Below are 115,343 nucleotides of genomic sequence, written 5' to 3'. Positions count from 1 at the left end.
TTCCCGCATCGCCCACCAGCACAACAGTCCCGCCCACGGCAATCTCTACCGTCGGGATGCCCATGCCAAGGCCACGGGCTGTGTGCGTGCGGAATTTGAGGTGAACGGTGATATCCCCGCACAGTTTCAGCACAGTGTATTTGCCAGCCCCGGGCACACCTACCAGGCATGGGTGCGGTTTTCCAATGGGGACATGCTGGTACAGCCAGATGGCGAGGGGGATGCGCGGGGCATGGCGGTGAAGGTCATGGGCGCAGAGGGCCCGGTGATTGCCCCGGAGCTGGGCAGCGGTGATGGCCCCGGCGGGGCGAATCAGGACTTCATCATGACCAATATGCCAGCCTTTTTTAATCGCAACATTTTCGACTACGCCGAAAATATGCAACATCTGGCGAGGCTGGACCGCAAAGGCTGGTTTTTCAACCTGTGGCCGCCGCGGCTGCACCTGAAAGAAACGATCCGGGCCTATCAGACGGTATCGTCAAAAATCGACACCCCGCTCGCAGAGCAGTATTTCTCCATGCTGCCCTATCGGCTGGGGGAGACCACCGTTAAGTTTTCCAGCCGGCCCTGCCCCGGTGCCCACTACCCGGCCACCGTCGACACCGCTGCGGACGACTTTTTAACCCGACAAATGGCCGATACCCTTAAATCGGGCTCCGCCTGTTTCGAATTCATGGTGCAACCTCGGCCAGCCGAAGCCTCTGCCGACCAGATGCCACTGGATGACGCCACGGTAATCTGGGAGGAAGAAAAAGCGCCTTTCATACCCGTCGCGCGACTTCATATCCCGCCGCAGACATTTACCGGGGAAGCGCAACAGCAATTCTGCGAAAACCTGTCAATGAGTCCCTGGCGTGGCGTGGGCGCCTGGGAGCCCCTGGGCAGCCTCAACCGCGCGCGCCGGCTGGTGTATCACGCAGTGTCTGAATTCCGTCACACACGCAATCAGGCGCCGCAGGTGGAGCCTGCAAACTGGTGTGTGCCCGGAGATGGCGCGCCCTGCACACCGCAGCAGGGCCTGAATATTCGCAAACCTGTCTGGCCGCTACCGCGCTGCTTTGATGACCTGTTCCAGCCGCTGGATGGAACGGCCGCAAGCAGTCAGTGTCCCCGGGCCTATGGCCCCAACCTCGCGGAAGGCGAACCCGCCTATTGAATCACGCCGCAGGCAACGCGCGCACCGCCGCCGCCAAGGGGCTTGGGCTGGTCCGAGAAGTTATCGCCGCCGGCATGGATCATCAGCGCACGCCCCTTGAGGTCGGCAACTTTCACGCGGGGCGCCAGTACCGGCGATGTGGCCCGGCCATCGCTGTCCACATACAGCGGTGGCAGGTCACCCAAATGGCCGTCGCCCCATGGCAACCCATGCTTGCCGGTCTTTTTCGGGTCGTAGTGACCACCCGCCGACAACGCGGGCACCATCTTGCCGTCTTTTTCCCCGGGCTCACAGCTGCCATTCTGGTGCAAATGGAACCCGTGCAGTCCGTGGGGCAGCCCTTTCAGGTTGGGGGTAAACACCAGTCCGTAGGGAGTCTCGGAGATGGTCACCGTGCCCAGCATGGTACCCACCCCCTTGCTGTCGACTTTCAACACACTGACCACGGTTTCCGCGCTGGCTGACATTGCCAGCCCCGCGATCACCGCGGCGCAACCGCAGCCTACTACCATTTTTCGGGCAATCCGGAACATGCATTCCTCCACTATTTACCAACGTTATCGAAAGCGTTATCCGCAACACCGGCACCAAAGCCGGCGGGAAAATACACATTAATGACTACAGTGTAGAAGCAAATGAAGAAAAGGCCGGGCAATTGCCGCGGCCTTTTTCCGGAGGCAGGTTCAGATATTCAGAACCTGTTTAACGAAGGGAATTGTAATTTTGCGCTGGGCCTGAAGAGACGCCCGGTCCAGCTGCTCCAGGCAGGCGAAGAGCGCGCGGGTGTCCCGCGGTGCCCGATGCAATATGTATTGGGCCACGTCTTCCGGCAAGTCGAAGCCCCGCAGGCGGCTGCGCTGGCGCAGCGCCGCCAGTTTGTCGGCATCACTCAACGGGTGTAATTGGAAGGTGAGGCCCCACTGCAAACGCGAGTGCAGGTCGGCGAGATCCAGCACGAGGCCGCGCGGAGACTTGCGCGCCCCGAGGATCAGCTGGCGACCGCCGTCGCGCAATCGGTTGTATAGATGAAACAGGGCGGTCTGCCAGTTTGCTCGCCCCTCGATCAGTTGCAGGTCGTCGATACAGACCAGGTCGAGAAACTCCAGCCCGTCGACGATCACCTCCGGCTCGGCCTCGATCAGCTCCGCCAACGGCAGATACTGAAAGCTGCGCCCTGCCGCCTCTGCTACCTGGCAAACCGCTTGCAGCAGGTGCGTTACCCCGCTGCCCGGTTCGCCCCACAGGTACACGGCCTGCTCGGGACTTTCACCACTGGCGAATGCGCGCAGCAGGCCTACCACCTGGCGGTTGCCATCGTCGGGGGACTGGAAAAAATTGGCAAAGGTGGCGTCATCGCGCAGAGACACCCCCAGCGAGAGCTGCTGCGGGACACCACCAGATTGACTGCTATCGGCCACGGGTATTACTGCCAGCTGTAGCGCAAGGGATTCTGGGCACTGCCCAGGGGCGCGCGATAACCGGTCAAATCCACCAGCCCCTCGTCGTTTGCCAGTTGCAAATTGCGGTTCAAAGCGAGCACATCCCGCAGGGATTCCAGCTGAGTGCTCGTGGTCAGCGCCAGCGTCAGGCGATCGCCATTGACCGACAGCACATCTGCGCTGCTGACCTGGGCCAACCCCTGCAAGTAACTGGTGGCCGCGGAGTAGTCCGCAAAACTGCGCACACCGGAAATTTCCACCAGTACCGCGCTGGTCACGCCGGTGTCGTCGGTGCGCACCGCATAGCGTTCTGCGAGGCGGTTCGCAGCCTCATTCACACCGCGCAGGGCCACTTCTTCCAGCGAGGTACCGCTGGCATCGAAAGCATAGCTGCGGCCACCGTGGATCAGCAGCCAGTTAGCCTGCCAGCGCTGCCCGGAAGTCTGCAGCAGGCGCCCCATCAGGGTCGCATCCGGACGATAACGCACGCCGGCGCGCTGTGCCGCGCTCTCGTCCTGTGCCCACAGGGCGCCGAGGGGCATATTGCGCTGGTCATTGAGATCCATTACCGGGAAGTCCAGTGGCAACCCGCGCTCCATGGCCAGCCCGTCGAGCAGACCGAACAGTTCCGGGTAGTCCTCCTGGCGCAAGGTGTCGCGGCCACCCTGCAGGGTATCCACCGCCATCCACACCAGAGTACCCGGGCGATTATTGGGCCACAGGGGCAATTGCAGCTGGTGCACCAGATCATTGACCGCCTGGGGGTCAAACGTCAGGCGCACATAGAGCTGGTTATCGACGGTGTCATAGCGGTAGCCCTGCACGTACTTCTGGGCCTGTTCCAGCACCGGTGCCAGCTTGGGGCTGCTGCCCACCGTCTGGTTTCCGGTCACCCGTACAAACACCCGCTCCAGGCCCCGGCTGGTGGCCGCAGCGCGGTCCGTGGTACCGCGGCTGGGCACCGCTTCATTCACTTCATACAGATCTGGCATTACCCGCGCCGACGCGGGCAGTGCCACAAACAGTGCCGCCAGCAACAGCGCGAAACAGACTAGCCCCCGGGGGTTCATGGTCAATGGCATTGGCTCGGTGTCCCCTTTACCTCTTTATAGGCGTATCAGATGCACGTCCCAGAACCGGTTTACGCCGGTGAAATGGCCTTCGCACAATCTGGCAAGGCCTGCTGGGTGGTGCGCTTACACGCCGAAGACAGGCCCCGGCGGTCAATTACCGGCTATTGTATCAGTGTCGGCTGTTTCTCCCAGCCTTCAGTTCGCACATTCAGGTAAATTTCTACTAGAATACGCGCCCTTCCAAACAGGCCCTTTACAGGTTGAACCATGAGTGACTCCAAGCCGAACTCCTCCAGCCCCTCTCTCAGCTACAAAGACGCCGGTGTCGATATCGACGCAGGCAACGCGCTGGTCGAGCGTATCAAGCACGTGGCCAAGCGCACCGCACGCCCGGAAGTGATGGGCGGTCTGGGCGGTTTTGGCGCTCTGTGTGAGCTGCCCACCGGTTATAAAGAGCCGGTTCTGGTGTCTGGCACCGACGGTGTGGGCACCAAGCTGCGTCTGGCCATGGACCTGGGCATCCACGACACCATCGGTATCGATCTGGTGGCCATGTGCGTGAATGACCTGGTTGTCGCCGGCGCCGAGCCGCTGTTCTTCCTGGATTACTACGCCACCGGCAAGCTGAATGTGGATATTGCGGCAGACGTGGTGGCCGGTATCGGCCGCGGTTGCGAGCTGGCGGGTGCCGCGCTGGTGGGCGGTGAGACCGCCGAAATGCCGGGTATGTACGAGGGTGACGACTACGATCTGGCCGGCTTCTGCGTGGGCGTGGTAGAGAAATCCGAGATCATCGACGGCTCCAAAGTGCAGGCCGGTGACAAACTGATTGCCCTGGGCTCCTCTGGCCCCCACTCCAATGGCTATTCCCTGATTCGCAAGGTGCTCGAGATCAGCGGTGCCGACCTGCAGAAGGACCTCGAAGGCAAAACCCTGGCCGAATCCCTGATGGCGCCCACCCGCATCTACGTCAAGAGCCTGTTGGCACTGATGAAGGAAGTCCAGGTCAACGCCCTGAGCCATATCACCGGCGGCGGCCTGCTGGAAAACCTGCCCCGCGTGCTCCCCGAGAGTGCCCGTGCGGTGATCGACACCAAGAGCTGGGCTCTGCCGCCCGTATTCCGCTGGCTGCAGGAAACCGGCAATATCGAAGGCCGCGAGATGTACCGCACCTTCAACTGTGGTGTTGGCATGGTGATCTGTGTACCCGCAGCCGATGCCGACAAGGCGGTCGCCAAGTTGCAAGAACTGGGCGAAGATGCCTTCATCCTCGGCAGCATCGAAGCGGCCACGAGCGCCGACGGCGAAGCGGTCGAGCTGGCGGGACTGTAATCCGACAATGTCTACCCAATCTTCACCCGCGCCCGCTGCGGCGCGGTGCCGCGTCGTGGTACTGATTTCCGGCAGTGGCACCAATCTGCAGGCATTCCTCGACGACGCCGCCAGTGGGGCGTGCGAGTACACGGTTGAGGCGGTCATCAGCAACAAAGCGGATGCCTACGGCCTCACCCGTGCGCGCAATGCCGGCGTTGCCACCGAGGTACTGAGCCACCGGGATTTCTCCGATCGCGAGCACTTCGACCAGGCGATGGTCAAGCGCATTGATAGCTACCAGCCGGATCTTGTGATCCTGGCAGGCTTTATGCGCATTCTCACTCCCGACTTCGTACGCCACTACAGCGGCCACCTGTTGAACATTCACCCCTCTCTGTTGCCCAAGTACCAGGGCCTGCACACGCACCAGCGTGCGCTGGACGCCGGAGACAGCGAACACGGTGCCACCGTGCACTTTGTCACCGAAGAACTGGATGGCGGCCCACCCGTATTGCAGGCCGCCGTGCCCATTGAAGCCGGTGACACCGCGGAAACCCTTGCACAGCGTGTTCAGGTGCAGGAACATAAAATGTATCCGCTGGTTGCCCGCTGGTTCGCCCAGGGGCGGCTGACAATGGACGGCGATCGCGTACTACTGGATGGCGAGCTACTGCCCCGCAGCGGCAAGCGCCTCGACTGACAGGCCGACTACACTTTCGGCCTGAATCCCACAATCAGAATTTCAGGCCGGAGGTGGACTCTTGACTCACAACGCACTGCGAAAGAAAGCGATTGGCAACACCCTGTTACTGTCGTTTCTCACCCTATTTTCCATTGCCCCCTTCAGCCAGGCTGAAACAGACCACGAAATCGCGCCCAAGGTACTCCTTCCCTTTTCCGCCACCTATGAAGCCAAGTTCAGTGGCTTCGCCGTAACCGCCGAACGCAAGCTCACAGGTTCGCCCGCCAGCTGGCGCCTGGATTTTTCGGCCCACTCGATGTTCGCAAAAATTGAAGAGTATTCCCGTTTTGCGCAGCAGGGTTTGCAGCTGATACCGCAACACTACGACTACCAGAAATCCGGCCTCGGCAAGGATCGGCATACCGCGTTGAGTTTTGAAGACAACGCCAGCCGTGTCGTCAATGTTTACGACAAGTCGCGCAGCATCGAAAAAGCGCCAGCGAATTTACAGGACAAGATCAGCTATCAACTGCAACTGGCGGTGGATGTCGCCAATCAGAAAACGCCGCTGAAATACCAGGTGGCCGACGGTCGTAAAATTCGCCAGTACGAATTCCGTGTCGCCGGCACAGAAAATATCAAAACGCCAATGGGTGTGATCGAAACCGTCAAGGTTGAACGTGTGCGCGAAGCTGGAGCAGAACGTGTCACCAATATCTGGTTTGCGCCAAAATGGAATTACGCTTTGGTAAAACTTTGGCAGCAAGAAGATAATGGCAAAAGCTACCAAATTACCCTGACAAAATTATCCATCGATGGCAAAGAAGTCCCCGCTGAAAATTAATTAGAAAAAATTTCTCTCATCTTCCAAAAAATTTACGACAACCCGTAGATTTTTCCGCTACAGGCCACTATAAAGTCGCCGCATTCTCCACGTGCGTAAAAATCGCACTGCTAGAATCAAGCTACTGGGAATTTGTTTGCTTGAAGCAAAAACTTTCTGGAAAAGCTTCTTCGCCAGTAAAGGGTCATTTTCCCGCTGGCATAATTTTCAGCAATTGAGTGGGACCTCATGACTATCAAATCTTTGCGTAAAGCCGCGCTGGCCACGGCTATCTGCGCCGTCACCGGCGGTACTTTCTCAAGCGGCGCCCTGGCAGCGGGCTTCGCGCTTCAAGAATCCAGCACATCGGGCCTGGGTCGTGCGTTCGCTGCGGAAAACGCCATCGGCGACAACGCGGCTATTCTCGCGCGTAACCCGGCAGGCTCTGCGCTGTTTAACGAAATGGCGTTTTCGGTCGGCGTTACCTACGTCAATCCGGAAATCGATGCCGCCGGCACAACGGACTATTATTCTCTCACCGCCGCCGGCCCGAACCTGGAAGCCTCGGTATTTGACAGGGCCGACGACTACGCCAGTAGCGCCTTTGTGCCCAATGCCTATTTTGCCATGCCGCTGGACGACTGCTGGTCTTTCGGCCTGGCGATGAACACCGACTACGGCCTGGAAACCGATTTCGATTCCGATTGGCCGGTCACCCATATTGCGGACCAGACCGAACTGCTATCGGTCAATATTGCACCGTCGGTGGCTTTCGACTGGAACAACCAGTTCAGTGTGGGCGTTTCCGTCAATTTCCTGTACGCGGACGCCACGCTGAAGAGCAAAGTACCGAATAACTTTGTCCTCGACCCGCTCGCGGAGCAAATCCTGGGTGGGCCGGCGTCCAATGCAAAACTTCTCGACGCCGAGGGTGACGACTGGGATGTGGGCTGGAGCATCGGCGCACTCTGGCGCAGCGTCGACGGACGCACGCATATTGGCGTTTCTTACCAGTCCGAGCTGGACCCGGAAATTGACGCAGACGTAGACTCAGACCTGCTGCGCTCTGCGACCACCGGCCTGCCGTTTAATAACGAGCGCGCTAACCTCACCCTGGACCTGCCCGACATTTTCGAGCTGGGTATCTACCACCGCTTCCACGATGAGTGGGGCGTTGCCTTCGGTGCAATGTGGACCGACTGGGATGATTTTGAGCGTCTGGAAGCCTTCTTCCCGGATCAGCGTGTCAATGGCAACCCGGTGCCGGACTACAACCCGCTGAAGATCAAGGAAGAGAACTTCAAGACCGGCTGGCGCTATAGTCTGGGTGTCGAATACTACCCCTGCGATGAAGTGACCTGGCGCGTAGGCTATGCCTACGACAATGGCGCAGCGCGCGATGGTTTTAACAATGACGCACTTGCGGAGTCACAGGCAGTAGGTTTCCTTCCCGACGGACTCCCGGTTACCTGGCGCACACTGTCCATTCCTGACGCCGACCGCCAGTGGGTGACCTTTGGCGGCACTTACAAGGTGAACAACCAGCTGAGTATCGACGGTGGCCTCGCGTACCTGTGGGGCGATGATGAACCTATTCAGGAATTCCAGGCCCTTCCGCTGGTACCGGGTGTTGGCCTTGGCACCTACTTCGATGGTGGCACCACCAACCTCGAAGCCTGGCTAATCGGCGCCTCCCTGAACTACAGCTTCTGATACGAAGCGGACAAAACCTGTCGTCATGCCGGGCCACAAGGCCCGGCATTTTTTTGCCTGCCAATCCCCACTCTTGCCAGCGTCCATTGCTACCAGTCCGAGCCTCTCCAGCGCCTTGCCTTGCGCTATCACACAGCCCCTAAGCGCTCACCATGCACCAAATTCATTCCGCCATGCCCGGTCTGTGCACCTATTTAGCCCCGGATTAGGCCCGGATAAAGCCCAGAAAAATTCAGTGACTGACGATCACACAAGCACCCGCAATCGCTGCGACCAGGCGAGACACACGCGATCAGATGGCCACCGACCGCGCACGGCCTCGCAAAAAATCTCAAAACAATACAAAGGCTTACGCCCTGAGGCAGCGACACGGCCCGCCTCAAGTCGGTTAAACCATACAAGCCACAAAACAATAAATCCCCCAACGTCCAAAACTTGGCACAAACCCTGCTAGATAAATGCCAGAGGAGATCGACAGGGAGTGGGGCCGACCACTTATACACCACCCCGATGAAATCACTGCGGCTCAACAGGGCACTGGATTTCTGTTGATCAAGCGGGCCATCCGCCGCCCGAGTAACAAGCAATCTGGCATCCAAATACAATGCCTACGAGCAGAGACGCTCACCGACCCTGCCCTTCCGGGCAGGCCATCGGTGAGCGTTTTTTTTTGCCAGATTTTCGAGCGAACACAACTGAAAACCTAAGAATGACCAGGAGCACAATCACCATGCAATGGAAAAAGCCCTTCAAGAAACTCGCCGCTTCGCTGGTACTGGCCGTAGGATTTTCCTCGGTCGCCGTGTCCTCCAGTGCAGAGGAACTCGGCTACCCGGAAAAAGAAGAGCTGACCTTCGGCTTTATCAAACTCACCGATATGGCGCCCATCGCCATCGCCTATGAAAAAGGCTTTTTTGAAGATGAGGGTCTCTACGTCACCATCGAAGCACAGGCGAACTGGAAAGTTCTGCTGGACGGCGTTATCGATGGCCGTCTCGATGGCGCGCACATGCTGGCGGGTCAGCCGATAGCCGCCACCATGGGCTTCGGCACCAAGGCCGATATCATCACCCCCTTTTCCATGGACCTGAACGGCAACGGTATCACCGTCTCCAATGCGATCTGGGAAGAAATGAAGCCGAACATTCCCAAGATGGATGACGGCCGCCCGGTGCACCCGATCAAGGCTGATGCGCTCAAACCCGTGGTGGAGAAATACAAGGCGGATGGCAAGCCCTTCAATATGGGCATGGTATTCCCGGTATCCACCCACAATTATGAGCTGCGTTACTGGCTGGCTGCCGGCGGTATCCACCCCGGTTACTACGCGCCGCACAAAGGCGACACCTCTGGCCAGATCGACGCCGATGCACTCCTCTCGGTAACCCCGCCGCCGCAAATGCCAGCCACTCTGGAGGCAGGCACTATCTACGGATACTGTGTGGGTGAACCCTGGAACCAGCAAGCCGTATTCAAAGGCATTGGCGTACCCGTCGTTACCGACTATGAGATCTGGAAAGACAACCCAGAGAAGGTATTTGGTATCACCAAGGAATTCGCCGAAAAGTACCCCAACACCACCGTACGGATTACCCGCGCCCTGATTCGCGCCGCCATGTGGCTGGATGAGAACAACAACGCGAATCGCCCGGAAGCCGTAAAGATCCTGTCACAGTCCAACTACGTGGGTGCGGACTACGATGTCATCGCCAACAGCATGACCGGAACCTTTGAATACGAGAAGGGTGACAAGCGCGAAGTGCCCGACTTCAACGTCTTCTTCCGCTACAACGCCACCTACCCCTACTACTCTGATGCCATCTGGTACCTCACCCAGATGCGTCGCTGGGGCCAGATCTCTGAAGACAAGCCGGACGAGTGGTACAAGGAGCTGGCAGCCAAGGTCTACCGCCCGGATATTTACCAGGCCGCCGCCAATTCCCTGATCGCAGAAAAACTGGCCACTGCCGAGCAATTCCCAGACTTCACCAGCGAAGATGGCTTCCGCAACCCGCAGACCCATTTTATCGACGGCATTGTCTACAACGGCCAGAAGCCCAATGAATATATCGAGAAGTTCGCCATTGGCCTGAAATCCGGACAGAAACTCTAACCGTCCCAGTGCGAACCGGGTTGGCAGGCTAACCCGGTTCGGCACTAAAGAAACTGTTCAACACCTACTTGAATATGCAACGAATGCACTTAATCCGCGTGCCGAGGTAACAGAAGATGAACACTACTACTGTGAACACCGGAAAGTTTTACGGTTTCAGGTTGCCACAGCCAAGCAGACTGTGGCTGAGCAATGTCACTCGCCTGGTGGCTCTGCCCCTGATTGGTATTTTAGTTTTCCTGCTTCTGTGGTCTTTCACCGCTCAGAAAATCGATACCTCTCTGGGTAAGTTCCCCGGCCCCGCGGCGGTGATGGAGCAATTTGAGGCACTCTATGATGAGCACCAGCGATCACGAGAAAAAGAGCAGGCGTTTTACGAACGCCAGGAAAAACGCAACGCAGAACGCGTCGCCAAGGATCCGAATTATACGCCGAAGATTCGCGCCTATACCGGCAAGGAAACCTTTCTTGACCAGATCATAACCAGTCTGGTGACGGTGATGAGCGGATTCCTGCTGGCCGTTGCCATCGCCATCCCGCTGGGTATTGCCATCGGCCTGAGTAAAACCCTGAACAGTGCCATCAACCCGATTATCCAGATCTTCAAGCCGGTATCGCCGCTGGCGTGGCTGCCGCTGGTGACCATGGTCGTGTCCGCGCTGTATACCTCGCCGGACCCTGTTGTGGCCAAGTCATTCCTGAACTCACTGATCACCGTCACCTTGTGCTGTATCTGGCCCATGGTGATCAACACCGCGGTGGGCGTAGCCGGCATCGACAATGACCTGGTAAATGTCAGTAAGGTACTGCGCCTGCCCGCACTGCGCCATGTTCAGAAAATTGTATTGCCCGCATCCGTGCCAATGATTTTTACCGGTATGCGCCTGTCCCTGGGTGTGGCCTGGATGGTACTGATCGCCGCAGAAATGCTCGCACAGAACCCGGGACTCGGAAAATTTGTCTGGGACGAATTCCAGAATGGCAGTTCCGACTCTCTCGCGCGCATCATGACGGCCGTTCTGGTGATCGGGTTTATTGGCTTCCTTCTGGATCGCGGCATGTTGGCCCTGCAGAAACTGGTTTCCTGGGACAACTCGGCCAGTCAGTAAGCCACGCCGAAAAGATACGAAACGAATAATTTGACGGAGAATGAACCGATGAGCGTACTTCTCGACATCAGTCACATCGACATGGAATTCCCGACCCCCAAGGGCCCTTTTACAGCCCTGCGGGATGTCGACCTGAAAATCGCCCAGGGCGAATTTGTCTCCCTGATTGGCCACTCCGGCTGCGGCAAGTCCACCGTACTGAACGTGGTTGCCGGACTCTACCAGGCGACCCGCGGCGGCGTGATTTTGAGCGGCAAGGAAGTGACTGAACCAGGCCCGGAACGCGCCGTGGTCTTCCAGAATCATTCCCTGCTGCCCTGGCTCACCGCGTACGAAAATGTCGAGCTGGCAGTTAAGCAGGTATTCGGTCGCAGCAAATCCAAAGCGGAGAGACGCCAGTGGATCGAGCACAACCTGGAACTGGTGCATATGAGCCACGCCATGCACAAGCGCCCCGGGGAAATTAGCGGTGGTATGAAACAGCGCGTCGGGATCGCACGCGCACTCGCCATGCAACCCAAGGTCCTGCTGATGGATGAACCCTTCGGCGCGCTGGATGCGCTCACCCGCGCACACATGCAGGATTCACTAATGGAAATCCAGGCGGAACTGAACAACACCGTAATCATGATCACCCACGACGTGGACGAGGCGGTACTGCTCTCCGATCGCATTGTGATGATGACCAACGGCCCCGCCGCAACCATTGGCGAAATCCTGAGTGTCGACCTCGAGCGCCCGCGCCACCGCCTGGAACTGGCGGACGACCCGCTCTACAACCAGTATCGCGCCAAGGTGCTGAAGTTCCTGCACGAGCGCCACAGCAAGCCGGATGTTCCGGCACGCAAGGCAACCCCGAGCAAGGTCGATGCACCAGCGGCGGCCGCCCACAGTGCGCAGGAAGAAACCGTCGATAACGCGGCCTGATTTCATCTCTGCGCAATTCCGACCCTGATGCTGTATCCGACCGACACCACTTGCCGGTGTCGGACGGTGATCCCTGTGCCGAAATTACATAAGTCCGGCCACAGGAACACGACAATTTTCAACGACTCCATTTAGCAGGAAAGCAAAATGAAAAACCAGAAACTGACCTCCCAAGCCCTCGTATCCAAGAGCCTGTTGGCCATTGCCGTCGGTGCCGTGATTTCCACGCCCGTGTTCGCTCAGGAAATGACTGAGCAGCAGGCGCCCACCGTAACCAGTATCGCCGATGCACTGGCACAGGGCGACGTCACCCTCGGCTTCCGCGCCCGCACCGAATTGGTGGATGTGGATGGCAACGATGTAGACCTGACCAGCGTTAAGACCCGCCTCACCTTCTCATCGGCTGCCTACGAGGGCTTCAGCACCCTGATCGAAATGGATGACGTGACCCATGTCAGCGATTTCGAGGGCGGTGTCGGCGACCCGGAAGGCACCGAGGTAAATCAGGCCTACCTGGCCTACGCCACCGGCGCGACCACCTTCAAGTACGGCCGCCAGCGCATCCTTCTGGACAATCAGCGCTTTGTAGGCGGTGTGGGTTTCCGCCAGAACGAACAGACCTATGACGCCTTCAGCGTAACCAATACCAGCCTCGCCGATACCACCCTGTTCCTGGCACACGTCGACAACGTCAATCGTATCTTTGGTGAGGCCAGCCCCCTAGGTGACCACGAAAGCGATACCTACCTGTTAAACGGCAAGTACACTGGCTTCTCCGCTGGCACCCTGAGCGGCTACGCCTACCTGATCGACAACGAAGATGCCGCAGCATTCTCCACCGATACCTACGGCGTGCGTTTTGCGGGCAGTCAGGCAGCGCTGGGCTATGCACTGGAATATGCCACCCAGTCCGCAGCGGCCAATAACCCAGCAGATTACGATGCGGACTATGTACTGGCGGAAGGTACTTACAAACTGGGGGCGGTGACGGTTGCCGCAGGCTATGAGCTGCTGGGGGCGGATGGGGCAAATGGGCAGTTCATCACCCCCCTGGCCACCCTGCACAAGTTCCAGGGGTGGAGCGATAAGTTCCTCGGGGGTGGTACCGGCAATATCAGCGGCGGTATCGAAGATGTTTACCTGACGGTCGGTACCAGTGTGGGCGGCGTCAAGTTTGCGCTCAACTACCACCAGCTCAGCTCTGATGACAGCGACGTTTCTGGAATGGACACGCTTGGCAGTGAAGCTGGCTTTCTGGTGGCGGGCAAGCTCGCGGGAGTCAATCTCAGCATGAAATACAGCAATTACACCGCGGATGATTTCAGCGTGGACACCAATAAACTCTGGCTCACCGCAGCCGCGCAGTTCTGATTCCACCCGCACGATATTCAGAAAGAGACCAGCCCATTCATTGCATCAACCCCGGCCGCAAGGCCGGGAATTCTCCCCGCCGGCTGTTATGCTCTGCAATGCACCAGTGAAGCCAGCCTGCTGGACGCTACTCCTGAGCGCATACCGGGCAATCGCCATTGACCGGCAACGCCAGCGCGCGCCACTCCAGGCGGTCGGCTTCAAACAGTTGCAATCGATTGTGACTGGAAAGTGGCAGGCCCACTAAAAGTTTGATCGCCTCCAGAGCCTGGGCACTGCCCATCATGCCAAGCGCCGGCCCGATCACGCCCACGGTGGAACAGTTCTCCACTTCTGGCAGGTCGCTGTCCGGTTGCTGAGGTGGAAACAGACAAGCGTAGCAAGGGCCGCGTGCCTCACGAAAATCAAAGCTTACCAGCTGTCCGGAAAAGCCCCGCACTGACGCCATCACCACCGGCACCCCCGTCGCCCTGCAAACGCGGTTGATGACGTAACGGATTTCCAGGTTATCGGTGCAGTCCAGCACCAGGTCGATGCCCAGCGCAGGTAACTGCGCCTGCAGCCACGCCGCGTCCGCCATTTTGCTGTGGGCGTGAATCCGGATCTCAGGGTTGGCTGCGGTTAATTGCTGGGCGGCAACCTGGGCCTTTTCTTTATCCCGGTGGTTGGTTTTGTAGAGCACCTGACGTTGCAGATTGGAAATTTCCACCCGGTCGCCATCCACCAGATGCAGCTCGCCAATGCCTGCCGCTGCCAGGTACAACGCGGCGGGGCTTCCCAAACCGCCGAGCCCCACAATCATGACTTTTGCTCCGGCAAGTTTTTGCTGACCGGTTTCTCCGACCTGCGGCAGCATAATCTGGCGGCTGTAGCGCTGCAGCTGTTTACGGCTCAACATGACGGCACTCCGGTCAGGGGGACTCCAGTACAGCCTGCAATTGTGCCACAGCTGCGCGATAGTCGGGGGCTTCGGTAATTGCGGTCACTACTGCAATACTGCCCACGCCACTGGCGGCCACTACCGGCGCACGCCGCAGATTGATACCACCAATGGCCACCAACGGGTAGTCCGGCAGCAGCGCGGCCATACGCGCAAGCTTCTGTGGCCCCTGTAACTGGCCGCTCATATCCTTGGTACTGGTGGCATAGATAGCTCCGATGGCCAGGTAGCTCGGACGGAACTGGTAGGCATAGAGCAATTCAAAGAAGCCGTGGGTGCTGATGCCGAGCTTCAGGCCTGCCTGTTGAATCGCCTGCAAATTCGCCATCTGCAGATCTTCCTGACCGAGATGCACGCCATAAGCCCCGCTCTCGATTGCCAGTTGCCAGTGGTCATTGATAAACAGACGCAGGTGGTAGCGGCGGCCAATGGCCACTGCGCGCTCAATCTGTTCCCGCAGGTCAGTGTCCGGATGCTTGATACGCAGCTGCAGGGTGCGTACGCCTTCCTCTGCCAGCTTTTCAATCCAGTCCACGCTATCCACCACCGGGTAGAGGCCGAGCCGGGTCGAATCCGGCTGCGCAAACTCCGCAGCAAAATTGGCCGCCGCCGATTCGGTGAAGGTGCCAAACGGTTTTGCCCGCTCACTGCCGGTGAGTAACACTTCAGGGAAGTCCTTTAGCGCATCCGGCCAGCCGCAGTGCCCCACCGGGCCTGGGCCTGCGCCAATATGATCGCTATTGCCGAGGCGCAAACCGCGCCGTACATAGGCATTGGCCACAACACAGGCATCCTTGAGCGGATAGCCTAGGGCCAGCAATGCCGCTATCGCAGAGGACAAAGTACAGCCGGTACCGTGAGCGTTGCGGGTATCGACTCTTTTACCGATCAACCAGTCATCGCTTGCGCGCTCACCATGACCGGTACATAACAGGTCGGAGGTTGTACCCGGCTCGATCTCGAAGTGGCCCCCGGTAACCAGTAGTGCCGTATCGTGGTTGCTCCGTACGCTGCGCGCCGCCTTGAGTATGGTCTCGGCACTGTCAACGTGAGTCCGCGCCAGCCACGCCAGCTCAACGCTGTTGGGCGTAATCAGATTGCACAGGGGCAACAAGTCTGTCAGCACCGCAACGCCGGTACTGTCTTCGGTCAGCTGTGCGCCGCTGGTGGCCACGGCGACCGGATCGTAGACCACGGGAATACGATTACCAGCGGATTCCAGCGTGCGCAGAAAGTTTGCTACCAACCGCACCTGCCCGGCGTTTGCCAGCAGGCCGATTTTGATCGCTGCCGGCTTGAGATCGACGAGCAATGCGTCTAGTTGCGATTGCAGCACCTCATCGGAAACCGCATTAACGGCCGGCACCCCGAGGGTATTCTGTGCGGTGTTGGCGGTGATGACACTGCAACCGTGCACACCCAGGTCATGCATGGTGAGCAGGTCTGCCTGAATACCGGCACCACCACCGGAATCACTGCCGGCGATGGTCCAGACGATCGGCCGTTGCTGTTCTGTTGCGCTCATGCTTTTTCGCCTTCCTTGCTGGCGCTCACGGTCTGCTGCCAGAACGGCATATCCAGTGTGGGCGTGCTGGGGCTGGCGGTCTGGCGTTTGCGCATCAGGCCGGCATTCCGCGCGGCGCGTCCAGATTCCACCGCCAGTTTGAAGGACTCCGCCATCAGCACCGGGTTCTGGGCTCTGGCGATTGCCGTATTGAGCAACACTGCATCGAAGCCCATCTCCATGGCTTCACAGGCCTGGGACGGTGCACCGATACCGGCGTCGACAATCAGCGGGGTATCCGGCAGACGCTCACGCAGGGTCTGCAGGTTGTACTTGTTCATCAATCCGCGGCCGGTCCCGATGGGCGAGCCCCAGGGCATCAGTACTTCGCAACCCACGTCCAGCAGTTTGCGGCATACCACCAGATCATCGGTGCAGTATGGCAAAACCTTGAAGCCGCGCCCGACCAATTCCCGCGCGGCTTCCACCAGACCGTAGGGGTCGGGCTGCAAGTTGTAGTCATCGCCGATCACTTCAAGCTTGAGCCAGTCGGTGCGAAAAATTTCCCGGCTCATTTCCGCCAGTGCGATGACTTCTTTTGGGGTCTTGCAACCTGCGGTATTGGGAAGCAGCTGGCAACCGGACTCCTGAATATAATCCCAGATCATTTTTCCCTGCTGCTGTGCGGGACTCTGGCGACGCAGGGACAGGGTGATGATTTCCGCACCGGAGGCGGCGACGGACTCGCGCATAATCGCCGGCGACGGATAGAGCGCGGTGCCCACCAGCAGGCGACTGTCGAATTCCTTGTCGTAGAGTTTCAGTTTATCGTTCATGTCTTCTCTCCGCTCAGCCTCCTACCACCGGTGCCACGATATCCAGGCAGTCACCGGCACTCAGTAAAGTGTGCGGGTAATTCCCGCGCGGGACGAAATCACCGTTTAGCGCCACGGCGAAGGTTTCGCCGCGGTAGCCGAGCTGTTGCAGCAATTCCGACAATGATTTTTCATTCTCAATATGGGTTTCTTCGCCGTTGACCAGTAGTCGCATCAGGTCACCTGTTGTGTGGTTTGGGTTAATCGGGAAACTTCGATTTCAGCCTGTGCCACTAACGTCGGTGCCAGTAGATAGCCGTGGCGGAAAAGGCCGTTAATGCGCATCAGTCCGGGTTCACTCTCCACTGCCGGCAGGTTGTCCATGGTGGCTGGGCGGCAGTTGACGCGTGTTTCGATAACGCGCGCTTCGGCGAAGGCCGGATGGATCGAATAAAGCGCGCTGGAGAGTTCCATGGTGGAGCGGAGCGAAATTGGACTCAAATCTTCGCTTTCAATTTCAGTGGCGCCAATGACGGTCTGGTTGTTGGCTCTGGGCACGGCGTAGAGTTGGTACCGGGGGTGCAACAGGCGCACGGGGCGGTTGAGTTGCACTTCGGGGGTTTCTACCACCATGACTTCGCCACGGACACCGCGCAGTCCACTGATCTGCTTCTTGGCGCCTAGGCCGCGGGTGTCGATGACGAGATCAAACGACTCTGTGCCATGCGCGCTGTGTACTGTTCCGGGGGCGCACTCTGCCGGGGTGTTTTCGTGCAGCTGTACCCGGTTTTGCCTGAGTGCCTGCAACAGCACGGGGAGCAGCTTGCGATTGTCGATGTCGGCTTCGCTGGCGAGGAACAGGCCGTGATCGAAGCGTTCGAGTTCGGGTTCCAGATGTCGCAGGGAGTTATTGTCCAGCCATTGCAGTTGCTCGCGGTTTTCTGAGCCTAGCTTTGCGTCGAGTTCCTGTTGGAATTGCAGGAGTTCGTTGCGGTCTTGTGGGTGGGCGATAAGGATGCTGCCCTTCTCGCGGTAATCGACGTTGGTGCCGGTCACTTGTTCCAGTCGGCTTACCCAGCTTGGCCAGAGTTGCAGGCTTTGCATGCCCAGTTGGTAGATGGGAAGTGGACAGTGGAACAGTTCGGACAGAGGCGAGATCATTCCGGCGGCGGTATGGCAGGCGCCCGCAGGTTTTTCCAGGCTACCGGATTCGAACAGGGATACTTGCTGGCCTTTTTCAGACAAACGCCAGGCTAGAAGGCGGCCCATCAGGCCGGCTCCCGCTACTGCGATATTCAGTTTCCGCTCTGCCACGTCGGTATTCCAAGGTTAACCCTTGTGGTAAATCTCTGCGCCTAGTTCTTTGAACTTGATGGACATTTCTTCCATTCCTTTGTTGGCTTCTGCTTCCTGTTTTGCTGCCTCTAATTTTTTGGAATAGTCGCGGACATCTTGGGTAATTTTCATTGAGCAGAATTTCGGGCCGCACATGGAGCAGAAGTGGGCGACCTTGCCGGATTCTTTGGGCAGGGTTTCATCGTGATACATGCGCGCGCGTTCGGGGTCGAGACCGAGATTGAACTGGTCTTCCCAGCGGAATTCAAAGCGAGCCTTGGAGAGGGCGTTGTCTCGCATCTGCGCCCTTGGGTGCCCTTTGGCGAGGTCGGCGGCGTGGGCGGCGATTTTGTAGGCCATGAGGCCTTCTTTTACGTCTTCTTTGTTGGGCAGGCCGAGGTGTTCTTTGGGTGTGACATAGCACAGCATGGCACAGCCCATGCTCCCGATCATGGCGGCGCCGATGCCGGAGGTGATGTGGTCGTAGCCGGGGGCGATGTCGGTGGTCAGGGGGCCGAGGGTATAGAAGGGGGCCCCGTGGCAGTGTTCCAGTTGCTCGTCCATGTTCTCCCGGATTTTGTGCATGGGCACATGGCCGGGGCCTTCGATCATGGTCTGTACGTCGTGTTTCCAGGCGATTTCGGTGAGTTCACCGAGGGTGCGTAATTCACCGAACTGGGCTTCGTCGTTGGCATCGGCGATACAGCCGGGGCGCAGGCCGTCGCCCAATGAGAAGCTGACGTCGTAAGCTTTTAAGATTTCACAAATATCCTCGAAGTGGGTGTAGAGGAAGTTTTCCTTGTGGTGTGCGAGGCACCACTTGGCCATGATGGAGCCGCCGCGGGAGACGATGCCGGTAACGCGCTTGGCGGTGAGCGGTACGTAGCGCAGAAGCACGCCGGCGTGGATGGTGAAGTAGTCGACGCCCTGCTCTGCCTGCTCGATCAGGGTATCGCGGAAGACTGCCCAATTGAGGTCCTCGGCAACGCCGTCAACTTTTTCCAGGGCCTGGTAAATGGGTACGGTGCCGATGGGAACGGGGCTGTTGCGCAGGATCCACTCGCGGGTTTCGTGGATGTTCTGGCCAGTGGAAAGGTCCATGACGGTGTCGCCGCCCCATTTGATGGACCACACCAGTTTCTCCACTTCTTCTTCGATGGAAGAGGTGACCGCGGAGTTGCCGATGTTGGAATTCACTTTACACAGGAAGTTGCGGCCGATGATCATCGGTTCCAGCTCTGTGTGGTTGATGTTGGCGGGAATAATGGCGCGGCCTTCGGCCACTTCGCGGCGGACGAATTCCGGGGTAATTTGCGGTGGAATATAAATGCCGGTACGGGCTTTTTTATAATCTGCTTCGCTCAGTTGTGCGGCAAGATCGGCACGCCCCATGTTTTCGCGGATGGCGATAAATTCCATCTCCGGGGTGATGATGCCCTGACGGGCATAGTGCATCTGGGTGACGTTTTTGCCAGCTTTTGCTTTGCGGGGCGCGGGCAGGTTGTCAAAGCGGATATGGTCGAGGCCCTGATCGGCCATGCGTTTCTGGCTGTAAGCGGCCTGACGGGTGTCGAGAATTTCGGTGTCGCCACGGGCTTCGATCCACTGCTGGCGCAGTTTGGGTAGGCCGTTGCGAATATCGGGTGTGTACCCCGGGTCAGAGTAAGGCCCTGCGGTGTCATATACCCGCAGGGGTTCGTTGGGTTCGAACACGGGGTTTTGTTCGTCGCCGCCGACGAGGCTCTGGCCGAGGCAAATTTCACGCACACCGACTTTTACGCCGGAATGTTCGCCTTGTAGGTAGACTTTGCGGGAGTTGGGAAATTGCTGAGCGGTTAGATTATCGAGGAATTGTTTGGCACTTTGCTGCTGTGCTGCGCGACTTTTTTTATCGGCGTTGCTCTCGATATTCTTCGGTTCGGCGATTTGAGACATGCTGACCCCTTACGTCGTTGCGGACGTTCCTTGGATGGTATCCGTGAGTGGATTGCCGGGGTACAGGTGGGGAGAGCGGGTTTCGGACGCAAAAATTCAACGTACGAAAAATAGCGATTTCAGATCTTGTTCCCTACGCGGGGGTTACCCCGATCAGGTTCAACGGATCTCGCAACAGCGATCTCAGCCCGAAGGCACTCCGACAAGTTGGAGCGGAGTATAGTAGCAATGTGACCGGCGGGACAAGTCTCTGGGATATTTTGGCGTTAGCCTGGTTCTGTGGTAGTGAATACTTCGTAGGTCTTACGGTGGCGGCCGGGCACCGGGTGAAAGGTTTCAGGACCGAGCTAGGCGCCCCCCTTCAACCCATCCCTGGGCGCTGCGGCGGCGACGTCCTGTCGCCGACGCTCCTGAAACCTTCCACCCAGCACCCGGCCTTATCTTCTGGCTGTGTACTTCGTAGCGATTAGATCACCAGTGTTTTCTGGTAACTCATTTCACGAATGGCGTAGCGCACCCCTTCCCTACCGACACCACTTTCCTTTACCCCGCCGAACGGGAAATGTTCCGCGCGGAAGCCGGGGCCGTCGTTGACGGCGAGCAGGCCTACATCCAACTGATTGTAGAGACGTTTGGCGAGGGCAAGGTTCTGGGTAAATACGCCGGCCTGCAGGCCAAAGGGAGAGTTATTGATCAGGGAAACCAGTTCTGCTTCGTCGTCGAACTTGCGCAGCGGCACCACGGGGCCAAAGGTTTCTTCCGCGACCAGTTCGGCGTCGTCGGCGACGTTGTCGAGGATGGTTGGCCAGAGAATATTTCCTTCACGTTTGTCGCCGTAAAGCACGTTTGCTCCACCCTGTACGGCAGATTCGATGCGCCCTGCCACCTCGTCGGCAGCGGCGGTGTGGATCAGGGGACCGACGAAGGTGTCGTCTTGCGTCGGGTCGCCGACTTTGAGTCTGGCGGTAGCGGCCACGAGTTTTTCGGCAAAGGCGTCAAACACGGCAGTGTGTACAAACAGGCGCTTCGCCGCGGTACAGCGCTGGCCGGCGGTGGCAAAACGTTGGTTGATGGTGGCCGTTACTGCGGCATCGAGGTCGGCGTCGGGCATGACGATGAGCGGGTCGTTGCCACCGAGTTCGAACAGCATTTTTTTGTAGCCGGCGTTCCGCGCGATGGCATTGGCGGCGGCGGTGCCGCCGGTGAAGTTGATGGCCTGGATTTCCCGGTGGGAGACGGCGTAGCTGGTGGCTTCGATGTCCGGAATCAGCATTTGCACTACGGATTTGTCCATGCCTGCGGCGTGGCAGAGTTCGACCAATAATTCAGCCGAGCGTTTGTTTTGTGGGCCGGGTTTAAACAGGATGGTGTTGCCGGCGGCAAACGCTGGGCCGATTTTGTGTACCGCGATGTTAATTGGGAAGTTGAATGGGGTAATACACAAAACCGTGCCCAGCGGCTTCCATAGGACTATGCCGATTTTTTCGCGCATGGGCGGGAAGGCATCGGAGTCGAGGGCTTCGCCATTCATGTTGCGCGCTTCGATGGCGCTGGCCAGTGCGGTGTTGTAGGCGCGGTCGATTTCTACGTGACTGTCACTGATGGTTTTGCCCGTCTCTTCGGTGATCAGGCGAGCCAGGTCTTCCTTGCGCTCCAGGATGAGCTGGGCGAGCCTCATCAGGATATTGGAGCGCTCGAACGCAGGGGTCGCCTGCTGGATTTTACGTCCAGCAACCAGATTTTGGATGGCCGCTTCCACCTGGGCTTTGGTGTGAAAGTCATAGGCTTCGATCTGCTCGCCATTAAATGGATTAATAATCTGGTAGTCGGCCATGGTATGTACCTACTTTCTATTCTGCTTAAATTGCGGGGGCAACTAATTGGTAGATAATGCGCGCGCCGGCAATCAAAAGTGCCGCACGCATAAGATTGAAAAAGACTTCGCTATTGATTCGATTCAGTAGTGCGATACCGATGCGGGTACCGACGACCGCGGCTACGGTCAACAGCAATATCAATCCCAGATGCTCGGAAAACGCGAAGCCAAGGTAAATAAATGCGGGCACCTTCAGTGCGTGACACCACGCCTGCATCACGGACTTGTTCGCGACGATTTCCTTTGGCGTCATATCTTTGCGCACAAAGAAAGCAGCCAATAGTGGATCTACGGCCCCTGCAACGATACCCAGAGTTCCTGTGGCGATACCCACCCAGAAAAAGCTGCGCGGTTTGAGGCGGATTTCCGGGAGTTTCTTGGGCTTGAATACGGTGTATAAAATCAGAACCGCCAACAACACGAGTGGCAGTTGCTGCCAGTCCAGATTAGCCAGGCCAAGGGTCATGGCGGCGGAGCCCAGGGTACAGCCGATAAAGAACGGAATGCACTGGTCCCAGCGGATATGCTCACGCACATACGCAATACGCGCGAGGTTATTCAGCAGCTGTACGGCGCCGTGAATCGGCACCAGGGCGCGCAGCGGGATGACCACATTAAGGGCGGCAAACATCAGTATACCGCCGGCACCGCCGGTTACCGCGGAGATAAACGCACTGAGGACACACACGGCGAGCAACAGGCCGAGGGCAAGGCCGGGGCTCTGGTCTGGCATCAGGCTTAACAGCGAACCCAACTCCGCCAAGGACTCCCCCCACGCTTTGAACAGTGTTTACTTTCGGGCTGGTCGAATTTGCGATACGTTCAACGAAACGCGGATTCGAACGGTTTTTGAGCGATCGCCAGTCTAGCCGCAAGGACAGCATCCAACCCAGTAGTCACGGGCCCTGTACTGGTCATTTGGGGACATCGGGCGTGGCCCGAGCTCATCCCGCCGGACACCGCCTGCGCCGCCTGCGCCGCCTGCGCCGCCTGCGCCGCCGACGGCATAGTGCCCCGCCGCACCCGCATCCGCCGGAAACACCTACACTATATTTCCGCCGGGACTGTCCCCCCGGTCGCACCGTTGGGAGATCAGGGATCACACTATGGCCCGGGCGCTGCCACTCACTGCCTACAGCATGGGAATCGACACCCATGAGGAACCCATTGTCTTCATGCGCAAGGACTGCGCCATATGCCGTGCCGAGGGCTACACGGCAAACACCCGACTGCAAATCAGCGCCGGCCAGCGCACGCTGATTGCGACTCTCAACACGGTGAGTGAAACGATTCTGCCCCAGGGCTATATCGGTTTTTCCGACAGCGCCTGGGAATTCCTCGGGCTGGATAAACACTCGGTGGTTCATGTTCACCACGCCCCGCCGGTGCCCTCACTGAGCGCCCTACGCAAGAAAATCTATGGTCACCGGCTCAATACCCTGGAAATCAGCAGCATCATCGGAGACATCGGCCAACGCCGCTATTCGGATATCGAAGTCGCCAGTTTCCTGACCGCCTGCGCCGGCGGACGCCTCGATGCCGCCGAAACCACTGCGCTGACCACCGCCATGATCAACAACGGCAACCGACTGCACTGGCCCGAGTACACACGTGTGTTCGACAAGCACTGCATCGGCGGCCTGCCTGGTAACCGCACGACGCCGATTGTGGTGGCCATCGTCAGTGCCGCGGGCCTCGTCATTCCCAAAACCTCCTCTCGCGCCATCACCTCACCGGCGGGCACCGCCGACACCATGGAGGTACTGACCAACGTCGACCTGCCGCTGGCACAGTTGCGCAACGTGATCACCCGTACCGGGGCCTGCCTCGCCGCTGGGGGCGAAGTCGGGCTGAGCCCAACCGATGACCTTTTGATTCGCATCGAGCGCGCCCTGGACCTGGACAGTGAGGGACAGCTTGTCGCCTCGGTGCTTTCCAAGAAAATGGCCGCCGGTTCCACCCACATCCTGATTGACATGCCCGTGGGTCCCACCGCGAAATTACGCACCCCGCAACAGGCGGCAGATCTCGAATCCCTGTTTCATGCAGTGGCCGGCAACCTCGGGGTCGAGGTTCGCTGTGTACAATCCGATGGCAGCCAGGCGGTTGGCTGGGGCATCGGCCCCGCCGAGGAGGCGCGCGATGTGCTGAGTGTGTTGCACAACGAGCAACACGCCCCGGCGGACCTGAAGGAGCGCGCGCTGTTTCTTGCGGCACAACTGTTATGTATGGCGGATGAAACCAGTGACGCGCAGGCGTACCGAAATGCCCGGGACTTGCTGGAATCAGGCGAGGCTCTGCAGCAGTTCCTGAATATCTGCGAAGCCCAAGGCGGCCTCCGCGAAATCCCAACCGCCAGCCACCATATCGAGCTGCGCAGCACATGGGATGGACACCTGCGCGGTATGGACAACCGGCGCCTGGCACACCTGGCCAAAGTTGCCGGCGCCCCCTCGTCCCCGGAAGCCGGACTGCGCCTGCAGGTCAAGGTGGGGGACACCATCCGCGCGGGCCAGGCACTGGCAACACTGCTGGCACAGACGCCGGGGGAGCTGGCCTACGCGCGGGAGTACTACCATCAAAACCGGGACCTGTTTGACGTTGCGCCCGCAAATACACCGGCGATAACCGAGGGCAACCGAGATGGCGACAGGGACGGTAATCGATAGGAAAGCGCCGCAAGCGGATAACCTTTGAGAAGCGCCTATCGCCACGCACGCGCAGCAACACTGGCCAATGGAGAAAATCCTACCGATGAATATCACGTTCCTTGGCGGCACCGGCACGGTTACCGGCTCGAAATTTCTGATCAGTGTGGATGAGGGTAAAACGCAGTTTCTGGTGGATTGCGGCATGTTCCAGGGCTACAAATGGTTGCGCGAGCGCAACTGGGAAGCGCCCCTGTTCGACTACCGCCATCTCAAGGGGATCGTCCTCACCCACGCCCACCTGGATCATTCCGGTTATATTCCGCGGCTCTACCAGCAGGGATATCGCGGCCCGGTCTACTGCCACCACGCCACCGCCGATCTCTGCTCGATTCTTCTGCCGGATGCCGGACATATCCAAGAAGAAGACGCCCGCTTCTACCAGCGCCACAAACTCGGCAAGCACGCCCACCCCGTGCCCCTGTACAACGGCGACACTGCAGAGCGGTGCCTGGAGCTGTTCCAGCCAGTGGCCTTCGACGAAAAAATCCGAATTGGCAGCGCCACCCTGCATATCCAGCCGGCGGGGCACATTCTGGGTGCGGGCAGTGTCATTCTCGAAGCGGATGGCAAACGGGTAGGATTTTCCGGTGATGTGGGGCGCCCGCACGATCTCATCATGCATTCGCCGCGGCCTCTGCCCGCTCTGGACCTCCTGCTGCTGGAATCCACCTATGGGGACCGGCGTCACCCGCAGATTGACCACGCGCAACAACTGGCCGAGGTCGTCAACAACACCCTCGGCCGCGGCGGAGTGTTACTGATTCCGAGTTTTGCCGTGGGACGGGCGCAAACCCTGCAATTCCTACTGCTGAACCTGATGCGAGAACAGCGGATTCCCAAAGTCCCCATTTTCCTCGACAGCCCCATGGCCATCGACGCCTCGGGAATCTATGCCCGCTACCCGGACCAGCACCGCCTCAGTACCGCAAACTGTACCTTCATGTGCAGCGGCATCCGCTACACCCGCAGCGTGGACCAGTCCAAGGCTCTGGAGAACATCCAGTATCCCCACATCATCATCGCCGGCAGCGGCATGGCCAGCGGCGGCCGCATACTGCACCACATGAAGCGCTTGCTACCCGACCATCGAACCACCGTGTTATTCGCCGGCTACCAGGCGGGCGGCACCCGCGGTGCCCGCCTGCTGGCCGGTTCACGAAACGTAAAGATTCACGGGGAATACATAACCTGCAAGGCGCAGATCGAAATGCTGGAAGGGCTATCCGCCCACGCGGACTATGTGGAGCTGGGCGAGTGGCTGTTGCAGTCTGCACTGGAGGCGGGTACCCAGATTCAACTGGTGCACGGCGAGCCGGACGCGGCCGATTGCCAGCGTCTCTACCTGCAGGACAACACCCCCTTCCAGGTACGGGTTGCCGGCTACCGGGACATTCTGCGCCTGTAAACAAGATTGGCGGGAGCAGAAGCAAGCGCAAAAAAAACGGCGGCAACCGAAGTTGACGCCGTTTTTGAGTAACGCTCGCTAAGGAAATTAGCCGGCGACGTTACCGTAGCTCATCAAACGCTGGTAACGCTTCTCCAGCAGCTCGTCGATCGGAACCGCGGTCAGCTTGTCCAGCTGCTCAGACAGTCGATCGCGCAGACGCGCGGCCATCAGGTCCGGATCGCGGTGCGCGCCGCCCAGCGGCTCTGGCAGCGTCTCGTCCACAATACCCAGCTCCTCCAGCACACTGGAAGTCACCCCCATGGCCTCGGCCGCCAGCGGCGCCTTCTCCACAGTTTTCCAGATAATGTTGGCGCAACCTTCCGGGGAAATCACAAAGTAGGTGGAGTACTGCAGCATGTTCAGCTGGTCGCCCACACCAATCGCCAGTGCACCACCGGAAGAACCCTCACCAATCACGGTGCAGATAATCGGCGTGCGCAGGCGCGACATCACCGCCAGGTTCTTGGCGATGGCCTCGGAGATACCGCGCTCCTCACTGTCGATACCCGGATAGGCCCCCGGAGTGTCAATCAGCGTCAGCACCGGCATTTTGAAACGCTCGGCCATCTCCATGATGCGCTGGGCCTTGCGGTAACCTTCCGGCTTCGGCATACCAAAATTGCGCTTCACCTTCTCGTTGACCGTGCGGCCCTTCTCCTCACCGATCACCGCCACCGGACGGCCTTCGAGGCGACCGATACCGGCGATAATCGCCTGGTCGTCACCGAAGTGGCGATCGCCATGCAGCTCATCCCAATCGGTGAAAATACGTTCGATGTAATCCTTCGCGTACGGGCGCTGCGGGTGGCGGGCCACCTGCACGATCTGCCACGGAGAGAGGTCGGAATACAGGGACTCGGTGAGCTTCTCGCTCTTTTCCCGCAGGCGGGTGATCTCTTCAGCGATGTTGAGGTCGTTGTCGTCCCCTACATGCTGCAGTTCCTTGATCTTGCTTTCCAGTTCCGCAATTGGCTGTTCAAACTCGAGAAAACTGAAGTTCATTTAATTCGCGCCTTGATAATTCTGTGGGCCTGCCAAATGTTGGAAAATGCGACTAAACCACCCCGAACAGTCGCAAACAGGCCTCGTCTACTGAAAATGGCGGCTAGCTTACCGGGATAGGACCATTCAGTCGAGTGCATGGGTTCACTTCTCTCTTCGCCGACCACCAAAGAGGTCAAAATTGAAGGCGTGGTGCCGGTGCGAGTATTCCGAACCGTCGGCGACAGGACGTCGCCGCCGGAGCGTACAGGGACGTATTCACAGCGATTCGGAATACTCGTACCGGCACCGCGGCGCCCGGGGCTAAGCAGACCGCTCCAATGTGCCGCTCATATTCACTGCCGTTGATTGTAGTTGAGCTGTACCCGCTCCCGGCCGACGACCTCCCGCAGGGACTGGATCAGCTGGTCATTTGGCTCCACTTTCCACTCTTCGCCCAGGCGGAAAGTCCCGCGGGCATCGCTGCGTTCCACTTCCACCAGCACCGGACAGCTGCCACCCACATAAGGCCGCAGGCAGGCACCCAGGCGCTGGCCCATCTTGGGCAGCGCCTGGGCACTGTCGATCTTCAGGGTCACCCCGATCACACTGCCACTGCGCAGGTCATCCAGCGTGGACACACTGTTCACGCTCATCTTCAGGCCGCCACTGTAATCGTCGTGGGAGATAGAACCCTCCAGCACCAGCAGCGCATCCTTCACCAGCTTCTCCCGGTGCTCACCAAACGCCTCACTGAACACCGCCGCCTCGATGCGCGCACTGCGGTCATCCAGGGTCACGATCGCCATCGAATCGCCACGCTTGGTCTTCATCACGCGCATGCCCACACAAAGCCCGGCCACTTTCTGGTTGTCGCGGCCCGGCTTCAGGTCGGCGATGCGCGCCTTCACCAGATGCTTCAATTCATCTTCGTATTCATCGATGGGATGGCCGGTGAGGTACAGACCGAGGGTATTTTTCTCGCCTTCGAGACGCTCGCGAATACTCCACGGGCGGGCGTTGCGGAAATCCTCGTACACATCGCCGTCAGACGCCGAGCGCACCACCTCGCCAAACAGGTCCATCATGCCGGCGCTGTCGTTCTTGCTCTGCTGCTCTGCAGACTTCACCGCCTCATCCAGCGCGTTGAACAGCACCGCACGGGAATAATCCAGCCCATCGGCACTGTTGGTATCCGGACCGATGCTGTCCAGTGCACCGGAACGCACCAGCGCTTCCAGCGCGCGCTTGTTCACCTTGCGCGGGTCGATGCGGGAACAGAAATCGAACAGATCCGTAAAGGGCCCATTCTGCTCACGCTCGGCAATAATGTTGTCGATGGGTCCCTCACCCAGCCCCTTGATCGCACCGAGACCGTAGATGATGCGGTTTTCCCCGTTCTCGGAGACCGGCACGGAGAACTGGTAGGTACCCAGGTTCACATCCGGTGGCACCAGGTCGAGCTTCATGGCCCGACACTCTTCGATAAAGGTCACCACCTTGTCGGTCTTGTCCATGTCCGACGACATGGTGGCGGCCATAAACTGCGCAGGGTAGTGGGCCTTCAGCCAGGCCGTCTGGTAAGAGACCAGAGCGTAGGCGGCAGAGTGGGATTTGTTGAAGCCGTAACCGGCGAATTTTTCCACCAGGTCAAAGATCTTGATCGCCAGATCCGGGTCTACCCCCTGCTCCTTCGCACCCTCCTCAAAGGTCGCACGCTGCTTGGCCATCTCCTCCGGCTTTTTCTTACCCATGGCCCGGCGCAACATGTCCGCACCACCGAGGGTATAGCCCGCCAGTTCCTGGGCAATCTGCATCACCTGTTCCTGGTAAACAATTACCCCGTAGGTGGGCTCCAGGATCGGCTTGAGTTTCTCGTGCTGGTACTTGGCATCCGGGTAGGCCACCTGCGCACGGCCGTGCTTCCGGTTGATGAAGTCGTCCACCATGCCCGACTGCAGTGGGCCAGGGCGGAACAGGGCCACCAGGGCGATCATGTCCTCGAGGTTGTCCGGCTGCAGGCGTTTGATCAGGTCCTTCATACCGCGGGATTCCAGCTGGAACACCGCGGTGGTCTCGGCCCGCTTGATCATTTTGAAGGTTTCTTCATCGTCCAGCGGCAGCGCCTCGATCACCAGAGGCTCCTTGCCCTCCCGCGCGCGCTGCTCGTCCACCATCGCCTTGGCCCAGTCGATGATGGTCAGGGTACGCAGACCGAGGAAGTCGAACTTCACCAGACCCGCGTCTTCCACGTCGTTCTTATCGAACTGGGTCACCAGGCCGGCACCGGTCTCGTCGCAGTAGAGCGGCGCAAAGTCGGTCAGCTTGGTGGGGGCGATTACCACACCACCGGCGTGCTTGCCCACGTTCCGCGCCACGCCCTCAAGCTGCAGCGCCATCTCCCAGATTTCCTGCCCTTCCTCATCGTTCTCGAGGAACTCACGCAGCACTTCTTCCTGCTCGAAGGCCTTCTGCAGGGTCATGCCGGGGTCCGGCGGGATCATCTTGGAGAGCTTGTCGGCAAGGCCGTAAGACTTGCCCTGCACCCGCGCCACATCGCGCACCACCGCCTTGGCGGCCATGGTACCGAAGGTGATGATCTGGCTTACCGCGTCGCGACCGTAGTTATCCGCCACGTAACTGATCACGCGATCGCGTTTTTCCATGCAGAAGTCGACGTCGAAGTCGGGCATGGAAACACGTTCCGGGTTCAGGAATCGCTCAAACAGCAGGTCGTATTGCAGCGGATCGAGATCGGTAATTTTCTGCGAGTAGGCAATCAGCGAGCCCGCACCAGAACCCCGCCCCGGGCCCACCGGGATATTGTGATCCTTGGCCCACTGGATAAAGTCCATCACGATCAGGAAGTAACCGGGGAATCCCATCTGGATCACGATATCCAGCTCGAAGCGCAGGCGGTCTTCGTACTCTTTTTTGCGCGCTTCGTAATCCGGGGCACTCTTGTCGAGAATAAACTCCAGGCGCTCGTAGAGACCATCGAAGGAAATCTTTTCGAAGAACTCGTTCTCCGTCATGCCGTCGGGGATGGGAAACTGGGGCAGGAAATATTTGCCCAGCTGAATCGGCGCGGAACAGCGGCGCGCAATCTCCACCGTGTTTTGCAGCGCTTCCGGAATATCCGCAAACAGCGCCTGCATTTCCTCCGGGGTGCGCAGATACTGCTCGGAAGAATAACGGCGCTCGCGACGCGGATCATCCAGCGCACGGCCCTCGCGGATACACACCCGCACCTCGTGGGCCTCGAACTCGCTGTCCTCAAGGAAGCGCACATCGTTGGTCGCCACCACCGGCAGATTCAGCCTGCCCGCAAGCCCCACCGCCGCATGCAAATACGCCTCATCCCCCGGTCGACCGGTGCGCTGCAATTCCAGATAATAACGCCCCGGGAAAATCCGCTCCCATTCCTGCGCCAGCGTCTCCGCCTGCGAGTTCCGCCCCGCAATCAGCGCACGCCCCACATCCCCGTACTTGGCGCCAGAGAGCATCAGCACGCCTTCCGACGCCTGCTCGATCCACTCGCGCTCCACAAAAGCATGCCCGTGGTACTGGCCTTCCATCCACGCGCGGGAAATCAGCTCGGTAATATTGCGGTAGCCGGTGGTGTTCATCGCATACAGCGTCAGCAGCGTCGGCTGCTCCTCACCACCTTCCTTCAGCCAGAAATCTGCACCGGTAATCGGCTTGATGCCGGCACCCATACAGCCCTTATAAAACTTCACCTGGCCATAGAAATTCGTCTGATCCGTAATCGCCACCGCCGGCATTTCCAGCTCGGCCACACGGGCCACCAACGGCTTGATGCGCACCAGGCCATCGATCAGGGAATATTCGGTGTGGATTCTTAAATGTACGAAGGGTTGGGTCATATTTTTTCTATTTGGTTTGGTTCCGGGGCTCTTTTGTTTTGAGCTCTAATCCGGGTACGCACCGAGGGGCGGTAAGCCCTTCCGGGACACGCGGCGAGTACATCCATGTAGCTCTGCGCCGACATCCCTGTCGGCGAAGGTCCCGGAAGGGCTTACCGCCCCTCGATGCTTAGTGCAATTCTGGTAATTTTTTGCTTCGTAAGCCCAGGCAACTCATCGCAACCTGGTGCCCAATAATTTCTGACGGAGTACTGTAGCCGAAGCGAAGGCGGAGCAGCGGGTACGAGTTTTCAGGAGCGTCGCAAACAGGATGTTTGCGCCGCAGCGCCCAGGGATGGGTTCCCAGGGGGGCGCCTAGCTCGGTCCTGAAAACTCGTACCCGCTGATCCGCCGCCAGAGGGCCGAAAAAACAGACCACAAACGGTCAGTCCGACCACCAAACCCGCTTCATTTCCACCGCCCGCTCATGGCACAAAATCAACACCTGCTTTTTCTGAGCATTAGACATCCGCCCCCACTGACTGATCTCAGTCCCGGAGCGAAAACACCCCTCACAGATATCATCGCGATTCAGCGCACAAACGGAAACACAAGGCGACTTCACCGGAAACTCGAACTCAGCCTCCGGCTCCTGATCTTTCACCTTGCTCCAATCGCTCTCGGTCATGGGCTAAACCTCAACCAGCTCTTCCGCAAACCGCCTACCGTTAGCCACATAGATATCACTACTGGCCTTCAACAACTCAAACATCGACGCATCCAGCGACTTCACCACCTTACCCGGACTGCCCAGCACCAGCGAATAATCCGGAATCTCCGCATTCTCCGTCACCAGCGCATTCGCCCCGATAATGCAGCACTTGCCGATCTTGGCCCCATTCAGCACCACCGCATTCATACCCACCAGCGAATAGTCACCAATCTGGCACCCGTGCAGCGTCACCTTGTGCCCCACCGTCACCCCAGTGCCCACCGTCAGCGGCACACCCGGATCCGTATGCAACACAGAGCCATCCTGAATGTTCGCCCGCTCACCAATCGTGATCAGATCGTTGTCCCCGCGGATCACCGCGTTGAACCACACCGAACTGTGGGGCTTCATCAGCACATTGCCAATCACCCGGGCACCCGGCGCCACATAGTGGCCCTCACCTTCGAGCTGCGGCTGTTTATCGCCCAATCTGTACAGCATCTGGTCTCCCCCTCAGGGTGTTGCGCGCGGACTTGGTCAAGGAAAAGCCCATGAAAATCAGCCGGCCATTATCCAGCCCAATGGGCGCGAATACCACCCCGCAACACCGTGACTCGCCGGGCATTTTCAGCCGATCAGCACCCCCTCCAACGCCAGCAAACGCGCCTTCATCTCCAGCCCGCCGGCATAGCCCGTCAGCGTGCCGTCCGCCCCGATCACCCGATGACAGGGCACCACGATAGACAGCGGGTTAGCGCCATTGGCGCGGGCCACCGCGCGCACCGCCCTGGGGTTACCGATGGCCTCCGCCAGCGCCCGGTAACTGCGGGTTTCACCAAAGGGAATCGCGCACAGCGCCCGCCACACCGACTGCTGAAACGGCGTCCCGGCGGCAGCCAGCGGCAGGTCGAAGGATTGCCGTTCACCCGCAAAATAGGCCCGCAACTGCGCTGCAGCCGCCGCCGTCAGATCACTGCCCCCGCGCTGCCAGCCCGGTTTTACCGGCAGCGGCCGCTGGCCGGCCTGCAGGTCAATCCCCACCAGCCCGGCCTCGCTCGCCGCGATGCCCAGCTCCCCAAACGGGCTCGGATAGATTTCGTAATGGATCATGTTGATGCCCCCGTTGCGGACGTCAGTTTAAGCGACTGCCACAGCAGCAGTGCCCCATAGGCCCGCCAGGGGCGCCAGGACTCCGCCCGCGCCAGGGCCTGTTTGGGTGTCGCCTTTCGTTGCTGCTCGCCCCCTCGATCTCCGAGAGCGATCAGAATCCCGAGATCAGACGCGGGAAAGGCATCGGGCATGGACAGGCCGCGCATGGCGGTGTACTGGGCGGTCCAGTCGCCGATACCGGGCAACGCGGTCATCTGTGCGCAGAAGGCCTCGAGATCCGGCTCGTCAAAGTCGATCTCACCGTTCAACGTGGCCGCGACGAAGGTCCGCAGGGTTTGCGCACGGCTCCGGGTAACCCCGATTTCGGCGAAGTCCGCATCGCGGAGCTGTTCTGCGGTGGGGAACAGCAGCAGCTCCCCTTCCGGCCCGGCGAAGGTCTCACCGTAGCGGCGCGCCACGCGCCCGGCAATGGTAGTCGCCGCCGCCACCGAGATCTGCTGGCCGAGAATCGCCCGCAGCGTGTACTCGAACGGATCCCAGGCCCCGGGCAGGCGCACCCCCAGGTTCACTGCCAGCATCTGCGCCAGTAACGGGTCCGTGCGCAGATGCGCAGCAATTTCCTCCGTGTCGGCATCCAGGTCGAACAGCCGCCGAAGCTTCTCCCGCAACGGATACAGTACGGCACCGCAGCCATCGCCATACACACGTACGCGCAACCACCCTTTAGCGGGCTCATGGGTCACACGCAACAGCCCGCGCTGACCGTGCAGCTGGAAGCTGCGTCGGTATTCGCCCTGCTCCGGGTCGTCCGCGGGTATCACCTGCTCCACCCCCGGCAGGGTTCGCGCAGCAAAAAAGGCCAGCAGTGCCGGCCAGTCAAATGGAGGACGATAGCTCAGCGTCATCTGGATGGGCGTCGCCGCCTCCGCCCTGCCTGAGGGGGCAGCCGGCGCGCGCCGCACCTGCGAGGGCGTGCGCCGATAAATGGATTTGAACACACCATTGAAACGGCGCAGGCTGCTAAATCCTGCGGCAAATGCAATATCCGCCACCGGCAGGCGGGTGTCGCGCAGCAGGCCAAAGGCGAACAGTGCCCGCTCGGTCTGCCACACCTGCAGCGGGCTCAGACCGATATGCTCGGCAAACAGTTTGCGCAAATAGCGGCTGCTGATGCCGAGGCGTTCCGCCAGTTGCTCGATGGAATGGGCCTCGCGCTCCGCGCGCATCAGCTTGAGCGCGCGCTGCACGGTGGTGGAAACCAGGCCCCAGGCGGGGCTGCCCGGCGCGGCGTCGGGGCGACAGCGCAGGCACGGACGATAACCCGCCGCAGCCGCCTCCGCAGCCGTCGCGAAGTACTCAACATTTTTCTCCAGCGGCGGACGCGCCGGGCAGATCGGTCGGCAGAAAATGCGGGTGGTTTTTACCGCGGTGTAGAAATGGCCATCGAAGCGCCGGTCGCGGGACAGGCGCGCGCGGCGGCAGCGTTCAGTATCCGGGCGCGCATGCACCTCGCCGCCACAAGGCTCACCGGAAGAATCGCCGGAAGAGCCGCAGGGATGATCAGGGGAGTAGTCAGTAGAAGGTTTCATGCCAGCGAGTGTATGAGATACGCGAAGGCCTCACTAGTCAGATTCGGAACTGGCAGTGCGCCACCGGAGCGTCGCTGACACAAAAAAGCGGGCCATTGGCCCGCTTTAGAGATACTCGCGTTTCGGGGGCTACTTGATCCCCAGCACTTCCTTGCCCTGGATAAAGGTCACATCCACCGGAATGCTGGCGTCTTTCAGGCGATCCAGATCGGCCTGCAGCTCGCTACCAACCACACCCATATTGTCCAGCAGATCTTTGGATTTCTTGTAATCGCCGTCCCCCTGAATAGTCAGGATCAGGTTGGACAGCTTGGTCATGGCCGCCTGCATTTTGTCGAAGTCCACACTGTACTGGCCGGTGGCTTCGTCGCGGGAGAACGCGCCTTCCTGCTGGAAGAAGTTGAAACGCATCATGTTCGCCTTGCCGTGGGCGCTGGCGGCGCCGAAGCGTACGCTGCGGAAAATACCAGCGAGGAAGGTCACGTAGTTGTCCATCAGCTCACCTTCTTCAATCTCACCTTTTTCGTGCAGCTTGGTGATCATGTACAGGCCGAGGATATCCGCCTTGCCCTCTTCCAGCGCGGAGGACGTTTCTTTCAGCGCCTGGCGCACATTGGCCCCGTCAGTGACGGTTTTCTTGATACCAAGGCCGTGGGCCACTTCGTGGAACATGGTATTGCCGAAGAAGGCGTCGAACGTGATGTGCTTGCGCTGGTCCTCGGCGATCAGTACACCGCTGATGGGCACCAGGATCTGGTCGAACTTTGCGCGCATGGCGTTTTTCAGCTGCAGGCGGCGGGTGCCTTTCTTCAGCTGCACTTCTTCGTCGTTCGGCAGGTTGATGGCGATGGTTTTTGAGCCGGCATTACTGTGGCCTGCGTAATACAGCACATCGTAGGCATTCAGGTCGGAATCGGTTCCGGGAGTTTCCGCCTTGTACTTGTCGTCCACCGGCAGGCCGCGCTGCAGTTCCGGCAGGAAGGCGGCGAACTTGGACAGCTTTTCACTCCACGCCATGTCTTTCAGCAGAACATAGGACTCGTAGGCGGTGCGATAGGCGAACAGCTGGTCTTCGTAATTTTCAATCGGGCCGATCACCACGTCGATGCGGTTGTCCTTCATGTCCATCCAGGCCATGTCGCTTTCGCGGAACTGATCGTCTAACAGCGCATCGGCACGCAGCTTCAGGTAGCCGGCGAAACCCGGATCCTCGGCCAGCTCGGAGGCCTCGCGCAGCAGGGCGGAAGCCTTTTCCAGCTCGGTCTTGTAGGCCTGGTGGTAAGGCACCAGTTCCAGCTTGCCGTTACTGTCACGGCGCACCAGGGAGTAGAGCCCTTCTTTCCCGGGCTGATTCCAGGCTTCAAATTCCTGCTTGGTCATGTCTTCCGGATAAAACTCGGCGCCCAGCGGCTTGTCGCCATAGCCTTCAATAAACGGCTTGTTATCGTTCAACCGATCCCAGGGGCCGTAATTGATATCAGCAAATTTACGCGCGGCGCTATCGTCGATACCGCTCAGCAACTCCTGTGCGGGGCCGTAGGATTGCAGCCAGAACAGCTGGTCCATGATTTTACTGGCGTCAATCAGCTTGCCGATCATCTGGCGCTGGTTGTCGGAGAGAGAAGACAGGTCTGCATTCAATTCGACCGGCGCATAAATATTGAACCGGGAGGGATCCACACCCTTGGCGATTCCACCAGCCTGAGGGCCTGTGGCTGGCTGTGCGGTATCGGCCGCCTGCTGCGCCGAATGCTCCGCTGGAGCCGCGGTTTCCGGCTTGGCGGTGGATTTTTCGTCAGAAGAGCAGCCCGCCATAATGGCGAGTGCCAGGGCGGATGCCGCGAATAGTGCAGTTTTCATTCAGGTTCCTGCCTGTAGATTTATTGATTCGTGCGAGCAACATTAATTGTGGGCTCTAAAGATGTCCAGACGATGCCGGCTGCTGGCCCGGTGCCGGATTTTCCTCTGCCATTATGCGCAATCAAAGGAATTTACGTGGCGCGAATGCCTGCGAAAGAAACAAGTTGCGCCACGTATTGCATAGACCCGACGTCAGGAAGTCAGCCGCGCCCCGCTGTGCCCCGATTCTCGCGCTCGCTCTTGTTGTTGTATTCGCCACATTTCCGCATAGCGGCCGCCGGCGGCGATCAGATCCCCGTGACTGCCCTGCTCCACGATACGTCCCTGATCCATTACCAGAATACAGTCGGCATCCACCACCGTAGACAGGCGATGCGCGATCACCAGGGTGGTCTGCTCCCGGGAAATTTCCTGCAGCGCATGCAGAATGCCCTGCTCGGAGTGGCTGTCCAGGCTGGAGGTAGCCTCGTCAAACACCATGATGGGAGGATGCTTCAAAATTGCACGGGCGATGGCCACACGCTGCTTTTCGCCGCCGGAAAGCTTCAGGCCGCGCTCCCCGACGGTGGTATGCACCCCCTCCGGCAGTTGCGCGATAAAGTCATCCAGCTGCGCGTGACGGATCGCCGCGCGCACCGCCTCGTCGCTGGCATCGACGCGGCCATAGCGCACGTTTTCCAGAATCGACTGATTGAACAGCACGGTATCCTGGGGCACCACACCAATGGTGGCACGCAGGGAGTCCTGGCTCACCGCACGGACATCCTGCCCGTCCACACGGATACTGCCACTGGTCACGTCATAGAACCGAAACAGCAGCTTGAACAGCGTGGACTTGCCGGCACCACTGGCCCCCACGATGGCTACCTTTTGCCGCGGCCGCACGGTAAAGCTCACCCCTTTGAGCACCTCGCGGTCGGCGCTGTAGCCAAAGTGCACGTCGCGGAACTCGATCGCCCCCTGTTCGATACCAAGTCCGGGGGCACCTTCGGCATCTTCGATCGCCGGTTTCACATCGAGGATGGAGAACATTTTTTCGATATTTGCCAGCGCCCCCTTCATTTCCCGGTAGACGAAACCGAGAAAATTCAGTGGAATAAAAATCTGCATCATGATGGCGTTGATCAGCACGAAATCACCAATGGTCATGCTGCCGCGGGTGACATTGACGGCGGCCATCACCATCGCACCGCACAGGGCGGCGGCGATGATAAACGTCTGGCCGGCGTTCAAACCGAAGAGCGACAGGCGGTTCTTGCGCCGCGCCTGCTCCCAGGTGGCCAGCTCGCGATCGTAGTGCTGCGCCTCGTACCGTTCATTGCCAAAGTACTTGACGGTTTCATAATTCAGCAGGCTGTCCACGGCCCGGCTACTGCTCTCGGATTCGGCCTGATTGAGCTCACGTACATAGCGCGTGCGCCACTCGGTGGCCACCACTGAGAAACCGATATAGACCACCACCGCACCCAGTACCAGCAGCGCAAAGCCAGCGTTGTAGTTCCACCACAACAAGCCCGCCACCATCACGATTTCCACCAGCGTAGGCACAATGTTGAACACCATAAACCGCATCAGAAATCCGATGCCGGAATTACCGCGTTCGATATCCCGCGACAACCCGCCGGTGCGGCGATTGAGGTGGTAATCCAGATCCAGGCGGTGCAAGTGCTGGAACACCTCGAGCCCTACACGTCGCTGGGCGCGTTCGGTCACCCGGCCAAAAATGGTATCGCGCAGCTCACCAAACAGTACCGAGGAAAAACGGACGAAACCATAGGCCAGCAACAACCCCAGCGGCAGCGCAACAGCCGCCGCCGCGCCGCCCGCCTGGTCCAGGTCATCGACGATATATTTGAGCAGAAAAGGCAGGCCGACACTGGCGGCCTTGGCACCCACCAGGCACAGCAGCGCCAATAATACCGGACGCTTGAATTCCAGCAGATAGGGAAACAGGGTTTTCAGTGCACCCCAGTGGACATCTTCGAGGGCGACGGCGGACTTGGGTCTGGGCATGTTGCATCTCGACAAATCAGGTGCGCAGTATACCGGACCAGCACCATCGGATTTGGCAAGGTTCTAGCGGAGGGCTGTATCTGGATTTAGCTGTGGGCTCTCATTTAGCTGAGGGCTCTAATCAGCTGAGGGCTCTAATTTAGCTGAGGGCTCTAACAGGCACATCATCCCGGCGGCCTATGGGCACATCCAGCACGCGCACCAGAAACTCCGTCAGCACCCCGGCGGTAAAGCCCCAGATCTCGAAGCCTTCATACTCGTAGGCCGGCAGATAGATACGGCGCTGGTCGATGGTAATACGGTCGGTGCGTATACGCGGATCATCAAAGAACCACGCCAGTGGCACGCGAAAAATAGCATCCAGCTCACCGGGGTTGGGCGTCAGGGGCGCATCCGGGGGCACGATCCCCAGCCACGGCGTCACTTCCACCTGCCAGCGGGTGGTGCGTGTCCACAGGGGGCCCAGCACGCGCACCTGATCTGCGGGCAAGCCGATTTCTTCGTGGGTTTCACGCAGGGCGGTAAATTCCAGGGAGGGGTCGGTCTCATCCCAGCGCCCGCCGGGTAGAGAGACTTCACCGGAATGACTCGACAACTGCTGCGAGCGCAGGGTAAGAATGACTTGCGGGTCTGGCTCATCCGTCAGCGCCAGCAACACCGCTGCATGACCATGCAGACTGGGCCCGTTGGGCACTTTTGCCAGCAGTTCATCTTTTACTGCAGTGAATTTGCTTTCAATGATTTCCAGCATGGTTATTCGGGATGGTTATTCAAGCCCGGCCTCCAGACTACCGTACCTGTTTCACTATACCCTCATCTCCTTCAGGATTCAGGTTGTGTTTTTGATTCTGCCGGGCCATCACCGCCACCCACGGCAGCAGGCGGCTTGCCCCCTTTTACCTTCTCGCGCATGGATTGCACCAATGAGTAATAAACGGGCACCAGAAAGGTGGAGAAAATACTTGCAGCAAGCATGCCACCAAACACCACGAGTCCCAGAGAAACCCGGCTGGCAGCGCCGGCACCGGTGGCCACCACCAGCGGAAAAATACCCAGCACAAACGACATCGCCGTCATCAATACCGCGCGGAATCGCAAGTGCGTGGCCTGCACCGCGGCCTCTTCAATCGAGGCACCACTGTCGCGCTGCAACACTGCGAACTCCACGATCAGAATGGCGGTCTTTGTCGACATGGCGATCAGCAGCACCAGGCCGATCTGGGTATAGAGATCACTGACACTCCCGGTCAGGAAACAGGCCAGCAAACCACCGGCAATCGCCACGGGAATCGCCAGCAGCACCGCAATGGGAATCGTCCAGCTCTCGTATTGCGCCACCAGAAACAGGAAGGCAAACAGGATCGCCAGGCTAAATAGAATCGGGGCGAGACTGCCGGCACTGATCTCCTCCAGGCTGGCTCCCGTCCATTCGTAACCGTAGCCCTCCGGCAACTGCGCGCCTAACGCTTCCATGGCCCGCATGGCCTCGCCGCTGGAGAATCCCGGCGCCGCGTTGCCATTGACCGTGATACTGTTGTACAGGTTGTAACGCTGCACCGTCTGTGGCGCCACCACAGGCTCCACCTGCGCCACCGAACTCACGGGCACCAGGCGGCCGCTATTGGCGCGCACAAAGAAACCACTCAGGTCTTCCTCGCTATCCCGATACTCCGCATCCGCCTGCGCCAGCACCTGGAACACCTTGCCGAAGCGGTTGAAGTCGTTGATGTAGTAGCTGCCCAAATAGGTCTGTAAAGTGAGATAGACATCGGACAGCCTCAGTCCCAGGATGTGCGCCTTGTCTTTATCTACCTGCAACTCCAGCTGGGGAGAAGCCGCCTGATAGGTGGTAAATGCCTGCGCGATTTCCGGGCGCTCATTGGCTGCCCCGAGCAAGCCGTACAGCACCCCGGCCAGCTCCTGAATTTCCCGCCCCTGCAAATCCTCCAGCACATACTCAAATCCGCCAATCGTACCCAGCCCCGGCAATGCGGGCACCGGGAAAACCTGGACCTGAGCCTCCGGCACCGCCGCACCCAGCTGCTGGACCTGGCGGAGAATCGCAAACTGGTTTAGCGCCGGTGTGTCGCGCTCGTCCCAGGGGTGCAGTGTGACGATCATGAAGGCCGAGTTGGAAGTCAGGCTATTCGACAACAGATTGAATCCAGGCACGGCCATCACATGGGCAACCCCCGGGAGCTCGCGGATATTCTCACTCAACTGGCTGACCACCGGTGCGGTTCTCTCCAGTGAGGCACCATCCGGCAACTGCACATTCATCATGAAGAAACCCTGGTCCTCATCGGGAATAAAGCCCGTGGGCACCGCGGAAAACAGCCAGGCGCACAGGGCACAGATACCGGCAATCGAGAGGAGCCCAATTAACGGGCGACGTACGCTAAAGCGCACAACACCCGAATATACATGGGTGGAACGGTGCAGGATGCGATTGAAGACACCGAACACTCCCGACCGTTTTTCACCCGCTTCACCCCCATCAGAACGGGCGGGACGCAGCAGGATGGCACTCAGGGCCGGGCTCAATGTCAGGGCATTCACGCTGGAAATAAACACCGCCATGGCAATGGTCAAGGCAAACTGCTGATACATTTTCCCGGTCAGCCCGGGCATCAACATCACTGGCACAAACACCGAAAACAGCACTGCGGTGGTTGCAATCACCGGGCCGGTCACTTCACGCATGGACTGCATCGCGGCCTCTCTGGGGGCCAGACCATCACTCAGTAGCCGTTGTGTGTTTTCCACCACAATGATCGCATCGTCGACCACAATGCCGATGGCCAGGATCAACGCAAACAGGGTGACCGTGTTGATTGTCATCCCCGCCACATACATCAGCGCAAAGGTGCCCACCAGCGAAACGGGAATCGCAATGGCGGGAATCAAGGTCGCGCGCCAGTCCTGTAAAAACAGGAACACCACCACGATCACCAGCAACAGGGCAATCACCAGTGTTTGCACGACTTCTTTCAGCGATGCGCTCACAAAAGTGGTGGTGTCGTAGAGAATCTGCGCCTCCAGCCCCTCCGGAAAGCGGGCGGAGAGCTCCTCGATTCTCTTGCCAATGTTTTTTGCCACATCCATGGCATTGGCATCCGGCAGTTGATACACCGCGATCACCGCGGAGGGTTTGCCATCCAGCTCACCGTAGGCACTGTAACTGGCACTGCCCAGCTCCACCCGTGCGATATCTTTCATGCGCACCATGCCACCGGTGGGCTTGGCGCGCAGGCTGATATTCTCGAACTCTTTGACATCCTCCAGGCGACCGCGCGACAGAATACTGTACTGGAACTGTTGCTCCTTGCGGATGGGCGGGGCACCGATTTTTCCCGCCGCCACTTGCAGATTCTGCGCCTGTACTGCGGCGATGACGTCGTTGGCGGTCACATCCAGCGCGGCCATTTTGTCCGGATTCAGCCACAGGCGCATGGCGTAATTCTGGGCGCCCATGATCTGCACATCGCTGACACCGGCAATTCGGGCCAGCTCGTCCTTGATAAAAATTTCCGCGTAGTTGGAGAGAAACAAAGTGTCGAACTGGTCATCGGCCGACAGCAGATTGACCACCAGCAAAATGGTGTTGGATTTTTTCTGCACGGTGACACCACTGCGTGTCACTTCCGGTGGCAGGCTCGATGCGGCCTGCTGCACCCGATTCTGTACGTTAACCTGTGCGATATCCCCGTCATAGCCACTTTCAAACGTCACGGTCAGGCTGTAGGTGCCGTCGTTACTGCTGGTCGACGACATATACTGCATGCCCTCTACCCCGTTCACCTGTGACTCGATCGGCACCGCTACACTATCGCGCATAACTTCCGCACTGGCGCCGGGATAGCTGGCACTCACCACCACCGTTGGCGGGGTAATATCGGGAAATTGTGCAACGGGTAACAGTGGCAGCGATAGAATTCCCGCCAGCGTAATCAGAATAGAGATCACCAGCGCAAACCGTGGCCGGCGAATAAAGGTCGCGCTGATCAAGGGCTCACATCCTTATGCATGGTTTGCTACCGTTGCGCCGCCACTAACCGTTCACTTGCCATCAAAGTATTCGTCGGGCAGCCGTTCGGCATTTTCGTCGGCCTCACCCTCAAGTACTTCACGGGAACCTGCACCATCGGCCCCGGCACCCGCCGCACGCCGCTCCCCCGGGGTCACCTGCCCCTGACGAATCTGAGACACGGGGCTGGTCTGGCTGGGCGGAGCCTGGGTCTTGAGGCCCTTATAGGGATTCATGGCGGTGTTTTGCGGAGCTACTGGCTTCCCCGGACTTACCCGCTGCAAGCCATTCACAATGATCCTCTCGCCGGGTTTCAGCCCCGAATCGACGGCCCAGAGTGCGTTTTCCCGCTGCCCCAGCTCCAGGTACCGCTTGTGCGCGATGTTTTGATCATCCACCACATAGATAAAGCGGCCCTGCATATCCTCCAGCACCGCCGATTGGGGAATCAGCGGTTTTACCGCGTCTGCCCCGGCAAAGACGCTGATCACCACGCGGGCAAACTGCCCCTGGGTGAGCAAGCGTTCCGGGTTGGGGAAGCGGGCACGCACCAGTGCCGAGCCGGTGGCCTGATCAATCTGGTTATCGACAAACACAATCAGGCCCGGGTAGGGATAGAGTTCGCCATCCGGCTGTTTGATGCGCACCGCGCGCTTGACCGGCGCCGAGCCCTGCTGGCGCCGACGCTCAGCCTCCTCCTGCACCGCGAACAGGCGATTTTCCGGGACCTCGAAGGCCACGTAGATGGGGTCCATGCGCACGATGGAGGTCAGCGGCTCGGTCGCCGGGCCAACCAGCGAGCCCTCGGTATATTGCGAGCGCCCGATCAGGCCGGTCAACGGTGCGCGAATTTCGGTATAGGAAAGATTCAGCTGCGCCGCTTCGAGGTCGGCCTGCATGGCCGCTACCTGAGATTCAGCGGACTCGAAATTTCCGGTCAGTTCATCCATCTGTACCTGACTGATGGCACCGGTTTTCACCAGTTCGCGACCGCGCTGGTAGTTCCGCTGCGCCACCTGCAAGGCCGAGCGGGCTTGCGCCAGATTCGCCCGCTGGTTATCCAGTGCAGCAATAAAGGGTTTGGGGTCAATCTGGTAGAGCAGCTCGCCCTGCTGCACCATTTGCCCCTCCACAAAATTGCGCATCTCGATGTAGCCCTCTACCCGCGGGCGCACCTGGTACTCATCCGTCGCTTCCACTCTGCCGACGTATTCAAACCGGGGAACCACCTGGTGTTCGCGCACCGCCAGCACCTCCACAGGGGGCGCATTGGGCGCGGGTGGTGGCGCGTCTTTTGCGCAGCCGCCAAATGCCAACACCAATAAACCAACGACGAGAAATCGCGCCATGGAAAACCAACCATCGCTTCTGCACCAAAAACCTAAGTAACACTATAGAGGGTAGATACCGGGCAGACTGGCGCTTCCACCCGCCGCGGGTATACTTGCGCCATGAAATTCTGTAGCCATTGCGGCCACTCTGTGGTCTTTGAGATCCCCGCCGGGGACGATCGCCCCCGACACCTGTGTCACGATTGCGGTGCCATTCATTATGTGAATCCGCGGGTGATTGTGGGCACACTGCCCTATCTGGGTGACCAGGTGTTGTTATGCAAACGCGCCATCGAACCCCGCTACGGCCTGTGGACCCTGCCAGCGGGGTTTATGGAAAATGGTGAGAGCAGTGAGCAGGGGGCGCTCAGGGAGTCCTGGGAGGAGGCCCGTGCCAGCCTTCGCGTGGACGATCTCTTCTCGGTCTACGACATCCCCCACATCAACCAGGTCTACCTGATTTATCGCGGTGAACTGACCGACACCGAGTTCAGCCCCGGGCCGGAATCGCTGGAAGTCGAGCTATTCGATGAAAAGGATATTCCCTGGCAGGAAATGGCGTTCCCGGTAATGACAGAGACGCTGAAGCACTACTTCAGCGACCGCGAGAATGGGCAATTTACCTTGCACCGGGGTGTGATCAAGCGAAAGCTGTAGGCGGGCATTCAACGGCCACCGAGCATCCCGGCCCCTGCCGGGATACGGCATCCACACTAATCAGTTGCAGCGGTCGTCGAGCTTCCACAGGTCAAATGCGGGCTCTTCATAGGGATGCGCATCGCGCATGGCCGCCAGTACCGCATCGACGACCGCATCCACGCAGACGGTTTCCAGCCGATACTCCGGCACCTGTTCCACCGCCCCCTGCTGGCCAATAAACGGCTGGCTGCCGTCTAATGGCCGGAATTGCCCGGTGCCCAACACCTGCCAGCAGCAACGGTCGTAGTCACCGATACGCCCGGCGCCGGCGGCAAAAATCGCCTGTTTCACCGGCTCCAGATGCGACTCGGGTATGTAGATACACAGTTTGTACATGGCTTCGATCCCAGCGGATCAGAACATCAGGGTCATCAGTTTGCGCTGGTAGGTCGTCGCTACCGGGTCACCGGCTCCCAGCGCCTTGACGATATCCAGGTAGACCTGCTTGGCCGCGCCATCGGCAAAGCCCAGGTCTTTGCGCAACAAGCCGAGCAGAATTTCCAGCGCCTCTTCGTGACGGTCCGCCTGACTGAGCTGTACGGCCAGCTTGTACGCAGACTCACTGTCGTCCGGGTTTTCCGCCAGCGCCTGCTGCAGGGCCTTGATTTCGGGGGAATCGGCCGCGGCCTGCTTCAGTTCCAGCTGCGCCATCAGCTGCTGGTAGTCCGCATCCTGGTCCGCCATCAGAATCTTGCCCAGCACTTCTTCGGCGTCCTTGACCCGGTTCTTCTCCAGCAACACGGCCGCATACTGCTTGGCAATGTCCGCGCGCTCGTCGGAATCAGCATAAGCCTGGCGCAACAGCGGCAGCGCTTCGTCCAGCTCGCCTTCCCCGACCAGCTTCTGCGCCTGCTGGTATTGCAGCTCCCAAGCCTTGGGCAGGTACTTGTCCAGCATTTCGCGGATCTGTTGTTCCGGCTGCGCGCCGGCAAAACCGTCCACCGGCTGGCCATCTTTCAACACCATTACGGTTGGCAGGCTGCGTACCCCGAGCTGGCCGGCCAGCGCCTGCTCCGTATCCGCATTGAGTTTCGCCAGCAGGAACTGCCCCGCGTACTCATTGGCCAGTTTTTCCAGCACCGGCATCAGCTGCTTGCAGGGTTCGCACCAATCCGCCCATACGTCCACCACCACCGGGCGTTTCATGGACTCTTCGATCAATACTTGCTGGGCGTTCTCGGCGGTAACGTCGACAATAAAGCCTTCCACGGCTACTCCTGAATTCTGTGTTTCTAACCTGATGTTGATTTCTTGGCTGCGGCGAACGAGTGCGGCCGCAATCTGGCCGCATCATACCTGACCGACAACCACCCGGATTAACCTTTATTGGCGCCCAGACACTGCGGACTTTGCGGCGCCTGCCCCGCCCACTCCTCACCGGTGTAGAGGTGCAACGCCAGGGCGTGAATCGGCCCGGCCATCTCGTCCGCCAGCACCGCGTACACTTTCTGGTGCCGCTGCACCTTGCGAACACCGGTAAAGGCCTCGCTCACCAGCACCACACGGAAATGCATCTCGGCCCCTTCGGGGACATTGTGCATGTGACTTTCACAATCCACCTCGATGTGGGTCGGTGTAAACGCATCACTCAGCTTCTGTTGAATTTGTACTGCCAGAGACATTGGCGGGCTCCTCACTTCAAACCTGGTCAACCGCCGCCTGGCGCTTGCGCGCCGCAACGATGGTGTCGTAGGCCACGGTAATGGTTTTCATCTGGTCTTCGGCATGGCGCATAAACTCATCCGGCAGCCCCTTGGAGGCGATTTTGTCCGGATGAAACTCGGCGGCCTTGCGCCGGTACGCCAGCTTCAGCTCCTTATCGGTCGCTTCCGGGCTACACCCCAGAATATCGTAATGCGCCTTCAGCGTGTCGGCGCTGGCGCCGGGCGAGCGATGGGTAAACTCGTTATACATCGCGGTAAAAATCGACTCATGCAACCCTAGTGAAGCGGGAATTTTTCGCAGAATCTGCTCTTCCGCCGGGTGCAGTTCGCCATCGGCAAACGCCACCGCAAACAGCAGGCGGTAGACCATTTCCCGCATGGCCTGATTGCGGATCAGCTGCCGGTACTGCTGGGCGTAATCGTAGATGCTGAACTGATCGTCTTTGGCGTTCTGGAAAATCTTGATCGCCTGCTGGCGATCCTCAGCATTCAGGCGCAGGTTGTTATTGATGAAGTCATCAACCAGCTGGATTTCCGCTTTCGAAACCTGACCGTCCGCCTTGGCCATTTTTGCCAGCATGGAAAACAACGCGACGATAAATACCGTCTGCGCACCCTCACGGTTCAGGGTCACACCCGCTTCACTCAGCTTCTTAAGCCCGGAGCCAAACGAACTCCCCACCCAGGCACCCAGTGCGGCACCGATGGGGCCGCCAAACATCATGCCGATGCCCGCACCAATACCCGCTCCCAACCAGGACATAACCTCTCCTTTGCGGCGCGGGCCTTACTCGGGGCCAGGCTGCCGCCCTATTACAAAACGGCCGCCATCTTAACACGGCGGCCCGGGGCGGCGCCCGGTGCCCGCGCCCAATGCGGACTATCGAGTCAACGGTTGCTGCCGGACACAAAAAACCCCGCCGCAGCGGGGTTGTGTAGCAGCAGGCAGATGCCAGCCCATCAGCCGGTCATGGCGCGCACCATGGTGATCATGACACCGGCCGCCACCGCGGAGCCGATCACACCGGCCACGTTGGGCCCCATGGCGTGCATCAACAGGAAGTTGTGCGGGTTGGCCTCCAGGCCCAGCTTGTTGGAGACCCGCGCCGCCATGGGCACCGCGGACACCCCCGCCGAACCGATCAACGGGTTGATCTTGTTCTTGCTGACCGCATTCAGCAACTTGGCCATCAACACACCGGCCGCGGTGCCGATGGCAAAAGCGACGATGCCCAGCGCCAGGATGCCGAGGGTTTTCGGATCCAAGAACTTGTCCGCCGCCAACTTGGAGCCGACCGACAGGCCAAGGAAGATCGTGGTGATATTGATCAGCGCATTCTGCGCGGTGTCTGACAAGCGAGATACCACACCGCACTCCCGCATCAGGTTACCAAAGCAGAACATCCCCAGCAGTGGTGCCGCGTCTGGCAGAAACAGGGCCACCAGGATCAGCAGCACCAGCGGGAAGATGATTTTCTCGCGCTTGCTCACCGGTCGCAGCTGCACCATCTCAATCCGGCGCTCCTGCTCGGTGGTAAGCGCGCGCATAATCGGCGGCTGGATCAGCGGCACCAGTGCCATATACGAGTAGGCCGCGACCGCGATGGCACCGAGCAGGTCCGGCGCCAGCAGGCTCGACACATAAATCGCCGTGGGGCCATCGGCACCGCCAATAATGCCGATCGCCGCCGCGTCCGCGACGGAGAAATCCATGATCCCCGCCGCCGACATACCGACTGCGCCGAGCACCGTGGCGAAAATACCAAACTGCGCCGCTGCCCCCAGGAACAGGGTGCGGGGGTTGGCCAGCAGCGGACCGAAATCGGTCATCGCCCCCACGCCCATGAAAATCACCAGCGGGGCCACACCGGAAGCAATGGCCACGTTGTAGAAGTTGTACAACATGCCGTTGTTGAAGCCCGCATCGGCGGCAATCTGCTCCACACGCAGCTGCGCCGCCGCCGACGCGTTTTCCAGCGCCACTTTGAGCCCCTCGATAGAGTCGAAACCGGCCAGCCCCAGCGCTTGTGCGAGCTGATTCATCACCCCGGCGTCGCCAGAATAAATCGCCGCTTCGACCGCGGGCAGCGCCAGGTTGGCGCCGGGAATATTGGCAAGAATGCCGCCGAAGCCAATCGGCACCAGCAGCAGTGGCTCAAAGTTTTTACGAATGGCGAGAAACAGCAAACCGAGGCAGACCACCATCATCGAGAACTGCCCGATGGTCATCTGATAGGCGCCGGATGAGAGCCAGAGATTCGTTATATTTTCCACAAATGCCCCCGTTACGCGATGGTCAGCAGGGCATCGCCCACCGCCACGGCATCGCCTTCCTTGATGGTCACGCCGGTGACAGTACCAGCACGTGGCGCACTCACAGCGGTTTCCATCTTCATGGCTTCAAGGATCACGATGTTCTGACCTTCGCTCACCTGATCGCCGGGCTTTACCAGTACCTTGAAAATATTGCCCGCCAGCGGTGCCTTCACCGGCTCGCCGGACCCGGACGCCACCGGCGCGGTGCCGCCACTTGCGGGCGCCGCATCGCCAACCTTGACCATGCCCGTCACATCGCCACCATCGGCAACCGTGACCGTATAGCTCTGCCCTTCCACCGACACGGTGTACACGCATTCGCCCTGATCGTTTTTCACTTCAGAGGATTCGTTGCCCGTGGGCACGGGCTCAAACGCGTCAGGGTTGTCACGGTTTTTCAGGAACTTGAGGCCAATCTGCGGGAACAGGGCGTAGGTCAGTACATCGTCGATCTCGCCTTCCCCGTCCGACAGCAAAATATCGTCCGCGTCGGCTTTCTCCCGCAGTTCCCCGGCCAGTTTTTCCAGCTCAGGCGACAGCAGGTCCGCCGGGCGACAGGTGACCGGCTCGGCACCGTCCAGTACCTTGTCCTGCAGCGCCTTGTCGACCTCCGCAGGGGTCGCGCCATACTCGCCCTTCAGCACCGCTGCCGTTTCCTTGGAGATGGACTTGTAGCGCTCGCCGGTCAGCACATTGAGCACCGACTGGGTGCCAACGATCTGGGAGGTCGGCGTAACCAGTGGGATAAACCCCAGATCTTTGCGTACGCGGGGGATCTCTTCCAACACCTCATCGAGACGGTCGCCGGCACCCTGCTCACGCAGCTGGTTTTCCATATTGGTCAGCATGCCGCCGGGCACCTGCGCCACCAGAATCCGCGAATCCACACCCCGCAGGGAGCCTTCGAACTTCGCGTACTTTTTGCGAACCTCGCGGAAGTAAGCAGCGATTTCCTCCAGCAACTGGATGTCCAGGCCGGTATCCCGCTCGGTGCCTTCGAGGATCGCCACCACCGCCTCGGTGGGGCTGTGGCCGTAGGTCATGGACATGGAAGAGATTGCGGTATCGATATTGTCGATACCCGCCTCCACACACTTCAGCGCCGTCGCTGTGGACAGGCCCGTGGTGGCGTGGCACTGCATATGAATAGGGATGTCCACCGCCGCCTTCAGGCGCTTGACCAGCTCGAATCCCTCATAGGGGCGCAGCAGGCCAGCCATATCCTTGATGGCAATGGAGTCGGCTCCCATATCTTCGATCTGACGACCCAGGTCCACCCACAGGTCCATGTTGTGCACCGGGCTCACGGTGTAAGAAATTGTGCCCTGCGCATGCTTACCCTGCTTTTTCACCGCCGCCAGCGCCGTCTGCAGATTGCGCATATCGTTCATCGCGTCAAATACGCGGAACACATCCACGCCATTAACTGCCGCACGCTCCACAAACTTCTCCACCACATCATCCGCATAGTGGCGATAACCAAGAATATTCTGGCCGCGGAACAACATCTGCTGCGGCGTGTTCGGCATGGCTTTTTTAAGCTCGCGAATACGCTCCCATGGATCCTCACCCAAATAGCGGATACAGGCATCAAAGGTCGCACCGCCCCAAGATTCCAGAGACCAGAAACCGACTTGGTCCAGCTTCTCCGCAATTGGCAGCATGTCATCCAGGCGCAGGCGGGTTGCGAATAGCGACTGGTGGGCGTCGCGCAGGACTACATCCGTAATCCCCAATGGCTTTTTAACCTCAGTCATGGGTCGTCTCTCTTGGAAAGTTGATCTTGAAAACTTGGCTGACCGGCCGCCCTTCCCGGCAGGCGTTCGCGAACGCAACGGAAAACAACCGGGCCGAACCTAAAACGATGTATTTATCGCACCGCGTTAACGGCGCTTGTTGCGATGCTGCTCGATGGCCGCCTTAATAATTTTTTTCAGGCGCTCGTCCCCGGCCGGCGGTGTGCCGGACGCATTGACGACCGGCGCAACAGGCTCGGCCTCGGGAAAAAATCGGGTAACAAAACGGGACATCAAGGTGGTGCAGATCACCAGGACGAGAAGAAACGTAAATACAATCCCCATGCCGAACAGCGTGATATCCAGGCCTTGCTGCATCAGTGACTCTTGCACGTCTATTCCCTCGCAAATGACTTTTATTGTGTCTGTTGAGATTTTGCGGGCGATATTATCCGGTCAATAACTCTTGGAAATCAAACACTTATTAGTTACAGAAGCAACCAAGAACCTGTCAGATACCGCGTTTTTTCGCCATTTTCACTACCATTTCGCACCAGGGAAACCCCAGCACAAAACTGCTGATTAATTGCACAACCGCCCCGCCAATCCCTTACAATAGCGCCCCGGTATCAGGCAGCAACCAGCAATTATCCATGCACGTCACGAAGTCCCCAGCACCCGCCCCCGCGCGACCCCAGCCCGCAACAACCGGGCGCCCCACAATCTATCAGGCGCCGATGGAAGGGGTTATCGACCATCACGTCCGCGACCTGTTGTCGCGTCTGGGCGGCGTGGATGTTTGCGTCACCGAATTTGTTCGCGTCACCCATACCCGGCTGCCGCGCCGTGTTTTCACCCGCCTGTGCCCCGAACTGGAACAGGGTGCGCAGACGCCAAACGGCACACCCGTGAAGTTGCAACTGCTGGGCGGCAACCCCACCGCCATGGCATACAATGCCGCCAAAGCAGTGGAAGCCGGAGCCAAGTCCATCGACCTCAATTTCGGCTGCCCGGCAAAGTCCGTCAACAATAGTGACGGTGGCGCCTGCCTGCTCCAGTCTCCGTCCCGCGTAGAGGGCATCGTCGCTGCCGTGCGCCAGGCCGTGCCCGACGAGATACCCGTTTCCGCCAAGATCCGTCTGGGGTACCAAGACCGCAGCAGCTACCTCGATAACGCCCGCGCCGCCGAAGCCGGTGGCGCCAGCGAACTGGCGGTGCACGCCCGCTCCAAAGTGGACGGCTACCGGCCGCCGGCGTACTGGGAATACATCGGAGAAATCCGCCAGCAACTGGGGATACGGGTCATCGCCAATGGCGACCTGTGGACACTGGACGACTTCAAGCGCTGCCGCGAGGTGACCGGCTGTGACGCCTACATGTTTGGCCGCAGCCTGCTCGCGCGCCCCGATATCGGCCTGCAGATACAGGCTATGTACGCGGGGCGCGAGTATCAGCCACTGCAGTGGCACCAGGTCGCAGCCATCCTCTATGACTACTACACCACCACCCAGGACATCTACCCGGCCAAGTACCTGGGCAACCGGGTAAAACAGTGGCTGGCTTACCTCAAATTGAGCTACCCGCAGGCCACCGTATTCTTCGAACAGATCAAGCGCCACCGCGACCCAGAGCTCCTCGAACAGGCGTTTGCCCAACACCTGCAACCAGCGCCGCACACACAAGAGCAACATGTCGCCTGAGCCCCAACTGACACCCAGGCTAACCGCCCAAGGCGTCCGAAACACCGCGTCGCCATAAGTTGAAAAAAGTACTTGCAAACACCGAAGTAGCGCGGCAGAATGCGCGCCCTATCGAGTTGAACCGGCCATCCCCGGACAGCCCTGAAGCTCGGTAACCTGCGGATTTTTAAAGAGTTTTTGAAAAAATCTTTAAAAAAATAGTTGACGAAGCCAAGGCAAGTCACTATAGTTCGCAACCACAACGACGCGCTCGTAGCTCAGCTGGATAGAGTACCTGGCTACGAACCAGGCGGTCGGAGGTTCGAATCCTCCCGAGCGCGCCATATTAAAAAGCCCCGATCTCGAAAGAGTTCGGGGCTTTTTTTTTCCCGCTTTAAGTCAAGATTACCTCCCTCGAATTCCCCATGTACCTGGCCATGCACCCCGAGGATTTCAGTTCACGCTGCCCTGCCTTCAACTCAAAAGCTGTGGTGATGTGCGTGCGCCATTTGCCAGCTCCAAATGAGTTTTATGGAGGTGTGTGCAAAAGCGGGATAGGTGACGACGTCGGCTGCAGCACCTTGTTAAGTGCATGTACAGAGTACTTGACACCCCGACCACTCGATACCATATTTAGGTACTTATTGGTATGAGGAGGCGCTATGGCCAAGAACACCAGCATGACCCTCGGATCCCATTTTGATGAATTTATAGCCAAAGAAGTCGCCAGCGGACGCTATGGCTCCGCAAGTGAGGTCGTTCGTGCGGGTTTGCGGTTGCTCGAAGACACCGAAACCAAGCTGGAAACACTTCGCTCACTGCTGCAAGAAGGCGAGGAAAGCGGTTTCACTGATTATACCTATGAATCATTTATTGCTGAGCTTGATGAAAAGAAAACTCCATGAGCTCATTTAAGCTAAGTCGTAAAGCAAAAAGTGACTTGAAAGGTATTGCCAATTTTACTGAACGGCGCTGGGGAGTAGCCCAGCGCAACGTTTACATCAAAAAGTTTGACGACGCCTTTCATGACCTCGCCGCTTCGCCACTATCTGGCGTGAGTAGTGAAAATATAAAATCCGGCTATCGAAAAATTCCGCATGGCGCTCACATTATTTTTTACAAAATTGGTGAGAATGAATGCGTTGAGATCATAAGAATTCTGCACCAAAGTATGGATGTAGAATCGAAGCTCCTGAGCACTGGCACTTAACGGGCCTGCAGAAGAACGATAAATATCATCGCCTACTTCCAGCTCGGTTCTGTTAGTTTTCACCTGACCAGAATTCAATCACACCCCTTTAACATAATCACGCTTGGGCGTATTTTCCGCGTTTTTTCACGCCACGTGTGTGGATAACCCTGTTAATCAGTGGATAGCGCCATAATTCATTAATTTCTCAATGTTGTGTACCAAGCAGAACATCTGCCACTGCCCCTGTACTTTACGTTTGCCACGCAACGAGAAGCGATTTAGCCGCTTATTCGTACCAATATTTCCAAATACTGGCTCCACCACGGACATGCGATGGCTGTAGATCGTCTTGCCTTCAACACTATCAACCCGCTTCTTCATCCAGTCTGTTGCGGTTTTCCCGTTTGTCCAGGTAAAGGATACCTGGCGGCCATGCCCATCCCGGGTATCCGCTGAAGCAGGATTACGCATACATTGGTTTTTTAGAGGGCAGCTGCGGCAATCCGTGAGACGCCCTTCGAAATGCAGCTTGCGCTTTCCTTCGCTGACGCGCTCTTCGCGATAGAGCAACATCTCATTACCAGCCGGGCAGACACAGGTCTTACTTCTCTTATTAAGCTTGAATTCGCTTGCAGGAAAAATCGGCTTAACCCCCTTCACGGTATCTTGATGACGCTTGCCATGCTTTTCTTTTTGCTTGGCAAATGCCTTGTCGCGGGCGCGGAACTGGTTGTCGGGGATGTAGGCATTGATGCACTCTTTTCTCAGCATCTCATTATTTGATTCACTGGAGAATCCGGTATCTGCTGTGACGATGACTTCATCTGCGAGAATCTCAGGGGCAACGCCCGCATTCCGGTAGCGCTTATTAATGCCATCGAGAATAGGCTTTAACGTATGGGTTTCCTGGCCCTCACCGAAGGCCTGCGCTTCAACAATGATCTGATGCTTTTTATCGACCGCAGCAATACCGTTATAACCCTGGATGGTGCCCTTGCTTGTCGTCATCTTGGCCGACTCATTGTCGGTGATATTACTTTTTACTTCTTTTGGTTTTTTGCCCTGCCCCATCCTTGGGGCTTGCGTCTTTAGGAAGCGATCGATCTTCTCGAAGTGCTGCTCCAACGTCTTGTTCATCTGCTCCAGCCGCTGCTTGCGTTCCCGCTCTGCCGGCTTCCTGCCATCCAGTTTCTTGTGTTCCGACAGGCAGTGGCGAATCTTTTTTCGAATCTTCACCTGCTTTTGCTCAAGCTCTTTAAAGGTCCCTGAATGTGCTTTACTCGCATTGGATGACATCTTGCAGCCATCAATGGCAAAGAGCTCCTTTCCCAAAAGCCCTTCCTGATCACAAACCATCAGAACCTGTTCAAATACCGACTCGATTGCATCTGGATAGCTACTCACGAAGCTGGCGATACTGGTGAAGTGAGGCACGCTGTCGCATGACAGTGCCTTGAAGATAATATTATGTTCGCACTGCCATTGGATCTCACGGCTAGAAGTAATTCCCTTGGAATAGGCGAAAAGGACCACTTTTAATAGGATTGCCGGATCGTATGCGGAGCGCCCGCCCGAGTCGTTCTTGTACTTGTCGTAGAAGGCAGAGAGGTCAACGTAATTATCAATCAGGTGATGGAGGGTATATTCGAAGGTTCTTGGCTGAAGTTGCTCTTGGAAATTGATTACAACCATCGCATCCTGATTGTAATTGTATGGCTTGAAGTTGGGCATGGAGCGGATCTCGATTTGGATCCCTCAACTTTATCAAAAAATGTCAGGTTTTTAGAGTTTTTCTACAGCCTGAACGCCCACAGCAGGGGCGGCCGAAGCGTAGCGTAGGCCGTCCCGCAGAGGCCCCGTCAGGGGTCGGCGCAAACTGCCTGTGATTGTTATGTGATTTCAGAGCCCGGCAACCCCACTTCCAACTGACTAGGCAACCGCTGACTATGGAATAACCTATAAAAATTAAGATATATACTCTCTGATACTTCAATTTTTCGTTTCTTCCGAGATTTCCCTCTCGCTATCTTTATTATAATTTGCCAGTGTGGGCTTGTATTACTTCTGAGAACTTCTTCAACATTCCAAGTGTAAGGAGAATCCGACTCTGATTTGAATGGACGCTCTTTAAAGACCTCACTGATAAAACGTTTACTTTTTTTATCGAGAAGTAGACTTCCAGTTTCGGTGCCTTGTTTAGTTGTAGCCTCAAAAATCAACCTGTCCCCTTCCAGCCACCTCAGCTCAATTTCCATTAGCCTCAACCCACATAACGCCCACGGCAGGGGCGGCTTACCTTATGCGCGATTTGCGCGAAAATGGGAGCGAAGCGACCCGCGTAAAACGTGCATAAGGTAAGCCGTCCCGCGGAGGCCCGAAGGGCCGGAGCATCACTGCCCGTGATTGTTATGTGGGTTACCCTCGGTCCGCCGGGTGGTTTACACCATCGTAGGTTGGAATACCCTCTACCTTTAGCGGGTTTATACCCTCTAGACACGCAACATTGAACCCATATTGAGTAGGATTGGAGCGTCTCTGATGATGTGTATAAACTCCGCAATTACCGCAGAAATAGTGTTTCGCTGTGTTGGTGTTGAATTGATAGAGCTTTAAGTGCTCCTGCCCTTCCAAGACAGCAATGCCATCTAGCGAAACTGACGCGGCAATTGCGCCTCTCCTACGGCATAAAGAACAATCACAACGCCGAAGATCTATAAGACCATCAGGCAGATCCAGCTCAATTTTTACAGAGCCGCAATGACATGAAGCCAAATGTTTTGGCTAAATTTTTACCCCATCAACCTCTTTCAGATTTACGCTCATAGCTCATTCCTTGTGCTCACATAACGCCGCGATCAGCCGCGGCTTATTTTGTGTGCTTTTTGCACGAAAATGGGAGCGCAGCGACCGTGCAAAAAGCACACAAAGTAAGACGTCGGCTGCATTGCATTGTTATGTTTTTAATAGACTCTGGGCAACTGGCAACCACTTATTGTAAGAAAAACCACCGCCATTTGAGGGGTGTGAAATATATCCCGCCGTAACTTCAAAATTATTTACTTTGAGAAGCACTGAGTGTTCGTCAATCACAGAATGTGCAATTTTCGAAAGTAAATTTTTCCAATTTTCGACTCCCAGAACCAAAATTCTCTCTGGATATATCATAGAAACTAGCGACTCGAATGCCTCTATCGAATTACTCCACACTAAGTCAGTCGGTCTATTTTTACTTGCGTTTCCGACTAAAAACTGGACAAAGTTATAAAATGCCACGCTATTCCAAAACTCACTTGGAGAAACCTTAGTATCCCTACCTAAAGCCACCCTTCTTATCTTCGTTGCAAAACGAGAAAAATTTTTATCGCAATTACTTCCAATGTGTTCAGTTACACACCTTACAACCAAATCAGAATCAAAATTATCTTCCGATGTGTAGTTTGACTCTCCCAGAATCAGGGTTCTCATCGGTAGTATCTTTTTTTCACCATAAGAATTTCCAATCCATGGTTTTATAATAATTTTATCCACGTATTTATCTCCGATGAAACATAACGCCCACGGCAGGGGCGGCTTACCTTATGCGCGTTTTGCGTAAAAATGGGAGCGAAGCGACCGCGCAAAACGTGCATAAGGTAAGCCGTCCCGCGGAGGCCCGAAGGGCCGGAGCTTCACTGCCCGTGATTGTTATGTTTTGGCCTGACGACTGGCTCATTTTGCCAGCCAAGGCATGACTTTTGATAACCCTTTGTTGCCACCAAGACCGTAAAGCATGAACGTGCCGCCCAGGATAAAAAGCGTAAGAATTTGGATAGCGCCTACGTCACCAATAAAGATCATGAGTGAGGCTCCTATCAAGAAAACAGTGCCCATGATTATCCCTAAAATTCGAAACATCATATCCTTTGCCTCAGGTTTTGCGTCAGACTTGAGAAACATAACGCCGTGCGCAGCGGCGGCTTACTTTGTGTAGTTTTTGCGCGAAAATAGGAGCGTAGCGACTGCGCAAAAAGTGCGCAAAGTAAGACGTCGGTCTGCCGCACCTTGTTAGGTAAAAAGGAGCCTCGTGTTAACCGAGGAAAAAAAATAAATTGTGATATACACTATTGAAAAGCACCAACAAAATAATTTATTGCTGCTAAATCGCCTCCCATCACTCTCTTGCGACACGATCCAATCTCCTAAGTAGTAGTTTACTCCAGACATGTAGGTAGAAAAAACGCTCGCTATAAATGCGCTACCTGCTGGCACAATAAATATCAGCACGATAATAAATGCCTGAATGTAAAATTTGTCATGATTTCCAAACGGGACATAGACTGAAACCATAAACACGTAAGTTATAAATAATACTTTAAAATATATAGGAAGATATCTTTCTCTCAGCGCTTTTTGTTTTTGCCAATTTTCTTCCTGCCTTATTCTTTTCGACATTGTAGACGGGCTGTACTTCGAAAATTTTCTCAATGCTCATTTACCTAACGCCCAGCGCAGGCGCAGCCAGCGTGGAGCACATTTTGTGTTAATGTTTGAGCGCCAGCGAGTAACACAAAATGTGCGTAGCGTTGGCTGTCGCTCTGCCGGTGCTTGTTACGTTTTGAGTTTTGCACGGAGTTCGCTAACCGAATAAACCAATGGGGCACGCCCATGAACTGGTGCTGCGAGTACCTCGGCAAACTCTGCACTCTCTGTTCCTAGCCAGGCCGAACCGACAAAATTACTTAGCGGAACAAAGACAGGCGACAGATTTTTACCTTTTAGATTCTCTGCAAATTTTTGAGCACTCTCCTTTAATACCCAGACAGGAAGTGCATTTTCATTCTCTGCCGCTAGCATATAGACGGCTCGACCGGCCATGAGAACCCATATTCCATCTGAACTATGGGCAGACTTAATAAAATCTCTATCACCGAATACTTCAACATTCATCTGAAACTAGCTCTGGATGAAACGTAACGCCCAGTGCAGGCGCAGCCAGCGCGGAGCACCTTTTGTGTTAATGTTTGAGCGACAGCGAGTAACACAAAAGGTGCGTAGCGTTGGCTGTCGCTCTGCCGCTGATTGTTATGAGCGCCTACGAAGTGCACCTTTTACCCCACCCAGCTTTATTGGACCAAATCTTCTGAATACTTGATCAACCAACAATGGTAAAACCAAAAATATCACGAACACGGCAAGCCAGCTGAAGTAAAAAAACAAATAAAAGAACGCAGCGGTGCCTATTGCTGACCCAAGCATCGTCTCTATGAAATTCGCCCACCTAGGTTGGTGATATATAGACACGCACTCGGAACATACAAAGTTGTTACTTAGAACCGGTACTTGCAGACTCTTTTTAGAGCAGTGTGGGCATTTTCTTCTAAGCATGCTCGATTAGCTCATAACGAATTAGATATGCGGCGCCGTTAAGAAAATTGGCGGCACCTTTGCGAAAGCAAAGGTGATGAAGATTTTTAGCTGACCGCATTATCGTCTTGTTATGAGCTGCTCGTGGCACGATGCCAGAATTCACTCATTAACCTGTTCTGGCTTCACCACAATTTGCTACGGAGGAAAGGACTGCCAGCGCTAGATTCGCGGCCTTGCTTCGATGCGTCTGCGGCGTCCGCATAAACTTCGTTATGCGAGCGTCGCTGAAGCTTCGAAGCCTACACGAAGGACGAATCGTTGACTACAGATTTTAACGCCAATACTGTATTTTTATACAGCACCCCTTTCCAACTCCTTTTACTCTATATGAACCCCGCACGAACTTGAGCGAGCGGCTCATAACGCCCGCAACAGGGGCGACCAATGCTATGCACATTTTGTGCGAAAATGTGAGCGCAGCGACCCGCACAAAATGTGCATAGCGTTGGGCGTCCCGCGGAGGCCCGAAGGGCCGTAGCAAACTGCTTGCGTTTGTTAGAAGCGACGTCAATCAAGGCGCCATACCGGAAACGCAAAATCTATTCCCTTTTCTTCGAATTTATCTATTACTTCATTTAACTGATCCACATCGACCTCAGGAGGTGCGTCAATAGCGGCTAGCGAATACTGAGGGAAGCCCTCATAACTACATCCGAGCGCCTTAACTATGTCGACAAACTCTGTAATTTCTAAATCAATATTATTCATTAACCATATAACAGAGTGTCCAGACTCCTCGACAATTTCAAACTCAAATATATGATCATTAACTTGGTCAGGTATTGCGTGAAAAATATCTTCAGCTGCAATACCTGCAATAAAGAAAGGTACATTCTTTAACTGATAATTTTCCCCAACCTTTTCACACCAGACTCCTTCCGTTCCAACTGGAGGCCATCCATCTTCGACTTCCAGTGCGAACAAAACTTTTTCCATGAACTTACTCTTATGGGCTTCTAACGCCCAGCGCAGGCGCAGCTAGCGAGAAGCACATTTTGTGTTAATGTTTGAGCGCCAGCGAGTAACACAAGATGTGCGTAGCGTTGGCTGTCGCTCTGCCGCTGTTTGTTATGCAGTTTTTTCCATTCCTTTAGTCCATTGGTGCGATCACGAACCATCAGGCTTGGTGTCATATATTTTCTGAAAAATCTCCAATTCACGAATTTCGAGATTGTTGCTAGTTTCTACATTTTTTTTAACCTTGCTTAGCTCTTCTTTAGAGAATCCTTTATAGAACAGTGCACGTTCATACAATTTCTTTGCGCGTTTCGGTTGATTCGACAAATCGATTCCAAATTCTCGATTTAATCGTATTGCGGCAACACGTTCTGAATCCTCTTCTGAATCATACGTACTATGGACATAGCCATTAGAAAACCAAGTTGGCATAACTTTCTCTCCACTTATTTCTCAGATTGCCTAGCTGCATAACGCCGCAATCAGACGCGGCTTACTTTGTGTGCTTTTTGCACGAAAATGGGAGCGCAGCGACCGTGCAAAAAGTGCACAAAGTAAGACGTCGGCTGCATTGCATTGTATGGTCTAATTCCCCCGAATTCGGTAAGTTGAAGCCCGTAACATCTCTCACCATGTTACCGGCTACCTAGCTCGATGCACGCCAGATCTCTAAAGATCGTTAACAAGCCTGAGCGGGTGGCCGACCCGATTTACAAACTCGAACAGTCGAATGGGCTTCAAGCCCGAATTTAGCAAGGACGAGTCATTATGACAAACCGTAAAAGTGCTGAGGCGGGAGTTAACGTGGGCGTGGATATCGGAAAGGAGTATCTCGATTTCCATATTCATGAGAGAGACGTTTACTGGAGATCAGACAACACTCCTGACGGTATTAGATACTCGCTCAACCGAATATCTCGCTACCAAGTCGCAAGGCTGGTCATGGAGGCCACAGGCCGCTATGAGTTGCTCTTAGCAGATGCCGCATTCGAGCGGAAGATGCCGGTGGTCATCGCGAACCCCCGCGCGATCCGACGCTACGCCGGTGCTGTAGAACAACTGGCTAAAACGGACAAGCTCGATGCCGCTCTGATTGCTGAATTTGCAGCGAGGATTCAGCCGAAACCGAGTAGATCACAGAGTAAAAACCTTCGTGAAATCAGAGACTTGCTAGCTCGTCGTCGCCAACTCATGAACATGAGGACACGCGAACTTAACAGGCAGTCGATCATGGGTGATGGCGTATTGGCCAGCACCTATCGAAGGCTAATCAAGCAGCTGGATAAAGAGGTTGAGTGGGTTGATCAGAAGCTAAATGCAGCTATCGAGAAGGAGTCTGCATGGGATGAAAAGAAAGCTCTTTTGAAAAGCGTTCCTGGTGTTGGCGACGTCCTGGTACATACTCTTCTGGGTGACCTTCCCGAGCTCGGCACACTGAATAACAAACAGATTGCAGCGCTCACCGGTGTAGCACCAATGAATCGAGATAGTGGAAAGCTGCGCGGAAAAAGAAGGATCAGAGGCGGTAGATCAACTGTCCGCGTGGTTCTCTACATGGCGACGGTTAGCGCCACCTTATGCAACCCAGCGATCAAAGCCCACTATCAAAATTTAGTAGCCCAGGGGAAGCACAAGAAAGTGGCGATCACTGCCTGCATGAGAAAAATGATCACAATTTTGAACGCGATGGTTCGCGATGGAGAACCCTGGGCTGCCTAGTTATTTTCTTGGGGTTGCAACCACAGTCGCTTGTTATGTGGGAACACACTCGCCGTCCAGTTTGTAGCTGATTTTCCGCTTCACACCATGTGTTGGTTCAGTTGCGCCAATTAGTTCTTTTGGTACGAGATTATGTTTTTTAAGGGCTTCCTTTGCTGCCTCATCAAATATGCCTTCTGGGTGTGACTCTATAATTTTTACATTTTCAAAAGATCCATCAGGCATGACTGTTACTTCGAATTCCACCCACCCTTCTATACACTTTTTGAGCGCTTCTATAGGGTAATTTGGCTTAACATAAATTGTCGTGCCCGCTGAGAGCCCTGGTATGAGACAAATAATAAAAATCGAGATTAGCGAAATACTCTTCATTCTCGAGCTCACATAACGTCGTGCGCAGCGGCGGCTTACTTTGTGTAGTTTTTGCGCGAAAGTAGGAGCGTAGCGACGGCGCAAAAAATGCGCAAAGTAAGACGTCGGTCTGCCGCACCTTGTTAAGCGCGCTGCATGCCTCTCAGTTTCCACAAGACATTCCCTAGACCAGAGGCTCCAAAGCAGAGAAAACCACCGATCACTATTTCGACCACTGTAGTAATCTGGGCAATAACTGTTTCGGCGTAATTACTATCACTTGTGTATGCTCTTTCCGAGAAATGAATGAGCCACATTCCATTATTAATTAAGTCAGGGATTGCCCAAGAAAGAATGTAAACACCCAATAGACAAAAGGTAATCGAGAGAAACTCTTTGCCATTCTTTGAGAGCTCATATTTATCATCTGAGTCACGAGGTAATAGCTTCTTTGCGACCAAATTTGGGAATTTTAAGAGTGTTAGCGCAACTATAAAAATCAAAGCAATCTCTATTACGGTCACCAATGCATATATCCGGATGCGTTCATCCCCATTATATGAAAGCATCCCCAACGACATATATTGACTAGAAATCGTTCGTAACCCTAAAAATATCAGAAGCACGCCGCAAACTCTCAGACCAACTGATAATAACTCATGGGATTTCATGCGAATCCTTTTCCTCGCTTAACGCCCAGCGCAGGCGCAGCCAGCGCGGAGCGTATTTTGTGTTAATGTTTGAGCGCCAGCGAGTAACACAAAAGGCGCGTAGCGTTGGCTGTCGCTCTGCCGCTGCTTGTTATGTGCGTGCTAGCCAGCCAAGAAATCTTCACTTGGATGCTCTGATTCAAAGCGGGCTACTATTGCCTTAGCCTCAGCGAACTCTTTATCGTGAAGCATCACATATGCCCAGGCTCTAACGTCTCTGTGAATACTTTTTAGCTCTTCCGCAAGTAAAGGTATGTATTGCTTACCGGAAGCGTACCCAATTAGCTCGATATACTTAGCTCGCATATCGGGGCTTTCTTCATTTAGCATCAAGGGCACAATGAATTCAACATGCTGATCAATCGATTGCATGAGGCATTGAAACCCATCCTCAAAAGCTCTCCAGTTAGAGCTATTAAGCCAATCTATCCAAATATCAAACTGCGGATCTTTCACGTTGCTCACATAACGCCGTGCGCAGCGGCGGCTTACTTTGTGTGGTTTTTGCGCGAAAATAGGAGCGTAGCGACTGCGCAAAAAGCGCGCAAAGTAAGCCGTCGGTCTGCCGCACCTTGTTATACAATTTCTTGGCACTTGAGTTCCGCGAGACTAACCAAGCCATCTCTTGACTTAACTTGAAGTGTGTCAAGCTGGGAGCCTAAGTTCGCTACATTGAAACCGTATGAATATTGGTTACCTGGCAACCTTTTGTGTAGCGCATTGAACTTGTTGAGAAGCGGTGTCATTTCAGGTTCTCCCGGTACTTTTGCTACGACTTTACCGGTAATAACGTACAAGACGCCGCCCTTTTCTCCTTTTATCTCTCCATATTCTATTGGAGAGCTGACCTTGTAGATCGTGCTCATTGTCCTGCTTGCACTTATAACACAAGCCAAGTCACCTTCAGAAATTTCGAGCCAATCTGAATTCACCTTATTGCTGATTTGTTGTTCGGAGAGATCAAAAACTACCCCCCCTACATCAGGGAAAATTCTTTTGTAATCTCTATTATCTTTATTATTTAGTATGAACATTGTTTACCTTGTATAACGCCCAGCGCAGGCGCAGCCAGCGCGGAGCTCCTTTTGTGTTAATGTTTGAGCGCCAGCGAGTAACACAAAAGGTGCGTAGCGTTGGCTGTCGTTCTGCCGCTGTTTGTTAGGTTTGGTGTTCCTGGAAATATGACAATGCACCAACACCTACGGTGTCAAAGAGCGCTTGTTCTCTCGAGCTTCTCCATAGTGCCATCCCAATTTTGGGGAAAATATATGAGCATCCATTATCTTCCTCCACAACCTCTTCCGTGCTCAGCAGGGACAGCAACTCTTCTACCGAGAGATCAAACAAAGAATGACCAAAATAAATAAGATCTATCCCAGCCTTTCTACTCGCTTCAATATACTCGGCACAATCTGATTCATCATAAAACACCTGACACTGCTCAAGTTCATAGCTATCTACTATGGTTTTCGAGAGTGGACTCTTCCTAAACGTACCATCTGGCTCACCGCAATGTTCATATACAGCGTGTCGAGGCCATCCGATCACGAATGCTCCGATGGAATCCCCTGGAATTACGCTTAATTGCATCATGATGAAACCTAACGCCCAGCGCAGGCGCAGCCAGCGCGGAGCGCATTTTGTGTTAATGTTTGAGCGCCAGCGAGCAACACAAAAGGTGCGTAGCGTTGGCTGTCGCTCTGCCGCTGATTGTTATGCTTTTACTTTACCAAGGCGGCCTTGCCTGCTTCTATACTCCAGAGACCGGTAGAAGTGCTGACATAGATTGGCTTTTCATGGTAAAGACTTAAAAACACATGAAATTCAGTTGGCACGTTGGAAACTAGGTGCGTAGAGAAAGGAATACTATCTCCCTCAGCAGGGACCAATAAACAAGTCTTTGTAGATGGAGACACATCTACAATATCATTTGTACCCAATCTGAATCGAAATTTTAGATGACGCCCAAATTGAACTCCAGAGTCTTTCTCTGGACTTAGCACCAGATATATATTTTCAGTTTCAAACTTCTCATCTACTACAGATACAGCCTTGTACTTTCCTTCACACACAAGATCTTTAGACATTTCTAATAGATCCTGCTCTCTGCTTGTGTAGGGAGAGCTTCCATCTTCCGAAAGGACAGCATCGTAAAGTTTTTTACCTAGATATTCCGAGTGTGCTATCTGGAACGCTGTATCTACATCGTTTTTCACGGATGTAGTTTTACAGCCAGAAACAGCTAAGAATGTGAAAATTATCGATATTATTCTTTTCATGTTGTGTTCTCTGAATGAAGCATAACGCCCGCAACAGGGGCGACCAATGCTATGCACATTTTGTGCGAAACTGGGAGCGCAGCGACCCGCACAGAATGTGCATAGCGTTGGGCGTCCCGCGGAGGCCCGAAGGGCCGTAGCATCCTGCTTGCGTTTGTTAGGTGATGGACGCTTGCACTGCACCTTGCGCCTCACTCCCACTTACCGATAAATGATGATTCCATGCACCCGCTGCACCTGCAATTGCTACACACAGAAGAAAGTAACCGATACATCTAAGAGCATTTACTCTACTTTTGTTACCTAAATCAGTGAATAAAGAAGGCATGAAGACTGCAAACGGGAGCGCCGCCCCCCACTTTCGATTCAGCCTCATATTCTTGTTCGCTTCAAAGATGTAGAAAAAACCGGCAATTCCAAATGCCAACCCAGCAATACTGGATATTAAGAATAAGACGTAGCTGACTAAGGCAATTCCTTCTGTACTCATGATCACCTAACGCCTTGCTCAGCGGCGGCTTACTTTATGCAGCTTTTGCGCGAAAATGGGAGTGCAGCGACCGAGCAAAAGGTGCATAAAGTAAGACGTCGGCTGCAGCAATTTGTTAGGCATGGCGCCCCTCCAATGTACCTACCACGTGCAGGACCTCAGAGAATCCTTTTGCTAGATACGAGTTAATTCCAACTTTCTGAGCCGCTACAACGTTGCTCTCATTATCATCAATGAAAACCGTACGTTCCGGACTTACATTTAGCTCACATAATGCGTGACGATACATCGATATATCTGGCTTTGCCATACCCACTATGTGCGAAGCTATGATCTTTTCAAAAACATCATCTGCACCAAATTCATTAGTAATTCTTGGCCAGTGAATCTCATTTGTATTAGAAAGAGCAGCTACACGATACTTAGTCGAAAGATTTTCTAGGAACTCAAAAGCACCAGGATAAAACCCTTTTGGCCAGTTTCTAAAGTGCTCAATAATCTCTTCCTCTGTTTCGACAATACGATGCTCTTTTTTGAAACTTTCAGCAAACTGATTCTGCGAAATATTTCCAACCTCGAACTCTTTTGCCATAGCAGATGAAAGCCAACCAGAAACGTCCATATCAGAGCTTGGCAATGGAGATCCGGATAGTTCAATAACTACCCCACCCAGATCAAAAAGATAGAGTTCGATTTCTTGGCTCATATTTCAATGTAGATGCCTAACGCCCACGGCAGGGGCGGCTTACCTTATGCATGATTTACGCGAAAATGGGAGCGAAGCGACCCGCGTAAAACGTGCATAAGGTAAGCCGTCCCGCGGAGGCCCGAAGGGCCGGAGCTTCACTGCCCGTGATTGTTATGTTGCTTTACTGCAGTGCTTGAACGGATGCCACTTAAACCGAAGTACACACACAGACAACCTCCCAATACTGGGGCAAAGAGTGAAATAGTCTGAGACTTTTCAACAATCTCTTGATTGCTGAAGCCAAGAACTAGTGAATATGCCACTACTCCAAAGCCGAACCCAGCAATAATCAAGCGCCCCGCTAATTTTGCTAATTTTTTCATTATACCTTCATCGATATATTTTCTTGGGTTGACCCGAAACATAACGCCCGCAGCAGGGGCGACCAATACTATGCACATATTGTGCTAAAAAGGGAGCGCAGCGACCAGCACAATATGTGCATAGCGTTGGGCGTCCCGCGGAGGCCCGAAGGGCCGGAGCAAACTGCCTGCGATTGTTAAGTGCTTACGGGGTCTGAATAGTACCATTGCTACACAGGTTCTCGTAAAACTGTCGAAAACTAAGCGCTTGTGTTTGGTATTTTTTGGTTTGAGCGCAAGGCTCCTCTATCAGCCAATTGCAATACTCGTAGCAGTATCGCATTTTCTTATCATGCTCTCTGATAAGAGACCTGGAGAAATGCGACCACTCATTCCTAACGAAGTCTTTTGTATTAAACTCAATTTTCGATTTGTGTAACTGAGTGTACCACTGCACAGCTTCAACCAGATCTTGAAATAAATTAGAAAGATTTATCACCTCCGGTGATAGATAAACATTCTTTAAAAGGCTGGATTTAATATTTTCTTTGTTAATTGCATAGAAAGGTTCATGCTCCCAGTCATTTTTTGTGACTTTAGTTATAGTCGCCCACTGCTTTTCGAGCATACTTTGAAGCAGTTTAATGTGGTTTAAATAATTTGATATTTTCTCATTCTGAGTTGAATCTTGCTTATGAGCCGACAACTGATGAGTTATTGATATAAACGCGACTGCAGCCGCTACGCCTGCAAGGATGGGGCTTAGCATCCCATTGAAGTATGTGGAGAACTCCGCCCAATCTTCTGGTGCAGACGAAAAATTTGAACCACCTATAATCCCTACGCCAATAACATACGAAGCTATTACTCCAGCGGCGACCAACAGAATTGTAGTGATTATATAAACAATTATCTTATGGCTTGGATTGTTCATTCATAACTCAGAAACTTGAGCTTCTTTTCACTTAACGCCTGGCACAGCCGCCGGCAAAATTGGCACGTAATTGCGCAAGCAATTTAAGTGACAGTTTTGGCGGTCGGTTGCTGCCACTTGTTATGCTCACCACTTAGGATACCCCGACTGATGGTATACGTGAGCCATGCCTTTATGTTTGGTAATACCAAGCTTAATATCACCTTTAATATTAAAACCAGAATACCCTGTTTGAGCATCTTGATCTAATAAACGTAAAGCCACTTCAAATACCTTACGGTTTTCGTTGAATGTATGCCAAAGACAAACCTTACATTTAGCGTTTATGTTTTCTGGTTGAATTATTACCTTTTCTTCATCTTTCGCGAAAGAAATATATTCAATAGATAACGAAATATTAAGCTCTTTTTCAATACTCTTGATATAAGGAGAAATTACAGACTCAATAATTAGTGACAATTCTTCTTCTGTCGAAAAGTGTTGATCATCTCTTACTGGCATAAATCTTCCATGGGAGCATAACGCCCACGGCAGGGGCGGATTACCTTATGCGCGTTTTGCGCAAAAATGGGAGCGAAGCGACCGCGCAAAACGTGCATAAAGTAAGCCGTCCCGCGGAGGCCCGAAGGGCCGGAGCTTCACTGCCCGTGATTGTTATGTTGCTTTACTGAAGTACTTGAACGGATTCCACTTAATCCGAAGTACACACACAGACAACCTCCCAATACTGGGGCAAAGAGTGCAGTAGCCTAAGATTTTTCAACAATCTCTTGAGTGCTGAAGCCAAGAACTAGTGAATATGCCAAGACTCCAAATCCGAACCCGGCAATAATCAAGCGCCCAGCTAATTTTGCTAATTTTTCCATTATACATTCATCGATATTTCTTCTTGGGTAGACCCGAAACATAACGCCGCCAGCTGGGGCAGCTTACCTTGTGCGCATTTTGCGCGAAAATGGGAGCGCAGCGACCAGCGCAAAATGTGCACAAGGTAAGCTGTCCCGCGGAGGGCCGCAGGCCCGGAGCTTTACTGCCTGGCATTGTTATTGGGCTCGGAGTTGCAGCGCCCACCTAATTAATTTAGTGCCGACCCCACTCGCTAAAGCAACAATACCAAATTGGCCGAAAGACTGAAGTGCAAGTTTTGGCCAGAAATCAATTTCTTCCGTAAATATGGGATGCCAAACATAAACGAGTGACATATTTCCGGGGAGCAACAGAGCGTTGTAGCCGGGCATACCTCCGCCATACACGTTCCAATTTATGAAAAATGCTAACAGACCAACGAGTAACGCAACGGACCCTAAAATCAAGGCTACGGCCATACTGCTGAACTTTTTCATGTTGCCCAATAACGCCCGCAACAGGGGCGACCAATGCTATGCACGTTTTGTGCGAAAATGGGAGCGCAGCGACCCGCACAAAACGTGCATAGCGTTGGGCGTCCCGCGGAGGCCCGAAGGGCCGGAGCATTCTGCTTGCGTTTGTTATGCATGGGGTAATGCAGAGCCCTGGTGCTAGATTGGAGTTCCAGCACGCTCACACTCTTTCTCAATTTTTTTCTGCTTTGGAATACTAACCGGTAGCAATACTGTGTCAGCTACTGCGCTCAAAGGTAGATCCAATGCGATCACCGGAATAAATAGCATTTTCAATGGATTTTCTTGTTGTACAGCCGAACACATGAGCGCCAAATCGGCAGTTACACCACCGTAAATATAATTGTTGTTAGGATGACACTTCTTGTGTTCCATATTGTGCGTATAGCGCAGGGTCGTTCCACAACCAGACACCGCCAAGATGGTGATAATTATTGCCAATTTTTTCATAGTTGATGCATAACGCCGTGCGCAGCGGCGGCTTACTTTGTGGATTTTTTGCGCGAAATAGGAGCGTAGCGACTGCGCAAAAAGTGCGCAAAGTAAGACGTCGGTCTGCCGCACCTTGTTAAATTCGTTTGCGTAGTACGAACTTCTCGGGCTCGATATCAGAGAAACTCGGCTCAACTAGAACCAGATTACTATCGCCTACCAGCTTGAACGTGTACTTTTTACCGCTAGATAACACTAGCGTAATTTTATCCTCGCTTTTACTCCATATGCCGCGCTCAACTACTTCTACATTTTCACAAGGATCGCATTCATTTGGCATTTCCGTGGAGACAATCTCCCCCAAATGCCCTTCGGCTAAGACTAATGTCCAGCCCCAATTACTTTTTGTATCTGCACGATACTCACCCAGAATCGACTCATCAGCATTGGCGCAAGACATAAACATAGAAATTGTGACGGCGAAAATAAGCGCTCTCATAGTGGCACCTGAATTTAACGCCCACGGCATGGGCGGATTACCTTATGCGCGTTTTGCGCGAAAATAGGAGCGAAGCGACTGCGCAAAACGTGCATAAGGTAAGCCGTCCCGCGGAGGCCCGAAGGGCCGGAGCTTCATTGCCCGTGATTGTTAATGTTGGGGGACCAAAAGCGATTGATACCCCAAAGGCCACCAATCCTGAAGCCACTCAGAACCAACATGCTTTGAGCGGCACTGCTGGTTTTACCCTACCACGCTTTCCCTGGAGCGGCTAAACAGCCCAACAGGAATACTCAACTGTACTTCTTCCGGCGCCACCAACGTGCACAAAGAATGGAAGCCACCGCTGCCGATTAAAATCAACCTTAAAATCCTGCTAGCGATTACATTTCAACAAGGCCGGAAGCCGCCGAATCGCTAGTAAACTACCCCCGAACTCTCGAAGGCGCCGGCATGATGAACCGGAACATTAACAGTTTTATTCATACGCCATAGGCTTCTTTTGTAAGTGAGATTGTTTTATGGCGCAAAAGTCATCATCCGGAGAAATATTCCGTAAAATCAATAAGTTGTAAAAAATCTCCAACTTACCTGTTTGCAAAAAGAAGCCCATGGCTTTTGTTCTTGTATTTAAAATGGCTTTCTTTGAATTTGCCAAATCTATATATATCAATGGTTTAGGCTACCCCATTCTGTGCACACAAGCCATAGGCTGCTGATCCTGGTGTTGACGCCCGCCCACTATCGATCTACTGTATATAAAAACAGTTCCCTTGGTCACATTATGGACAATATCAGACAGCGAATTCCGGCACGTCCCGTGCGTTTTTTGGACAATCTTCGATTGCACATGCGGGATGCCGGGCTTGCGTATACAACTGAACGCACTTACGTTCACTGGATAAAGCGCTTTATCCTTTTTCATAACAAAAGGCACCCAAAAGATATGGGTGTGCCTGAGGTGGAGCACTTTCTGACGCACCTATCGGAGGAGCGTGATTGCTCGGTGGGAACTCAGCGTATTGTCCTGAATGCTCTGGTTTATCTGTTTACCCGATTCCTAGGTATTGAACTAAAGGGGCTTTCATTTTCCAAGGCAAAGCGTCCGCGCAGGCTGCCCGTGGTGTACAGCCGCTCGGAGGTGGCTCAGATTCTGTCCCACCTTTCCGGGGCTGGAAGATTGCGTGTGCAGCTTCTTTATGGATCGGGTTTGCGTTCCGCGGAGTTGCTCTCGTTGCGGGTCAAGGACATTGATTTTGGCAGTAACAATGTTTTTGTACGTGCAGGCAAAGGAAATAAAGACCGTACAACAATTTTGCCTCAAGGCTTGATCGCAGATTTACAGCGCCAGATTGAGCGAGTCCGTATCCTGCACGAGCAGGATTTGGCGGATGGCATGGGCAATGTATATTTACCGGATGCACTTGCGAGAAAGTACCCCAATGCGGCGAAGGAGCTCGCCTGGCAGTACCTGTTCCCTGCGTCCCAAACAGGGCCCTGTCCTCGCACAGGAGAGGTACGGCGGCATCACCTCCACCCTACAGCGCTGGCGAAGCAGATCCGCCGGGCGGTAAAGGCGGCAGGTATTCACAAGCCGGCACGCGCGCATGCGTTTCGGCACAGCTTTGCCACCCACTTGCTTGAGTCAGGATATGACTTGCGGACAATCCAGGAGTTACTGGGGCATTCCGATATCAGCATCACGGAAATTTATACCCACGTGGTAAATCGAGGAAGTAAGGGTGTGCTGAGCCCGATGGATTGCCTTAATCACGGTCTTTCTTCAGGAATTACCCATGCAAACAACCCGAATCCCAACAAGGTCTCTGAGCCTGCGCCGATGTATCGAATCGCCTGCTGATACAGTGACCTGCATGCGAACCAGCTTTCTTCAAGCATAAAAAAACCCCGCCGAAGCGGGGTTTTTTTTGGGTTAGACTACTAGGCCGGCTTACATCATGCCGCCCATGCCACCCATGCCGCCCATGCCACCCATGTCAGGTGCAGCCGGCTTGTCTTCCGGGATGTCTGCAACCATAGCTTCGGTGGTGATCATCAGGCCTGCGATGGACGCTGCAGCCTGCAGTGCGGAGCGGGTTACCTTGGCCGGGTCCAGGATGCCCATTTCCAGCATGTCGCCGTACTCGCCGGTACCGGCGTTGTAGCCGAAGTTGCCTTCGCCCTGTTTTACCTTGTCGACAACAACAGACGCTTCGTCACCGGCGTTGGTCACGATCTGACGCAGCGGCATTTCCATCGCGCGCAGTGCCGCAGCAATACCGTGGTTCTGGTCTTCGTTGTCGCCTTTTACAGAGATCGCCTGAATCGCACGGATCAGCGCGGTGCCACCGCCAGGAACCACGCCTTCTTCAACGGCGGCGCGGGTAGCGTGCAGGGCGTCTTCAACGCGGGCTTTCTTCTCTTTCATTTCGACTTCGGTGGCAGCGCCAACCTTGATCACCGCAACACCGCCAGCCAGCTTGGCAACGCGCTCTTGCAGCTTCTCTTTGTCGTAGTCAGAAGAAGACTCTTCGATCTGGGCACGGATCTGCTTCACGCGTGCTTCGATGTCGGCCACATCGCCAGCGCCGTCTACGATCACGGTGTTCTCTTTGGACAGGGTGACGCGCTTGGCGGTACCCAGGTGCTCCAGAGTGGTGGCTTCCAGCTCGAGGCCAACTTCTTCAGAAATCACGGTGCCGCCGGTCAGGATGGCGATGTCCTGCAGCATGGCTTTACGACGGTCGCCAAAGCCCGGTGCTTTAACCGCAGCCACTTTGACGATACCGCGCATGCTGTTCACTACCAGAGTGGCCAGCGCTTCGCCTTCTACGTCTTCAGCGATGATCAGCAGCGGCTTGGACGCTTTGGCTACCTGCTCCAGCAGGGGCAGCAGATCGCGGATGTTGGAGATTTTCTTGTCAACCAGCAGGATGAACGGGCTGTCCAGCTCGGCAGTCATGTTTTCCTGATTGGTGACGAAGTACGGGGAGAGGTAGCCGCGGTCGAACTGCATGCCTTCTACGACGTCCAGTTCATTTTCCAGGGACTGGCCTTCCTCAACGGTGATCACACCTTCTTTGCCCACCTTGTCCATCGCTTCCGCGATGATGGTGCCGACGTGTTCGTCGCTGTTGGCGGAGATGGTACCTACCTGGGCGATCGACTTGCTGTCGGCACAGGGGGTCGCCAGACCGGCGATGTGGTCAACGGCGGCAGCAACGGCTTTGTCGATACCACGCTTCAGGTCCATCGGGTTGAAGCCAGCGGCTACGGACTTGAGGCCTTCGGTGACGATGGCCTGGGCCAGTACGGTCGCGGTGGTGGTGCCGTCACCAGCGGTGTCGGAAGCCTTGGAGGCAACTTCTTTCACCATCTGCGCGCCCATGTTTTCGAACTTATCTTTCAGTTCGATTTCTTTGGCTACGGATACACCGTCTTTGGTTACGGTCGGAGCGCCGAACGCCTTTTCCAGTACCACGTTACGGCCCTTGGGACCCAGGGTGGTTTTTACGGCGTCAGCCAGGATGTTTACGCCGCTCAGCATTTTCTGGCGAGCGTCGTCACCAAATTTTACGTCTTTTGCTGCCATGATCTTATTTCCTCAATTCTGCTCGTGGTTGCGTCTTGCCCGGGCTCGCCGGGAATAGTACCGGGGCTATTAGCCTTCCAGTACGCCGTAGATGTCGCCTTCGCTCATGATGATCAGCTCTTCGCCGCCCATCTTGAGGGTGTTGCTGTCGGCATAGCGGCCGAACACCACGGTGTCACCCACTTTTACAGAGAGTGCACGCACGTCACCGTTATCCAGCAATTTGCCTTCGCCAACGGCAACCACTTCGCCCTGATTCGGCTTTTCTTTTGCTGCACCCGGCAGCACGATGCCACCAGCAGTTTTCTCTTCTTCTTCCTTACGGCGTACGACAACGCGATCGTGTAAAGGACGAATTTTCATGGATTGGCTCTCCAATGAGTCATTTAGGGTTGCAATGTCAAGTGGCTCGGCCCCGCCCTGCGGGCCCTCCGCCAGCCCTGCCCGGGATAGTCGGGCCGGGAAAAACTTGGGGTGCAGCCTATCTGGGGGAGACCCGGGGAAATTTCAACGGCGGCGGAGAAAAAAACTGGAGGAAATTGGGGGGAGTGGGCCGACAGAAGGCCTGTCACTCGACAGGCCGGTCAATATTTAGTCATTTTTGTCGGGATCACGCTTGTCTTCTCGCGGGTCTTCTCGCGGGTCTTCACGCTGATAGTCGCCTTCGATCACATCGTGGGAGCGTTCTTGGCGAGAAGGGTCATGCCCGGACTGGCGGTGTGTGCCGGCGGTATAGCCCGTGGTCTGCACGATCACCACGTGACCAAGAAGTCGACCAATGATGACCTGGCGAATACCCGGAATGAGACAGGCAAACCCGATGGCGTCGGTGATGAACCCCGGGGTAAGCAGCAGAGCACCACCGACGGCGAGAAAGATGCCCTCCGCCATTTCCTTTGCCGGCATTTCACCGGCCTGCATTTTTTGCTGCGCCCGCATGATGGTAGACACACCCTGCCGCTTGAGCAGCGCGAGACCAACCACGGCCGTCAGCAGCACCAGGCCAATGGTGGGCAGCGCTCCGATTTTTTCACCCACGCTAATCAGAACCCACATCTCGAGGATGGGCATCACGATAAAGAGAAGCAGTAAAGGGCGCATACAAGGCTCCTGAAGGACCCGGCAGTCGCCGGGGAGTAGGTTGATGGCGCGGCACGCTCACCGCGCCATCGACCGAAGTTTCCGGGCAGGCAACACCTGCCTCAGGGAGGGGTTACATACGGGCACCGCCGTCGATTTCCACCACACGGCCGGTGAGGTAGTCGTTCTCGATGATAAACGAAACCGTGCTGGCAATTTCGTCTGGCTCGCCAATCCGTCGCAATGGCACCTGCTTGACCAAGCCATCGAGGATCTCCGGACGCATCTGCGCCACCATATCCGTACCGATAAACCCGGGCGCGATGGCCGCCACGCGCACGCCGTAACGGGCCAGTTCACGGGCCCAGGTGACCGTCATGGTCGCCACGCCGGCTTTGGATGCGGAGTAGTTGGTCTGCCCCATATTCCCGGCACGGGAAACACTGGAGATATTGACGATCACGCCACCATCGCCCTTTTCCGCCATGATGGCCGCTGCGGCGCGGGTGCACAGGAAAACCCCCGTCAAGTTGACGTCGATCACCGACTGCCACTGGGCCAGCGACATACGCTCGGCCACCTTGCCATCTTTGACCTTGAGCAGCATGCCGTCACGCATAATGCCGGCATTGTTCACCAGCACATCCAGCCCGCCGAAATCCCGGTTGATATCCGCAAAGCCGCCGTCTACCGCGGCCTCATTGGCCACATCGATGACGTAGCTCCGCGCCTCCGCGCCCTTTTCGCTGCAGGCGGCGACGCTCTCGTCCAGTCGCTCCTGATTGACGTCAATGAGTGCAAGGCGTGCGCCGCGGCCTGCGAGATACTCGGCCATGGCTCGGCCCAGGCCCTGGCCCGCCCCGGTGATGGCAATAATGCTGTTAGTAACCTGCATGAAAACCTCAATCTAGTCCAAATATTCTCGTCAAAAATCGTCTCCAATCGGTGCGGTCAATTACCAGGAATAGCCGACGCCGATCGTCAATTTTGTATCTTCTTTTTCTCGGTCAAGAGACGGGGTGTTGTCGTACTGCCAGGCGTATTTGACTTCCATCAGGATGCCTTTCACCAGCGGCGTGCGCACACCAATTTCTGCATTACTCTGGAAGTCTTCACTGCGATCCATTGACTGCAACAGCTCCTGGTTGTAATACACTTCCGGGCCCAGGTCGAACTTGTAGCGGAAGTCCCAGGCGGCACGGCCAGCGCCGTAGCGCTTGCTGGGGTCGGGGTTCAGGCTGGGGTCGATATAATCTTCTTTCAGACTGTTTATACCGCCCTGAATCGAAAGCGCCGACTTGTCGGTATCGAAAAACAGGTAACCGAGACCCAGACCCACCGTGGAGCTGAGATCCAGGTTACGGGCCTCCTCGTGAAGCAGGGAGCTGTTGCCTGCCGCGAACCACTTTTCGGCGAAAATCCACCGCAGGTCGTAACTGAGCCGGTACTTTTCCAGATCACTCACTTCGCTACTGTTCTGGTTCTGGTACTGGGTGCCTATCAGGTGGTGGAAGTCACCGTTGCGGATATCAAAGTTAACGTTGATGTCCCAGTCTTCCCGATCCCGGTTACCCTCTTCAAACACACCCGACGCAGCGACGTTACCGCGGAAAATAATCGGGTTGCCAACGAAGTTGATATACGGCTCGGCGCGATCAATGGCGGGGAAGTCCATCACCCAGCCGTCGCCTTCATCACAATACAGTTCCCACTGCTGGCGCCGATGCCCCGCCAGCGCGCAAGGTTCATCCCGGCCAGCAATCTTCAGGTCTTCATCGGTCTCCAACGAGAGGATTTTCTCCTTGGCTACGGTAATATCGCCGAAGGTCTCCGACCTCCAGATAACATTATCCCGGTCGACAACCACCAGCTCCCCATGAATCCGGTCGCCATTGGTGAGACTCAAAACCCCCGCTCCGGCGACGGAGGCGACCATGGCAAACACCGAAAAAACAAGACCGGCCAGTACTCTGGGCATGGCAAGCCTGCGAACAACTTCCGGGGAATTGGGAACTCGGGGTACAGCAGAAAGCACGAAACAACCTTTCGATAGCATGGGGTTATGACAGAAAATTGACCGATAAATCAGATAGCAGTATCGATTCACCAGACCGAGATCTGCACAGCACAAAAAACAGGGGGCATGATGCCACAACTCGCATCTGCCTTGCACTTGCACAGGTCCCGGTGGGACGGGTGGTTACCTACGGGGGATTAGCCGAATTGGCCGGCCTGCCAAGGGCGGCGCGGCTTGTGGGGCAGACACTGCGGAGACTCCCGCGCGATACCCGCCTACCGTGGCACCGCGTGATCAATGCCCAGGGCCGGATATCCCTGCCCGAGCCCGCTGCACAGCGTCAGTGGACGTTGCTACGGGAGGAAGGTGTGACTCCAGTAAAGGGAAAAGTCGACTTGAGCCACTATGGATGGCCGAAACCCGGAGAGCTCTGATCCGCGCAATGACTACCCACGGATCAGGGGTTATACGCGGGTCGAGGGGAACGCCGACAGGAACACCGGAAGCGAGGCCGCAAGGAAAACCGAGAGCAAAACCGACAGCAACCTTCGGGTCATCCCGGTGCGGCCTCGTTGTCTTTTGCCGCTTCCTCATCCCGGTTGCGGTACCAGATGTAAATCGCCAGCAGTACTGCGGGAATACCGAGAATCGCCACCATGATAAAGAACGACTCGTAACCTTGCGCATCCACCACAATACCGGAGAAACCGCTGATAAATTTGCCCGGCAGGGTCATCAGTGAACTGAACAACGCATATTGAGTCGCAGTGTAGGTTTGATTGACCAGACTCGACAGGAAGGCGATAAACACGGAATTGGAGATACCGGCACTGATATTATCCGCACTGATCACGATCGCCAGCCAGGTTTTGTCCGGCCCCAGGGTTGCGAGGTGGGCAAACAGCAGGTTGGTCGCCGCCACCATCACCGCACCCAGAATCAATGGCCGCAAAATACCGAAGCGCACCACCAGGGCACCGCCAACAAAGGCCCCGATCATGGTACAGACAAAGCCGAACAGCTTGCCGATCTGGGCGATATCATCCTTGCTGAAGCCCAGGTCGAGATAAAAGGGGTTTGCCATAACGCCCATGGCGATATCGCTCACGCGGTAAATGCCGATGAACAACAGCAGCACAATCGCGAAGCGACCATTGCGCTCGAAAAACTCGATAAACGGGCAGGCAACCGCGCGCACAAACCACTCGCTCACTTTTCCATGTTTACCACTGCCGAGTACCCGGTCGACCCACGTGTGCTGGAACGCCTCATTCTGTGCCCGCACTTTGTTGTGGTCCGGTTCCGCCACCAGCAGCGTGGTGAGGATTCCCACCGCCATCAACGCTGCCATGGCCATGTAAGCCGCACTCCAGCTGGCGTACTCGGCGATAAACAGTGCACCTGCGCCGGCAATGAGCAGAGCTACCCGGTAACCGAACACATACATCGCTGCCATGGCACCCTGAAACTCGGTGTCCACCGCCTCGATGCGATAGGCATCAATGACGACATCCTGGGAAGCAGAGCAAAATGCCACCAGAATGCCGAAACCGAACACGGCGGGAAGCGCCAGCTGCGGATTGAGCTGGCTCATGGCAAACAGGCCACAGGCCACGCCGATCTGCGACACCAGTATCCAGCTGCGTCGTTTACCCATGACACCGGTGAGCACCGGTATACGCAGAGAGTCGATGATGGGCGCCCAGATGAACTTGATCGAGAAGGTAATACCTATCCAGGCGGTGAACCCGATAGTGGTGCGGCTGATACCGTAATCCCGCAACCAGGCAGTAAGGGTGGAAAAAACCAGCAGCAGTGGCAGGCCGGCGGATATCCCGAAAAAAAACATCGCCAGAACTTTTGGCCGAGTATAAACCTTGAGCGCTTCTCCCCAGGTCATCGTTTGATTTTGCATGGGCAGGCTTTGCTTCCTTTCTTTTATTGGCTTGCCGGTCGTTGTGTGCCGCGAATGGCGGTACACCGGCGTATGCCGGCGTCAACGTCCGAACGTCACTTCCAGTTGCGCCTCGGCCAGTTTATTGGCATTGATCTGATAGGCCACCATCGCTGCCGACGTGTTTTCGTCCAGTGCCAACTGCTCTACTTTGAGCGCATAGACCCGGAACTGGTAACGGTGGTCGCCGTGCCCCTCCGGCGGGCAGGCGCCGCCATAGCCGGGACTACCAAAATCCGTGCGACTTTGAATCGCCTCCGGGATCAGCCCGGACTTGGGATCCCCCGCGCCCTCGGGCAGTGCCGTCACGTCCGCGGGAATATTGAATACCACCCAGTGCCACCAGCCACTGCCGGTCGGGGCATCCGGGTCATGCATGACCACTGCAAAACTACGGGTACCTTGCGGAGCGCCCTGCCAATGCAGCTCTGGAGAGATATTCTCGCCACTGCAACCAAAGCCATAGTAAAGCTGCGCCTTCGGCATTCGCCCCCCTGCTTGCAGGGTGCTAGAGGCCAACCGAAAAGCCCCTTCTTTTTGCTCTGCACTGGCACTGGGCGCCCACAGCATCGAGGTCATCAGCGCTGTCATCACCAGGGTCATGACCGATAACCGCGACAACCGCAGAATTGCCAACAGTGTAGCAGGCCGTCCCGAGCCACCCGGGTCTCCCGCCAGAGATTTGCTGTGACTGGTGTCGTTGTTCATGGCGTCCTCGAAACCTGTATCAACGCGATGGCAATGCGCGCTTGCTACCCAATTTCAACCCGCAGTGGCCGGGTCAGGAGCGGCCTGCCACCAGACTGGCGGCCGCTGCGATATCCATATTACCGCCGGTCAGTACGATCACGGCGCGCTTGTTGCGAAAGCGCGCCGGGTGCGCCATCACCGCAGCCAGCCCCACCGCCGCGGACGGCTCCACAAACTGTTTCGTCCGGCGCCACAACAACTCGAGCGCTTCAGCGATGGCGGCTTCCGAAACGGTAACCACATCCTGCACACAGCGGCGTATCAGCACGAAATTCCGTTCGCCCAGTGTCGTGCGCAGGCCATCGGCCATGGTCTGTGGCTGCTGCTCGGTGACCCGCACACCGCTGCGAAACGAGCGCTGCGCGTCGTCGGCGCCCGCGGGCTCTGCCCCCAAGACTTTAATGTCCGGTGCCAAAGCAGACACGGCAAGACCGATGCCTGCGAGTAACCCACCACCGCCGACCGGCGCCACAATCAAGTCTGGCGCAAACCCCAGCTCCCGGCACTGCCCTACGATCTCCTGCGCCACGGTGCCCTGGCCGGCGATAATGCGCGCGTCATCAAACGGGGGGATCACGTGTGCACCGGAAGACTGCACTACGGCCTGCAGCGTGGCCTCCCGCGCCTGCAGTGTCGGTTCGCAGAAAATGATTTCGGCACCATAGGCGGCAACCGCCGACTTTTTAACCCCGGGCGCATTTTCCGGCATCACCACTTTGCAACGAAGCCCCTGCTGCGCTGCCGCCCACGCCAGTGCGGCACCGTGGTTGCCGGAGGAATGCGTGGCCACAATTTCTGTGCCATCCGGCACCTGTAATACCGCATTACTCGCGCCACGGGCCTTGAATGCACCGACTTTCTGCAAATGCTCACACTTGAAGTAGAGGTCGGCCCCCAGCAACGTATTGAGGCTGGCAGACGTCATCAGTGGTGTGCGGTGAATCTGGCCGGCAATACGCTCGGCGGCAGCAAACACATCCGCCGCCACCGGCAGGTCCACACGATTCTGGCCGGAAGCGCCCGAGCCCCGCTTATTACCGCCGTCTGTCACACAATCTCCAGCAAGTCATTCAACCGGTCTCTACATGGACCCGTCACACGAAGAATTCATCCGGCATACCGATTCGGGCACTCCTGCGGTCAATTAGCTGGCGAATAACCCGTACAACGCCATCAGCGTCACCCACATGAGCAGTGCGCGGGACAGCAATGCCTGCATACCTTCAATTTCGGCACCACACAGACGCTGCCCCTCACTCACGGCGGCACCGGCGCTGCACTCACTGCTATCGATGCCACCAAGCGCGCCTTCGAGGTAGTGCTCCAGCACCTCTTCCGTGGAGCTGTGCTTGCAAGTCAGGTGGTCACGCCACGCCCGGTAACAGCCGGCAAAATTCCCCACGATGGCGAGGCTGAAGCCGATCGCACGCACCGGCATCCACTCGATCAACCACAGCCAGCGGGCAGCGAGCCCCTGGTCAGCAGTACCGGCGGCCAGGGCGCCGCCCTCCTCGGACAGGGAGGCCTTGCTGAGTTCTGTGTGCGCCAGGTGGCTAAGCCGGTAGAGCATTGCGCCAGGAATCCCCAGCAACAGAAACCAGAAGAGCACCGCAAACAATCGCTCAAACGCGCGGTAGGCGGCGGCCCTGAACACCATACCGTGCAGTTCCTGTGCGCTGGAAATACTCTGCGCACGCACTATTTCCGCGGGTTCCATCAACGGCTCGGCGGCCTTTTTGGCCTCATCAAGATCGCCTTGGTACCAGGCCCGCAAATACCCCGCCAGCGCCTCGTTAAAGTTGCCGCGCCCAAAGCTATAGAGCAATACCGGGACACTGACCAGCAGAACCCCCAGCCACCCCAGCATGGCCTCGGCAAAAGCGAGCACAATGGCGGTACCCAGCACCGGGAGCAGTACCAGCAGGCCAAAACCAATGCCAGACTTGCCCTGCACTACACCGCGGCCATAAATAAAGTTGGCCCAGTGAGAAAACCATCCGTCCCGCTGCAGCGGGCCACCTGAACCCCAGATCTGCACCAGACCCAATGCCAACAGCACAATCAACAGCGCCATAGCGCCCCCTCGTCAGTTATTCGATTTTTATACCGGCAAACGGTGCGCACACCGCCCTGCCACACAACGGCGGTTAGCCCGCGGGGTCATCTCCCTGAACCTGCTGCAATCGCCTGAAGTACAGATCCCAGTCAAATCCGGGGCCCGGGTCCAGCTTTCTGCCGGGAGCGATATCCGAGTGCCCGGTGATGCGCGAGCGGTCAATCGCCGGGTAAGCCGCCATGATCGCCTGCGTCACCTCGGCCAGGGACTGATACTGTGCAGGCGTGAAGGTGTCCGTATCCAGTCCCTCCAGTTCGATGCCGATGGAGAAATCATTGCAGTTTTCCCGTCCACAGAATGTGGACTGGCCCGCATGCCAAGCGCGCTCGGTGAGCGGTACATACTGCGTAACCCGACCGTTGCGATCGATCAAAAAGTGGGCAGACACCTGCAGGGTGCCGATTTCGGAAAAGTAGGGATGGGCATCGATATCCAGATGGCCAAGAAAGAACTCATCAATGTAGGAGCCACCGTATTGGCCCGGCGGAAGGCTGATACTGTGAATCACCAGCAGGTCCACTTCCGCATCGTCCGGGCGACTGTTGCAGTGTGGGCTGGGTACCCGGCGCACGCCGGACAGCCATCCTGACTGAACCTGATATTTCACAAATGCGACTCCGCTGAAATTGAGCAGAGAGATATTCTATGGAAGCGAGGACATAACTGCCAGAACAAGTCGCCACCAGCGCCTTCCCAAGCCACAGCGAACCAGCTGTGGAGTTTTTGAGCACCAGTCGCCCACCCGGCAGATAAAACAAAGCCGGGGCTAGCCCCGGCTGGTGATTACATTACGCTGGAGCCCGGCAGGCTTACACCGTAATGGCGATTTTACTCTCTCCGCAGTTACCCACCACATATTGAAGCGCGCGCTCAAACAGAGGGCCCTGCTCCAGTGGCATAAGTTCTTCGTCACGCAACGCCTGCGCAAGCTCGGCGCGGGAATAGACCCCCACCTTGGCGCCCTGCCGATTGACGAACATAAACTGATCGAGATCGCTGATAATCGCCGCCAAACGACAGCGCATCGGCAACTTCTCCGGATGACGCAACAGGAACCAGCTGTCTTTCAAGTGATAGGTCTGCTGCCAGTGGTCATCCTGTTTCGGGGATACATTGGCGTCCTTACCTTTCGGTCCGCCTGCGATGGCTTTGCTGACCACCTGCTGAATCTCTTCGACCGCAGGCAGCGCCTTCACTCCCGGTGGCAACTCGCGCGCTTCATCCAGTTCCGGAGATACATCTTCCTCCACAATGTCCGCTGCCACCGTTTCGGCGACCGGAATAGGCACCACGCTATCCGCCTCACGCCGCAGCTCCTGCACCAGACGCTCACGGGTTCTGCGTTCCCGCTCGGATTCCACCCGCTCACCCAGTTTCTGGCGCTCCTGATACAGTGCCTCCAGCCCACCCAACAGCCGCTGCTGGTCACCGGCACTCAGAGACAGGGACTGCGCACCTTGCTGCAGACGCTGCTTGAGATTGGGTAGCAGGCGACGCAGCTTGACGCTGCTTTCCGGCATTGGCGCCACCACACTCCAGATCAGGTCGCGCGCAGTGAGTACATGCTGACGCCACAAGCCACTGGATGTGCCCTCTTTCAGGCAGGTGCGAAACAAAACGCTGCTCCACACACGGCTGAGCCACTCGTGCACGATTTTCGGCAGTTTACGATCGGCCGTCAGCGCGTCGAATACCGCCGCCACACGGGCCTTGGAAGCTTCCACACGCGCCGCACCCTGCGCCTCGTCGATGGTACGGCGTTCCATTACCGCCGCACGCTTGCGCTCGCGCACCGAGAACTCGCGGAACGTTTCCAGCAGGCGAACGAACACCTGCTCGTCTTCATCGTACTCTGCGAGCACGCCATCGACGATGGTGCAGACCTCGCGGTACAGGGGGTCATTCAGATAGTTTTCACCCGGTTGCCAACCAATGGCGGCATCCGCCATTTCATTCAGCAACCGCCGTGCGGGATGCCCGCCTTTACTGAAAAAGGCCTTGTCCGCGACCGCCAGCTTGAGCATGGGCAACTGCAAGCGAATCAACTGCGCCTTGATGGGTTCCGCCAGGTTGCGGTCTTCCAGCATGAAGGAAAACAGCATATCCACCAGCCGGATAACCTCGCTGTCCAGCTCGTGCAGGGAGGCGCTCTGATTGCTGGCTTTCAAATGCTCCTGCAACAGCTCGGTCACGTTGATCAGCTGACCTGCGGGCACCGACTGGGCCGGCAGGGACATCTGGAACTGCCCAAGTTGCTGCACCAGGGTGGGCGTCGGCATGGGCGCAGCACCTGAGCCCGCGGGCATCAGGCCGTAACCGCCATTGGAAACCATGCTTCCGCCGGTACCAGAACCTGCGCTATACCCCATGCCTGCCGGCATCGCGAAGCCGCCACCGGCATGCCCCGGTGTCCCCGGGTTCCCGGTAGGGAAAGCGCCAGACATTTGGCCTTCCGCAGGCATCTGAGCCGGCTGCGCTTGGCCTTGCGCGCCCTGCCCCGCCGGCTGTGACGGCCGACCCGGGCGGTTGCGGTGACGCAGAGGATCCTCGATGGTGGGCAGCACGCCCTGCTCGATCAACAACCCATTACAACTGTCATACAGCTCACCTAACCGGTTAATCAGGTGCAGCTCAAATTTTTTGAATACGGTCATGCGCGCCCGCAGCGCGATATCGACATCGTCGAGAACCTCGGCAAAAGCAGCACAGATGGCGGCCGGCCCCAGCGGCAGGTTCTCGTCATAGACCTTACAGGGGAGCAGGGTATCCAAACGCAAGGACAGCGCAGCAATCGACTCCGCATGATCGCGTTTGACATTGGAAATCATGGTGCGAATGGCAACCTGCTGCTCCAGGTCTTCATCATTCACCAGAGTCAGGCTGCTCAGGGAGGCGCGGCTTCCGCCCCCTTCTTCATCCGGGTGGTCGTTGCGCGGATTGCGAAAGCGCTCTTCGACGCCATCGCAAAAACCATCCACAACATCGCTGAGTTCCACACGCAACGCACGAATGGCGTGAAACAGGCGGTCCTGCTCATCCTGCTGATGCGCCTTCTCTGCCATGGTGAACAGAGAATCGTCTACCTGGGCAAAGACTTCTTCCGCGCGCCCCTGTAACCACTGGATGGCTTTTTGATTGATCAGATTCACGGTTTTGGATAACTGCCTTGAGGCGCCAGGGTGCGCTCCCGAGCGAGAAGTATCCCCTCGCCGCCCCCCACTTGAAGCACCACCATTGATAACAAAAAGATCGTTTATGTTCGAATTCATATCGTCCTTGTTCACTGCTCTTTGCCCTCCTGGCATCGACTCAGAGAGTACTCGCTACGGAATTATTCACTTCTGACCCGCAAACATCCTCAACGGGGAATCACAGAAGCAAACCGGCATATTCACAGGTCTTCGCTGCGCACAGGATTTGGACTGCGGGGCGCCGCTCAACCAGCAATTACACAAAGGCACAAGACGCTATACCCTAACGTGCATACCTTTGAAAATTAGAACTAGTACTCAATATCCAGCAAACAAATACGACACGCAAGTGCCAAATAGGGCCAATTTCGCCAAATACGGGCGAAAATTGCCCACAAGTCATGTAAGTCAGGATAAGTAGTGAATGTAAGCGCATGTGCCGCAGAATGGCGGGCAATGCTTACCAGCAAAAAGATGATTTATCTGTCAGGCAGATGGCTGCCGGAAAGGCAGCCAAGGGGGAGGCGCGCGGGGAGCTGAGCGGAGGGATGAACAGGCAGGTGAACAGAGAGCGCAACACCGGCAAGCGGGCTGCGCATCAACTCATTTCACCACGCGACTTGCGTACGGTGCCAATCACCGACTGCAGGGCACGCTCAAACAGCATTCCGTCATCCAATGGCATCAGCTGTGCGTTGCGCAATGCATGTGCCAGCTCGACACGAGTGAACTCTGCCACTTTCGCCCCGTTGCGGTTAACGAAGATAAACTGGTCGATATCCTTGATAACGGCCGCCAGACGACAGCGGAACTGCTCTTCATCCCCGCGCTTGAGCTCGAACCAGCTGCCCTGGGCCAGGCGGAAGGTCTGCTGCCAGTGGGAATCGCTTTCCGGTAGCGCCTCGACCTCATCCGCCACTGCGGGGGCCACCTCAGCCTGCGCCACCACCTGTTCCAGCTCTTCCATTTGCGGCAGCTCGACCACCGCTTCAGCCGGCTGGGCGCTATCGGCCTTTACGTCCGCTGCAGGAGCGGGCGTTTCTTGTGCTGCCTGGCTGCGCACTTGCTCACTGACCTCGTCGCGCACCGCTTCGCGCGCCTTGCGGGTGCGCTCTTCAGCTAGCCGCTGGGCCAGCGCAAAGCGCTCGCGATACACGTCTTTCAGCCCGGCAAACATGCGACGGGCATCAAAGGCACTGAGGGAAACCGCTTCTACGCCGGCCCGCAACCGCTCCTGCAGCGCCGGCAGCAATCCCAGCAGCTGCTTACGGCTATCCGGCATGGGCGCGTGCACACTCCACACCAGGTCTCGGGCGGTGCGCACATCGCGGTTCCAGCTCTCGCTCTCGGTCCCTTCCTTGATGCACGTGAGGAACAGCATGTTTGACCAGACTTTTTCGAGCCACTCAGAAACCACCGGGGGCAAGTCTCGCTCAGCGGTCAGCGCATCCATCACCGCGGCCACCCGCGCGCGCGCGGCCTGGGTTTTCGCTTTGCCATCCGCCTCATCGACGATCCGGCGCTCCAGCTTCTCCGCGCGCTTGCGCTCGCGCAGGATAAACGCGCGGAATGATTCCAGCAGCGTCGAAAATATATGAATGTCCTGATCGAACTCGGCCAGGACCTTCGCGACAACTTCACTGATCTGCTTGAACAGAGGATCCGCTGCATAGCCCTCTTTGGCCTGCCAGCCGGTCGCGGCATCGGCCAGCTCGTTCAGCAGCTTGCGCGCCGGGTGCCCGCCTTTACTGAAAAATGACTTGTCAGCGATGGCCACCTTGAGAAGCGGCAGCTGCAACCGACCCAGCTGGGACTTGATCGGCTCGGCGAGATTGCGATCCTCGAGAATGAACGAGAACAGCATCTCAACCAGCTTGATGATGTCGCTGTCCATCTTGGCCAAAGAGGCAGATTGACGCCCCTCTACCAAGCGCTGCTGCAGCAGGCTATTGATGTTCAGCAACTGGATTTCTTCGCCGTCGTAATTCTCCGGCAGGTGACTCTGCAACGCCCCCAGGTGAGACAGCAAATCCTGCGGCGGCATGGGCGCAACACCTGCGCCGAGCGGCAGTAAGCCGTGCCCGCCACCGTGCCCACCGGTCGACATGGAACCGGCGCGCTCCTGTGCAGCCGCACCCGCGGTCGCTTGTCCGCCGCGGACGCCCTGAGCACCAGGGCTTGGGCGTTGCTGACGCGCGGCGCGACGCTGCTGCTTTAGCGACGGGAGTACCCCGTGCTCCACAAACAGGTCGTTACACTGCTCATACAACTTGCCGAGGTTTGCCATAACCAGCTGCTCAAACTTCTTGAGCAGGGTCAGGCGCGCACGGATGTGCAGGTCAAGGGGCCGACAGGCCTCTACGAAAGCGTCGCAGATGGCATCCGGGCCGAGGGGATTGTTCTTGTCGTAGATCTTTACCGAAAGGAGGGTATTCAGGCGCAGCGAGATTTCGGTCAGTGGCTCTGAAAAATCCCGTTTCGCATTGGCCACCATGGTGTCGACGGCGACCAGCTGCTCCAGGTCGTCATTATGCACCAATGAAAGATTGTCGGCGGAATATGGGTCATCGCGCTCGTCCGCCGGCACGTCGCGCACAAGAAATGCGTCCGCCAGATGCGATGAGAAGCGCTCGACCACTTTGCGGCGCTCAACCCGCAGCAACCGCAGCGCCTGAAACAGTCCGTCCTGCTCATCCTGGCCGTGGGCCTTTTCCGCCATGGCGAACAATGAATCGTCCACCTTGGCAAATACCAGCTTGGCCTGCTCCGCAAGCAACACCTGAGCCCTGTCCCTCACAGCGGTAACCGGTGGCGGCAGGCTGAGCGTGCCTTTTGCCGCTCTATGCTGCTCCTTGAGCGCACCTTGCATGGATACCACGTTGTTAGAGTCTTTCATTGCCACATAGCCTTGGCCGGCGCCGCCTCTTGTATGGGAGAGGAGGATACCGGGTGATGCAACCACAGAGGGCCCTGGGAAGCCACCTGCGAACCTGATTATTTGTTATCTGTTTGCATAGGATGGGGCGCCGCACAGTTTCATTCGAAGCGCTCACCATCGACCAGCCGATTTAGGTCGACGGTAGATTCTACGGACTGGCGCGCCATTAGCACAATAGTATCGCCGGTGACAGACCTGGATTTGAGACCGTCGTCACAGGCGCCAACAGTCCGCCGACAACCGGCGAGGCGCGCCTGTGGCAACGAGCTGCTGACAGCAGGCTACATTTTGCTAGTATGCGCTCCGCCACAGTTGAGGACTCCCCATGACACCAGCCACTGCGAACATCCCGAACCTGCAGCAAGATATACAGCGCGCCGTACGCGATGCACTGGCCGAAGATATCGGCGATGGCGACATCACCGCGCAACTGATTCCCGAAGACCGCGAGGCCCGCGCCCGGGTCATCACCCGCGAAGACTGCGTATTCTGCGGCCAGGCCTGGGTGGAAGAAGTATTTCGCCAACTGGACCCCACGCTGCAGGTCATCTGGCATGTGGCAGACGGAGAGCGCGTGGCCGCCGACAGCGCCCTGTTTGAGCTGGCCGGCAATGCGCGAAGCATCCTCACCGGTGAGCGCTGTGCCCTGAATTTTGTGCAGACATTATCCGGCACCGCGACCACCGCGGCCGCCTATGCGGCGCTCACCAAAGGCTCCGACATCAAGATACTGGATACCCGAAAGACCATCCCGGGTCTGCGCACTGCGCAAAAATACGCCGTACTCTGCGGGGGCTGCAGCAATCATCGCATCGGCCTCTACGACGCCTTCCTGATCAAGGAAAACCATATCGCTGCTGCCGGTGGTATTGCCAATGCCGTGCGCCAGGCGCACCAGATCAAACCTGGCGCGCTGGTAGAAGTGGAAGTGGAAAGCCTCGATGAATTACGCCAGGCACTGGATGCCGGCGCCGACGTTATCATGCTCGACGAATTTACCGATGAAATGACCACCGAGGCTCTGCTGCTGGCGAAAGGACGCGCGAAAATCGAGATCTCCGGTAGCGTGAACGAAGCGCGACTAAAGCAGCTGGCTGACCTGGAAGTGGATTACATTTCATCCGGCAGCCTGACCAAGCACCTGCGGGCCATCGACCTGTCCTTACGACTGGTGTCCGAGTAAACGATTAAACGCGCGAGTGGTAAATCCAGCGCTGGTGCAGCAGGTAGTTGCTAACCAAAGTCACCAGGGTCGCCCCCAGCTGCGCCACCAGATAAGGGAAAAATATCAGTAACAGGGTGAAACTCAGAGTGTTCACCCCCAGACCCACGGCCACCACCACCATAAAGCGGGGCAATGCCTGCCGGTGCCCGGCCCGGCCCTGAAAGGTCATGTAAAAATTCAGCAAATAACTGACCACCGCCGCAACACCGTAGGCAGTGGCGGATGCGACAACGGCGAAAACCCCCATCCATTCGATCAGCACAACCAGCAGTAAATACTGCACTCCGGTCGCCACACCGCCCACCAGCATAAAGCTGCCAACCCGGCGGGCAAGACGCAGCAGGGGCCGCAACCAGAAGGAATCTTTTTCGGAACTGTGAACGTCCGCTAGTGGCTCAGGCTGGGACATGGTCTTGCGCCGGTGATTCTGGTGATTCCGGTAATTTTGGTGCTTCTATCGGCTGCACTGGCGGAGGCCCCTCGCCCCGGGCATCCGCGGTTTCGACCGCCATGCGTTCGCCAGATTCCTTATCCTCATACGCCCGTCTGCGGCGCAGCGCTCCGGCCAATACAAAGGCCTGCACCAGCAGCAGCCCTTCCGCCGGTTTACGGTAGCGCCCCTCGTTGACCGAAATCGGCAACAATCCTTGCACCAGCACCCAGGTAAAAATCAGTACGCTGAGAAGGCGGCTATTGCCGAGCCGCCGCCACAAAATCAACGTACCCAGAAGTAAGAACAGTGTGGCCGGCGCCCAGATCCATCGGCTGTGATGATTCACCGCTTCCAACCAGCGCGCACGATTGTTATCCGGCCAGGAGGACCCAAAAAACAGATACACCAGGTTTTCACCGGCGAGCGTCAGATAGCGCTCGGCGGTCATCGGGTAGCGAGCCATGGCCGCGCGCCAGTCTTCACTGCCTTTGGTGATATCAATATGCGCGTAGACCTTGCCCTCCCGGCTCGAGGTCCAGTCACTGAGCGGTGCCAATGGCTTGGCCCCCATGGCCGGGGAGGCAAACCAGTAAGTCCAGCGCGCCCCTTCGCGATCGTAACTGATATGAATATCCCGCTTGCCCGAGCGGGTGTACAGCGCATTCAGGTTGCCCACACCGTGGGGGGCAATCAGGTGCATGGCGGAATAACTGCGATACGCCAGTGGCCCCATGATCAACCCCAGCAGCATCAGGCTATAGCCCGCCTTGGCGATTTTCTGTGGCTGTACCAGCCACAACCAGGTGGTGACCACGGCGGCAAAAGGAATGGCAATCCCACGGGTCAATCCCGCGGCCACCCAGAGAACCACCATCAGAAGAAAACTGGCCACCGACTGTTTGCGCCGACATCGCCAGCTGGCGTACAGGGCGGCACCGAGTAACGGCAGCAATAGGGTTTCCTGCATGAAATAGCCATAGATGGCAATCCAGGACGGCAGTAGTGATATGCCCGCCCAAATGGCCGTGGCCTGCAGGCGCGAGGGTAAAAGCTCGCGGGCAAAGCGATACCAGATCCAGGGGGTCAGGCAGGCGAGCAGCGCAGTGTACAGCGCAATCAGCAGCGGCTCTTTCAGCGTCAGTTTGGCGAGGATGCCGATATACAACTGATACATCACCGGATCGGTGAGGGTCATTGGGTCGGTGCGCAGGGTTTCAGTGCCCTGCTCCCAGTGCCGCTGCGGATCGCTCCAGATATGGTCGATGGGGTTATAGGTAAATACGTGCTCAATACGCAGCCAGCAACCCAGCGCGATCAGCAGGTACAGGCCGGCATACAAAAGCCAACGCCGATTTATCCGCAGTAGCTGGGGAGGCAGCCGGCTGGCGGCCGCCTTCAGATTGCCATTTAAAAGCACCGCAGGCTCCCCCTATCAGGCCGGCTTGGCCGGAGAAAGATCACCACTTACCAGCGGCTCCGCCGCCGGCGCATCCTTACCGCGATAGAACAACCTGCCGTTGCCGAAGCGCAACAGCGGGAACCACCGGCCGAGAACGGCGAACATGCCACGCTGCTCGATATAACGGGCATAGGCAACGTAAGTGGGATCCCAGGAGAGATGCCGCTCCTCCGTGCGTGCACGCATGAAATAAATAAAATTCACCAACAATAACAGCAGCGACTGTCGCAATGCCTCGGGGCCGCTGGCGCTGACCATAAACGGCATTGAGATCATCCACCAGGAGAGGTTTTTACTCACGTACGCCGGGTGCTTGGTAAAACGGTAGGGGCCATTGGTGAGGATGCCCCGGTGGGTAAGATTCGAAAATCGAATGCCAAAAGGAATACTGGCCCACACATAAATCGCAATCAGCAGCAGGATGCCCGTGCCCCAGATGCCGTACATCATCGGCGTATCCCAGAACCAGTAACCCCAGGCGGGCGCATCGTCGTACTTCAAATAGGTACCGGAAAATAGGCTCCAGAACGGCTGGTAGCCAATCAGTGCCACACCCCAACCGAGAAAGCTCGGTTCCGCGGTGCGAATGTGGGAGTCAAATAGCCGCAGGGTGCACACGTAACCCACGGTGACAAACAGCAAGTCGATGTAAAACAGGAAGTTGAACGTGAAATCGAACACCGCCTTGAAGCTGCCAAACAAGCGCGCAAAATCAAAATTCAGCAGCGTATTCAGGTTGTTGCCCAGGTAGACAAACATCAGCGGCAGAAAGAAAAGCTTTACTAACCAGCCCAGATACAGCTGGCCGATGGCTTTGCCCGACACCCCCTTGCGGTTACCCATTATCCAGCTACCCAGCTGCCAGTAGCTGTCTTTAGGCGACTGCATGGCGCCGTCGATCAGGTAGAAGTAAGGCGCCGCCAGCAGCATCCACCAGGGCAGAACGGCCTTCACCACGGTGAAGTAATTGTCGTAAAAGGAGCCGTGATACTCGGGGAACAGCCAGTAGACGAAGGCCACCGAGCCCACACTTAAATAAAAGCCTAGGAGTTTCAGTGCGGTGCGCCCGAGACTGTAATTGGCACGGCGGAAGTCGAGGCCGGCAGAAGGGTTGCGGTAGGGTTTGAGGAACAGCCACTCCAGCACAATGATGGGTAGCGCCAACGCTACAGCCACCACCACCAGGGACTGGGTTCTTACCGCGAAGTCCTGGCCGTACTCGCGCAACCAAACCACCGCTGCCAGGGAAATGGCCAGCGCGATAAGATTGATCCACACGCGGGTGGGTGCCTCGGGGCATTGGCTCCCGTCACCGGCAATACCGTGGGCTGCGTTTTGCCCGGCTGCGCCCCCCGACGTTTTCTGGCGATGGGCACGGTATTTTTTTTGACCGGAGCTACCAACCCCAACAGACTTGTTTTTTATTTTTTTCATACTGGACCCAACAGGAACTACACGACTTCACGGCCACGATTCGGCCATGCGCACAGCAACACCAACCCCCGCCGCCACCGGTGCAAAGTGGCCAGACCAAAGGTCAGAATTCCACCAGTTTACCCCCATCCACACGCCCCTGTCATGGCGCGGCCGCAACGGCCTGCGACAGATGGGATTCAGTCGTTTGTGCTGACGCGAGATTCCTCGCTGGCCGAATCAGCGGGGACCACCTCATTCTCCAGGGTGGCCTCTTCGACGCCTGCTTGCTGCATATGAGAGTGGTGATGATGGTGCCCGCCTGCGTCATCCGGGACATTGCCGGAATCCGGAGCCTGCAGGCCGTGGCGGGAATGGCCGCCGGAGTGGGCGCCGTGAGAACTGTGCGTATCGTGAGAACTGTGCGTATCGTGAGAACCGTGCTCCCCGTGAGCGCCGTGCCCCCCGTGACCGACCGCGCCCCACAGTGTCCAGGCGCCAAACGAGAAGACCAGCAGCGCCATGCCAAGGCGCACTCCGGGCTTTTGCACCAGAGTACGCAGTCGGGCGGCCGCGGCACCGGTCGCCAGCACCGCGGGCACGGTGCCGAGACCGAACGCGAGCATGGTGAGTGCCGCCTGCTCACCACTCCCCTGAGCCAGCGCAAACGCCAGCGCGCTGTACACCAGGCCACAGGGCAGCCACCCCCAAAGTGCGCCCAAGGCAATAGCCTGCGGGGTAGAATTCACCGGCAGTAAACGGCGCGACAGTGGCTGCAGGCCCCGCCACAACCAGGCGCCACCCCGCTCGAGCCACACCAGCCCTCGCCACCAGTCGGCAAGATACAGGGCCATGGCAATCAGCATGAGACCCGCCACAATACGCAGTGGCGCCAGGCCACTAGCGATATCCGCGGCCACGTAAGCCCCCAGCATCCCGACCAGCAAGCCCATCAGGGAATAACTGGCCACACGGCCTGTGGAGTAGCCGATCAACCGTGGCCAAGCCGCTTTTTGCCCGGGAACAGCCAGCCCCAGGGCACCGGAAATTCCGCCGCACATGCCGATACAGTGGCTGCTGCCGAGAAAACCGATTGCGAGCGCCGCCCCCAGTACACCCCAGTCGAACATCAGCGGCCCTCGCCCTGGTCACTGCCGCCATGCCGGGCGCCTTCAGCGCGCTCTTGGTCGTTGGGCTGGCGGGGTTTGTCGTCTTCAAACAGGATGCGGCGCCCCTCGGTTTCCAGATCGTCGTACTGGCCGTTGTTGACCGCCCAGAAGAACAGCTTCACCGCGCAGGCGACAAAAAAAATAACGATGGGGACTAACAGGAAGATACTGTCCACTTACACCTCGGGATAGGGTTCGGTTAGCGGCCGCCTCACCGGGCCGGCTGCCAGCGGGACAAACGCAACGCGTTGGCCACCACAATCAGGGAGCTCAGGGACATGCCGATGGCAGCGGCCCACGGGGGGATCAGCCCCATGAACGCCAGGGGCAATGCCAGTACATTGTACAGAATGGCCCAGCCCAGATTCTGGCGAATAATTGTGCGGCACTTGCCCGCCAATGCAAAGGCCCGCGGCAACGCTCTCAGATCGCCTTTGAGTAAAATGGCGTCGGCACGGGACTGCGCCAGATCTGCCGCCGACATCATCGCCACCGACACGTCGGCGCCGGACAGCACCGGCACGTCGTTGATGCCATCACCGATCATCAGCACGCGCTCATCGCGCTTCTGTAAAGCCTTCAGGCGCGCCAGTTTGTCCTCCGGCGTGGCACCAGCGCGATACTCCTCAATGCCAGACAGGGTCGCCAGACGCGGCACTTCGGCAGATTGATCGCCGCTGAGTAATTCGGTGGCCACGCCCTGTGCACCCAGCATGGACACGGTATCGGGCGCGCTGGGCCGCATTTCGTCCCCAAGCCCCAGCCAGGCCACCGGACCCTGCTGGTCCCCCAGCAGCAGCCATTGGCCCTGCTCCGAGGGCACGGGGTAGCGAGCTGCGGCGGTGCGGTCGGCGCCGGTCAGGGCCAGAACGAATTCAGGTACGCCGAGACGATACTCGGTGCCCGCACAAGCGCCCGACACACCGCGACCGGTCACCGCCTGCAAGCCGGTGGCCGAGCGATTGCCAAACCAGGGACGGAAAGCGCGCGCGAGGGGATGGTTATTCTGCGCCTCCAGCGCGGCGGCAATATCCCGGGCCGCCTCTTCGTGAACGCCTTCACGCAGCAGCATAATACTGCGCAACTGCGGCGCACCCTCGGTCAGCGTGCCGGTCTTGTCAAAAATCACCCGCGTCACCTGTGGCAGGGTTTCCATCACATGCCCGCGCGCCACCAGCAACCCCAGCTGCTGCAGGCGCAGTGTTGCTGCGGCGAGTGCCGCCGGCGTCGCCAGGGACAGCGCACAGGGGCAGGTCACCACCAGCACCGAGAGCGCCACCCAGAAAGCCCGGCTGGGGTCCTGCTGCCACCAGAATACGAACGCCGCCACCGCAATAATCAACACCGCGGCAATAAATCGCCCTGCGATGCGATCCGCCAGTGCCGCCTGCGCCGGCTTGTCGAGTTGCGCCTGCTCAACCAGTTTTTCAATCGCCGACAGGCGCGTGCCGCTGCCGGCAGCGGTGATCTCGACGGTAAGCGATGAGTCGCCGTTGACACTGCCGGCAAACACCGGGCTGCCAACGCGCTTCTGCTGCAGTGCCGACTCTCCGGTCAGAATCGACTCATCGACGCCACTCGCACCCTCGACCACTTCTCCGTCTACCGGAATCGTATCCCCCGGCCGCAGCAGAATGCGCTCACCGACCGCCAGGGCTGCCACCGGAACCGACTCCACCTCACCCTCGGCGTTCTGGCGCAGGGCCGCCAGGGGCAGAAGCTGCGCAAGCCCGCCGCTGGCGAGCCCTGCACGATGCCGCGCGCGCATTTCCACGAAACGCCCGAGCAGCAGGAAGAAAGTAAACATGGAAACGGATTCGAAATACACCTCGCCGGTATCGAATACCGTGGCGTAAACACTGGCGCCGTAGGCGAGGCCAATGGCCAGCGAGACCGGCACATCCATCACCAGATGGCCGCTGCGCAACGCGCGCCAGGCCGCGCCAAAAAATGGCAGGGCCGCGTAGCAGACCACCGGCGTGGCAACGATCAGGGAAACCCAGCGAAAGAACTGCTCGAACTGCAGGTCAATGCCCTTGCTACCGCCAAAATACAGGGCGATCGCGAACATCATCACCTGCATGGTGCCCAGGCCGGCAACACCCAGGCGGCGCATGGCAGCCCGTCGCTCCTGTTGCAGCATGCGCTCATTGTTGGCCGCGGTGGCCGGCGACGGGCGATAACCGATCGCCGCCAGCGCAGAAAACAGCGCGCTGACGTCAACCCGGTCGGGGGCAAAGACGATCTGCGCCCGGTGAGTACTGGCATTGACCGAAACCCGCTCGACCCCGGTCATGGCGGTCAGCTGTTTTTCAATCAGCCACACGCAGGCAGCACAGGTAATACCGCCCACCAGCAGGCTCGCTACCCGCAGAGACTGCGGGTCATCCACTCCGGGTAGAGTACCAGTGAAATCCCGCACGAACTCACTTTGCACCTGCGGCAAATCGTAGGCCTGCCAGCGTTGTGCCGGCGCCGCCTCCGGTCGCTCGCTACTCTGCTCGCGGAAGCGATAAAAGTTATCCAGCCCACCGGCCACAATGGCGCCCGCAACGGCTTCACAGCCGGGGCAACACATGGGGCGGTCGATGCCATCGATCCGGACGGCGTAATGGCTGCCGTCCGCAACCGGTAGCCCGCAGTGATAGCAATCGCTTGCACTGTCCGCCGCGGCAGCGGCGCTGGCAGGTTGGGCATTGACACGGGTGGCAAGCGAATCACTCATCGAATCACAGCTCTGCGGGCTTCAGGGGCACTCCGTTGCCGAGATTGAAATTGATTTCGCCTTTCAGGCGCCATTGGGCCCGGCGGAATTCCTCAGGATTGAGTTCAGGAATGACCTGCAGGTACCAACGGTGTTGCATCGGCGCCTTGACCTCGCCCCGGTAACGGCCCGCAGATATCTGTTCCAGCACCACGTGCTCGTCCAAATCGGCCTCTACCGGGTGACTGAGCGTCAACAGCAGTTTTTCCGGGTACGTCAGGTTGCCTCTGAGGTCCAGCGACACGGTGCTGTCCTGGGGGGAAAACAGGAGCACGCCCGCCAGGCCCATGGCCCTGGCCTGCTCGTCCTGTCCCGCGGAGTAGTGATACAGGCGACTGTCTTTGTAGTACGTATCACTCACGGTGTCATCGCCGTAACGTACCGCAATCGACACCAACACAAAGGATACGATCACCACCAGTACCAGCGGCGCCATGACCATCCAGAACCAGGGTTCGCGATACCAGGGCGCGGGCGTTTGAGGATTTTCTTTTTGAGTCACTGAATTAATCAACCAAAATTCTAACCGGGCAAATGAAATCAGAACCGCAGCGGGCGCACCTCACTGGCGCGCCCTCCGAGTCCCATACGGCACCTTATCGCTATTTGGGTCCGATAAAGATTGTCCGGTGGCGGTCCTTGAGCTCCGGTGCGTCTTTGGCCTGAATCTCGATGAAGATATCGTGCTTGGTATCCTTGAGCTGCGATTTGGGCACGCTCACGCGGATGGGCACGGAGTATAACTCGCCCGGGCTGACCACAGGATTTTGTTGCATGCGCAGGGAGTAGTCGTACTCAGGCTTGCCCTGTACGCGAACAATAAATTCGTGCGGGCGCTGATCCATATTGTTGATCTTGACCGTGTAGACATTCTGCACCAGGCCCTGCGATACGCGGTACATACGCGCACCACGGTCCCGTTGCACCTCCGCCTGCACCGGTGAGCGCGTGGCGACGTGATAGGAAAACAATCCGATCATCAGCAGCAGCACCAGGCCATAACCGATCAGTCGCGGACGCACATACTGGGTTTTGCCGGTTTCCAGCTCATCTTCCGAGGTAAACCGGATCAACCCACGGGGATACGCCATCTTGTCCATGACGCTGTTACACGCATCCACGCACAGGCCACAGTTGATGCACTCGTATTGCATGCCGTCCCGGATATCGATATCCACCGGACACACCTGCACACACCAGTAACAATCAATGCAGTCGCCCATACCCTGGGCTTTGTAGTCGACGTTTTTCTTGCGTGGGCCACGGGCCTCACCGCGGCGTGCATCGTAGTACACCGCTAGGGTGTCTTTGTCGTACATTACCGACTGGAAGCGCGCATACGGGCACATGTATTTACACACCTGCTCACGCAAAAAACCGGCGTTCATATAGGTGGCAAAGGTAAAGAAAGCGACCCAGAAAACACCCTGGGGATGGGCATTAAAGGTGGCAAGGTCCACCACCAGGTCGCGGATACCGTAAAAGTAACCGACAAACGCCAGTGCGGTCGCCAGGGAGATCAGCAACCAGATGGCGTGGGTGCCACTTTTGCGCAAGACCTTCTCAGTATTCCAGGGTGCCGCATCCAGCTTCATTCGCTTGGCACGGTCACCTTCACACACCCGCTCGGCCCAGATGAACATCAATGTCCAGACCGTTTGCGGACAGGTAAAACCACACCAGACCCGCCCCAGCCAGGTGGTGATAGCGAACAGGGCAAATGCAGAGATGATCAGCAGGCCGGCCAGCAGGATACCGTCCTGCGGACCAAATGTGGTCCAGAAGATGTGAAACTGCCGCGCAGGCAAATCGAAGTGCACCGCCTGATGCCCATCAATATTCAGCCAGGGGATAAAGAAAAAGGCGAGCAGTAAAGGAAGGCCGGTATATTTTCGAATGCGGGTGTAAACACCGCGAATATGGCGAATATAGACCTTGTCGTCAGATTCGTAGAGCATCCGGTAGCGGACTTCACCGTCACCTTCCTGCTCTTCTCGGGTAGGAATTCTATCGCTCACAAAACCTCACTTTCCCCAGATTATTATCGGGTCGAAAACTGCAGTGACATGCAATGAGGCTTGTTCTTCTTCCCTGCGGTGCCCTTCCCGGCTTGTTTGGGTGGCGGCATCACGCCGCCACCCAATACTTACTTCGGCAATTTGCCGCGCTGGCCTGAGGCCAACGATTATTGCTGGACGTCTTCCTGACGCGACAGGCTGTAGACATACGCAGCGACCAGACGAATCTTGTCTTCACGCAGCTTGTCTTTTTGCGAAGGCATATTGTTGCTACGACCACCGCGAATGGTGTGCTGGATCTCTTCGCGGGTGCCGCCGTAGAGCCAGATATCGTCGGTTAGGTTCGGCGCGCCCAGCGCCTGGTTACCTTTACCGTCCACCCCGTGACAGGCCATGCACACGGTGCCGAAGACTTCCTTACCCTTGGCAGCCAGAGCCGCATCGTGCTCACCACCGCTCATTGCCAGCACATACTCGGTAGTGGCCTTAACGCCATCCTCGCCGATCAGCGGGCCTTGAGGAGGCATCAGCCCCTGACGACCATCGTGCAGCGTCTTGAGAATCTGCTCAGGCGAGCCACCGTACAGCCAGTCACTGTCGGTCAGGTTGGGGAAACCGTAGTTACCGCCACCATCCGCGCCGTGACACACCGAGCAGTTGTTCGCGAAGATACGCGCACCCATCTTGAGCGCGTCGCGATTTTCCGCAATCTTCTCGATTGGCATTTCAGCGTACTGCCCGAAGCTCTCCTTGAACTCCGCCTGTGCCTTGGCCTGATCGGCCTTCAGCGCGCCTACGGAAGTCCAGCCACCGATGCCCTTGAAGTTACCCATGCCCGGGTAAATCACCAGATACGCCGCCGAGAACACCAGCGTGATGACAAACATCAGGAACCACCACCGCGGCAGTGGGTTGTCATACTCTTCGATGCCGTCGTACACGTGGCCAGTTGTACGGTTTTCCGGATCCTGCTGGTCATCCACCGCCACTTTGCGGTTTGCGAAAAGTACCCAAACGACCAATGCGAGATTGGCGAGGGTGAGCACAATTACCCAAACACTCCAAAATGTACTCATTTGTCCTGCCCCTGTTGCTGTTTCTTGTCAGCCTCTTTGCCGGCTGTGCTTTCGCTCTCGCGAGCGGTCCTGTCTAGATTTTCCTGCTCATCGGCAAACGGCAGTTTGGCGTCCTCTTCAAAGCGCTTTTTGCGCTTTGGCGAGAAGGCCCACCAACAGACCCCGAGGAATGCGAGCGCGCCGAGAACTACACCAATTTGCCGAAGAATATCGATCATCACCGAGCACCTCGCTTAGCGCTTCTGCTGCACCAGAGTGCCCAACTGCTGAAGGTAAGCCACCAGCGCATCAATTTCCGTCACGCGCCCGCCCACGAATGGCTTGCTCGCATTGGCGATATCCTCGTCGGTATACGGAACACCCACGGTGCGCAAGGCGCGCATTTTCGCGGCGGTATCCTTGCCGGTGATGATGTTGTCAAACAGCCAGGGGTAAGCCGGCATGATGGACTCCGGCACCACCGTGCGCGGATCGTACAGGTGTGCACGATGCCACTCATCGGAGTAGCGCTCACCCACCCGGGCCAGGTCCGGACCGGTGCGCTTGGAGCCCCACAGGAACGGGTGTTCGTACACATGTTCCTGCGCCATGGAGTAGTGGCCGTAGCGCTCAACTTCCGCGCGCAGCGGGCGGATCATCTGCGTGTGGCACACATGGCAACCTTCGCGGATGTAAATATCGCGCCCTTCCAGCTCGATAGGGCCAAGCGGCTTCAGGCCGGCGATAGGCTCATTGTTGTCCTTGATGAAGAACTGGGGAACGATTTCAACGAGGCCGCCGAAGCTAATGGCAATCACGACGAAAAAGATCATCCAGCCAAGATTTTTTTCTACGATGTCATGGTTTTTCACGATCAGGTCCCCTTAAACGCTCTTCGCCACTGGCAGGTTTTCGTCGTGACGGACGTCGCCTTCTTTGGGTTCGTCAGTGATGGTACGGAACACGTTGTAGGCCATCAGTACCATGCCAAATGTGAAACAGGCACCACCCAACCAACGCACGATGTAACCGGGCTGGCTTGCAATCACACTCTCCACAAAGCTGTACGTCAGCGTGCCGTCCGCGTTAAATGCGCGCCACATCAGGCCCTGGGTAATGCCATTGACCCACATCGCAGCGATGTAGAGAACGGTACCGACGGTCGCCAGCCAGAAATGCGCGTTGATCAGTTTCACGCTGTACATTTCCTTGCGCCCCCACAGAACCGGCACCAGGTGGTACAGGGCACCGATGGAGATCATGGCAACCCAGCCCAGCGCGCCCGAGTGCACGTGGCCAACGGTCCAGTCGGTATTGTGCGACAGCGCGTTCACTGTCTTGATGGACATCATCGGGCCTTCGAACGTGGACATGCCATAGAACGACAGGGACACAACCAGGAAACGCAAGGTGGGGTCGGTGCGCAGTTTGTGCCAGGCACCGGACAGGGTCATGATGCCGTTGATCATGCCACCCCAGGACGGTGCCAGCAGGATGATCGACATAACCATCGCCAGGCTCTGGGTCCAGTCAGGCAGGGCAGAGTAATGCAGGTGGTGACCACCGGCCCAAACGTAGATGGAGATCAGCGCCCAGAAGTGCACGATGGACAGCTGGTAGGAATACACCGGGCGGCCGGCCTGCTTGGGCACGAAGTAGTACATGATGCCGAGGAAGGCTGCCGTCAGGAAGAAGCCAACCGCATTGTGGCCGTACCACCACTGGATCATTGCATCGGTGGTGCCGGCATACGCAGAGTATGACTTCAGGGCACTGACCGGGATCGCCAGGCTATTGACGATGTGCAGCATGGCAACGGTGATGATGAACGCACCAAAGAACCAGTTGGCAACATAAATATGGGAAGTGCGGCGCTTCATGATGGTGCCGAAGAACACCAGGCCGTAAGCCACCCAGATCAACGCGATCAGGATATCGATCGGCCACTCCAGTTCCGCGTATTCTTTTGCAGAGGTGTAACCCATCGGCAGTGTGATCGCCGCGGCCACAATGACTAATTGCCAGCCCCAGAAGGTAAAGGGAATTAGCCAACCACCCCACAGGCGGGTCTGACAGGTGCGCTGCACCACGTAGTAGGAAGTCGCAAACAGCACGCTGCCACCGAACGCGAAGATCACCGCATTGGTGTGCAGTGGGCGCAGGCGCCCAAAGTTCGTGAAGGGCTGCCAAAGGTCATTCAGCGAAGGCCATGCGAGCTGTGCGGCGATCAATACGCCGACAGCCATCCCAACAATGCCCCAGACCACCGACATGATGGTGAACTGGCGCACGATGTTGTAGTCATAGTCCGGCAACTTGCCGGCCTCTGCCACCGTTGTCGTCATTGTGTAACTTCCGTTGCTTTTTGAGGTTCATTTCCGTCATACGCGAGGGGACCGCCACCCAAATAGCGGCTACACCCTTCACGGTAGACCGGGCGGGCACAGAAGCGACGATTTAAACGCTGTAATCGCCGCCTCTGGCTGATTTAGATCAAGTCTCTGCCTTTACCTGCGGCAATTCGCAGCCTAAGGGCGTTCAACTTGATGAAGCCTTCGGCGTCTTTCTGGTCGTAGGCACCAGCATCGTCTTCGAAGGTGGCTATTTTTTCATCAAACAGACTGTCTTCCGAACGGCGGCCAACCGCTGCGACACTTCCTTTGTACAACTTCAGCCGCACCTCACCGTTCACCACCGCCTGTGATTCGTCAATGGCTGCCTGCAGCATCCGGCGCTCCGGAGACCACCAGTAGCCGTTGTAAATCAGCTTGGCGTAACGCGGCATCAACTCGTCTTTGAGGTGGGCTACTTCACGATCCAGGGTGATGGATTCGATGGCGCGGTGCGCCTTCATCAAAATGGTGCCGCCGGGAGTTTCGTAGCAACCGCGGGATTTCATGCCCACGTAACGGTTTTCCACGATATCAAGTCGCCCGATGCCATTGGCGCCACCCAGCTTGTTCAGCTTCTCCAGCAATGTGGCCGGACTCATGCGCTCGCCGTCGATAGCGACGGGATCGCCCTGCTCAAACTGCAAAGTAATATAGGTAGGCTGGTCCGGCGCCGCTTCAGGGCTGACACTCCAGCGCCACATATCGTCTTCCGCTTCTGCCCAGGGCTCCTCGAGCACACCGCCTTCATAGGAAATGTGCAGCAGGTTGGCATCCATGGAGTACGGCGACTTTTTCTTCTTGTTGGAGAAATCCACCGGGATCTTGTGCTGCTCGCAGTATTGCATCAGCTTTTCGCGGGAAGTCAGGTCCCATTCGCGCCACGGGGCAATCACCTGGATGCCCGGCTTCAGCGCGTAGGCGCCCAGTTCAAAGCGCACCTGGTCGTTGCCTTTGCCGGTGGCGCCGTGCGAGATGGCATCGGCGCCGGTCTCGTTGGCGATCTCTATCAGCCGCTTGGCAATCAGGGGGCGAGCAATGGAGGTACCCAGAAGGTACTCCCCTTCATAGATGGTATTGGCGCGGAACATGGGGAACACGAAGTCCCGCACGAACTCTTCGCGCAGGTCGTCGATGTAAATTTCCTTCACGCCAAGCGCTTCCGCCTTGGCGCGCGCAGGCTCTACCTCCTCTCCCTGACCGATATCCGCGGTAAACGTGACGACTTCACAACCATAGGTATCCTGTAGCCAACGCACGATCACCGAAGTGTCGAGGCCACCAGAATACGCCAGCACCACCTTGTCGATCTTACTCATTACTATCCTCTGTATAGTGGGCCCGTTTACACGGGAAGTGCCGTCACTAAAGGCAACGATGCCGCCGCAGCGGGGCAAGGCGCCCATTTAACGCTCGGTCTGGGGGGGATTATTTTTGGATGAGTGCCCAGGAACGGCGGACAGGCCGCCTTTTTTCGGGGCGGGATTGTAGCGCCTAGAATCGGCTACGACTAGCACCACAACGAGCGTCGCCGGATTGTTCGCCCGGTAATCGGCACCATCTGTTCACTTTACACTCAAACTGCTTGCAGATAAGGCATTTGCGGCAGCTTTCGCAATTTACTGGCGCTTCGGGTAGCATCGGCGCCGCGATCAATCCGGGAGGAGATATTCGGTGGAGCCGAAACAGCAAATTACTCTGCGTAAACCTGACGACTGGCACATTCATTTGCGCGATGGCGCGGCGCTGACACGCACCGTGGGCGACGCCGCAGAGCAATTTCAGCGGGCGATCATCATGCCCAATCTGGTACCACCGGTGGTGAATGCCGACGAGGCATTGGCCTACAAGGCGCGCATTGAGTCTGCAATCCCGCAGGGCAAGAGCTTTACGCCACTCATGGTGATTTACCTCACGGACAACACCACACCCGAGGTCGTGCAACAGGCCCACGCTGCAGGCGTGGTGGCCGCCAAGCTCTATCCGGCTGGCGCCACCACCAACTCGGACTCCGGGGTGACGGATATTGCCAACATCTACCCGGCCCTCGAAGCGATGCAATCCTGCGGCATGAAACTACTGCTGCACGGAGAAGTCACCACCAGCGACATCGATATCTTCGACCGCGAACGCATTTTCATCGAGACCATATTGGGCCCCGTGGTGGAGGACTTCCCCAGCCTCAAGATTGTGCTGGAGCACATCACCACGGCGCACGCCGCGGAGTTTGTTGCCAATGCGCGGGAAGGCGTGGCAGCCACCATCACCGCGCACCACCTGCTGTACAATCGCAACCACATGTTGGTTGGCGGGATTCGCCCCCACTATTACTGCCTGCCGATCCTGAAGCGCGGTTACCACCAGAATGCGCTGATCGAAGCGGCCACCAGTGGCAGTCCGAAGTTCTTCCTAGGCACCGACTCCGCCCCGCATGCGCAGGGCAAGAAAGAAACCGCGTGCGGCTGTGCCGGCTGTTACACCGCTTACAGTGCCATCGAGCTGTATGCCGAGGCGTTCGAGCGGGCAGGAAAACTGGACAAACTGGAAGGCTTCGCCAGTGAGTTCGGGCCGGACTTCTACGGCCTGCCACGCAACTCGGATACCATCACCCTGGTGCGCGAGCCGTGGACACTCCCCTCCGGCCTGCCGATGGGCGAAGAGGCACTGATTCCGCTGGCAGCCGGCGAAACACTGAACTGGCGCAGAGTTTAACCCCGGGTTGCCGCACACAGGCGCCGCACCGTTTGTTCGTTTGATAGATTATTCAGGATTCCCGTGACCCCAGCAGAAACGCCCCAAGGCCCCAAGAGCCTCCTGGCCCAAAGATTCCGCGGTTTTCTACCGGTGGTTCTGGATCTGGAAACTGCAGGCTTCAATGCCCGCACCGATGCCTTGCTGGAGGTATCCGCGGTCATCCTGAATATGGATGACGACGGGACCCTGTTTGCCGAGGAGACCCACAGTTTCCATATCGAACCGTTTGAAGGTGCCAATATCGAGCAGTCCGCGCTGGATTTCACTGGTATCGACCTGGAATCGCCCGACCGCGACGCCTGGCCAGAAGAAATAGCGCTGCCCGAGATGTTTCGCAAGATCCGCAGCGCCATCAAGTCCCATAGCTGCACCCGGGCGATCATGGTGGCCCACAACGCCCACTTCGATCTGGGCTTCATCAATGCAGCCGTGGAACGGTGCGGCGTCAAACGCAATCCCTTCCACCCATTCTCCTGTATGGATACCGCAACCCTGGCGGGCCTCGCTTATGGGCAGACGGTGCTCGCCAAGGCCTGCCAGACTGCCGGCATCGAGTTCGACAACAATGCCGCGCATTCCGCAGAATACGACGCACAAAAAACCGCCGAGCTCTTCTGTGGCATCGTTAACCGCTGGCGTGACCTTGGCGGCTGGCCACTGGACCCATCGACAACCGGTGACCAGGATCTGACGCAAGAAGGCGACGGCGCCTAAGCGCCCTCCACTGCACCCCCTCAGTCCCCTTTTGGCCAAACCGCGGCCGTGCTACCACCGTACTACCTAAGTCGCATACCCCTCACTCGCCAGGCCCGCTAGGCTCGGGGGAGGTCCCATAACAATAGCGGTGAATATGATGATTGAGCGCCCTACGCGCACGCTGCTGGGTGCCGGTCTCGGCGCCCTGCTTGCAACAGGTGCAAGCTACACCTCAGCCGGAAGCTGGCAACACAATGTGCCCATTGGCGGCTTCGACAAAGTCCATATTTACACCCCCGATAGCCGCTCCCCCATCGGAGACGGCAAATCCTTGCTGGTGCTTCTGCACGGTTGCGTTCAGCCCATTGATAGCTACCTGACCGCCGACCTCGAAGGCGCCGCAGAAACCTACGGCATGGTGGTCGCAGTCCCGGATGCCAAGCACAAGGCCGGCTACAACTGCTGGTCCTACTGGGAAGACGCCAGATCCCGCTCTTCGGGTGACTACAAAAACCTGATCAGCCTGGCCGAGACCATGAGCGATGACAGCGCCCGCGATATCGACCCGAACCAGGTATACATTGCCGGGCTTTCCTCCGGGGCCGTATTTGCCAACACCACCGCCTGTATCGCACCGGATGTGTTTGCCGGTGTTGGTGTGAGCGCCGGGCCAAGTATCGGCACCAGCCCCAGTGGCGCCATTGGCCGCTGTGAAGCTGCCGATGTCACCAACCGCTGCCTCGGCTATGCGGGAAACAATGCCGAGCATTTCGCAACCCAGATCGCGTCCATCACCCACGGAACCGACGACAAGACGGTCAACGCCTGCTACAACCAGCAAAACGCCCAGGGCATGGCGGGCGTGTACCAGGTGGAGCAGCTCCCGGAAACCAGCACCTATAGCGAGGGCGGGCACACCGCAACCGAAACCTTGTGGCAGGACGGACGGGTATCCATGCTGTGGCTTAATGGTGTGGGGCACGCCTGGTCGGGCGGCAAGCAGGCCAGTGGCAAGTATGTCAGTAACACCGGGGTCAATTATGCCCACTACCTGGGGGCCTACTTTGTTGCACACAACAACCGGGTCGATCGTACCGAGTCCCCCACATCGGCCAGGTAACCCCCTGATCTACCAGCCTTTTCCGGCGAATTTCACCCTTCTCCGATAAGCACCGCGCCTGCCAACGCAGGCGCCCGCCTGCCCCACGCGCCACCGCAGCCCCATGGCGGGTGATTTTTTGCACAAATTGCGGTATTATCTACCGCTCATACATAAAAGTGGACAGTATTGTGGCTAAAAAAGCATCCAGCGCCAGCAAACGCAGTAAGGAAACAGTCTCAACCGAGTCACGCGAAGCCATCGAATCCCAGATTCAGGCGTTCCTCGCCAACGGCGGGCAGATTGAGCAGGTACCCAAAGGTGTCAGCGGCCAGACCAACACTTCCGGCCCCAAGCACATCACGCTCGGCAAAAAGCCGCGCGCCTGATACCTGATACACACCGTCATCGCTGCTGAACTTATTGTGAAGCCGCACAGCGGATGGTGACCGGCAGGACAGAGACTATGTGCAACCGCGATAGATACTGGCAGGCGTTAGCGCCCGGGTACAAAAAGCAGGCACAAAAAAGGCGGGATCAATCCCGCCTTTTTTGTGCCTGATCTTATTGCCTAAACTTCAGGGCATCTCATCCAGCTCCGCACCTTCCTTCACCGGCGGCATCAAGTCTTCCTTGGTGATATTCATCGCCATCAGGATGTTGGCTGCCACATACACGGACGAGAAGGTACCGATGATGACGCCCACAATCAGTGCCAGCGAGAAGTTGTGGATCAGTTCGCCACCAAAGAACTGCAGGGCCCACAGCACCAGCAAGGTGGTGAAAGAGGTCATGAAGGTCCGGCTCAGCGTCTGGCTCATGGAAATATTGATCACTTCGTCGGGCTCAGCCTGCCGCACCTTGCGGAAGTTCTCCCGCACCCGGTCGTACACCACGATGGTGTCGTTGATCGAGTAGCCGATCACCGCCAGCACCGCGGCTAGCACCGTGAGGTCAAAGTCCAGGCGCAGAATCGCGAAAAATCCGAGCACGATGATCACATCGTGTATCAGCGCCACCACGGCGCCGACCGCAAATTTGTACTGGAAGCGCAGCGCCACGTACGCCATCACCACCGCCAGCGCAAACAACATGCCCAGGCCGCCATCATCGCGCAGTTCCTCACCGATTTGCGGCCCCATCATTTCCACCCGACGCAGGTCGATACGCCCATCAGAGTGCTGGCGCAAGGCCCCAACCACTTTGTCGCCGATGGAGTTGGTCGCTTCGGCATCGCGGGCATTTTGCTGTGTCTGCTTTACCGCAACTTCCGGAGGAAGCTTGATCAGCAATTCGCTGTCGGAGCCGAAACGCACCACCGCGGCGCCTTCAAATCCAGCCTCGGCCAATTGACTGCGTACATCTTCAATCTTCGGCGGGTTTTCATAGCCGACTTCAATCTGGGTGCCGCCGGTAAAGTCCAGGCCCAGTTTCAGGCCATTGGTGGCCAGGGCGACAATAGAGGCAATCACCAGGATCAGCGACATGGCCGCAGCCACTTTGCGCCAGCGCATGAAATCGTATACGCGCTTGCCCATATACTCGGTGATCTTGCCGTTTTCTTCTTTGGTAGTGCTCATCACCGTCCCCTTAAATCCACAGTTTCTGCACACGGCGGCCGCCGTAGAACAAATTGATCAATGCCCGCGTGCCTATAATGGCGCTGAACATGGAGGTGAGAATGCCGATGGACAGTGTCACCGCAAAGCCCTGTACCGGTCCGGAGCCGATGGCATAGAGAATAACCGCCACGATCAGGGTGGTGATATTGGCGTCGACAATCGCACTGAAGGCGTTGTCAAAACCGGCATTGATTGCAGATTGCGGTGGCAGACCGTTGCGCAATTCCTCCCGTATCCTCGAGAAGATCAGAACGTTGGCATCCACCGCCATACCGATGGTCAGTACCATACCGGCAATACCCGGGAGGGTGAGAGTGGCCCCCAGAATCGACATCACGGCCACCAGCAACACCAGGTTGGTCGCCAGTGCGATATTCGCCGCGAGCCCGAAGACCCGGTAGAAAACCAGCATACAGATGACCACCGCGAGCAGACCAATCTGCACTGAGGTCACACCGACCTTAATATTGTCCGCACCGAGGGACGGGCCAATCACCCGCTCTTCCACGAAGTACATGGGCGCAGCCAGGGCACCCGATCGCAGCAACAGTGCCAGTTCCTGTGCCTCAGCCGGGCTACCCAGCCCGGTGGTGCGGAACTGGCGGCCCAGGGGGCTCTGCACAGTGGCGAGGCTGATGATCTTTTTGTCATCTGTGCGCTTCTGCACGATGACTTCGTTGCCTTCCGCGTCCAGCTGTTTTTCCGGGGTGAAGCGACTCTCGACGAATAGCGTCCCCATCCGGCGGCCGACGTTCTTCCAGGTGGCGCGATGCATCATCTCGCCACCGCGGGAATCCAGGGTGATATTCACCTGTGGGAACCCGCTCTCGTCATAGCCAACCCGGGCGTCCGTTACCCGCTCACCGGAAATGATGATTTTACGTTCCAGCCAGGCACCGCCGTAGGCAGCGCGTTCCTGCTCATCGCGGAATTCAAAGTACTCTTTGCTGGTGACCAGTGTGTCCGACTTGGCCTCCATGCGATATTCAAGGTTCGCGGTTTTACCAATGATGCGCTTGGCTTCCGCCGTATCCTGTACGCCCGGCAACTCGACCACGATCCGGTTGCGCCCCTGGCGCTGCACGATGGGCTCCGCAACCCCCAGCTCGTTCACGCGGTTGCGCAAGGTGGTCAGGTTCTGGGTTACCGCATAATCTTCCAGCTGCTTGATTTCCTGTTCAGACAAGGTCGCACGGATTTCAAGATTGCTGCCGCCACCGGCTTCGCGAAATTGCAGGGTGGGGAACTCTTTACGCAGTGTACGCAAACCGAGCGTGCGCAGCTCTTCATCGCGGAATCGGGCCACGATTTCCCGATCGTCCCTCAGGTCCACACTGCGGTAGCGCGCCTTGGCTGCACGCAGCTTGGACTTCACGTCGGCGACGTAGCCTTCCATATTGGTCTTCACAATAGAATTGGTATCCACCTCCATCAGGAAGTGCACACCGCCCGCCAGGTCAAGACCGAGCTTCATCGGGCTGGCGCCCAGGTTTTGCAACCACTCAGGGGTCGTGGGCGCCAGGTTCAGCGCCACAACATACTCACCGTGACCCAGGAATTCCTGAATTGCGCGCTTCGCCGGGAGCTGCTCCTCGATGGACTTGAGACGGATCAGTACCGACTTGTCCTGCACCTCGCCGCCAAAATAGCCGATTCCTGCCTCGTCCAGTGCCTTCTGGACTTCGGCGAGCACATTTTGATCAATCTTCAACACGGTGGATTGACCGGATACCTGCACGGCAGGGTCCGGGCGGTACAGGTTCGGCGCTGCGTACAACAGCCCCAACCCGGTAATGATCAGAATCAGGAGATATTTCCAGAGGGGGAAGCGGTTCATGCGGTTCTCATTGTTGGAGTGGCCCGCTCCACGGGCACATTTTTTTCGATAACTGACGATATGCGGCCGGCGCCTGATGATTACAAGCCAGCCAGCGCACGTATCCAAGTTGGGGGCTGATTATACGGGGATAGGCAGGTGGCACAAATCAGCACTGACACGGCTTAGCCTAGTGCAGGCACCTCTCGCCCCAATCCTTCATAGAAGGAAGCCACATACGCTTCCAGCCTGCCTTCGGCGATTGCCTCACGCAGCTGCAGCATCAGCCGCTGGTAGTGGCGCAGGTTGTGAATGGTGTTGAGCTGAGAACCAAGGATTTCGCCGCATTTATCCAGGTGGTGCAGGTAACTGCGGGAAAAATTTTCACAGGTGTAACAATCGCACCCCTCCTCCAGAGGACCCGTATCGTAGCGATGCTTGGCATTGCGGATCTTCACCACCCCGGCGAAGGTAAACAGGTGGCCGTTACGCGCGTTCCGGGTGGGCATGACACAGTCGAACATGTCCACGCCACGGCGTACGCCCTCGACCAGATCCTCGGGCTTGCCAACCCCCATCAGGTAGCGAGGCTTGTCCTCGGGCATCTTGTACGCAAGATGGTCCAGAACCTTGATCATCTCGTCCTTGGGCTCCCCCACAGACAGCCCGCCAATGGCATACCCGTCAAAGCCGATGTCCGTCAGCCCGGCGAGGGAGACATCCCGCAGCTCCGGGTACATGCCCCCCTGCACGATACCGAACAGGGCCGATGGACTGTCACCATGCGCATCCTTGGAGCGCTTGGCCCAGCGCAGTGACAGCTCCATGGATTTGCGCGCCTCGTCCGGTGTTGCGGGATAGGGCGTGCATTCGTCAAAAATCATCACCACATCCGAGCCCAGGTCTTTCTGTACCTGCATGGACTCTTCCGGCCCGACAAACACCGGGCTGCCGTCTACCGGGGATTTAAAGGAGACACCCTCCTCACTGATTTTGCGCATCTTGCCCAGACTAAATACCTGGAAACCGCCAGAATCCGTGAGAATCGGGCCCTGCCACTGCATGAAGTCGTGCAAGTCACCGTGGGCCTTGATGACCTCGGTGCCAGGGCGCAACATCAGGTGGAAGGTGTTCCCAAGAATGATATGCGCACCAATCTCCTCCACATCTCGTGGCAGCATGCCTTTCACGGTACCGTAAGTGCCCACCGGCATAAACGCCGGTGTCTCCACCACACCGCGGGGGAAACGCAGACGCCCACGACGGGCCTTGCCGTCCGTGGTATCCACTTCAAACTTCATAAAACACTCGCGGCTCAAGACGCTCTCCTCGAAAACTGTGGCCAAATCCGTACGCTTACACCCATGCCTGTACGCTAACCATTCAGGGTAGAAATTGTTACTTTCGCCCTACTTCCGCCGGATCCACCGCGGAATTCCGCTCAATCAGCATCGCATCGCCATAACTGAAGAAACGGTATTCATTTTCCACCGCAGCCGCGTACGCCTGCATGGTGTGCTGATAACCCGCGAAAGCACTTACCAGCATCAACAGCGTGGACTCCGGTAAATGGAAGTTGGTGATCAGACGATCCACCACCTTGAAGGTATAACCGGGGTAGATAAAGATATCGGTCTCCCCCCTGGTAGGCTTCAACTCACCCGATGCCGCAGCGCTCTCCAGCGCGCGAACACTGGTGGTGCCCACCGCAATCACCCGCCCGCCACGCGCCTTGCACGCAGCAACCGCTGTGCACACCGCTTCCGGCACATCCAGAATCTCAGTGTGCATCTTGTGGGTATGAATGTCGTCGACACGTACTGGCTGGAAAGTACCCGCCCCCACATGCAGGGTGACGAATGCGGTTTCCGCGCCCTTGTCGCGCAGGGACTCGATCATCTGCTCATCGAAATGCAGACCGGCGGTGGGAGCGGCTACCGCCCCCGCGTTACGACTGTATACGGTCTGGTAGCGCTCCTTGTCCGACTCCGTATCGGCGCGGTCAATATACGGCGGTAGCGGCATATGCCCCAGACGCTCAAGCACCGCAAGCGCCCCCTCTTCCGGAAACGCCAGCTCAAACAGGGCGTCGTGGCGGTCCACCATCTTGAGGACCGTCCCATCTTCCAACAGGATCTCACTGCCTGGCTTCGGCGACTTACTCGAACGAATATGCGCCAACGCTCGATGCTCGTCCAATACCCGCTCAATCAGTATCTCCAACCGACCGCCACTGGCCTTGTGCGCAAACAGCCGCGCGGGAATCACCCGGGTATCATTAAATACCAGCAGATCACCGGGCTCCACCAGATCGAGAAGATCACTGAAACGTCGATGCGCCAGCGCACCGGTTTCTCCATCGAGACACAAAAGACGACTGCCCCGGCGCTCTTCGGTAGGCGCTTTGGCGATCAGAGATTCCGGCAGATCGAAATAGAAATCCTGGCGTTGCATGAACTCAGTCTAGGTGGTTATTGATTGGCCGCGAATCCTAACGGAAAGCACTCCCGTAGCCAAATCCAGTTGACCGCAACCGGCCCATCGCTATAATCATCGTCCTTTCCAAGCCAAGTCCGATCTTCGCTTGTGAAACTGCCAGAGTGGTGAAATTGGTAGACACAGGGGATTCAAAATCCCCCGCCTTAACGGGTGTGCCGGTTCGAGTCCGGCCTCTGGTACCAAACAAAAAAGCCCTGATTGCGAAAGCAGTCAGGGCTTTTTTGTTTGGTACCTGGGGTCGGTTGATTACCGACACTCGGTTCGACCAACCGCGCCAGCGGTTGGGACGCCGCAGGCGCCCGAAGAGGCGCATTGGCGCAGCCAATGTGATCAGTCCGGCCTTGGAAGGTGGCACCCGTTTCTTAAACGCCTCCTTTACTTAAACCTGACCAGGTAGCTAATTCAGTAGCGCCGTGTGGATATAAAAAAGGCCCTGGTCGCGTTGGCGATCGGGGCCTTTCTATGTTCGACCTGGTGGTGTGGGTCGCTGGAAGTCTGCGGACCTACACTGGGTGTCGAGCGGCGCTCGCCATCGCGGTGCGACGCCTTTCGGCGCCCTAGCCTCTGCTCCTTCGGAGCGGCCGGGGTCGCGCACGACCTTTCACATGGCAGCGCTTTGCGCTGCGAGGTAGTGGCAGTAATTCACCGTATCCTAAATAAAAAAAGGGCCACCCAAATGGGTGGCCCTTTTTTTTATTTAGAAGCCTGACAAAACGGCACGACAGCCGTTTTGCACAGCCGAAGGCTGCCCGAAAGGCGAGGGCCAAGGATGGCCCGAGTGACCTGACCGTACCGCGCAGCGGTAGTTCATCGGCAGGCTGCAATGAAAAAAGCCCTGACCGCGTTAGCGATCAGGGCTTTTGGAATAGAAGCCTGACGATGACCTACTCTCACATGGGGAAGCCCCACACTACCATCGGCGATGTTGCGTTTCACTTCTGAGTTCGGCAAGGGATCAGGTGGTTCCACAACTCTATTGTCGTCAGGCAAACTGGCTTGGGTTGGCGTGGTCTTATGAGCTCTATGCTCCGCGCTGCCGCTTGATCGTCCGTTTGCCACTGCTCTCGCAGTTAACGATCAACCCAAAAAGGTCGGTAAAACATTCTGTAGTAATACACCGCAAGTCGATCAATCGATCTACGCGTCTCTCGATTCACAATCCCGGATTCATAATCCGATCGTAAATAACCATTTCTGTTGTATGGTCAAGCCGCACGGGCAATTAGTACTGGTTAGCTCAACGCCTCACAACGCTTCCACACCCAGCCTATCAACGTGGTAGTCTTCCACGGCCCTTTAGGACTCTCAAGGAGTCAGGGAAATCTAATCTTGAAGGAGGCTTCCCGCTTAGATGCTTTCAGCGGTTATCCCGTCCGAACATAGCTACCGGGCAATGCCACTGGCGTGACAACCCGAACACCAGAGGTTCGTTCACTCCGGTCCTCTCGTACTAGGAGCAACTCTTCTCAAATTTCCAACGCCCACGGCAGATAGGGACCGAACTGTCTCACGACGTTCTAAACCCAGCTCGCGTACCACTTTAAATGGCGAACAGCCATACCCTTGGGACCGGCTTCAGCCCCAGGATGTGATGAGCCGACATCGAGGTGCCAAACACCGCCGTCGATGTGAACTCTTGGGCGGTATCAGCCTGTTATCCCCGGAGTACCTTTTATCCGTTGAGCGATGGCCCTTCCATACAGAACCACCGGATCACTATGACCTACTTTCGTACCTGCTCGTCATGTCTGACTCGCAGTCAAGCGCACTTATACCATTATGCTCATTGCATGATTTCCGACCATGCTGAGTGCACCTTCGTACTCCTCCGTTACTCTTTGGGAGGAGACCGCCCCAGTCAAACTACCCACCATACACTGTCCTCGATCCGGATAACGGACCAGAGTTAGAACCTCAAACATACCAGGGTGGTATTTCAAGGATGGCTCCACTGCAACTGGCGTCACAGCTTCAAAGCCTCCCACCTATCCTACACAAGTAGGCTCAAAGTTCAGTGCAAAGCTGTAGTAAAGGTTCACGGGGTCTTTCCGTCTAGCCGCGGGTACACTGCATCTTAACAGCGATTTCAATTTCACTGAGTCTCTGGTGGAGACAGCGTGGCCATCGTTACGCCATTCGTGCAGGTCGGAACTTACCCGACAAGGAATTTCGCTACCTTAGGACCGTTATAGTTACGGCCGCCGTTTACCGGGGCTTCGATCAAGAGCTTCGCCGAAGCTAACCCCATCAATTAACCTTCCGGCACCGGGCAGGCGTCACACCCTATACGTCCACTTACGTGTTTGCAGAGTGCTATGTTTTTAATAAACAGTCGCAGCCACCTGGTCACTTCGACCGGCCTCAGCTTAGGGAGCAAGTCCCATCACCAAAACCGGCGTACCTTCTCCCGAAGTTACGGTACCATTTTGCCTAGTTCCTTCACCAGAGTTCTCTCAAGCGCCTTGGTATTCTCTACCTGACCACCTGTGTCGGTTTAGAGTACGGTTCACAATTGCCTGAAGCTTAGAAGTTTTTCCTGGAAGCAGGGCATCAACCACTTCACTTACCGAAGTAAGCTTCGTCATCAGCTCTCAGCCTTAGGGACCCGGATTTGCCTAAGTCCCCAGCCTACAACCTTAAACATGGACAACCAATCGCCATGCTGGCCTAGCCTTCTCCGTCACTCCATCGCAGCAATTGCAAGTACAGGAATATTAACCTGTTTCCCATCGACTACGGCTTTCGCCCTCGCCTTAGGGGCCGACTAACCCTGTCCCGATTAGCGTTGGACAGGAACCCTTGGTCTTCCGGCGGGGAGGTTTTTCACCCCCCTTGTCGTTACTCATGTCAGCATTCGCACTTGTGATACCTCCAGCAGACCTCACAGTCCACCTTCAGCGGCTTACACAACGCTCCTCTACCATGCTCCTAAGAGCATCCGCAGCTTCGGTTATCAGTTTGAGCCCCGGTATATCTTCCGCGCGGGCCGACTCGACTAGTGAGCTATTACGCTTTCTTTAAAGGATGGCTGCTTCTAAGCCAACCTCCTAGCTGTCTGGGCCTTCCCACATCGTTTCCCACTTAACTGATATTTGGGACCTTAGCTGGCGGTCTGGGTTGTTTCCCTTTTCACGACGGACGTTAGCACCCGCCGTGTGTCTCCCGCGATTGCACTCCTCGGTATTCGGAGTTTGCATGGGGTTGGTAAGTCGGGATGACCCCCTAGCCCAAACAGTGCTCTACCCCCGAGGGTGAGACGCGAGGCGCTACCTAAATAGCTTTCGAGGAGAACCAGCTATCTCCCGGCTTGATTAGCCTTTCACTCCGATCCACAGGTCATCTCCTAATTTTTCAACATTAGTGAGTTCGGTCCTCCAGTTGATGTTACTCAACCTTCAACCTGCCCATGGATAGATCGCCGGGTTTCGGGTCTATTGCCTGCAACTAAACGCCCTATTAAGACTCGATTTCTCTACGGCTCCCCTATGCGGTTAACCTTGCTACAGACAATAAGTCGCTGACCCATTATACAAAAGGTACGCAGTCACCCCGAAGGGCTCCTACTGCTTGTACGTATACGGTTTCAGGTTCTATTTCACTCCCCTCTCCGGGGTTCTTTTCGCCTTTCCCTCACGGTACTGGTTCACTATCGGTCAGCTGGGAGTATTTAGCCTTGGAGGATGGTCCCCCCATGTTCAGTCAAGATAACACGTGTCCCGACCTACTCGATTTCAATCAATGTGCCTTTTCGTGTACGGGGCTATCACCCTGTATCGCGGAACTTTCCAGATCCTTCCACTAAGACATAAAGACCTTAAGGGCTAATCCCCTTTCGCTCGCCGCTACTCAGGGAATCTCGGTTGATTTCTTTTCCTCCGGGTACTTAGATGTTTCAGTTCCCCGGGTTCGCCTCCCTAACCTATGTATTCAGTTAGGGATACTCCTAAAAGGAGTGGGTTTCCCCATTCGGACATTCCAGGATCAAAGCTTGTGTGCCAGCTCCCCTAGACTTTTCGCAGGCTCCTA

The 115,343-nt window shown here is 56.9% G+C and carries 103 protein-coding genes, 2 tRNA genes, 2 rRNA genes and 1 riboswitch (2 of these 108 cut by a window edge); of the genes, 25 read left to right on the top strand and 82 right to left on the bottom strand.

Annotated elements, in window-relative coordinates; translation table 11 throughout:
• Positions 1-1,159, top strand: the 3' portion of a protein-coding gene (locus AU182_RS07640) for a catalase family protein (RefSeq protein ID WP_227718172.1). It extends 188 nt beyond the left edge of the window; the window shows 1,159 of its 1,347 coding nt (coding positions 189-1,347); the start codon falls outside the window, past its left edge; it ends in the stop codon at positions 1,157-1,159.
• On the opposite strand, the gene sodC is transcribed toward AU182_RS07640, so the two are convergent.
• The 3 genes from sodC to AU182_RS07625 all read right to left on the bottom strand — a co-directional run bounded on the left by sodC (position 1,153) and on the right by AU182_RS07625 (position 3,680).
• Entirely contained in the window at positions 1,153-1,692 is a 540-nt protein-coding gene (gene sodC, locus AU182_RS07635; protein ID WP_153039174.1) for a superoxide dismutase family protein, read from the bottom strand. The two genes, AU182_RS07640 and sodC, sit on opposite strands and share 7 nt — an antisense overlap.
• A gap of 150 nt (positions 1,693-1,842) precedes the next feature.
• Positions 1,843-2,577 (bottom strand): DnaA regulatory inactivator Hda, encoded by a 735-nt coding sequence (gene hda / locus AU182_RS07630; RefSeq protein ID WP_066963186.1) that lies wholly within the window; start codon positions 2,575-2,577, stop codon positions 1,843-1,845.
• Between the two features lie 5 nt (positions 2,578-2,582).
• Entirely contained in the window at positions 2,583-3,680 is a 1,098-nt protein-coding gene (locus AU182_RS07625) for a DUF2066 domain-containing protein (RefSeq protein WP_227718171.1), read from the bottom strand.
• Between the two features lie 258 nt (positions 3,681-3,938).
• Here AU182_RS07625 and purM point away from each other — a divergent pair, with 258 nt between their 5' ends.
• From purM to AU182_RS07580, 8 genes are all read left to right on the top strand, one after another.
• Positions 3,939-5,003: a phosphoribosylformylglycinamidine cyclo-ligase gene (purM, locus tag AU182_RS07620; RefSeq protein ID WP_066963179.1), complete on the top strand. Its 1,065-nt coding sequence runs from the start codon at positions 3,939-3,941 to the stop codon at positions 5,001-5,003.
• 7 nt (positions 5,004-5,010) lie between these two features.
• Positions 5,011-5,685 carry a phosphoribosylglycinamide formyltransferase gene (gene purN / locus AU182_RS07615; RefSeq protein ID WP_066963176.1) on the top strand — a complete coding sequence of 225 codons (675 nt, stop codon included), beginning with the start codon at positions 5,011-5,013 and terminating at the stop codon, positions 5,683-5,685.
• Between the two features lie 61 nt (positions 5,686-5,746).
• Entirely contained in the window at positions 5,747-6,511 is a 765-nt protein-coding gene (locus AU182_RS07610; protein ID WP_227718170.1) for a DUF3108 domain-containing protein, read from the top strand.
• A gap of 228 nt (positions 6,512-6,739) precedes the next feature.
• Positions 6,740-8,203 (top strand): OmpP1/FadL family transporter, encoded by a 1,464-nt coding sequence (locus tag AU182_RS07605; RefSeq protein WP_066963173.1) that lies wholly within the window; start codon positions 6,740-6,742, stop codon positions 8,201-8,203.
• 730 nt (positions 8,204-8,933) lie between these two features.
• Positions 8,934-10,316 carry a CmpA/NrtA family ABC transporter substrate-binding protein gene (locus AU182_RS07595; RefSeq protein WP_066963168.1) on the top strand — a complete coding sequence of 461 codons (1,383 nt, stop codon included), beginning with the start codon at positions 8,934-8,936 and terminating at the stop codon, positions 10,314-10,316.
• Between the two features lie 116 nt (positions 10,317-10,432).
• Positions 10,433-11,425, top strand: a complete 993-nt coding sequence (locus AU182_RS07590; protein ID WP_066963165.1) for an ABC transporter permease — start codon at positions 10,433-10,435, stop codon at positions 11,423-11,425.
• A gap of 48 nt (positions 11,426-11,473) precedes the next feature.
• Entirely contained in the window at positions 11,474-12,352 is an 879-nt protein-coding gene (locus AU182_RS07585) for an ABC transporter ATP-binding protein (protein ID WP_066963162.1), read from the top strand.
• A 147-nt stretch (positions 12,353-12,499) separates the two neighbouring features.
• Positions 12,500-13,723, top strand: coding sequence for an alginate export family protein (locus AU182_RS07580; protein ID WP_066963159.1), 1,224 nt, complete (start codon positions 12,500-12,502; stop codon positions 13,721-13,723).
• 127 nt (positions 13,724-13,850) lie between these two features.
• On the opposite strand, the gene AU182_RS07575 is transcribed toward AU182_RS07580, so the two are convergent.
• From AU182_RS07575 to AU182_RS07540, 8 genes are all read right to left on the bottom strand, one after another.
• Positions 13,851-14,621 carry a HesA/MoeB/ThiF family protein gene (locus tag AU182_RS07575; RefSeq protein WP_066963156.1) on the bottom strand — a complete coding sequence of 257 codons (771 nt, stop codon included), beginning with the start codon at positions 14,619-14,621 and terminating at the stop codon, positions 13,851-13,853.
• A gap of 13 nt (positions 14,622-14,634) precedes the next feature.
• Positions 14,635-16,188 (bottom strand): thiamine phosphate synthase, encoded by a 1,554-nt coding sequence (gene thiE, locus AU182_RS07570; protein WP_066963154.1) that lies wholly within the window; start codon positions 16,186-16,188, stop codon positions 14,635-14,637.
• Positions 16,185-17,003, bottom strand: a complete 819-nt coding sequence (locus AU182_RS07565) for a thiazole synthase (protein ID WP_066963150.1) — start codon at positions 17,001-17,003, stop codon at positions 16,185-16,187. The genes thiE and AU182_RS07565 overlap by 4 nt, the downstream gene beginning before the upstream one ends.
• 13 nt (positions 17,004-17,016) lie before the next feature.
• Positions 17,017-17,217 (bottom strand): sulfur carrier protein ThiS, encoded by a 201-nt coding sequence (gene thiS / locus AU182_RS07560; protein ID WP_066963148.1) that lies wholly within the window; start codon positions 17,215-17,217, stop codon positions 17,017-17,019.
• Entirely contained in the window at positions 17,217-18,296 is a 1,080-nt protein-coding gene (gene thiO, locus AU182_RS07555; RefSeq protein ID WP_082859292.1) for a glycine oxidase ThiO, read from the bottom strand. The genes thiS and thiO overlap by 1 nt, the downstream gene beginning before the upstream one ends.
• 15 nt (positions 18,297-18,311) lie before the next feature.
• A complete protein-coding gene (gene thiC / locus AU182_RS07550; protein ID WP_066963145.1) occupies positions 18,312-20,252 on the bottom strand; it encodes a phosphomethylpyrimidine synthase ThiC in 1,941 nt (646 codons plus the stop codon).
• Positions 20,253-20,365: 113 nt separating this feature from the next.
• Positions 20,366-20,464: riboswitch (TPP riboswitch) on the bottom strand.
• A gap of 254 nt (positions 20,465-20,718) precedes the next feature.
• Complete coding sequence (locus tag AU182_RS07545) at positions 20,719-22,086, bottom strand: aldehyde dehydrogenase family protein (protein ID WP_066963142.1); 1,368 nt, start codon at positions 22,084-22,086, stop codon at positions 20,719-20,721.
• A gap of 25 nt (positions 22,087-22,111) precedes the next feature.
• The gene (locus AU182_RS07540) at positions 22,112-22,891 is read right to left on the bottom strand and encodes a sulfite exporter TauE/SafE family protein (protein ID WP_153039173.1); all 780 of its coding nucleotides are present in this window, start codon (positions 22,889-22,891) and stop codon (positions 22,112-22,114) included.
• A 343-nt stretch (positions 22,892-23,234) separates the two neighbouring features.
• Between AU182_RS07540 and AU182_RS07530 the strand changes: the two genes are divergently transcribed.
• Positions 23,235-24,797 (top strand): thymidine phosphorylase family protein, encoded by a 1,563-nt coding sequence (locus AU182_RS07530; protein ID WP_066963132.1) that lies wholly within the window; start codon positions 23,235-23,237, stop codon positions 24,795-24,797.
• Positions 24,798-24,882: 85 nt separating this feature from the next.
• Positions 24,883-26,244 (top strand): MBL fold metallo-hydrolase, encoded by a 1,362-nt coding sequence (locus AU182_RS07525; RefSeq protein WP_066967689.1) that lies wholly within the window; start codon positions 24,883-24,885, stop codon positions 26,242-26,244.
• An 87-nt stretch (positions 26,245-26,331) separates the two neighbouring features.
• On the opposite strand, the gene AU182_RS07520 is transcribed toward AU182_RS07525, so the two are convergent.
• The 11 genes from AU182_RS07520 to AU182_RS07470 all read right to left on the bottom strand — a co-directional run bounded on the left by AU182_RS07520 (position 26,332) and on the right by AU182_RS07470 (position 43,793).
• A complete protein-coding gene (locus tag AU182_RS07520) occupies positions 26,332-27,288 on the bottom strand; it encodes an acetyl-CoA carboxylase carboxyltransferase subunit alpha (protein ID WP_066963129.1) in 957 nt (318 codons plus the stop codon).
• A gap of 335 nt (positions 27,289-27,623) precedes the next feature.
• Positions 27,624-31,154, bottom strand: coding sequence for a DNA polymerase III subunit alpha (gene dnaE / locus AU182_RS07515; protein WP_066963126.1), 3,531 nt, complete (start codon positions 31,152-31,154; stop codon positions 27,624-27,626).
• A gap of 424 nt (positions 31,155-31,578) precedes the next feature.
• The gene (locus AU182_RS07510) at positions 31,579-31,821 is read right to left on the bottom strand and encodes a DUF1289 domain-containing protein (protein ID WP_066963123.1); all 243 of its coding nucleotides are present in this window, start codon (positions 31,819-31,821) and stop codon (positions 31,579-31,581) included.
• A 3-nt stretch (positions 31,822-31,824) separates the two neighbouring features.
• The gene (locus AU182_RS07505; RefSeq protein ID WP_066963120.1) at positions 31,825-32,346 is read right to left on the bottom strand and encodes a gamma carbonic anhydrase family protein; all 522 of its coding nucleotides are present in this window, start codon (positions 32,344-32,346) and stop codon (positions 31,825-31,827) included.
• Between the two features lie 126 nt (positions 32,347-32,472).
• Positions 32,473-32,955, bottom strand: coding sequence for a methylated-DNA--[protein]-cysteine S-methyltransferase (locus AU182_RS07500; RefSeq protein WP_066963117.1), 483 nt, complete (start codon positions 32,953-32,955; stop codon positions 32,473-32,475).
• Positions 32,952-34,544 carry a DNA-3-methyladenine glycosylase 2 family protein gene (locus AU182_RS07495; protein ID WP_082859291.1) on the bottom strand — a complete coding sequence of 531 codons (1,593 nt, stop codon included), beginning with the start codon at positions 34,542-34,544 and terminating at the stop codon, positions 32,952-32,954. The genes AU182_RS07500 and AU182_RS07495 overlap by 4 nt, the downstream gene beginning before the upstream one ends.
• A 129-nt stretch (positions 34,545-34,673) precedes the next feature.
• Positions 34,674-36,404 (bottom strand): Zn-dependent hydrolase, encoded by a 1,731-nt coding sequence (locus tag AU182_RS07490; protein ID WP_066963112.1) that lies wholly within the window; start codon positions 36,402-36,404, stop codon positions 34,674-34,676.
• Positions 36,405-36,596: 192 nt separating this feature from the next.
• Positions 36,597-38,417 (bottom strand): ABC transporter ATP-binding protein/permease, encoded by a 1,821-nt coding sequence (locus AU182_RS07485; protein WP_066963108.1) that lies wholly within the window; start codon positions 38,415-38,417, stop codon positions 36,597-36,599.
• Between the two features lie 139 nt (positions 38,418-38,556).
• Positions 38,557-39,168, bottom strand: a complete 612-nt coding sequence (locus AU182_RS07480; protein WP_066963106.1) for a CoA pyrophosphatase — start codon at positions 39,166-39,168, stop codon at positions 38,557-38,559.
• 71 nt (positions 39,169-39,239) lie between these two features.
• On the bottom strand, positions 39,240-42,425 hold the full coding sequence (locus AU182_RS07475; RefSeq protein WP_066963103.1) for an efflux RND transporter permease subunit: 3,186 nt from the start codon (positions 42,423-42,425) through the stop codon (positions 39,240-39,242).
• A 51-nt stretch (positions 42,426-42,476) separates the two neighbouring features.
• The gene (locus AU182_RS07470; RefSeq protein WP_066963100.1) at positions 42,477-43,793 is read right to left on the bottom strand and encodes an efflux RND transporter periplasmic adaptor subunit; all 1,317 of its coding nucleotides are present in this window, start codon (positions 43,791-43,793) and stop codon (positions 42,477-42,479) included.
• A 102-nt stretch (positions 43,794-43,895) separates the two neighbouring features.
• Between AU182_RS07470 and AU182_RS07465 the strand changes: the two genes are divergently transcribed.
• Positions 43,896-44,432 (top strand): NUDIX hydrolase, encoded by a 537-nt coding sequence (locus tag AU182_RS07465; RefSeq protein ID WP_066963097.1) that lies wholly within the window; start codon positions 43,896-43,898, stop codon positions 44,430-44,432.
• A 60-nt stretch (positions 44,433-44,492) separates the two neighbouring features.
• Here AU182_RS07465 and AU182_RS07460 read toward each other — a convergent pair whose 3' ends face one another.
• From AU182_RS07460 to AU182_RS07430, 7 genes are all read right to left on the bottom strand, one after another.
• Complete coding sequence (locus AU182_RS07460) at positions 44,493-44,810, bottom strand: YqfO family protein (RefSeq protein ID WP_066963095.1); 318 nt, start codon at positions 44,808-44,810, stop codon at positions 44,493-44,495.
• A gap of 18 nt (positions 44,811-44,828) precedes the next feature.
• Positions 44,829-45,683 (bottom strand): thioredoxin, encoded by an 855-nt coding sequence (gene trxA / locus AU182_RS07455; RefSeq protein ID WP_066963092.1) that lies wholly within the window; start codon positions 45,681-45,683, stop codon positions 44,829-44,831.
• A 107-nt stretch (positions 45,684-45,790) separates the two neighbouring features.
• Entirely contained in the window at positions 45,791-46,096 is a 306-nt protein-coding gene (locus tag AU182_RS07450; RefSeq protein WP_066963089.1) for a BolA family transcriptional regulator, read from the bottom strand.
• Between the two features lie 16 nt (positions 46,097-46,112).
• Positions 46,113-46,901, bottom strand: a complete 789-nt coding sequence (gene djlA / locus AU182_RS07445; protein WP_066963086.1) for a co-chaperone DjlA — start codon at positions 46,899-46,901, stop codon at positions 46,113-46,115.
• Between the two features lie 197 nt (positions 46,902-47,098).
• Positions 47,099-48,367 carry a sodium ion-translocating decarboxylase subunit beta gene (locus AU182_RS07440; protein ID WP_369802081.1) on the bottom strand — a complete coding sequence of 423 codons (1,269 nt, stop codon included), beginning with the start codon at positions 48,365-48,367 and terminating at the stop codon, positions 47,099-47,101.
• Positions 48,368-48,423: 56 nt separating this feature from the next.
• Entirely contained in the window at positions 48,424-50,211 is a 1,788-nt protein-coding gene (gene oadA, locus AU182_RS07435; protein WP_066963079.1) for a sodium-extruding oxaloacetate decarboxylase subunit alpha, read from the bottom strand.
• 126 nt (positions 50,212-50,337) lie between these two features.
• On the bottom strand, positions 50,338-50,568 hold the full coding sequence (locus AU182_RS07430; RefSeq protein WP_082859290.1) for an OadG family protein: 231 nt from the start codon (positions 50,566-50,568) through the stop codon (positions 50,338-50,340).
• Between the two features lie 359 nt (positions 50,569-50,927).
• On the opposite strand from AU182_RS07430, the gene AU182_RS07425 reads away from it, so the two are divergent.
• The 4 genes from AU182_RS07425 to AU182_RS07410 all read left to right on the top strand — a co-directional run bounded on the left by AU182_RS07425 (position 50,928) and on the right by AU182_RS07410 (position 53,079).
• Positions 50,928-51,890, top strand: coding sequence for a tRNA-dihydrouridine synthase (locus AU182_RS07425; protein ID WP_066963073.1), 963 nt, complete (start codon positions 50,928-50,930; stop codon positions 51,888-51,890).
• 246 nt (positions 51,891-52,136) lie between these two features.
• Positions 52,137-52,213 (top strand) — tRNA-Arg (locus AU182_RS07420).
• 318 nt (positions 52,214-52,531) lie between these two features.
• A complete protein-coding gene (locus tag AU182_RS07415; RefSeq protein ID WP_066963070.1) occupies positions 52,532-52,774 on the top strand; it encodes a type II toxin-antitoxin system ParD family antitoxin in 243 nt (80 codons plus the stop codon).
• Positions 52,771-53,079, top strand: coding sequence for a type II toxin-antitoxin system RelE/ParE family toxin (locus AU182_RS07410; RefSeq protein ID WP_066963067.1), 309 nt, complete (start codon positions 52,771-52,773; stop codon positions 53,077-53,079). Before AU182_RS07415 ends, AU182_RS07410 begins: the two co-directional genes overlap by 4 nt.
• Before the next feature lie 156 nt (positions 53,080-53,235).
• On the opposite strand, the gene AU182_RS07405 is transcribed toward AU182_RS07410, so the two are convergent.
• From AU182_RS07405 to AU182_RS16475, 8 genes are all read right to left on the bottom strand, one after another.
• Positions 53,236-54,792 carry an IS1182 family transposase gene (locus tag AU182_RS07405; RefSeq protein WP_066963064.1) on the bottom strand — a complete coding sequence of 519 codons (1,557 nt, stop codon included), beginning with the start codon at positions 54,790-54,792 and terminating at the stop codon, positions 53,236-53,238.
• A 158-nt stretch (positions 54,793-54,950) separates the two neighbouring features.
• Positions 54,951-55,316: a hypothetical protein gene (locus AU182_RS16485; protein WP_153039171.1), complete on the bottom strand. Its 366-nt coding sequence runs from the start codon at positions 55,314-55,316 to the stop codon at positions 54,951-54,953.
• Positions 55,317-55,476: 160 nt separating this feature from the next.
• Positions 55,477-55,833, bottom strand: a complete 357-nt coding sequence (locus AU182_RS16230; protein ID WP_227718168.1) for a GFA family protein — start codon at positions 55,831-55,833, stop codon at positions 55,477-55,479.
• A gap of 180 nt (positions 55,834-56,013) precedes the next feature.
• Complete coding sequence (locus AU182_RS16480) at positions 56,014-56,589, bottom strand: hypothetical protein (RefSeq protein WP_153039170.1); 576 nt, start codon at positions 56,587-56,589, stop codon at positions 56,014-56,016.
• A gap of 180 nt (positions 56,590-56,769) precedes the next feature.
• A complete protein-coding gene (locus AU182_RS07400; protein ID WP_066963060.1) occupies positions 56,770-56,997 on the bottom strand; it encodes a hypothetical protein in 228 nt (75 codons plus the stop codon).
• A gap of 651 nt (positions 56,998-57,648) precedes the next feature.
• On the bottom strand, positions 57,649-57,987 hold the full coding sequence (locus tag AU182_RS16225) for a DUF2750 domain-containing protein (RefSeq protein WP_082859289.1): 339 nt from the start codon (positions 57,985-57,987) through the stop codon (positions 57,649-57,651).
• 987 nt (positions 57,988-58,974) lie between these two features.
• On the bottom strand, positions 58,975-59,403 hold the full coding sequence (locus AU182_RS07395; protein WP_066963058.1) for a DUF4265 domain-containing protein: 429 nt from the start codon (positions 59,401-59,403) through the stop codon (positions 58,975-58,977).
• A gap of 171 nt (positions 59,404-59,574) precedes the next feature.
• Positions 59,575-59,856: a hypothetical protein gene (locus AU182_RS16475; protein ID WP_153039169.1), complete on the bottom strand. Its 282-nt coding sequence runs from the start codon at positions 59,854-59,856 to the stop codon at positions 59,575-59,577.
• Between the two features lie 336 nt (positions 59,857-60,192).
• Between AU182_RS16475 and AU182_RS07390 the strand changes: the two genes are divergently transcribed.
• Positions 60,193-61,143 carry an IS110 family transposase gene (locus AU182_RS07390; protein WP_066962794.1) on the top strand — a complete coding sequence of 317 codons (951 nt, stop codon included), beginning with the start codon at positions 60,193-60,195 and terminating at the stop codon, positions 61,141-61,143.
• Between the two features lie 33 nt (positions 61,144-61,176).
• Here the strand turns inward: AU182_RS07390 and AU182_RS16220 are convergent, their stop codons facing one another.
• The 14 genes from AU182_RS16220 to AU182_RS07350 all read right to left on the bottom strand — a co-directional run bounded on the left by AU182_RS16220 (position 61,177) and on the right by AU182_RS07350 (position 69,267).
• Positions 61,177-61,515, bottom strand: a complete 339-nt coding sequence (locus tag AU182_RS16220) for an energy transducer TonB (protein ID WP_082859288.1) — start codon at positions 61,513-61,515, stop codon at positions 61,177-61,179.
• A gap of 122 nt (positions 61,516-61,637) precedes the next feature.
• On the bottom strand, positions 61,638-62,165 hold the full coding sequence (locus tag AU182_RS07385; RefSeq protein ID WP_066963055.1) for a hypothetical protein: 528 nt from the start codon (positions 62,163-62,165) through the stop codon (positions 61,638-61,640).
• Positions 62,166-62,306: 141 nt separating this feature from the next.
• Entirely contained in the window at positions 62,307-62,660 is a 354-nt protein-coding gene (locus AU182_RS07380; protein ID WP_153039168.1) for a HEAT repeat domain-containing protein, read from the bottom strand.
• A gap of 119 nt (positions 62,661-62,779) precedes the next feature.
• Positions 62,780-63,238 carry a hypothetical protein gene (locus AU182_RS07375; protein ID WP_066963050.1) on the bottom strand — a complete coding sequence of 153 codons (459 nt, stop codon included), beginning with the start codon at positions 63,236-63,238 and terminating at the stop codon, positions 62,780-62,782.
• A gap of 124 nt (positions 63,239-63,362) precedes the next feature.
• Entirely contained in the window at positions 63,363-63,797 is a 435-nt protein-coding gene (locus AU182_RS16470) for a hypothetical protein (protein ID WP_153039167.1), read from the bottom strand.
• Positions 63,798-63,925: 128 nt separating this feature from the next.
• Positions 63,926-64,483, bottom strand: a complete 558-nt coding sequence (locus AU182_RS16465) for a hypothetical protein (RefSeq protein WP_153039166.1) — start codon at positions 64,481-64,483, stop codon at positions 63,926-63,928.
• A gap of 157 nt (positions 64,484-64,640) precedes the next feature.
• Complete coding sequence (locus AU182_RS16460; RefSeq protein WP_153039165.1) at positions 64,641-64,973, bottom strand: hypothetical protein; 333 nt, start codon at positions 64,971-64,973, stop codon at positions 64,641-64,643.
• A gap of 115 nt (positions 64,974-65,088) precedes the next feature.
• The gene (locus AU182_RS07365; protein WP_082859287.1) at positions 65,089-65,679 is read right to left on the bottom strand and encodes an HAD family phosphatase; all 591 of its coding nucleotides are present in this window, start codon (positions 65,677-65,679) and stop codon (positions 65,089-65,091) included.
• A gap of 137 nt (positions 65,680-65,816) precedes the next feature.
• Entirely contained in the window at positions 65,817-66,044 is a 228-nt protein-coding gene (locus AU182_RS16455; RefSeq protein ID WP_153039164.1) for a hypothetical protein, read from the bottom strand.
• A 184-nt stretch (positions 66,045-66,228) separates the two neighbouring features.
• On the bottom strand, positions 66,229-66,957 hold the full coding sequence (locus AU182_RS07360) for a hypothetical protein (RefSeq protein ID WP_066963043.1): 729 nt from the start codon (positions 66,955-66,957) through the stop codon (positions 66,229-66,231).
• A gap of 126 nt (positions 66,958-67,083) precedes the next feature.
• Positions 67,084-67,458 carry a hypothetical protein gene (locus AU182_RS16450; protein WP_153039152.1) on the bottom strand — a complete coding sequence of 125 codons (375 nt, stop codon included), beginning with the start codon at positions 67,456-67,458 and terminating at the stop codon, positions 67,084-67,086.
• 542 nt (positions 67,459-68,000) lie between these two features.
• Positions 68,001-68,300 (bottom strand): hypothetical protein, encoded by a 300-nt coding sequence (locus AU182_RS07355; protein ID WP_153039163.1) that lies wholly within the window; start codon positions 68,298-68,300, stop codon positions 68,001-68,003.
• Between the two features lie 174 nt (positions 68,301-68,474).
• On the bottom strand, positions 68,475-68,900 hold the full coding sequence (locus AU182_RS16215) for a YceK/YidQ family lipoprotein (RefSeq protein WP_193754310.1): 426 nt from the start codon (positions 68,898-68,900) through the stop codon (positions 68,475-68,477).
• A 4-nt stretch (positions 68,901-68,904) separates the two neighbouring features.
• Entirely contained in the window at positions 68,905-69,267 is a 363-nt protein-coding gene (locus tag AU182_RS07350) for a hypothetical protein (protein ID WP_066963036.1), read from the bottom strand.
• Between the two features lie 784 nt (positions 69,268-70,051).
• Between AU182_RS07350 and AU182_RS07345 the strand changes: the two genes are divergently transcribed.
• Positions 70,052-71,128 carry an integron integrase gene (locus tag AU182_RS07345; protein WP_082859285.1) on the top strand — a complete coding sequence of 359 codons (1,077 nt, stop codon included), beginning with the start codon at positions 70,052-70,054 and terminating at the stop codon, positions 71,126-71,128.
• 90 nt (positions 71,129-71,218) lie between these two features.
• On the opposite strand, the gene groL is transcribed toward AU182_RS07345, so the two are convergent.
• From groL to AU182_RS07320, 5 genes are all read right to left on the bottom strand, one after another.
• Entirely contained in the window at positions 71,219-72,859 is a 1,641-nt protein-coding gene (groL, locus tag AU182_RS07340; protein WP_066963031.1) for a chaperonin GroEL, read from the bottom strand.
• A 69-nt stretch (positions 72,860-72,928) separates the two neighbouring features.
• Positions 72,929-73,222 carry a co-chaperone GroES gene (gene groES, locus AU182_RS07335; protein ID WP_066963028.1) on the bottom strand — a complete coding sequence of 98 codons (294 nt, stop codon included), beginning with the start codon at positions 73,220-73,222 and terminating at the stop codon, positions 72,929-72,931.
• A 228-nt stretch (positions 73,223-73,450) separates the two neighbouring features.
• A complete protein-coding gene (locus AU182_RS07330) occupies positions 73,451-73,960 on the bottom strand; it encodes an FxsA family protein (RefSeq protein WP_066963025.1) in 510 nt (169 codons plus the stop codon).
• A 112-nt stretch (positions 73,961-74,072) separates the two neighbouring features.
• A complete protein-coding gene (locus AU182_RS07325; RefSeq protein ID WP_066963022.1) occupies positions 74,073-74,834 on the bottom strand; it encodes an SDR family oxidoreductase in 762 nt (253 codons plus the stop codon).
• A 60-nt stretch (positions 74,835-74,894) separates the two neighbouring features.
• The gene (locus tag AU182_RS07320) at positions 74,895-75,917 is read right to left on the bottom strand and encodes a DUF481 domain-containing protein (RefSeq protein ID WP_227718167.1); all 1,023 of its coding nucleotides are present in this window, start codon (positions 75,915-75,917) and stop codon (positions 74,895-74,897) included.
• A 140-nt stretch (positions 75,918-76,057) separates the two neighbouring features.
• Here AU182_RS07320 and AU182_RS16210 point away from each other — a divergent pair, with 140 nt between their 5' ends.
• Entirely contained in the window at positions 76,058-76,390 is a 333-nt protein-coding gene (locus AU182_RS16210; protein WP_082859489.1) for an MGMT family protein, read from the top strand.
• Between the two features lie 119 nt (positions 76,391-76,509).
• Here the strand turns inward: AU182_RS16210 and AU182_RS07315 are convergent, their stop codons facing one another.
• The 7 genes from AU182_RS07315 to AU182_RS07285 form a co-directional block, all read right to left on the bottom strand.
• Positions 76,510-77,871, bottom strand: a complete 1,362-nt coding sequence (locus AU182_RS07315) for an MFS transporter (RefSeq protein ID WP_066963019.1) — start codon at positions 77,869-77,871, stop codon at positions 76,510-76,512.
• 81 nt (positions 77,872-77,952) lie between these two features.
• Positions 77,953-78,618, bottom strand: a complete 666-nt coding sequence (locus tag AU182_RS07310) for a YbhB/YbcL family Raf kinase inhibitor-like protein (RefSeq protein WP_227718166.1) — start codon at positions 78,616-78,618, stop codon at positions 77,953-77,955.
• Between the two features lie 73 nt (positions 78,619-78,691).
• Positions 78,692-79,711, bottom strand: a complete 1,020-nt coding sequence (locus tag AU182_RS07305; RefSeq protein ID WP_227718165.1) for a threonine/serine dehydratase — start codon at positions 79,709-79,711, stop codon at positions 78,692-78,694.
• A gap of 93 nt (positions 79,712-79,804) precedes the next feature.
• On the bottom strand, positions 79,805-80,734 hold the full coding sequence (gene ampE, locus AU182_RS07300; protein ID WP_066963014.1) for a regulatory signaling modulator protein AmpE: 930 nt from the start codon (positions 80,732-80,734) through the stop codon (positions 79,805-79,807).
• Positions 80,735-80,807: 73 nt separating this feature from the next.
• A complete protein-coding gene (ampD, locus tag AU182_RS07295; protein ID WP_066963011.1) occupies positions 80,808-81,383 on the bottom strand; it encodes a 1,6-anhydro-N-acetylmuramyl-L-alanine amidase AmpD in 576 nt (191 codons plus the stop codon).
• A 202-nt stretch (positions 81,384-81,585) separates the two neighbouring features.
• On the bottom strand, positions 81,586-83,925 hold the full coding sequence (locus AU182_RS07290; protein ID WP_193754309.1) for a DUF1631 domain-containing protein: 2,340 nt from the start codon (positions 83,923-83,925) through the stop codon (positions 81,586-81,588).
• Between the two features lie 640 nt (positions 83,926-84,565).
• A complete protein-coding gene (locus tag AU182_RS07285; protein ID WP_066963008.1) occupies positions 84,566-86,863 on the bottom strand; it encodes a DUF1631 domain-containing protein in 2,298 nt (765 codons plus the stop codon).
• Between the two features lie 367 nt (positions 86,864-87,230).
• Between AU182_RS07285 and nadC the strand changes: the two genes are divergently transcribed.
• Complete coding sequence (gene nadC / locus AU182_RS07280; RefSeq protein ID WP_153039161.1) at positions 87,231-88,088, top strand: carboxylating nicotinate-nucleotide diphosphorylase; 858 nt, start codon at positions 87,231-87,233, stop codon at positions 88,086-88,088.
• A gap of 4 nt (positions 88,089-88,092) precedes the next feature.
• Here the strand turns inward: nadC and AU182_RS07275 are convergent, their stop codons facing one another.
• The 13 genes from AU182_RS07275 to AU182_RS07215 form a co-directional block, all read right to left on the bottom strand.
• Complete coding sequence (locus tag AU182_RS07275) at positions 88,093-88,539, bottom strand: GtrA family protein (RefSeq protein ID WP_066963005.1); 447 nt, start codon at positions 88,537-88,539, stop codon at positions 88,093-88,095.
• The gene (locus tag AU182_RS07270) at positions 88,526-89,980 is read right to left on the bottom strand and encodes a glycosyltransferase family 39 protein (protein WP_153039160.1); all 1,455 of its coding nucleotides are present in this window, start codon (positions 89,978-89,980) and stop codon (positions 88,526-88,528) included. The genes AU182_RS07275 and AU182_RS07270 overlap by 14 nt, the downstream gene beginning before the upstream one ends.
• Positions 89,981-89,995: 15 nt before the next feature.
• On the bottom strand, positions 89,996-91,456 hold the full coding sequence (locus AU182_RS07265) for an isoprenylcysteine carboxylmethyltransferase family protein (protein ID WP_227718164.1): 1,461 nt from the start codon (positions 91,454-91,456) through the stop codon (positions 89,996-89,998).
• A 179-nt stretch (positions 91,457-91,635) separates the two neighbouring features.
• On the bottom strand, positions 91,636-92,565 hold the full coding sequence (locus AU182_RS07260) for a sulfite exporter TauE/SafE family protein (RefSeq protein ID WP_082859283.1): 930 nt from the start codon (positions 92,563-92,565) through the stop codon (positions 91,636-91,638).
• The gene (ccoS, locus tag AU182_RS07255; protein WP_066963002.1) at positions 92,565-92,780 is read right to left on the bottom strand and encodes a cbb3-type cytochrome oxidase assembly protein CcoS; all 216 of its coding nucleotides are present in this window, start codon (positions 92,778-92,780) and stop codon (positions 92,565-92,567) included. Before ccoS ends, AU182_RS07260 begins: the two co-directional genes overlap by 1 nt.
• Before the next feature lie 35 nt (positions 92,781-92,815).
• Positions 92,816-95,329 (bottom strand): heavy metal translocating P-type ATPase, encoded by a 2,514-nt coding sequence (locus AU182_RS07250; RefSeq protein WP_066962999.1) that lies wholly within the window; start codon positions 95,327-95,329, stop codon positions 92,816-92,818.
• A gap of 4 nt (positions 95,330-95,333) precedes the next feature.
• On the bottom strand, positions 95,334-95,870 hold the full coding sequence (locus tag AU182_RS07245; protein ID WP_227718163.1) for a FixH family protein: 537 nt from the start codon (positions 95,868-95,870) through the stop codon (positions 95,334-95,336).
• Between the two features lie 100 nt (positions 95,871-95,970).
• Positions 95,971-97,386, bottom strand: coding sequence for a cytochrome c oxidase accessory protein CcoG (ccoG, locus tag AU182_RS07240; protein ID WP_066962993.1), 1,416 nt, complete (start codon positions 97,384-97,386; stop codon positions 95,971-95,973).
• 167 nt (positions 97,387-97,553) lie between these two features.
• Positions 97,554-98,462: a cytochrome-c oxidase, cbb3-type subunit III gene (gene ccoP / locus AU182_RS07235; protein ID WP_193754308.1), complete on the bottom strand. Its 909-nt coding sequence runs from the start codon at positions 98,460-98,462 to the stop codon at positions 97,554-97,556.
• Positions 98,459-98,680 (bottom strand): cbb3-type cytochrome c oxidase subunit 3, encoded by a 222-nt coding sequence (locus AU182_RS07230; protein ID WP_082859281.1) that lies wholly within the window; start codon positions 98,678-98,680, stop codon positions 98,459-98,461. Before AU182_RS07230 ends, ccoP begins: the two co-directional genes overlap by 4 nt.
• Before the next feature lie 15 nt (positions 98,681-98,695).
• On the bottom strand, positions 98,696-99,313 hold the full coding sequence (ccoO, locus tag AU182_RS07225; RefSeq protein ID WP_066962987.1) for a cytochrome-c oxidase, cbb3-type subunit II: 618 nt from the start codon (positions 99,311-99,313) through the stop codon (positions 98,696-98,698).
• Positions 99,314-99,325: 12 nt separating this feature from the next.
• Positions 99,326-100,786 (bottom strand): cytochrome-c oxidase, cbb3-type subunit I, encoded by a 1,461-nt coding sequence (gene ccoN / locus AU182_RS07220; protein WP_066962984.1) that lies wholly within the window; start codon positions 100,784-100,786, stop codon positions 99,326-99,328.
• A gap of 143 nt (positions 100,787-100,929) precedes the next feature.
• A complete protein-coding gene (locus tag AU182_RS07215; RefSeq protein ID WP_066962979.1) occupies positions 100,930-102,150 on the bottom strand; it encodes an argininosuccinate synthase in 1,221 nt (406 codons plus the stop codon).
• 355 nt (positions 102,151-102,505) lie between these two features.
• Between AU182_RS07215 and pyrC the strand changes: the two genes are divergently transcribed.
• The 4 genes from pyrC to AU182_RS07195 all read left to right on the top strand — a co-directional run bounded on the left by pyrC (position 102,506) and on the right by AU182_RS07195 (position 105,769).
• A complete protein-coding gene (pyrC, locus tag AU182_RS07210; protein ID WP_066962976.1) occupies positions 102,506-103,543 on the top strand; it encodes a dihydroorotase in 1,038 nt (345 codons plus the stop codon).
• A gap of 63 nt (positions 103,544-103,606) precedes the next feature.
• The gene (gene rnt / locus AU182_RS07205; protein WP_066962972.1) at positions 103,607-104,299 is read left to right on the top strand and encodes a ribonuclease T; all 693 of its coding nucleotides are present in this window, start codon (positions 103,607-103,609) and stop codon (positions 104,297-104,299) included.
• Positions 104,300-104,438: 139 nt separating this feature from the next.
• Positions 104,439-105,401, top strand: a complete 963-nt coding sequence (locus tag AU182_RS07200; protein ID WP_082859280.1) for a PHB depolymerase family esterase — start codon at positions 104,439-104,441, stop codon at positions 105,399-105,401.
• Positions 105,402-105,571: 170 nt separating this feature from the next.
• On the top strand, positions 105,572-105,769 hold the full coding sequence (locus AU182_RS07195) for a hypothetical protein (protein WP_066967670.1): 198 nt from the start codon (positions 105,572-105,574) through the stop codon (positions 105,767-105,769).
• 189 nt (positions 105,770-105,958) lie between these two features.
• Here AU182_RS07195 and secF read toward each other — a convergent pair whose 3' ends face one another.
• From secF to queA, 4 genes are all read right to left on the bottom strand, one after another.
• On the bottom strand, positions 105,959-106,960 hold the full coding sequence (gene secF, locus AU182_RS07190) for a protein translocase subunit SecF (protein ID WP_082859279.1): 1,002 nt from the start codon (positions 106,958-106,960) through the stop codon (positions 105,959-105,961).
• 10 nt (positions 106,961-106,970) lie between these two features.
• Positions 106,971-108,839, bottom strand: coding sequence for a protein translocase subunit SecD (gene secD / locus AU182_RS07185; RefSeq protein WP_066962965.1), 1,869 nt, complete (start codon positions 108,837-108,839; stop codon positions 106,971-106,973).
• A 164-nt stretch (positions 108,840-109,003) separates the two neighbouring features.
• Positions 109,004-110,137 carry a tRNA guanosine(34) transglycosylase Tgt gene (tgt, locus tag AU182_RS07180; RefSeq protein WP_227718162.1) on the bottom strand — a complete coding sequence of 378 codons (1,134 nt, stop codon included), beginning with the start codon at positions 110,135-110,137 and terminating at the stop codon, positions 109,004-109,006.
• Between the two features lie 79 nt (positions 110,138-110,216).
• On the bottom strand, positions 110,217-111,272 hold the full coding sequence (queA, locus tag AU182_RS07175) for a tRNA preQ1(34) S-adenosylmethionine ribosyltransferase-isomerase QueA (protein WP_066962960.1): 1,056 nt from the start codon (positions 111,270-111,272) through the stop codon (positions 110,217-110,219).
• Positions 111,273-111,412: 140 nt separating this feature from the next.
• On the opposite strand from queA, the gene AU182_RS07170 reads away from it, so the two are divergent.
• Positions 111,413-111,499, top strand: a tRNA-Leu gene (locus tag AU182_RS07170).
• A 689-nt stretch (positions 111,500-112,188) separates the two neighbouring features.
• On the opposite strand, the gene rrf is transcribed toward AU182_RS07170, so the two are convergent.
• Together rrf and AU182_RS07160 are read right to left on the bottom strand one after the other, a co-directional pair.
• A 5S ribosomal RNA gene (gene rrf, locus AU182_RS07165) occupies positions 112,189-112,304 on the bottom strand.
• Positions 112,305-112,518: 214 nt separating this feature from the next.
• Positions 112,519-115,343 (bottom strand): 23S ribosomal RNA (locus AU182_RS07160) (it continues 58 nt past the right edge of the window).

Source organism: Microbulbifer sp. Q7 (assembly GCF_001639145.1).
Taxonomy (GTDB): domain Bacteria; phylum Pseudomonadota; class Gammaproteobacteria; order Pseudomonadales; family Cellvibrionaceae; genus Microbulbifer.
The sequence above is the reverse complement of the archived record's forward strand: the minus strand, read 5'-3'. Positions and strand labels throughout refer to the sequence as shown.

Bases quoted from the DNA above. Each gene is read 5' to 3' on its own strand.
- AU182_RS07580 (WP_066963159.1), top strand. From the start codon at position 12,500: ATGAAAAACCAGAAACTGACCTCCCAAGCCCTCGTATCCAAGAGCCTG.
- AU182_RS07275 (WP_066963005.1), bottom strand. From the start codon at position 88,539: ATGTCCCAGCCTGAGCCACTAGCGGACGTTCACAGTTCCGAAAAAGAT.
- AU182_RS07360 (WP_066963043.1), bottom strand. From the start codon at position 66,957: ATGAACAATCCAAGCCATAAGATAATTGTTTATATAATCACTACAATT.
- AU182_RS07625 (WP_227718171.1), bottom strand. From the start codon at position 3,680: ATGCCATTGACCATGAACCCCCGGGGGCTAGTCTGTTTCGCGCTGTTG.
- AU182_RS07480 (WP_066963106.1), bottom strand. From the start codon at position 39,168: ATGCTGGAAATCATTGAAAGCAAATTCACTGCAGTAAAAGATGAACTG.
- AU182_RS07415 (WP_066963070.1), top strand. From the start codon at position 52,532: ATGGCCAAGAACACCAGCATGACCCTCGGATCCCATTTTGATGAATTT.
- AU182_RS16460 (WP_153039165.1), bottom strand. From the start codon at position 64,973: ATGAGTACAGAAGGAATTGCCTTAGTCAGCTACGTCTTATTCTTAATA.
- AU182_RS07345 (WP_082859285.1), top strand. From the start codon at position 70,052: ATGGACAATATCAGACAGCGAATTCCGGCACGTCCCGTGCGTTTTTTG.
- AU182_RS07385 (WP_066963055.1), bottom strand. From the start codon at position 62,165: ATGAAATCCCATGAGTTATTATCAGTTGGTCTGAGAGTTTGCGGCGTG.
- thiE (WP_066963154.1), bottom strand. From the start codon at position 16,188: ATGAGCGCAACAGAACAGCAACGGCCGATCGTCTGGACCATCGCCGGC.
- AU182_RS07250 (WP_066962999.1), bottom strand. From the start codon at position 95,329: ATGAGTGATTCGCTTGCCACCCGTGTCAATGCCCAACCTGCCAGCGCC.
- groES (WP_066963028.1), bottom strand. From the start codon at position 73,222: ATGAAAATTCGTCCTTTACACGATCGCGTTGTCGTACGCCGTAAGGAA.
- AU182_RS07405 (WP_066963064.1), bottom strand. From the start codon at position 54,792: ATGCCCAACTTCAAGCCATACAATTACAATCAGGATGCGATGGTTGTA.
- sodC (WP_153039174.1), bottom strand. From the start codon at position 1,692: ATGTTCCGGATTGCCCGAAAAATGGTAGTAGGCTGCGGTTGCGCCGCG.
- AU182_RS07545 (WP_066963142.1), bottom strand. From the start codon at position 22,086: ATGGCCGACTACCAGATTATTAATCCATTTAATGGCGAGCAGATCGAA.
- AU182_RS07315 (WP_066963019.1), bottom strand. From the start codon at position 77,871: ATGCAAAATCAAACGATGACCTGGGGAGAAGCGCTCAAGGTTTATACT.
- AU182_RS16470 (WP_153039167.1), bottom strand. From the start codon at position 63,797: ATGATGCAATTAAGCGTAATTCCAGGGGATTCCATCGGAGCATTCGTG.
- AU182_RS07530 (WP_066963132.1), top strand. From the start codon at position 23,235: ATGGCCCGGGCGCTGCCACTCACTGCCTACAGCATGGGAATCGACACC.
- AU182_RS07410 (WP_066963067.1), top strand. From the start codon at position 52,771: ATGAGCTCATTTAAGCTAAGTCGTAAAGCAAAAAGTGACTTGAAAGGT.
- AU182_RS07565 (WP_066963150.1), bottom strand. From the start codon at position 17,003: ATGAACGATAAACTGAAACTCTACGACAAGGAATTCGACAGTCGCCTG.
- AU182_RS07215 (WP_066962979.1), bottom strand. From the start codon at position 102,150: ATGAGTAAGATCGACAAGGTGGTGCTGGCGTATTCTGGTGGCCTCGAC.
- AU182_RS07395 (WP_066963058.1), bottom strand. From the start codon at position 59,403: ATGGAAAAAGTTTTGTTCGCACTGGAAGTCGAAGATGGATGGCCTCCA.
- AU182_RS07500 (WP_066963117.1), bottom strand. From the start codon at position 32,955: ATGATCCATTACGAAATCTATCCGAGCCCGTTTGGGGAGCTGGGCATC.
- secD (WP_066962965.1), bottom strand. From the start codon at position 108,839: ATGAACCGCTTCCCCCTCTGGAAATATCTCCTGATTCTGATCATTACC.
- AU182_RS07495 (WP_082859291.1), bottom strand. From the start codon at position 34,544: ATGAAACCTTCTACTGACTACTCCCCTGATCATCCCTGCGGCTCTTCC.
- purM (WP_066963179.1), top strand. From the start codon at position 3,939: ATGAGTGACTCCAAGCCGAACTCCTCCAGCCCCTCTCTCAGCTACAAA.
- AU182_RS07440 (WP_369802081.1), bottom strand. From the start codon at position 48,367: ATGACCATCGGGCAGTTCTCGATGATGGTGGTCTGCCTCGGTTTGCTG.
- AU182_RS07310 (WP_227718166.1), bottom strand. From the start codon at position 78,618: ATGAACAACGACACCAGTCACAGCAAATCTCTGGCGGGAGACCCGGGT.
- AU182_RS07505 (WP_066963120.1), bottom strand. From the start codon at position 32,346: ATGCTGTACAGATTGGGCGATAAACAGCCGCAGCTCGAAGGTGAGGGC.
- AU182_RS07460 (WP_066963095.1), bottom strand. From the start codon at position 44,810: ATGTACAAACTGTGTATCTACATACCCGAGTCGCATCTGGAGCCGGTG.
- AU182_RS16475 (WP_153039169.1), bottom strand. From the start codon at position 59,856: ATGCCAACTTGGTTTTCTAATGGCTATGTCCATAGTACGTATGATTCA.
- AU182_RS07575 (WP_066963156.1), bottom strand. From the start codon at position 14,621: ATGTTGAGCCGTAAACAGCTGCAGCGCTACAGCCGCCAGATTATGCTG.
- AU182_RS16455 (WP_153039164.1), bottom strand. From the start codon at position 66,044: ATGAAAAAATTAGCAAAATTAGCGGGGCGCTTGATTATTGCTGGGTTC.
- AU182_RS07525 (WP_066967689.1), top strand. From the start codon at position 24,883: ATGAATATCACGTTCCTTGGCGGCACCGGCACGGTTACCGGCTCGAAA.
- AU182_RS07465 (WP_066963097.1), top strand. From the start codon at position 43,896: ATGAAATTCTGTAGCCATTGCGGCCACTCTGTGGTCTTTGAGATCCCC.
- AU182_RS07485 (WP_066963108.1), bottom strand. From the start codon at position 38,417: ATGCCCAGACCCAAGTCCGCCGTCGCCCTCGAAGATGTCCACTGGGGT.
- AU182_RS07265 (WP_227718164.1), bottom strand. From the start codon at position 91,456: ATGAAAAAAATAAAAAACAAGTCTGTTGGGGTTGGTAGCTCCGGTCAA.
- thiC (WP_066963145.1), bottom strand. From the start codon at position 20,252: ATGTCTCAAATCGCCGAACCGAAGAATATCGAGAGCAACGCCGATAAA.
- AU182_RS07230 (WP_082859281.1), bottom strand. From the start codon at position 98,680: ATGATCGATATTCTTCGGCAAATTGGTGTAGTTCTCGGCGCGCTCGCA.
- AU182_RS07585 (WP_066963162.1), top strand. From the start codon at position 11,474: ATGAGCGTACTTCTCGACATCAGTCACATCGACATGGAATTCCCGACC.
- AU182_RS07330 (WP_066963025.1), bottom strand. From the start codon at position 73,960: ATGCGCCCTTTACTGCTTCTCTTTATCGTGATGCCCATCCTCGAGATG.
- AU182_RS16485 (WP_153039171.1), bottom strand. From the start codon at position 55,316: ATGGAAATTGAGCTGAGGTGGCTGGAAGGGGACAGGTTGATTTTTGAG.
- AU182_RS07375 (WP_066963050.1), bottom strand. From the start codon at position 63,238: ATGTTCATACTAAATAATAAAGATAATAGAGATTACAAAAGAATTTTC.
- AU182_RS16225 (WP_082859289.1), bottom strand. From the start codon at position 57,987: ATGAATGTTGAAGTATTCGGTGATAGAGATTTTATTAAGTCTGCCCAT.
- AU182_RS07450 (WP_066963089.1), bottom strand. From the start codon at position 46,096: ATGTCTCTGGCAGTACAAATTCAACAGAAGCTGAGTGATGCGTTTACA.
- oadA (WP_066963079.1), bottom strand. From the start codon at position 50,211: ATGACTGAGGTTAAAAAGCCATTGGGGATTACGGATGTAGTCCTGCGC.
- AU182_RS07520 (WP_066963129.1), bottom strand. From the start codon at position 27,288: ATGAACTTCAGTTTTCTCGAGTTTGAACAGCCAATTGCGGAACTGGAA.
- ampE (WP_066963014.1), bottom strand. From the start codon at position 80,734: ATGGCGCTGTTGATTGTGCTGTTGGCATTGGGTCTGGTGCAGATCTGG.
- AU182_RS07400 (WP_066963060.1), bottom strand. From the start codon at position 56,997: ATGTTTCTCAAGTCTGACGCAAAACCTGAGGCAAAGGATATGATGTTT.
- AU182_RS07470 (WP_066963100.1), bottom strand. From the start codon at position 43,793: ATGGCGCGATTTCTCGTCGTTGGTTTATTGGTGTTGGCATTTGGCGGC.
- AU182_RS07590 (WP_066963165.1), top strand. From the start codon at position 10,433: ATGAACACTACTACTGTGAACACCGGAAAGTTTTACGGTTTCAGGTTG.
- AU182_RS07430 (WP_082859290.1), bottom strand. From the start codon at position 50,568: ATGCAGCAAGGCCTGGATATCACGCTGTTCGGCATGGGGATTGTATTT.
- thiS (WP_066963148.1), bottom strand. From the start codon at position 17,217: ATGCGACTACTGGTCAACGGCGAAGAAACCCATATTGAGAATGAAAAA.
- dnaE (WP_066963126.1), bottom strand. From the start codon at position 31,154: ATGACCCAACCCTTCGTACATTTAAGAATCCACACCGAATATTCCCTG.
- nadC (WP_153039161.1), top strand. From the start codon at position 87,231: ATGACACCAGCCACTGCGAACATCCCGAACCTGCAGCAAGATATACAG.
- AU182_RS07490 (WP_066963112.1), bottom strand. From the start codon at position 36,404: ATGAAAACTGCACTATTCGCGGCATCCGCCCTGGCACTCGCCATTATG.
- AU182_RS07390 (WP_066962794.1), top strand. From the start codon at position 60,193: ATGACAAACCGTAAAAGTGCTGAGGCGGGAGTTAACGTGGGCGTGGAT.
- AU182_RS07425 (WP_066963073.1), top strand. From the start codon at position 50,928: ATGGAAGGGGTTATCGACCATCACGTCCGCGACCTGTTGTCGCGTCTG.
- AU182_RS07605 (WP_066963173.1), top strand. From the start codon at position 6,740: ATGACTATCAAATCTTTGCGTAAAGCCGCGCTGGCCACGGCTATCTGC.
- AU182_RS07325 (WP_066963022.1), bottom strand. From the start codon at position 74,834: ATGCAGGTTACTAACAGCATTATTGCCATCACCGGGGCGGGCCAGGGC.
- AU182_RS07355 (WP_153039163.1), bottom strand. From the start codon at position 68,300: ATGAAAAAGTTCAGCAGTATGGCCGTAGCCTTGATTTTAGGGTCCGTT.
- AU182_RS07260 (WP_082859283.1), bottom strand. From the start codon at position 92,565: ATGTTCGACTGGGGTGTACTGGGGGCGGCGCTCGCAATCGGTTTTCTC.
- djlA (WP_066963086.1), bottom strand. From the start codon at position 46,901: ATGTCCTGGTTGGGAGCGGGTATTGGTGCGGGCATCGGCATGATGTTT.
- AU182_RS16450 (WP_153039152.1), bottom strand. From the start codon at position 67,458: ATGCCAGTAAGAGATGATCAACACTTTTCGACAGAAGAAGAATTGTCA.
- ccoP (WP_193754308.1), bottom strand. From the start codon at position 98,462: ATGAGTACATTTTGGAGTGTTTGGGTAATTGTGCTCACCCTCGCCAAT.
- AU182_RS16220 (WP_082859288.1), bottom strand. From the start codon at position 61,515: ATGAAGAGTATTTCGCTAATCTCGATTTTTATTATTTGTCTCATACCA.
- AU182_RS07595 (WP_066963168.1), top strand. From the start codon at position 8,934: ATGCAATGGAAAAAGCCCTTCAAGAAACTCGCCGCTTCGCTGGTACTG.
- AU182_RS07285 (WP_066963008.1), bottom strand. From the start codon at position 86,863: ATGAAAGACTCTAACAACGTGGTATCCATGCAAGGTGCGCTCAAGGAG.
- ccoN (WP_066962984.1), bottom strand. From the start codon at position 100,786: ATGACGACAACGGTGGCAGAGGCCGGCAAGTTGCCGGACTATGACTAC.
- AU182_RS07365 (WP_082859287.1), bottom strand. From the start codon at position 65,679: ATGAGCCAAGAAATCGAACTCTATCTTTTTGATCTGGGTGGGGTAGTT.
- purN (WP_066963176.1), top strand. From the start codon at position 5,011: ATGTCTACCCAATCTTCACCCGCGCCCGCTGCGGCGCGGTGCCGCGTC.
- AU182_RS07200 (WP_082859280.1), top strand. From the start codon at position 104,439: ATGATTGAGCGCCCTACGCGCACGCTGCTGGGTGCCGGTCTCGGCGCC.
- groL (WP_066963031.1), bottom strand. From the start codon at position 72,859: ATGGCAGCAAAAGACGTAAAATTTGGTGACGACGCTCGCCAGAAAATG.
- AU182_RS07320 (WP_227718167.1), bottom strand. From the start codon at position 75,917: ATGCCCAGAGTACTGGCCGGTCTTGTTTTTTCGGTGTTTGCCATGGTC.
- AU182_RS07350 (WP_066963036.1), bottom strand. From the start codon at position 69,267: ATGAGAGCGCTTATTTTCGCCGTCACAATTTCTATGTTTATGTCTTGC.
- queA (WP_066962960.1), bottom strand. From the start codon at position 111,272: ATGCAACGCCAGGATTTCTATTTCGATCTGCCGGAATCTCTGATCGCC.
- AU182_RS07510 (WP_066963123.1), bottom strand. From the start codon at position 31,821: ATGACCGAGAGCGATTGGAGCAAGGTGAAAGATCAGGAGCCGGAGGCT.
- AU182_RS16465 (WP_153039166.1), bottom strand. From the start codon at position 64,483: ATGAAAAGAATAATATCGATAATTTTCACATTCTTAGCTGTTTCTGGC.
- secF (WP_082859279.1), bottom strand. From the start codon at position 106,960: ATGAGCACTACCAAAGAAGAAAACGGCAAGATCACCGAGTATATGGGC.